Genomic DNA, 115,343 nt, shown 5'->3' with positions numbered 1-115,343 from the left:
TACATAATTGTAAACATCATCAAAGGTTTCAAAATAGACCAAAGATAACCAATGAAAGAACCTTGATAACGTAATTTAAAATCCGTTTTAATCAGTTCCTTAAGTAAAATCCTATTTTTCTGACTAAAGAAATTCATTTAGTCCTCCTTATACATGAATTTTGTCAAAATCAAACTCGTAAATACAAAGGTATGAAAAGCCCTGTTTTTACGATAACCATATGTTTTCAGACGGTGATAACGCTCTCTTAATCCTTGATCCATAATAGTCACAAAGTTTTCAACCAATTCCCTACTTTCAGTATCCAGTGGCAAAGAAAGAAGGTTTTCTGCCTGACTCTGACTAGCCTTGATCAACTTCCAGTATTTATTAAATAAAGTCTGAGGTCGAATCCAATTCTGCATACGTTTTCGAAGAGTTCTAGCACCCAAAACATTATCTGCATGCTGACGGTAAAGCTCTGTTGGTTGATCAATATAGACCAGATGACCAAATGCTGAAGCAAGCAAACCTAAATACCAGTCATGCATCAGAAGCTCATTGGGTTCCTCGCCAGTCCATAATTCGGCTAGAGCATGATTAATTAACGACACACCGCCAGTAACAGTGTTTTCTGTCATTTCTTGAACCAACTCAGTATTAGCATGGTCAGATTGAGTACGAATCATACTCTCATGAACCACCTCTAAATCTTGGTTCACAACCTTTAAATCCGTGTATACCAAAAGTGGTTTATCAGATGAGTATCTACTCGCTTCCTCAAGCTGAAGAGATAACTTTTCAGGTAGCCAGGTGTCATCCTGGTCTGAGAAAAGATAATAATCTGATTTTTGATGCTTCAACAATGTGAAAAAGCTCTTTATAACACCTAAATTCTCAGTTTGATTTGGATTAATGAAGACAATGCGATTATCTTCTAAAGCAAAGCGTTTGATAATATCTCTCGTTTTATCTTTAGAACCATCATCACGAATTAACAAGGTCCAATCAGTATAAGTTTGCTGCTGAATACTTTCAATTTGCTCCGCTAGAAAATTTTCTCCATTATAAGTGGACATGAGAATAGTTACTTTCATGATAAAAACAGCTCCTCGTATTCACCCACGATTTTTTCCCAGGTGTAATTTTCTTTCATATTTGCTTTAGCAGCACTTCCCAAGTTCTCAAACGACACTTGACCATCTACAGAATCAATAAGCTTAGACAAATTCCCATACTCTTTGTTCCAATACAAGGCAGTACCTTGAGCAACCTGATGGTTAAAGTCTACGTTAAAAATAAGGTTGAGGTCCGTTTGAGCCAAAGCCTCTAGTAAACCTGGATTCGTTCCACCTACTTCATGTCCATGAATATAAGCAAAAGCTTGGTTTCGAATATACTTAAGCAAGTCCTGATCATAGACTGTCCCTACAAACTTCACACGTTTATCTTTATCAAATCCTGTTATCTGTCGTAGTTCATCAAAGTAAGCACTTCCTTCATGATTACAGATGATAACCAAATCACGCTCTGTAGACGACTTCATAAACTCTCGAATCGCAGTTTCGTAATTATTTTCAGGTACAAAACGCCCCAATATCAAATAATATTCTTTTTCTTGCGTCTGCCATTTTTGATACCAATCTCGAACAGAACTATCTTCAGCAGTCAAAGTCGTCTTAGATAAGTCGGTTCCATAGGCAATAAAAGTCGTCCTAGACCACGGATAAGTATTTCGAATATAGGTCTCAATGCCTCGATTATCAGAAATAATCAAATTAGCATACTTTGTCATCTCTTTTTCAGAGTATTTGAGATAGCTTTGAACAGGCTTAGACCATTTGGCACGTTTCCATTCTAAACCGTCAGGATTGACTAACAAAGTACCTCCAACGGACTGAATTTTCTTAGCAAAATGAACAATGAAGGCACCAATGGTATTTCCTAAAATATAAAAAATCGGTGCTTCAATCCCTTCTTTTTTAATAAGCTTCAAACTATAATTGATAGCCATCATATCATAAGCTATAACACGTGCAGGACCTAGTTTGGGAGGATTAACTGTAAAGCAATCCGCCCCCTTATAATCAAAATGCTTGCCTGTACGTTCATCCGATAAACAAGCCACATGATAACGTATTCTAGGCGATACCTTATGGGAGACCAATTTCTCAACAAATGTCTCAAAACCACCGTATTGAGCGGGCAAACCTCTACTGCCTATGATAAAAATATCTTTCAAAGTTTACCTCCATTCGTCACAGCTCGCAAATACACAAAATAATACATAGTATCTCTTATTATACCATTTTCAAAGCCATTTTGTATGATTAGACAGAAAGAGTAAAAACAAAAAGACCTGTCAAAAACGGCCTTCTTGTTCTTAATCATAGATAACTAGATTTTTCTATTAATTCATTTTTTTAAGCTGAAATAATTTTTTCACAGCAGATTTCACACTTTTCGTTAGTGCTTTTCGGTTGTTTAAAAAATCGATATCTTTCTGATTTACTTTTTTATGACGCAATTCATCGTCCTCAATCTTTTCAGTAATATTAGCATAGACACTCTCAAGAGAATATCTCTCTTTTAAACTTGGAACAGCTTTTGCTGCTTCAAGTTTCTCTTGGTCAAATCTACCAAGGACCTCTGAAATCATGCTAGTTAAGGTATCCAAGTCCCCCGAAGGGTAGATATGCCCTTGCTCATTCATATACTCGAAGGCTGATTTATGTCCCGCATTATCTGATAAAATCGTTGGAATACCATTTAAAACAGATTCAACATAAACGAGACCAAACGTCTCCATACTCGACGGGAAAACAGCTAAATCTTTATCAGTAATCTCTGACCAAGGATCATCTAAATATCCCATAAATGAAACATTTTTCAAATTATGCTCTGCAATATAATCATCACAGAGTTGTTTATAATCCTCATCCCATGCACCTAAAAATACAAGTTCAGTGCCTGCTAGATTAAGCATTTGAAAAGCTTTAATCAACTCAAGCTGATTCTTTCTCTGAGTCAAGCGGCCAACTGAAACGATACGATGGTGGTCGTTGGATCCAAGTGACACCCCTTCTTTGGTTTCAATTTGAGTATAGGGTGCAAAAGAATAAATCTTCCTATTTGGGAAATGCTTTTGTAAATCCTCGGTCAACGCTCCTGTTACAGCAAAAATCTCATCAGAAAACTTGTCTATAAAGTCAAGTTTTTCTTTATAGTAACCAAATTCTCCCTCAGGAAATTCATGAATCAACCAAAAATGTCTGACATTCTCAAAAGTTGCAGCAAGTGCACCTTGAAAAACATTTACTGTATTACTAATAATAAGGTCTACCGTGTTCTCCACAATAATATTTCGAATATCTTTGACATTCTTATTATATGACTTCACTCGCAAAAAATGATTTCCTGGCGAACCACCCGGTGCTTCTTGCCACCACCATTTAACAGCTGAAAGACCATAGGTTTTAATCCCTGCTTTCTGAAGTTCTGCTTGATAATCCTCTTGAGACGGCACCTTGTAATCAGGAAAAACATTTAATACACGATAACCTTTTTTCACCAGAAATTTCATAAGATTTACTATAGAAATTTCGGCACCATTATCCAGAGTCCCCGTCGGAGATATAAATAAAATTGTCTTAGTCATAAATTATGCAAATACCCCCCAGTAATGGAAAAGAATCAAATACATAGCAACTAGGAAGTTTGCAATCAAAGTAATAGCTACTATCTTCAATCTTTTCTGTCGAGCTAAATCAACTTTAGCTGTATTAGCAATTAACGGTAACAAGAGAATGATAAATGGCGTAAAATAACGTCCTTGAGCACCAACTGATATATTAGCTCCCTGTCCAAGAACAATTGGTGTCCACGCAATATACATTACTGTAACAGCAGCTAGAACCTCTAGTATGAAGAGAATACAAGAGGCATTAGCAAAATCTTTTGTAAAGAAATCCTTCTTACTTGATAGGAATAAAATAGTAAGAACTACGATATCAATAAAGATTAACCAAAGTGGCATTTGCAAAGTCAGGTTACCAAGATAGCCGAACATACCAAGCGACAAGATACCATTCAAATTGTCATTCAACTCAGGATTAAAGAGTGTATTACGCAAAACCTCGCCATAATGACGAAGACCGCCCTGATTCTTCATTAAGAACTGAAGAACCACTACAAGGCCTACCACAAAGAGAAGGTAGAAAACTGCTTTATATTTTGAAATAAAGGTCTTAACGGCTTGCACTGGACGATTTAGAAAGGCTAAGGCACCTTCAAACTCAAAAGGCACAAACGGAATCAAACCTAACAATAAAATATTATTTGGCTTGGTTGCTAGAAGCAAAATCGCAAGCCCTATCACCTGTATAAAATTACGATTGGTAAACCGTTTAGAATAGGCAAGATTAGTGATATAACCAAGAGCCAACATCACTTCCAAGTAGTTCATCACATCATAAGAAAGTGATGAAGCTTGCTGAACCATAATAGGTAAAAGTGAAATAAACATTAAGGCAGTCTTTCCATACTTGAAATAACGTATTAAAAAGTAAATTCCTAATATATAAGCCAGTGCATTAAAGATACGCCCCATATAGATGATCATACCAACTGTGGGACTAATCCAACTTCCAATCGTCATCCCTATCAACTGTGGAATAAAGGAGATTGTTTTTAAGCTCACACCAAATTGAAAGGGTTCCTTGCTCATGTCAATCTTTTGAGCAAAAATTTGTTTATATTCCGCTAACTTAACCTTATCATTACTTGGAATTTCATCCATCCACTTAAATGATGTATCGGTTGGTTTATGGAAGGTCTCCCAGGTCATACGCGCGTGGTTTGTTTCATCTGGCACACGATTAATTGGAAATACAAACATAAATGAGAAAATAAAAATCGTCGCTAAAATGAAAAATAAATTTTCAACTTTTATTTGTTTAATTCTGTTCAAAATAAGTCACCATATCATCTTTCTTGCTTAAGGTACAATTTTCAAGAACAGCACGATAAGCAGCTTCTGCTATTTTCTGTCTTAATTCTGGAGATAACACTAAGGTTTCTAGCTTGTCGAACCACTGTCCGTCAGTAGCTAACAATCCTGTTTCACCATCAACAACCGCATCTGAGAAAGCTCCTATCTTACTTGCTACTGTTGGTACTTTCACCAAAGCAGCTTCAATCCATTTAATCTCAGATTTCGCACGATTAAAGATAGAATCCACAAGCGGTGCTAGGTTAATGTCAACCTCGCTAATCAAGGCAGGCAGTTTATCCCATTCCACATAATCGTGAGTTACAATTTGATTTTTAAAGGGCTTCATATCTTCTGGAATATCAAGAATCCCAACAATATGTAACTGTACATTGCTGTATTTTTTAAGCGATTGCTTAATAGCTGGCTTAATCAATTCAAAATTCTCATTATGACTAATCGAACCAGAGAAATAACCAATCTTAACAATGTCAGATGTTTGAGAATAATCTTTAATATATTGACTACTAATAGTGATTAAGTCATCAGAAGCCAAGTTGCGATTAAGTAAAACCTTACTTTGATACTTATACAACTCCTCCTGCAATTGGTTAGTCGAAGTAATAGCACCATCACAATTTTCTAGCATATAGCCATAATTTCGAACACCTGCATCATAGTTTCCTTTTTCAACCGAATTCAACCCTTGTGTATAACTTAATTGGTCTGTATAAACCGTATCAAAGACTAAGTCATCAATATCAAAAAAAACAGGTTTTCCAAATTTCTTAGCCAAATGACAGAGATGCAAAAGTTCAGGTGAAATTGGTGAGCGGTAGATAACGATGTGACTAGCGTTTTGAGCCATCGATAGTTGGAAATCAGATAGGTTAACAACTTTGACTGAAAAACCATGCTTACGTAATTGCTCTGCCTTGTTCAAGACACGATAACGGGTACATTGCGGAATAATATTTTCAACCCCATCAATCAATAGAATATATTGATCACGTTGAACAGCCTTAAACTTATTCACGATATCTTCCAGAATTGACACTGGGTAATCTGTCTCTTCTGCAACAAACTCTAACAAGTCAGGGACTTCTGAATCACGATCCAGACCTTGCCACAAGAATTGGTCTTCATCATAATTTTTCAGAGCTGTGTATTTCACCAAAGGACTACCTGCTTTGAGCATCTTAAGTGGGTGGATATACATAGCAGAATCTTCGTATTCTTGCACAACTGCATCGAAACGATATCCCAAATCTGCAAAATGCTTGGTAAAACGTGTCTCATGTCGACCAATAGCCTTATCACGAGAGTCTGTATCCGTCAAATGCGTCCAGTACTCATAAAAGGCATCATCATTTAGCATGAGCTTTTCAATAACTAGAAAATAAGATTGAAGATGCTTTGGAATATAGCCATAAGGATTCTCTCTAGTAACATCCTCTTGCTCTTCTCCAAATGAAATTCCCCAGAAATCTAGTTGCTTACCAGCCATTTCCTGGAATACTTGAGACAAATCTCTCATCGGACCAATATTAGTATCATTCACCAAGAGGAGCTGGTCGTAATCTTTAAGCTTGTCTTTACCAAAGGCAAAAATCCCTTCTCTAAAGGCCGCAGTATCATATCCCTTGTTATCACGAGTCAAAACCTTACCGTAGGCCTCAAGGGTATTAATATCATCATCATGAAGCTGTCCATTGACAACGACAATAACATCATCTACCAATGGAGCCAAGGCTTGCAAGAAACGTAATTTGTATTCTTGAAGACGAGATTCAGACTCAAAAATAACATAAACCAACGCTTTTTTACCATTATGGGACAAGGCAGAGCGTTGACTATTTCTGAGACGTCGTAACTGGCGAACCTTAAGAGGTATCATTCTACGACGTAACTGTATCACTTTGACTTTTAAAGCTCTCAAATAATTTTTAATAGCCTTTGGATTCTTCGCAATTACTACAGCTGTCTTTATAGGAGTGATAAGGGCGTTCCCTAAACGATATGACAGCGAACTTCGGATAAGCTCCATTTCTTTATGGGCATCTTTCAGTTGCTTTTGTGTATACTTCCTTCGTTCAAGTTGATCACGTTCTTTTTTCAAGCTTCGTTCACGTTGATCACGTTCTTTTTTCAAGCTTCGTTCACGTTGATCACGTTCTTTTTTCAAGCTTCGTTCAAGTTGATCACGTTCTTTTTTCAAGCGATTAACATAGTCTGTCACATCATCGTGATGTTTAAGCAAGCTATCCAACCGCTCTTCCAAAACCATTAGGTTATCACAAACTGCCTTGTAAATTTCATGAGGAAGCTTATCAAGATACTTCTCAAGAATGTCAAGATAGATTTCATAATGGTAGCGAACGGAGTCACGTTCAGAAATTGATCCTGTTTCAAAGACACGATAATTAAGCTTAGTGCTTGGTTGATATACCTCTTTAGCACCGTTATTAATGATTAAGTTCAATAAAAAGTCATAATCTTCAAGCTTTTTACGATTTAACATCTCATCATAACGAGCATTTCCAATAATACTTCTACGAATTAAAGAACAGTTATCAATAAAACTAGCATTTAGAAAGGCAGTTAGGTCAAATTCACGGCTTTTAAGGTAGAACTCTTCTTTTTCTGGATTAAAAAGATCACAGTACGCAATATCAGCATTTGTTTCCGTCAACTTACTGTACAACTGTTCCACATAATCCGTATCAAGGTAGTTATCACTATCTACAAATAGCAAATAGTCACCTCTAATAAGCTCGAGTCCTAAATTTCGATTCTTTACTACCCCAAGGTTTTCATGAGTTTCAAATCTTGTCTCAAAAGGTGAATCCTTCAAAACCTCTTGGATAATTTGAGTTGAACTATCCGTCGAACCATCATCCAAAACGATTAATTCGATATTAGTATAGGTCTGATTAAAAACACTTCGCAGACACTGCTCAATATACTTTTCATGATTGTAACAAGTCACAACAACTGAGATTAAATTATTCATTTTTCCATCCATTTTGTTTAACAAAATATCAATTAGTACCTAATAATTACTAAAGCTTCAAAGATTACTAGTTTAGTTAATCTTTGAAAGTGCATACTACCTTAATTATACTATAGTTTGGACAAAAAATCCCCCCACTACAGACAAAGAAAAAAGCAGAATACAACTCTGCTTTATATTGATATTCTGTGTTATTCATTTATACAGTAGTTTTTTCTGTTTTGGTTTGACCTAGTCAAGCATTTTTATACACTAGTGTTACAAAAATGCTTGACTAGGTCACAGTATTCATAAATATAGCTAGAATCATGAATGAAACATAAATATATTTCTTTAAATTTAAAAGAACAACGACTAACAGATAGGATAAAAATATTGTTGTAAAGCCATTTAATCGCCACGGAAATTGTAATACTTTAAGCAAATCTAAAGGGAATTTCTCCCAATTCACTAAACAAGTAGTGGCTAATAGTAAGCATAAGCTAATTACAAAAAGAATACGCCACATTTTTTCTATATATCGTAATCTGAGACATATAACTACTACAGAAATAAAAAGAACAAACCCAACTTGCTTATCTAGTTGATTGACTAAGTTAACCATAATCAACTGTTTAAAATTAAATAGTTGATTATTTAATGGAAAAGTAACTGATGATGATAACTTTGTAAATAGTATTTGTTCAATCAGTGGAACTATTTGAAATAATGACATCAAAGTACAAGATAATACTGCATTAATAAGAGCCATTATTCGCTTTTTTCTTTCATCAGCACAAATCAAAAATATCAAAAAGTAAATCGTAAGTAATAAGGTAGCTATAAAAACAGATAATAAATGAGAGTAGACTAGCAATGTCATACCAATAGATAACATTGGCCATTTTCTATAATCACCTTTAAAAACTTGGTATGCACCAGCAAATATCAAGGGTAAAAACGCCATGGCTAAAATTTCACCCGTGGCAAACCTAATTAGAATATTATAACTACGATATGTACTAAATGTATATATAATTGCAAATAAGTAACCAACAATTTTTGAGTTTGAAACACTAGTTGCTGAGTAAAAAAATAGATAGTGTTATAAATGTTATGATAAACAGATAAAAGTACCACGCAAACCATATACTATGAACAAAACTAAAAATTATATAAAAAGGATAGTAGATTAATAAAAGAAATTAATTCCCTGACCACTATTGTAGAATGTTTTAAAATTAATTGGGCTATCAAAAATATTTGATAAACCTAACATTCTATCCAAGTGAAAATGTAAATCATCACCATATAAACTTCCTTTTGAAAACAAAAAAGGAAAAATAAAAATGAGTGAAAATACTATCATGATCAAATAAGGTTTGACTCTATTAAAGATATTATTTTTCATCTATTTTTATTTCTCCATCAATTATTCGTCTTCTGACTTTTCACATACTGTTTCATTAAGAGATTTGCTATCCATTTTGGCCAAAAGAGTTGATACATATACAAATCTTCTTGACTACGAGTATTATCAGCAATTGTCTTAGAAGTCTCAGATTCCTCATGAATTCGGTGACACATTAACTTATCTGATATATAGACAAAACGTCCCTGGTATTCACTAATCTTATACCAAGCATACCAGTCAAGGCTAACCTTCATTTCCTCATCAAAATAGAAATTCTTCAATTTTTCAAGATTGTAGGTGACAGCTGGACAACAAATTGGATTCCCAAAAGCCATTACACGATTACGCCAAAAATGACTGCTAGGAAAAAGATTCATTGTTTTTAGCATTAAGGTTTTAATCTTGAGGTTTGTATTTGCAGGGATCTTAAGACCATTTTTTTCTTCAAAATAATCAGAATATCCAATTAGGACATCACTAGTTTTTTCCATCTTGGACAATACTTTTTCTGCATAACTTGGCTCATAATAGTCATCCTGATGGGCGATGGTAGCATATTTCGTTTCTACAAAAGAGATGGCGTTATTCCAATCCTTGCCAATTCCTCCACCTTGTTTCGTATAAAATGGGATAGCATAACGCTGACAAAGGTCCTTAATCGAATCAAGTGGTGTTGAACTATAACAGATAATTTGTGATTGGAGAGTTTGATTTTTCAAAGATTGAATACAAGCCTCTAGATAATCACTTTTTCCATAAGCGCAAATCACCCAAGTATGATTATCTTTCATTCTTTTCCTCTTTCTCTTCTACATGACTTTTGAGAATAGATAATTCCTGAACCAAATGCTTTATCTGTTCTTTTTGTTTTGATAAAGTCATGGTTTGTAAAAAAGCGATCACTAACAAGAAAAAAATAGCTAGCGAAAGTAAAAAATTCGATGTCAATTCAAATCCAAGTAACCTAGCAAAATAACCAGGAATAACATCAAAAATAGAAATAACAATCAATACCAGACTGATGACAATCCACATGAAAGCCTGTTCAAATAAGATATTATTCTTATTAATATTTCTAATGACTAGATAAAGGAAAAAGATGGAAGTTACCAACATCACAATAGATAAAACTGACATTATTCACTCTCCTTCATAAAGGCTGCAATAACAATCGACGAACATACTTCAAGCATATATCGAATCGATTTAATGGGCGTAATGGAAGAAACACCACCAGTACGTTCAAACATATTTGCTGGTCGTTCAACAACTCGATATTTACGTTTCAAAATATGAACAATAGTCTCTGGTTCTGGATACTTGATTGGATAACGCTTAGCGAACTGTTTAATAACAGCTTTATCAGCCAAACGGTAACCCGAAGTTGTATCTAAAACTCTTTGTCCAGTTGTCCATTTGATAAGATTGGAAATAACACTAATTCCGAAGCGCCTCATAAAAGTTGTTTGAAATTCAGACTTAACATCACCAACAAAACGAGAACCAATAACTAGGTCTGCTTCATTTTTTCGAATTGGCTCTAGTAAATCTGACAAGGATTCAATATCATGCTGGCCATCGCCATCAAATTGAACTGCTACATCATAGTCATGCTCTAGTGCATATTTGTAGCCTGTTTGAACCGCACCACCAATCCCAAGATTCATCACAAGGTTAACAGCATTAAAATGATTATCTTCCAGAATCTGTTTTGTCTTATCTGTTGATCCGTCATTGATAACCACATAGTCCAAATCAAAATCAACTTTCTTGCGGTAACTCAAGATACTCGTTACCGTGTCAAAAATACTTTCCTCCTCATTGTAAGCAGGAATTATCATTAAAACTCTCATCTACTTCTCCTTTCCTTTACAGTAAAATCTCGAAAACAGTGAAACTAATCTTAAGCGTTCCAACGTTCTAAAAGCCATTACAGAAATAACTGTTTGATTTCTTTCTCCAGTTATCTCGGATGATAATGGTGTTAAATTTGAATCAAGATTTTCTTTAGAAATCCATTGCTTAATTCTTCTATATTGATCCATAAACGATGAACTTGAAGCTGCTCTTCCAGAAAAGAGTAAGTACCATATGTAATATCGTTTAATAAAATAGCGAATATATTTTGAATCACCAGCAACTTGAAGCAAGTGACTCAAGAAATACACAATATCTATATTCGGATTAAACCCTCTTTGAGATGTGTTTGATATACTCTTCTCGTTAAAAAACCAATTATAGCCATTATAATCAATTATTTTAATTTTTTCTGTTAGATTGTAAGCAGTCAAAGTAAAGATAACATCTTCACCTATTGGATAGTCAAAGAACTGGATATTATTATCTGTTAAAAACGAAGTTCGATAAATACGTGCCCAAGGTGCAACAACTATATACTTAGACCATTCAGATTGTGTTAAATCTTGCTTAAAAAGTGTCTTCATTTCCTGATTAACACGCTTATAACCACCAAGAACAATATCTAGTTGTTCTTGATCTATTTCATTATAAAAACGCTCTAAATAATCTGAATCAACAAAATCGTCATTATCGATAAATACAATGTACTTTCCATTAGCAAGTTGTATACCCTTATTTCTGGTTTTAGCAACTCCCTCATTTTCTTTATCAATTACTCGGATAAAATCATTATCAGCTGCATACTTTTTAATAACTTCTAAACTATTATCTGTAGAGCCATCATTTAACAGAATAATCTCAAAATCTGTAAATGATTGATTTAGAAGAGAATCCATACATTGTTTAATTCCCTCTTGTGCATTATATACAGGAATTATGACTGAAACGGTTGGATTAGACATATTATACTTTCTATCTATTATTTTTTATAAAATTTCATCAAATATGGGAATATTTTAATTGATAATCTCAGTCCAAATAATCTTGTTATCATTCCAGTGTATCTGAATGGTCTATTCTCTATCTCATCTAAAAACTTAAGAAGGAATTTGTACTCTCTAAGTAAACGTTGGATTTCAGGATGAGATGAATATTGATTAACGTAAGGAAGGATTGAGATATATGAAATCGCAAAGTAAATACTCAATGCATATTTAACATCAGGGTCAAGTCTATTAACATCAGTTAACCCAATTTCGATACTCTTTAAAATATCAATTACATTTTTTTCTTTTACAATATTTGTAATACTTCCCAATCGATTCTGTCTGTATTGATAACAATCTATATTTAAAATCGAATAAGTAGAAATCATTTTTAATAGCTTCGCACAATATAAACAATCCTCAGATAAAAAACCAATAGGGAAGTCTAGTCCTTGTTCAAACAGGTTCTTTTTCACACATTTATTCCAAGCTGGAGCGGTTAAAATCTCGTTTTTGACTAATCCTTTAATATTCTCTTTGGTACCTCCATAGTCGGGAACAAAATCAAAACTAACCCTGACGCTATCATCTAATCCATAGTATTTATTATAAGAAAATATAATTACATCACTTCGAAATTTATCAATGTTCTTCGATAATTTATCAAGAAAGTCTGGATTACTCCAAAAGTCATCACCATCAACAAATAGTAAATAATCTCCCTTAGAATATTTAATTCCTGTATTTCTCGCTGAAGATAATCCGCCATTTTCTTGATGAATGGTTCTAACTACCTCAAATTCAGATGTTAATTGATCACAAATCATTCCTGTTCGGCCATCTGTAGAACCATCATCAACTATAAGAACTTCATATTCAGAATCAGGGAAGTTTTGACTTACAAGACTTTCTATACATTCTTCTAAATACTCTGCCACATTATATGCAGCAACTATAATTGAAAATTTCATTTTATTTTTTCCTTCTAAAGATTGTATATGGATTTGTTACAAAATAAATTACTAGAGAAGCAAGTAGCCATGCTATCATCGCACAAAGAAATGATAATGAGGCTCCAAAAATTTCAAATTTCGACACTAGAGGCTTGGCAGTTAAGATTGACACAATATAGCCTACGATAAAGGAAATAACTAAAAAATGTTGTTTCCTAAATATTGTCAAAATGTTATCACATACAGTTGAAAAAGTACTTGCAATTCCTCCAAGCAACAAAACAACAAAACTAGTCTGATACTGTTTAAGGTTAGTCCCATATACAATATCCAAAGCTGGAATGGCTATAAAAGCACCAATCAGAAATATTAATGTACAAGTTCCAAATAAAATCTTGAAGAGATTATTCTTGTAAGTGACAAAATGAGAAATCTTCTTTTCTTCTAAAAAGACTGCAAGTTGCGTAATCATCGGTCTAAGAAATACAATCATAAGATTCATTGCAAAAATTGGTGTAAATAAAATACTAAAATCTCGCTGAACACCATTTTCAATCAAACCTTGATTAAAAATATCATTCAAAGCATATTTAGGCTGATTATAAATTGAGACCAACAAAAAAGCATTAATAAATAAAGGTAAGCAATCTTTCAATACATTGATAATATTACTCGGCTTAACAATCATAAGATTTAAGCGATGGAAGAACTTTGAATGAGGGTAATCGAATAGAGCAATAAAAACAAATGAACTAATAGTTTGTGAAATCACGGACCACAATAGATTTTTTGAGATGACTAGAGTTAAAGCAAATACAATTGTTGAAATAGTATTTCTCAAAAACAGTGATTTCCCGGCAATATCCAAACGTTCCTTCTGCTGAAATAATCCTTGAAAAACATCCGATAAAGCTTCACTAACACGGAAAAAAGATACCCAAAAAATTATCCCTAGATTTGAGTGAGTATTTGTATTAAAAATTAAATACGTCACTAAAAGAAGAACCATTGCAACGTTTGAAATAATCCTTGTTACGAAATAAGTATCAAAAGAATACTTCTCTCTTATATCTGTCGCTTGGAAATCTCTAACTTGAAAACTTGCTACAATAACAAAGAGATTCGCAATCGCATAGGCAAAACTATAGGTATCCGCTGAAACACTATTTAAAGCACGTGTAACAATAAAAAGAAGTATAACTGAAACAGCAGCTGAAGACATACTTCCTAAAATATTCCAGAAAAATACCTTTTGGGCAGTTACTTTTTTCAATTATTTCACTCTCTTTCGATAACTATATTCCATTAATTATATCATATTCTCAATGAAAAAAGAGAGAACAGCATGACACACGTTCTCTCTTTTAACTTAAAAAGCTCATTAAGTATTCTTATTTCACTTCTTGTTTATAAAACTCTTTCAAAGCATCTTGCCATGTTGGGATGACAAATCCTGTTGCCTTAGCCTTAGCCAAACTCATTGTTGAGTTAAGAGGACGTTTAGCTTTAGCTGGGAATTGGCTTGAATCAACAGGTTTCACTTCAACATCAGTATCTTTGAGGATTTCGACCGCAAAGTCATACCAAGTTGTATCTTCTGCTGCATCGTTTGACAAGTGATAGTAACCATATTCCTTACGGTTTTCAGCCAAATAAGTCATAAACTCTGCCAAAGTACGTGTCCAAGTTGGACGACCATGTTGGTCATTAACAACTGTGAGTGTCTTGTGAGTTTTAGCAAGGTTTTGCATGGTGAAGACAAAATTTTTACCATAGTTACCGAACACCCAGGAAGTACGGATAATGTAGTAGTTAGTCACATGTTTTTCAACTAGCTCTTCACCCATACGTTTTGTACGACCGTACTCTGTCTGTGGATCTGGTTTATCATCAACTTCCCACTCTTGACCGACTGGTTTTTCACCATTAAAAACGTAGTCCGTTGAAATATAAACAAGCGTTGCACCATGTTTTTCTGCAGCCTTAGCGACATTTTCAGTACCAGTCACGTTAATAGCATAGTCAAGTTCTTTGCCCTCATCTTCAGCAGCATCAACAGCTGTGTAGGCAGCACAGTGATAGACCAGGGTTGGTTTTACTTCCGCAAACACTTCATCTACTTTGTCAGCATCAGTGATGTCCATTTCTGCCACATCTACTGCTACATACTCTTCGTTACGCTCGTCAAGAAGGTGACGAAGTTCAGTTCCGAGTTGACCATTTGCACCTGTTACTAGAATCATATTTTTCTCCTCGTAATTCAATACTATTAGTTTTATTTTAACAAAAAAAGCAGAAAAAATCTGCTTTCATCCTTAGTTTTTCCACGCAGGTGTAGTCCTCAAGATAAATCCTCTATAGACGATAGTAATTAAATATAATATTAAAACACTAGCTGTTGAAAAAATAGCAATATAATACCTAGCTTTTGGGGATATTCTAAAATTCATTTTAAATCCTAACCAGGACATCAATGGTATAAGAAAAATAATGTATGCATGTAAATATCTACCTGTCAGATCATCAAAAGGCAAATGTTCAGGATGTGAGCTATAAAAGCCTAAAAATATACCAAACCAATTTAATAGATAAACTATTAGACCGGCTAGAGCGGTAGGTAATTTGTACTCACTCTTTTGAGTTGACATCATTACCAATACTAAACAAACAATCCAACATATATTCACTATCTCTGGGAGATTATCCTGAACTACAGAAAATAAAGTTGTACCTCTTCCCCCCATAGTCGCAACATTAAAGTAATTATTGAAAAATACCTTTATCAAATCGATAATATTATAGACTCTGTGGACAAATAAACCAACAGTAAAGAATAATAGACTAGTTACAATTGTTAATAATACTCTCGTTATTCTCGAACAACGTTTAAGTGCTGATAATATAGGTTTATATACTATTGGAATCCCCAATAATACTGGTAAAGCAAAAATATAGTTAAGTTTTGTCAACAAAATCAATGCTATAGTCATTAATGTATAAACAACATCTTCTCTCCTTACATCTGATACTTTTTTTAACTGACTCAAATATAAGAAATTTGTCCCAAAGGATGCTACAGCAAGAAACGCAAAGATATCATATGATGGACTAGCTATTTTCTGCATAAAAGGGACAGTAAATATCATCAAGAAAATCAGATGATCAAACTTGGCCCTTCTAAAAATTAGATACATTCCTCCCACAAAGAAGATTAAATTAAATAATCTAGCAGATAATAGCATTACACCGTAGCTTGGGTAAAACAATCTTCCTAGGAGTAGACCAATTGCAGGTACAAGATGCCCAACATCTATTTTTGATGTTAGATTTTGGTCAGTTAAAACATTAAATTTAATTCCATCATTGGCAACACTATCAATCTTTTCACTATAAAATTTTCTTATAGAAATTTGTTTAGGTTGACTAATGGCAGTAAGCTCAATCTCTCTTAATCTTTTTTCCGAGGTCTCCTTAGGGAATGTCTTAGAAAATACTGAGTAACTTTTTGCCATATGGAAACCTTCATCTCCATTTGAAAGAGGATAAGAGGCAAATAATGATATTAAACCAAACAAAAGAACAATTAACACAAAGGCGTTAATTGTTTTCTTTTTTTCACTCATTCTTTCACCCTTTTTCCTTAACAATATAAACCGGTCGTTTCTTGGTTTCTAGGAAAATCTTTGAAATGTAGTTCCCGATGATACCTAAGGCTAAGAGTTGGATTCCTCCGATAAAGAGAATGATTGAGACAAGGCTTGCCCAGCCTGCAACACTCCCACCTATGGTTAGTTTTCGAATAACGACAAAGAAAATTCCAACCAAAGAAATTAAGAATGAAAAGGTTCCTGCCCAAGTAGCAAGTTTCAAAGGCACTTCGGAAAAGTTGATAAAGCCATCAAGAGAATAGTTCAATAATTTCCAGAAAGACCACGAGGTTTCTCCGGCAACGCGTTCTCGATTTTCATAAGAGACGTAGGCTACGTCAAAGCCAACCCAAGAAAAGAGGCCTTTTGAAAAGCGATTCACTTCCTCGAGCTCAAGGATGGCGTCAACAACCTGACGCGTCATCAAACGGAAATCACGCGCCCCGTCTACCATTTCTGTGTCAGAAACTTTATTAATTAACCAATAGAAGGCCTTAGCAAAGAGTGAACGAATAGGTGGCTCACCTTTGCGGTCAGCACGTCGAGTCCCGACAACGTCGTAACCTTCTTGGATTTTGGCATACATCTCGATAAGAAGTTCAGGTGGATCCTGAAGATCGGCATCCATCACTGTGACGTAGTCGCCTTCAGCTGCTTCAAGGCCTGCAAGTAAGCCTGCTTCCTTCCCAAAATTCCGAGAGAAAGAGAGATAGTGAACATTTTCAAATTGTTTTGAAACCTGTCTCAAAACCTCTAAGGTGCGATCTTTTGAACCGTCATTGACAAAATAGTAGTTGAAAGCCAACTGATTGGCCATTTGTCGTTCAACTGCCTGACAGGCTTCTAGGAAAGGAGGGATAGTCTCTTCCTCGTTGTAACAAGGGACAACGATAGCCAGTGTTTTCATAAGCATTCTCCTAACGAATACCTAGGGCGATACGGGCATAGCGGCTCATCTTTTCGATAGTCCATGCTGGTGTCCAGACTAATTTAACCTCAGTCTTAGTGACTTCTGGCACTTCTTTCATAGCGTCATAAATTTGGTCTGTCAAAAGATCTGCCAAAGGACAGCCCATAGTCGTCAAGGTCATATCGATTTCAGTATAGCCATCTTGCTGGAAACGAATATCGTAAATAAGGCCAAGATTGACAATATCAATCCCCAACTCTGGGTCAACGACCATTTCTAAGGCTTCCAAGATACGGTCTTTGATTTTTTCAATTTCTTCTTCAGTGTATTTCACTTCAGACATAGCTTTTCCTCCAAAATCAGGGCCTAACAATCAGGCCCCTTCCATTTACTATCTTAGTCTTCAATAAAGTCTTTAAGTTGTTTGCTGCGACTTGGATGGCGTAATTTACGAAGGGCTTTAGCTTCGATCTGACGAATACGTTCACGAGTAACGTTGAAGACTTTACCAACATCTTCCAAGGTACGCATCTTACCATCATCAAGACCGAAACGGAGTCGTAGAACATTTTCTTCACGGTCTGTAAGGGTATCAAGCACCTCATCCAATTGTTCACGAAGAACGACACGAGTTGTGTAATCTACTGGATTTTCGATAACTTCATCTTCGATAAAATCACCCAAATGACTGTCATCCTCTTCACCGATAGGTGTTTCAAGTGAGACTGGTTCTTGAGCAATCTTAAGGATTTCACGAACCTTATCTGGTGTCATATCCATACGCTCAGCAATTTGCTCAGGTGTTGGGTCTTGTCCCAACTCTTGCAAGAGGTTACGTTGCTCACGTACCAATTTATTGATGGTTTCAACCATGTGAACTGGGATACGGATCGTACGTGCTTGGTCTGCGATGGCACGTGTAATTGCTTGACGAATCCACCATGTCGCATAAGTTGAAAACTTGAAACCTTTTGAGTAGTCAAATTTTTCAACGGCTTTCATAAGCCCCATGTTACCCTCTTGAATCAAGTCCAAGAACTGCATGCCACGTCCGACATAGCGTTTAGCGATTGATACTACCAAACGAAGGTTGGCTTCTGCCAAACGTTGTTTAGCTTCCAAATCACCATTTTCAACAGCGATAGCCAATTCTTTTTCCTCTTCGTTACTCAAGAGAGGCACTACCCCAATCTCTTTGAGATACATACGAACAGGGTCATTGACCTTAGCTGAGTTTGAACCAAGAAGCTCCTCGTCTGTAAGCTCTTCTGGTTTTGGTACCTCAACAACATATTTAGATGAAGGATTTCCATCTTTATCAGTGATAGAGATACCACCATCTGTCAAACGTTCCAAAAGGTCATCAATCCCATCAGCATCTAAAACAAATGGGATAACTAGTTTTTCTGTGATTTCATCATCAATTGCTGTACCAGCTTTTTTGTGATTACGAATGAAATCAGCGACTTGAACGTTAAATGCTGTATTTTGTTTTTTCTTTTCCATGTGTTACTCCATATCTCGTTTTTGGGCGATGAGCATTTGCAGGGCTTCCACCGCTGCCTCCACATCACCGTGGTTACTTGATTCTCTTATTTGTTTACTTTGCTTACGGAAGTCCTGTTCCCTCAGAAAATGATTTCTACGCTCTTCAATAGCCTGGACTTCCTCTAAATTGGTTTCAGGTGGCAAAATTTCCTCTAAAACCTGATAATAGGCTGTTTGTACTTCTTGAGAAAGCACAGACAAGGCTACCGTGTCAATTTGACCGTCTCGCTTCAAAATCTGAAAGAGTTCTTCTAACTCAGGTGTTTGGAAGAAAAAGTCATCCCGCATACGATAGTCGTTTAAAATCATAGGATGATTAAGCATGCGATGGAAGAGTTGATTTTCCGCGCGACGAAGACCTGTAATCTTAGGTGTAGAAGGTAGTTTGACTGTCCCTCTAAATCCTGATACTGAAGACTCATAAGCACTATTACTAGCAGCTGATAATTGAGCCGTCTGCTGATTTCTCATGGTCAACCGTGCGTTATTGACCGCTTGCTCAACTTGAAAAAAATCAAAGTCTGGCAAAAGGTCAGCCACCTTAGAAATGTAGGAATTTTGTGCCGTTACAGAAGGCGACTTAGCAATAATCTTTGAAATCTGCTCGACATAGGCAATCTCCGCTTGAAGGTTGTCTACATTAGCAGGCTTGAGCTGTCCAATCCAAAATTCCACATCTGAAATGCGGGACTCAACCAAGAGTTTACCCAAGGCCTTTTCGGATGTTTTTTGTAGATATTCATCAGGGTCCATACTGTCTGGAATTTTTACTATATCAACTTGAAAATCCGATAACAGTTTCAAAGACTTGGCAATCGCATTTTGCCCAGCTTTATCACCATCATAGGTTAGAACTATTTTTTTAGTCAGTTTACGAAGACGATTGACATGCTCAGGAGTCAGAGCCGTTCCCATAGAAGCCACTGCATTAACATGCCCAGCTCTATAGGCGGCAATGACATCCATGAATCCCTCCATCAGATAAACCTCATGTGTCTTCTGTATCACTGGTTTAGCCTGATCCAAGTGGTAGAGTTCGTAGGACTTATTGAAAATACGGGTAGCCCTTGTATTTTTATACTTGGCCTGGCCCTTCTCTATATCTTTCTTAGTCCAAACACGTCCTGAAAAACCGATTGTCTTTCCAAACTCATTTTTGAGTGGAAACATGATTCGATTTTTAAAAGTATCGAAAATACGATTATTTTCAGAAAGATTAAAAAGACCTGATTCTGTCAGCACCTCTTCGTCATATTTTTTTGAAACTGACTGGTAGAGATAATCTGGTTCGTCAGGAGATAAGCCAATCTGAAAAGTCTTGAGTAACTCGTCAGTCATTCCACGCTCATAGAGGTAGGCACGCGCCGCTTCTCCTATCTTGGTCGTCATGAGGACTGCGTGGTAAAACTTAAGCGCATCATCATGAAGATCATAAAAAGCTTGATTAGGAGAATTTTGCCGCTGAACTTGCCTTGGCACATCTATACTAACTGCGATACCTAGTCGATCTGCCAGAACCTTGATACTTTCATGAAAAGAAATCTGACGATGTTCTTCTAAAAATTTGAAGACATCGCCAGACTTGCCACAACCAAAGCAATGGTAAAACTGCCTATCCTCAATAACGTTAAATGAGGGAGTTTTTTCCTTATGGAATGGGCACAAGCCGAGGTAATTACGACCTGCTCGATTAAGACTGACAACTTCACCAATTACGTCGACGATATTGGTACTGCTCTTAATATCTTCTATTAAAGCTTTATCAATTACCATCTAATCGCCCCCTATCTTACCATAATTGCATTACCCCTAATTATAACATGACGAAAAATGAAAGTAAAATAAAATTTATTTTTCATGAGCAAAACCCTTGTTAAAATTTACAAAATCAGATAGACTATTAAAACTGAATAAATGGAAGGATTCATTATCAAAATGATTAGAGAACTTAGAGACTTTTTGTTCTAGGGTAACGTCCTTGACCTTGCTGTAGCCGTTGTTATGGGGACTGCTTTCAACGCTATTGTCACTTCACTTGTAAGTGATATCATCACACCACTTATCCTTAACCCAGTTGTTAAGGCTGCTAACGTTGAAAACCTCTCTAAATTGTCATGGAACGGTATCGCATATGGTAGCTTCTTGAGCACAGTTATCAACTTCATCATCGTTGGTACTACTCTCTTCTTCGTTGTTAAAGCTGCTGGTAAAGCAAACAGCTCTTGGTCAAAAACAAGCTGAAGAAGCTGCTGAAGAAGCTGCTGAAGAAGCTAGTCCATCACAAGAAGAATTGCTTGCTGAAATCCGCGACCTTCTTGCAAACAAATAATCTTTATTTGTTCAACTAAAGACACATGAAACTTAGGACGTCTGAGATTTCAGACGTCCTATTTTTTATTTCTCATGACTACTAGCTGACTTATTTATTCGATAAAAAGAAAAAAGCTTGAGAATACTCAAGCTTTTTTCTGTTAATTTCATTCTTAATTAAAATTTTTTACGTTTACGAGCTACCTCTGATTTACGTTTACGTTTTACAGAAGGTTTTTCGTAATGTTCACGTTTACGAGCCTCTTGAAGAGTACCAGCTTTAGTCACAGAACGTTTGAAACGACGAAGAGCGTCGTCAAGTGATTCGTTTTTACGTACTACTGTTTTTGACAATTAATTCACCTCCTCAAGATAATGTAACATTTTACACGTTCCATTCAAGTATACAAGACTCGCCTTTTTCTGTCAAGAAATATATTTAAGTTTAGGAACTTTTTACTATTACAGTTGACTTCTAAGTCTACTAAAACTATCCAAGGTTTTTCCAATACAAAAAACTAGAGGAGTCATCTCCCCTAGCTACTGATTTATTTAACTGCTGTATATTTAGAAGCATCCTTGATATACTCGTCGTAAGTACCATCTGCTTTCAATTTTTTGATGACTTTATTGACTGCTTCTTTCAATTTGTCGTTGCCTTTAGCCATAGCAACTGCTTTTGCATCGCCATCATCAACTTTGAGGGCAACACTTGCCAAGGCCAAATCTGAATTTTGTGCCACGTAACCTTCTGCTACTGGTTTTTCAAGGTCAACAGCATCAACTTGACCAGATTTCACCTCGTTAATCGCCTCACCCATTGCTGTAAGTGATACGACTGTTGAATCTTTCAATTGTTTCTTAGCAAGACCTTCTTCAATGGTACCTTTTTGAACTGCTACTTTCTTACCTTTGAAAGCATCAAGACTTGAGTAAGTTGACTCTTGATCTTTACGAACGATGATAGCATTTTGTGTTTCGTAGTAAGGATCTGAGAAATCAAAGGTTTTCTTACGTTCGTCTGTTACTGAGATACCTGAAATAGCAAGATCAGCCTTACCTGATTGAAGGCTTGAGAGCACATTATTAAAGCTCATTGTTGTAACTTCAAGCTTAACACCGAGTTCATCCGCAATAGCTTGTGCCAACTTGATATCTGAACCAACTACTTGGTCTTTACCATCTACCAAAGTTTTGAACTCAAATGGTGGATAGTCTGGACTGACAGCCACGACAAGTTTTTTATTTTCTTTAATAGATTCATCAGCGTCTTTTTTTGACCCACAAGCTACCAAAGTTACAGCAACAAGGAAAGCCATCGCCCCGAGGAAAAGTTTTTTCATAAGAAACTCCTGTATAATATAATTTTTGCTTGTTTATTTTATTTAAAATTAGTAGCATTGTCAACATTTATTAAGAAATTGCGACAGTTTTTCCAAGCCCTTTTGAAGGACTTCCTTATCGCAACAATAACCAATACGGACATGTGACTCCTTGTCAAAACGGTTACCTGGAACCACAAGTACACCGTACTCCTGTAGAAGTTCTAAGGCAAACACTTCAATGGGACGATCAACATCTAATTTGACAAAGGAGGTTGACACACTAGCAGGACGAATCCAGCTAGCCTTAGGCTCTTTGGCAATCCACTCATCCATAAGAGCTAGATTTTCCTCTATAATCCGACGATTCCGTTCCAAGATGGCTTCTTTATTTTCCAAAACAAGGGTAGCCACCATATCGTCAAAGACACCGGCGCAAATCATTGTGTAATCGCGGTAGTCACGTAGTATGTTTGCCACCTTAGTATTAGAAGCCACCCAGCCGACTCGAATACCAGGAATCGAATAGGTCTTTGAAAGACTGTTAACCGCAATTCCCTTTTCATATAAATCGACGATAGAAGGTGCAGGCTGGTCAAAACTACGATAGACCTCATCTGAAAAGATATAGGCTCCCACTTCTTTAGCGATAGCCACTAGATCCCCAAGGTAAGCAGCATCCATAAGGGCACCAGTCGGATTGTTAGCATTGTTAATGCAAATCATCTTGGTATTGGGACGAATCAGACGACGTAGTTGGTCCAAATCAGGCAACCAGCCCTTGTCCTCCTCAACTTCCCAGAGATCCACTTCCGCTCCTAGTGACTTGGGAATGTCATAGAGCTGTTGATATGTTGGATACATGGAGATGATATGGTCCTCAGGCTCAATAAGAGCATAGAGCGCTAACATAGTAGCTCCTGTAGCTCCGTTGGTTTGGAGGATATTATCAACTGGCATGTTCTTGTATAAGCTAGCTACCTGAGTTTTGAACTCTGGTGAACCTTCAATCCATCCGTAATCCATTTTTTTCTTTAGTAATTGAGCAAAAAAGGCATCCTTATCAAGGCCTGATAGGTCAAATAATTCTCTCATTGTAAGGGCCTTAATTGAAACTCCTGCGATATCACAAATGGCAGATTTTTCATGGACATTAAGCCATTCTTCAACACCAAAACGTGGTAGCTTCATCGTTTCTCCTTCCTTTTATCGAGCTCTGTCTACAATTTTATTTGTCATTTTTGGAAGACTTACCTACTTTGATAATAACTGTTCTTAGCAGAGAATTCAATAAAAAATGGGGTATTCCTCATTTTAGATTTAAGATTGTTTTGAGAATTCCCTTTAGCTGCCAAAGCGAGCTCTAATCGAGACTTTTCACCGTGATGAAAACACCTGAAGCGGGCTTGTTGCAGATTCTCGAAAATTTCGAGAACTTAGTCATGAAACGTCAAAGAAGTTCGCTAACGTCCGACATTACCTAATAAAAATTTCTAAAAGAACTTTTATTCAATGCAAAATAGAAAATCTTTTGAGTTTACTTACTTTGTTTGTAACTTGATGCTTCTTTTAACCATTGGTCAAATTTTCCAGACTCCTTGGTCTCTTTGATGACAGCATTGATTTCTTTAAGTAAATCGTCCGAACCCTTACGTATCGCGACTGCATAAGCATCTGAACCATCTGACTTAAGATTAAAACTGGCAAGGGTTAAATCATCATTTTGTGCGATATAACCTTCTGCAATAGCTTTTTCAATGACAACCGCTTGAATCTGTCCTGACTTGAGTTCGTTAATCATCTCGCCATTTGAAGCGAGTGAAACCACACTTGCCTTAGAGAATTGTTTCTTAGCAACTGTTTCTTGAACAGACCCTTTTTGCGTTCCAACAGTTTGTTTAGCGAGACTATCAGCACTTGTAAAATCATTTACCTTGTCTTTTTTGACAATCACTACATTTTCAGAGGTATAGTAGCTATCAGAAAAATCATAGACTTTTTTACGCTCGTCTGTTACCGAGATTCCTGCAATGGCAATGTCTGCTTTACCACTTTGCACACTTGCAAGGACATTGTCAAAAGACATTTCAGAAAATTCAACTTTCACACCAAGTTTTTTCCCGATAGCTTTAGCCAACTCGATGTCTGCTCCAACTAAGGTATCCTTGCCATTGACCAACGATTTGAATTCAAATGGTGCAAATTCAGACTCTGTCGCTACGACAATTTTCTTATTTTCCTTAATCGTTTTTGTGCTCACTCCCTGACTCCCACTACATGCAACAAGAAAACACGTGGCAACTAGGGCTGTAAGCATAAACCAAAATCTCTTCATATTGTGACTCCTTATTTGCTAGAACTCTTAAGTGAAAGAGCGTAGGCATCTTGAACATAGCTGTCAATTTTACCTTCTTTTTTGAGTTTAGCGATAACCTTATTAACCTTGGCTTTAAGATCATCACTGCCCTTAGGCATCGCTACAGCGTAAGCATCGTTTGAATCTGATTTTAGAGCAATATCTGACATAGTTAAATCACTATTTTGGTCCATATAACCTTTCGCGATAGCCTTTTCTAGTACCACTCCTTCGACTTGACCTGATTTCAACTCATTGATAGCTTCACCAGGTTGCGCCAAGGAAACCACATTGGCATCCGACAAATTAGCTTTGGCAATATTTTCTTGAATTGAGCCTTTTTGAACAGCTATAGATTTCTTAGAAAAGTCGCTGATTTGTTTGTAGGTTTCAGTGGCATCTTTTTTGACAAGAAGAACCGTTTCAGAATCATAGTAAGTATCTGAAAAGTCGAAAATTTTCTGACGTTCTTTAGTAGCTGATATACCAGAAATGGCAATATCAGCTTTACCAGATTGAACGCTGGCTAGGACATTGTCAAAAGACATTTCAGAGAATTTGACTTTCACACCTAGTTCATCACCAATAGCCTTGGCAATTTCGATGTCTGCCCCAGCAATAGTATCCTTACCATCTTGGATTGTTTTAAATTCAAAAGGAGCAAAGTGGGGATTAAGAGCGACAGTCAAAGTCCCCTTATTTTTTACTTTATCTAATGTGTTAGTCGATGAAGAACAAGCCGCTAAAGATGTCAAAGCAAAGACACCTGCAAGGCCCAATAAAAGTTTTTTCCATGGTTTCACAATCAATCTCTTTTCTATATTTATTAACTATATTAGTATAATAATGCATCATTATTCATTTGTCAACGCAAAAATGGACTTTTATTGATTTTTTTATTTTTATTAATTTCAGAATCGTTATAAATGCCGAAAATCGTTTGTTTTTAAAGTTTTCTATCTAATTCCAAATACTAAAAAACTATTCATTCATTTGAATAAATAGTTCATTTTTCACCAAAATTCTCTTAAGAAGTCATTTTCAAGGCGCTTACGATAGAAGAGTTCTGAAAGATTATCCTCTTCAAACACACGAAGGAGATTAAGCATGTCATAGGCTAAATCCATATGAACTACCTCCTCTCGAGCAACCCACCGGACTTCTCCCTCTTCCGTTGAACGAAGATCCCCTTCAAAATCCGAGGTTCTATAGAGGAAAACCAAGTACCGTTCGTCATCTGTCGTGTACCAGTGCTTCATACCGACCAATTTAGGACTTTTGATGGTCAAACCTGTTTCTTCCTTTACCTCACGGATAACTGATTCTACTAGACCTTCATGTGCTTCTATATGGCCACCGGGTAGGGCAGCTCCCGACCAAGAATAACGTTTTGGATCGCGGATTTGCATGACAATGTTTCCACGGCCATCTTCAATGAGACACATGTTGGTCAAAATAGTTGCTTGTGAACGTGACATATATTTCCTTTCTTACTTATATTTCCTAAGTAATGAACCTAGCCTTAATCCATACTCTTCAGCTCTAGAACCATATCACGAATTTGGGCTGCCAATTCAAAATCAAGCAGTTCTGCCGCTTCGTGCATTTGCTTTTGAAGTTTCTTGATGGCTTCTTGGCGTTCTTTCTTGTTCATGGCACTGTAGTTCACAGTATCCTCTGCCACTTCTGCATCATTGGTCTTGGTAATCGAAATAAGGTCACGAATTTCTTTCTCAATTGTCTGCGGAGTGATACCGTGTTCCTTATTATAGGCCATTTGGATTTCACGACGACGAGCAGTTTCATCCATAGCTTTCTGCATAGACTCCGTAATCTTATCCGCATACATGATAACGTGCCCATCACTATTTCGGGCAGCACGTCCAATCGTTTGGATAAGCCCACGTTCATTACGAAGGAAACCTTCCTTATCAGCATCCAAAATAGCAACCAGACTAACTTCAGGAACGTCAATACCCTCACGAAGAAGGTTAATCCCAATAAGAACATCAAAGACACCCAAACGCAAGTCACGGATAATCTCAGTACGCTCCAAAGTCTTAATATCAGAGTGCATGTATTTGACCTTGACTCCCATTTCCTTGAGGTAATCGGTCAAGTCTTCAGCCATCTTCTTAGTCAAAGTTGTTACAAAGACACGCTCTCCTTTTTCAGTACGGGCATTGATTTCACCAAGGAGGTCATCCATTTGACCCATAGTTGGACGAACTTCGACTTCTGGATCAAGAAGTCCTGTCGGACGGATGATTTGCTCAACGACAGTCTCAGTCTGCTCCATCTCGTAGTCACCTGGTGTCGCTGACACATAGACAATCTGATGCACATGACTTTCGAATTCTTCACGACGAAGGGGACGGTTATCAAGAGCCGATGGTAAACGGAAGCCGTAATCGACAAGCATCTTCTTACGGGCTTGGTCTCCGTTATACATTCCTTTAATCTGTCCCATGGTCATGTGACTTTCATCAATCATGATGAGGAAATCTTCTGGGAAGAAATCAAGTAGAGTAAATGGTGGCTCACCTTCTTTACGACCATCCATGTGACGTGAGTAGTTTTCGATACCATTGGTGTAACCCATCTCACGAAGCATTTCGACATCGTATTCTGTCCGTTGACGAATACGTTGAGCCTCGATGAGTTTACCCTCGGCTTCAAATTGATTAACCTGAACCTCCATTTCTTCCATAATATTCTTGATAGCTTCTTCCATATGCTCTTCATTGGTCATAAAGTGAGTAGCCGGAAAAAGAACAAGGTGCTCAACTTCACCGAGATTACGTCCTGTCAAACTTTCAATTTCACAGATACGGTCAATCTCATCACCGAAAAATTCCACTCGAAAAGCATTTTCATCACGGCTGGCAGGGAAAATTTCAACCACATCGCCACGTACACGGAATTTTCCGCGTTGAAAATCAATATCGTTACGCTCAAACTGGATATCAACCAAGTCATTTAGCAACTTGTCCCGAGAAATTTCTTGACCAGGACGCAGGCTAACAGCTGAATCCGCATATTCTTTTGGCGAACCCAAACCGTAAATACAAGACACGGAAGCCACAACAATTACATCATTGCGTTCCAATAGGGCTGATGTCGCTGAGTGACGGAGTTTATCAATTTCATCATTAACAGAGCTATCTTTTTCAATATAGGTATCTGATGACGGCACATAAGCCTCTGGCTGGTAATAATCATAATAGGAAACAAAATACTCTACAGCATTGTCTGGGAAAAACTCCTTGAACTCACCATAGAGCTGGCCTGCCAAGGTCTTATTGTGGGCGATAACCAGAGTTGGCTTATTAACACGTTGGATGACTTGACTCATGGTATAGGTCTTACCTGTCCCTGTCGCACCCTTTAAAATTTGAGCCTTCTCCCCACCTTTGATATTATCAACCAAGGTTTCGATAGCTTGGGGCTGATCTCCCGAGGGTTCGTATTTAGAAACCAAATGAAATTGGTTGTCTTCTTTTCTATCTATCATGGTTTTCCCTTTCATTTATGCAATCATTTATCTCTTGATCGGAGAAAATCTCCCCCACTTGTAAGTGGGATCTCAATCATTCGCATCTTTGCGACATAGGCACGTTTCTTCCGTGATTGATGACCAAGTTTTTGTCATAGGTAACGGCTATCTCACCATTTTTGAAGAAGATAAGAAAGACCTGATATCTCTTTTTATCATCAACTTCAGCATCAAGTCAAAGACATGCTCGATGCATTTCAAAGAATATCTCACCGTCGAAGAGCGTTCAATATCCTCCATCTGCGTTGACCAAACCTTCTTGACAAACTCAATCTCTGATAAGGAAGTTTCAAAGATCTTGCGTCCAAATGATTGGCCGTAGTAGGTCAAAGAATTGTCATCATGTTCCAACAGTTTTCCATGACCTTTGAGATTTACGATACCGTCTATGAGAAGAATAATGGATAATAAGAGCCAAAATAAAACAATGAGACCAAGGAACTGCTTGACTAGATCTTCACGAAGGGAACCTCTAATAAGCTCAGGAAAAAGGATCCATAAAGACAAGACGGAAAATATAAGGCTAACCACTATTTTCAATTTCAATATGAGCCTATCAAGCTTTACTATCATCTCGTCCCCTTTTTCAAATCTTTCTTCTATTTTAACATAGAAGTAAAAAAGACCGAGTCTTTAGAACTCAGACTTAAGAATTTTCTTTTTTCAATTGTAGTTGAAGAATAACAATACCAGTCAGGAGAACGATATAGGTGATAATATTACCTTCTAGACCAAAGGCTCCACTTGATAACCAATCCGATACACCTGACTTGGTATGGAAGTGCAATAGTCTATCACCTGCATTCTGTCCACTGACTGCCACGCCAACTAGATATCCTTGCGTAAAGTTTCAAGCACCATGAAGGGCTGCCACTCCCCAGATATTATCTGTCTTGAGCATGTAAATAGCCATGAGAACTCCTACTAGAATAATACTGATAAGAGACAAAGGCAGTGACACCTTGATTTCCTAGGTGTAGTATTGAAAAGAGAGAGCTTGAAATAGCAATTCCCAAGGAAAGGTTCAATTTACTAGTCACCGTCTGAAATAGCCAACCACGTGTCACCAATTCCTCAGTCCCGCCCTGGATAAACCAGAAAGGAAACAAAAATAAGATATATATATAAAGGTTCTTTAAGAAAAGTCCACTTTTACAAAAAACTCTAAGCCACCAAGTAAATAAATCCCAAGGAAACTCGCTAACAAGAGTAGAGCCCCAAAGCCCCACCCCTTAAGTAAGTTCAAGCAAATATTCCCCTTAGAAAATTCGAGTGTACGAATGGGACGTTTTTCAACAACTTTAACTCAGATAAAGATAACTAAGGCAGTAAAGACAAAGGTTCCCAGCTGAAAATACAAGCTTGAAAACAGTTTAGTGGAAATCGTATTTATATTCGAAACTGAATGTTGCCATTAAATATCAAGAATGAAAGAATAACAGTCATGGGACCTCCCACAACAATCCCTGCTAGAAATCCACCTATAAGGACATATCCAGAGGCAATAAAGCAGGAAAGCATAATCATCAGCCAACTAGGGAATTTATCATATCGGCTGGTATATTTCTCAAGCATACTTTTCTTCATTTTCAGCTCCTGTAACTAATCTTCCATGTATTAGAGTACAGTGTAACGAATTGACACAAACTTGTCAACTTCTTCTATAACAACTCTCACAATTAACAAATCTTGTTATATTTTCTGACATTACGCTTCTCAGAGTTTGATAACAAGGGCTTTTTTTGATAGAATAGAAAGGTATTTTATGAAGGAGAACTTTTTATAATGAAGAAAAAACTTCTGACACTCTTTTTGAGTGCCATGTCAGCTCTCTTTGTTTTCGGAGCTAAGGCATCTGCTAGCACGATTTCAGTAGTTTCAGATACAGCCTATGCCCCATTTGAATTCAAAGACTCTGATCAGACCTACAAGGGTATCGATGTTGATATTATCAACGAAGTTGCCAAACGTAAGAATTGGGATGTTAACCAAACTTATCCTGGTTTTGATGCAGCCGTTAACGCAGTTCAGTCAGGACAAGCAGACGCCCTCATGGCAGGTACAACTGTAACTGAAGCACGTAAGAAAGTCTTCACTTTTTCAGACACTTATTACGACACATCAATTGTTATTTACACTCGTAGCAACGACAAAGTCAGCGACTACAAACAATTGAAAGGTAAAACAGTTGGTGTTAAAAATGGTACCGCCGCTCAAACCTGGCTTGATAAAAACGCTAGCAAGTATGGTTTCACTGTTAAAACTTTTGACACTAGTGACTTGATGAACAACAGTTTGGACTCTGGTTCAGTTTATGCAGCCATGGACGACACACCAGTTGTTCAATATGCTATTGGTCAAGGTAAAGACTATGCTATCAACATAAAGCCTGAATCTATCGGTAGCTTCGCTTTCGCTGTAAAAAAAGGTGGAAAGCACGAAAGTCTTATCAAGGACTTCAATGAAGCCCTTAAGGAAATGAAGGAAGACGGCACCTACGATGAAATCATGACCAAATGGTTGGGTGACTCAGCAAAAGCTTCTTCAAAATCTTCATCGTCAAAACCGTCGGAAGCTCTTAACTTGACTGGTGATGCTAACGCAAAAGCTACTCCTACTAAGGAAATTTACACCATCTCAATGGACTCATCGTTTGCACCATTTGAATATCAAAATGGTTCTGGTAAGTATGTTGGTATCGACGTTGACATCATCAATGCCATTGCTAAAAACCAAGGTTTCAATGTTAAATTAACTAACCCTGGTTTCGATGCATCACTTAATGCCGTTCAATCTAGCCAAGCCGATGCGGTATTGGCTGGTATGACCATCACTGATGCCCGTAAACAAATCTTTGATTTCTCAGATCCTTACTACACTTCAAACATTCGTTTAGCTGTGAAAAAAGGCTCTAACATTAAGAAATACGAAGATCTCAAAGGTAAGACTGTTGGTGCCAAAAACGGAACATCTTCTTACTCTTGGCTAGAAGAGAATACCAACAAATATGGCTTCACGCTTCGTGCATATGATGAAGCTTCTACTATGTATGATAGCTTGAACTCTGGTTCAATCGATTCCCTTATGGATGATGAAGCCGTACTTCTATACGCTATCCAACAAGGACGTAACTTTGAAACACCTATTAAGGGAATCTCTACTGGTAAAGTTGGCTTTGCTGTTAAAAAAGGGTCTAACCCTGAGTTGATTGAAATGTTCAACAATGGTTTAGCTGCTATTGTTAAAGACGGTACTTACGATAAGATTATCAACAAATACCTTGACAATAACAAATCTAAAGAAAAGACCTCAACCAAAGTTGCCGATGAAACTACAATCGTAGGCTTAATTAAAAACAACTATAAACAACTTCTCCAAGGTCTTGGAATTACCCTTGGATTGACCCTTCTTTCATTTGCTATTGCCATGATTATCGGTATTATCTTCGGTATGATGGCAGTTGCACCAAACAAGACCCTTCGTGTGATTTCACAAATCTTTGTTGACGTTGTCCGTGGTATTCCATTGATGATCGTTGTAGCCTTCATCTATTGGGGTATTCCGAACTTGATTGAAAATATCACCGGTCACCAGTCACCAATCAATGACTTCGTGGCTGCGACTATAGCCCTCTCACTTAATGGTGGTGCTTATATTGCTGAAATTGTGCGTGGTGGTATCGAAGCTGTCCCTATTGGTCAGATGGAAGCCAGCCGAAGCTTGGGTGTCCCATACAATACAACAATGCGTAAGGTCATCTTGCCACAGGCTATTCGTTTGATGTTGCCAAACTTCATCAACCAATTTGTTATCTCATTGAAAGATACGACTATCGTATCAGCTATCGGTTTGGTCGAACTCTTCCAAACTGGTAAAATCATCATTGCTCGTAACTATCAATCATTCCGTATGTATGCGATTTTGGCCATCATTTACTTGGTCATCATCACATGCTTGACGAAATTGGCTAAACGACTAGAAAAGAGACTTAAATAATGGCTGAATTGAAAATCGATGTGCAGGACTTGCACAAATCATACGGCGACAATGAAGTCCTTAAAGGCATTGACGCCAAATTCTACGAAGGGGATGTTGTATGTATCATCGGTCCTTCAGGTTCAGGTAAATCAACCTTCCTTCGTACTCTTAACCTACTTGAACCAATAACTTCTGGTAAAGTAGTCGTTGATGGCTATGAATTATCAGACCCTAAGACAAACCTTGACAAAGCCCGTGAAAATATCGGGATGGTTTTCCAGCATTTCAACCTCTTCCCACACATGACTGTCCTTGAAAATGTGACATTCGCACCAGTTGAACTGGGACGCATGACTAAAGAAGAAGCTGATAAATTAGCTATGGATCTTCTAGACCGTGTCGGACTTTCTGACAAAGCTGATGCTACACCAGATAGCCTATCTGGTGGACAAAAACAACGTGTGGCAATTGCGCGTGGTTTGGCAATGAATCCTAACATCATGCTCTTTGACGAACCTACTTCTGCCCTTGACCCTGAGATGGTCGGAGACGTTCTTAACGTTATGAAAGAATTGGCAGAGCAAGGTATGACCATGATTATCGTTACTCACGAAATGGGATTTGCCCGTCAGGTTGCTGACCGCGTCATCTTTACTGCAGACGGTGAGTTCCTTGAAGATGGTAAACCAGATCAAATCTTCGATAACCCACAACATCCACGTTTGAAAGAATTCTTGGACAAAGTTTTAAATGTCTAATCATTAAAACAGTTACTCCTAATGAGGTAGCTGTTTTTGATTACCAATTTAAATAAAAAAACAGGGCAAGTACTACACTTGCTCTGTTTCTTCATTTAATTCAGGGTGTTTTGCCGCTTCTTTCCTTGCCAAACGCTCACGCTCAAGACGGAGTTTTCGGTTAGGGTTTAAGCGCGTAAAGAGTTCTTCAAGTTTCTTCGGATTCCAGACATCAGCCGCAGAAACAAAATTCCCATCTTTATCCTTGAAGGATATTGGTTTATTTCCCATTGTAAACCACTCCTTTCAATAATTTGTTGTATTCAATATGTAGTTATATCACACTAATCCATGCGACACAAGTCAATCCATAAACTCAAATTCGAAGTTACCAATACGAACAATATCGCCGTCCTTAGCACCACGTTCACGAAGGGCTTCATCAACTCCCATACCACGCAATTGACGAGCGAATTTCATAATAGATTCATCACGTTCCATGTTAGTCATGACAAAGAGTTTTTCAAGTTTTTCACCAGAAAGTACCCATGACGCATCATCGTCACGACTGATTTCAAATGGATGTTCTTCTTCGTTAAAGCCGTAGTATACTTCTTCTTGTTCCATATCATCTTCGTTATAGAGCAAGAATTCATCTGTTTGATCAAGTAGTTCAGCAGTAGCTTCCAAAAGATTTTCCAAACCTTGATGGGTCAAACTTGAAATAGGGAAGATTGGTGGCAACTCATCAAATTCATCATAGTTAGCAGCCAATTTTTTCTTAAACTCTTTCAAGTTTTCCTCAGCCTCAGGCATATCCATCTTATTAGCAACAATAATTTGTGGACGTTCCATCAAGCGCAAGTTGTAAGTTTCCAGCTCTTTGTTAATTTGAAGATAATCCTCGTAAGGATCACGCCCCTCACTCGCTGACATATCAATAACATGAAGGATAACACGTGTACGCTCGATGTGGCGGAGGAACTGTGTTCCCAAACCAACCCCCTGGCTAGCACCTTCAATCAATCCTGGGAGGTCGGCCATGGCAAAACTCTCTCCTGACTTTGTACGGACCATTCCCAAGTTAGGAACAATTGTCGTAAAGTGGTAAGCACCAATCTTTGGTTTTGCTGCCGTTACCACACTGAGAATTGTTGATTTACCAACAGATGGGAAGCCAACCAAACCAACATCAGCCAAAATCTTCAATTCCAATTGAAGTTCGCGCTCTTCACCTGGTTCACCATTTTCAGCGATTTCAGGAGCAGGATTACGAGGTGTCGCAAAACGGATATTTCCACGTCCACCACGTCCACCATGAGCAACGACAAACTCTTGGCCATCCTCGACCATATCAGTAATAACCTTACCTGTTTCAGCGTCACGCACTGTCGTACCAGGCGGGATGCTAACGATAAGGTCCTCAGCTCCTCGACCATGCATACCCTTGGTCATCCCTTTTTCACCGTTCTTAGCTTTGAACTTACGGTTATAACGGAAATCCATAAGGGTGCGCAAGCCTTCATCAACCTTGAAAATGACTGACCCACCCTTACCACCGTCACCGCCCCAAGGACCGCCATTTGGCACATATTTTTCACGACGGAAGGCAACCATCCCATCGCCACCACGACCAGCTTGGACACTGATCTTGGCTGTATCTAAAAACATACTCATTTATATTCTCTCTTTCTGATTTGTATACTGTGTTCTAATTTGATCTCAGACTAAAGAATTTCCGACATACACAAAAAAACGCTTGATAGCGTCTTAACGAACAGCTGAGACTACTTGGAAAATCAATGCCCCAACTGTTACTACTAGCATAATCAAAACGACTAATACTGTTAGACGTTCAAAAAATGATTTCTTACGTGGTCCGTTATCTCCAAATGCCACTTGAATTTACCTCGTTTTTTCTTCTAGAATATCACAATAATAGTAACAAAAATTCGCCTATTTCGCAACTACTAGACTATCTTAAGTCAAAGGAATTCCAAAAATAGTTAGAGCGTCTAACTCCTCCTGTGTCAAACGTCGCCAAGCACCAAGATCTAAATCATTTGGCAGGCTTAAAGGTCCCATTTTCAAACGTTGTAAATCCGCCACTTCCTTACCGCAAGCGGCTACCATACGCTTAACCTGATGGAATTTTCCCTCGGCAATGGTAATTTGAACCAAACTAGTACTCGCATTCCTGTCGACTGATACAATCTCTAATTTCGCTGGCTGACAAGTATGGTCTTTAAGCTTGATCCCTTTTTCAAAAGCCAAGATATCCTCTTCATCCATAATACCAGCCACCTTGGCCTGATAAATCTTGTCCACATGCTTCTTGGGAGACAGCATAGCGTGGGCTAAGTCTCCATTATTGGTCAATAAAAGAAGACCATGAGTATCAATATCCAAGCGACCAACTGGAAAAACCTGCTTATGTCTTGCTGTCTCATCGAGTAAATCGAGGACAGTCTTATGACGAGAGTCTTCCGTTGCTGAAATGACACCTTGCGGTTTATTTAAGAGATAGTAAACAAAGGTCTCATGTGTCAACTCCTGACCCAAGTATGCAATTAGGTCTTTATCCTCATCAATCTGAGTCTTAGGTGATGTCTCCACCTGCCCATTTACGGTCACTTGCTTCTTTTTCAGAAAGGTCTTGACTTGACTACGACTCCCGACACCACAGTCTACCAAAAACTTGTCCAGACGCATCTATACTTCCTCCTTTATTGGAATCCACACTTTCATCTCATAATCGTCAGCCTGATGATTACCTAGGGGATAAACCTCTACACTTGGTTGGTCAATCATCTCACAATGTTTCTTCGCAGAATGAAAGCTTCCCCAGACAGCTGCCGTTGCAGGGCCCTTCAACTTGAAAATGGCATACGTAGCTGGCGCAAAAACAATCATTTCCAGACTATTGTCCTCACCATCCAAGGCTGTTACATAAGTCTTTCGACTCCCATCATTAATCCCAATACCATAGGTTGAGACAGTCAAATTATCTTTTTCTGCCAAAAAAAGGAGCCAGAGAAAAGCTGTTAGCTTGCCTAGTTCCTCACCATCAAAAGCCATCCCTGAAAAACTCAAAAAAACTTTTCGAACAACCTTCACATCATGACGAACGGTTACTAAATCTAACTTTTGTATCACTTTTTTAAGCTTTGTCAGCTCAACTGGAACCTCATCATCTAGTATATAGGAATTTTTTCTACAAATGCTTCTTTTTCAACATTTCAAGATCCAACACCCAACCTTCAGATCTCACACTCTTATCTTCAAAAAGGTAGCTGAGATGCTTACCTCTCTCATTAAAGACCCGTCAACTAAACAATAAAGGGATTCAGACAAACCAATAACCACCATCTCCAGCCCAGTCACTTGAAACATAAGTTCTTGGTCCCTAAGTCGTACCTTCATCGTCAGACTTTCAGCACCTATAGTAAAACTATTATCCAAATCCATTGCGGAATGAAAAAAGATCCGGTGTATACTAGAAAAAGTCCAGACGGTATGCCAACGACACATCATCTCATAATTATCAATAGTCACAAGAAGAGAAAATCCCTGCTGATCAGAGACACAAGAATATTCCTGAATACTCAATTGGTCTGGTATCAGGTAGTCATTTACAAAGACTGCAAAGTCATCCATAGTTTAAAAATCTGACATAAGATTCCTTCTCTACTCCGAAATCGAGCCCGTCACATACATGGTAAAGGTCGCTCTAGTAAGAATTTTTTCCTCCTGATTAGTAATGAGGACTTCTACTACCTTGGTCGTTTTACCATTATGCACACAAAGACCTTCAAGCTTGAGTTGGTCAGACAAATGACCTGCCTTTAAATAATTGATATTGGACCGAAGAGTTACAGCGTAGTCTCCTGTTGAAAGTGCCACAAGTCCTGCCACCTGATCACAGAGCGTAAATAAATAACCACCATGAGCATTATACCAAAATAATTTAAGGACTTCTCGACCACCTCAGTAGTGACAATCACATGTCCAGTTTCAAATAGTTCTTCTTGAAAATTCTCAAACACATGGATTTCATGTAGTTTGTCTTGCATAGCAAGCCCTCCTATCAATACCCATTCCACCACAAGTGAAACAGGTTGTCTATAGCTACTAGTATAACACGAATTTCTCAACAGATAACAAGCTTATTTGACTAAGCTGATATCAACATCTATATCCTCACGAAAAAGATTCTTCGCTCGGCAATAAAGTATCTAAAAAAGACAAGATTTCCTGCTCATTATCACTATTCAAGTCCTTAGGTAGATGAATGTCAAGCTTGAGATGCCCTTCTTCATAGCTAGAATCAACCTGAATTGCATGCTCCTCTATTTAAGGTGCTATAATAGGTGTGGAAATCCATAATCAGGGGGTGAGACAATGAAACATAAAATCATCTTGGGATGTTTGGCTGCAGCTACCTGCGAGATCCTTTTTGGGCTCAGTTTTATATTTACCAAATCGATTACAGCACAGGTCAGTGGCCTTGCCTTAATCTCTTGGCGTTTTGTCACAGCCTTCTTCTTTGTCAACCTTTATCTTCTCACAAGAAGACAAAAGGTAGTCATAAATGGCAGAAATCTCAAACCACTGATACGTATTGCCATCCTTAATCCTATTATCTATTTTATCTGCGAAACAATTGGAATTCGTATGACTACTGCCTCTGAAAGTGGAGCATTCCTCGCTTGCATTCCGGTCGTCGCACTTATCATGTCTAGTCTTATTTTGAAAGAATGGCCAAGTCGTTGGCAAGTGGTAGGTGTCGCTACAACCCTCATCGGTATCATTATTGCCGTATTCGCTGCGGGTGGCTCCACCAACTTCTCACTTGTCGGCTACTTCATTTTAGGTTTAGCCGTTGTCTCCTATGCCCTTTATTGCGTTGACGTTGAAAAAGCCAGTCAATTCACTAGCTTTGAGATTACCTATTTTATGTTAGCCAGTGGTTGCCTTACATTTGGAGTCTTTGCACTGAGCCATGGCTTTCTAGCGGGTAAAAAGAGCTTTTAACACTCCCTTGGTGTAATCCAAAGTTCGCCATAACCATCCTGTACCAAGGATTGGGGTGTAGTGTTATAGGGTATATCCTTTCAAATTTTGCTATCGCAACTATCGGGGTTAACCGAACTGCTTCTTTCATTGGTATATCAACGATTATCTCAATTCTAGCTGCTGTAGTATTCTTAGGAGAGCCCTTCTCAAAGTTACAAATTTTAGCGGGAATCTTGGTAGTCCTTGGAGTCTATGTGGCTAATAAAAATTAAAACTCTTGGAAATTTATCTTCCAAGAGTTTTTTGCTGTCAATCAAGTTCTACCTGAATCAAAACCACAAGCTCTTTCTCATTAAAAATACTACTTACTGCCGTCAAATCAGGCAAGACCTGGTCCACATAATAATAAATAATATAAGCCAAAAATACTGACGATTTCGTCATAACATTAAATAAAGAAGCTACCTGAATAATCCGACCAAAATTGGGAAAACTAATCCTGCAAGCTTCCTCAATCGTGTGAAAAATAGCTGGATATTCATATAACATGTCCCTTCTCACATTTCAATACTAGACTCCTTTATGAAAAGATGAGTTCTAAGAGATGTCAACCGAAAATTATGATAACAAAAGTTTTGGAACCATTCGAAACAACACAGCTCTAAAACTAGCGTCATAACCAAAAAAGACAACATCAAGTTTTGGAACCATTCGAAACAACACAGCTCTAAAACTGTTTTCTTGTGAGTATAGTTACTTAGGAAATTTTTTGGAACCATTCGAAACAACACAGCTCTAAAACATTTGAGATTTGAGTTTTTCTATTTCAAGCGTTTTGGAACCATTCGAAACAACACAGCTCTAAAACTACTAAGAGCCATCAACGGGCTTACACTTGGTTTTGGAACCATTCAAAACAACACAGCTCTAAAACTCTATAATTGTTCTTCCATTCTCTGGGATAGTTTTGGAACCGTTCAAAACAACACAGCTCTAAAACAGACTTGCGTTTCCACCGACTTGATACCAAGTTTTGGAACCATTCAAAACAACACAGCTCTAAAACTCTTTACCTGGTAAACCGTCATTACCTCTAGTTTTGGAACCATTCAAAACAACACAGCTCTAAAACAGATTAATGTCCTTGTAGTTTTCGATGAAAGTTTTGGAACCATTCAAAACAACACAGCTCTAAAACAGCGTAGCGTAGTGTATGTGTAGCACCACCGTTTTGGAACCATTCAAAACAACACAGCTCTAAAACATTTAGATTAGACAATAACACCAATGGTGAGTTTTGGAACCATTCAAAACAACACAGCTCTAAAACGTCTTGGCATTGACGATAATACGACCAACGGTTTTGGAACCATTCAAAACAACACAGCTCTAAAACATGGTAGAGCAGGGTTCAGTTTAACTCAGAGTTTTGGAACCATTCAAAACAACACAGCTCTAAAACACAGTTGCTACAATTTCGTCATAAGTAGTAGTTTTGGAACCATTCAAAACAACACAGCTCTAAAACATATTATCATTAAGATGGTCCATTCTTTGAGTTTTGGAACCATTCAAAACAACACAGCTCTAAAACTCATGCTATACCTCACTATTCAGCGGTTTTGTTTTGGAACCATTCAAAACAACACAGCTCTAAAACAGTGGTGGGAGACATATCTACTTAAAAAAAGTTTTGGAACCATTCAAAACAACACAGCTCTAAAACCTCGTAGGATATCTTTTCTACCAGATTTCGTAATCGCACTATTAATCTCAGCATGACTTCAGCTTCAAAATAATTCCACTTTTATATTTATTATACCTTAAAAAGCCTTATATATCAACGTTTTAGACAAGATGTGACTGTCACCATATTAGATTATTTCTTAATAATCATATGTCAAGCAACTTAACTCCTCCTCTATCAAATCCTTATAATCTACTCTCTAACAAAATGATTATCCCATTCAACTTCATACAGAAACTACTAAATACTAAAAGATAGTCTTGAAATAACTCAAGACTATCTATACTTATTACCAATTTACTAGTTATTATAGGGCATCAAAATATAGTCCTTGTCTAAAATAAATTGTTGAATCCCTTCAATCTGTCTAGGTTCCAAAAATAATACATCAGCTTGTGATAACTTTGTATATTCCAAGATTTGATAAATTTCATCTTTAGAAAAATACGACAAGCTATTGACGAATACTAAAATTCTCTTTTTAACTAAATATTTAAAAATCTGTAAAATCTCAAATATTTTTTCAAAAACCGTACAAGACTTAGTTTCGATTCTGACACCTAATGCTTTAATTAGTTCTAAAAGTGCAATCTCATCATACTCTATATCTAGTTCATTTTCTATACACTCTGCCATTATAATATCAGTAATTAATGATACCAAAGAATCTATTTCTGATCTAACTTCAGGTTTATCATTCAACTGGCTTACAATATCTGTGTGAAGCAACTTTAATACCTGAGAAGTATTAATATCGTAACCTAAAATATCCGTTATTAAAAGTAATTCAGAGGACCTTATACTCCTTATTTTACTATCAAATATTGTTAAATTCGATTGTTCATCATACTGATAGAATTCCTTGACTAACTGAGCAAACACACTCACATCCTCAATTACGAGAACTGTCCCCAGATTAACCTCCATAGGCTCATCCAAAAGTGAAAAATTAATCTTCATCACAATAGTTTTCTCCTAAAAATACTAATCTTTCGTCTGAGTTGGCAATACTTGTGTTTTTATCTCCGTACAAATAAATCATACGGGCAAATTGCTTTTCAGTAACTGTTAGTATTGTTATATTTCCTTTTTTAGGATTATTAGCCTTAAGTCGTCCAACCATTGCTGTATTGGCGGTATGATTTAATAAAAGTTTACTATATACCGAAAACTGGTGCATGATAAAACCTTCACTTAAGAGGAACTTTCTAAACTTACGATACGCTTTTCTATCTTCAGCAGTATCTGTTGGCATATCAAACATTAATATCATTCGCATATATCTATAACTCATATTCTAAATTCAGGAATTTCATCATCTAACTGATTTAACGCTTTTATAACTTTTTTTGTATAATCACTAACAATGTTTGATAAATACATCTCTTTTCCATTATAGGTATAGGTTTCTGAAAAAATCGAAAAGAGTTCTTTTTTGATTTTGACAAAATTCTTATGTCGATTTTGATAAACAATTCTATCTATTATTGGCCTAAATGGCTCCATAATATCACTAGCAAGGTTAAATTGATTAAACTGGTTAGCATGTTTTAAACCAATTTGTGTCATACAACCACAGACGACAACCTCACGTGCAAACATACTCAATAACAAGGTATAACCATAATCCAGCGCTGCATTGATATCATTATCACTTTCCCTAGTAAAATCATTACCGAAAAGCGTATTAAAATAAATTCTGGCAGAGTGACCCTCACGATTACTAGGATCAAACCGTTCTAATCCATGATATAATTCCATAATAGATTGAGATTTCTCAAAGAAGGAACATTCTCCCAAATAGTAAGATTGATTCAATATCTTTTGTGCAATAATAGCAGTCCATACCTCACATTTAACATTTTCCTTCCACGCAATTTGTCTAGCTATTTGCAGACTAGAATCATGACGTGCATAATACGGTGTAAGAAAAGCTGTCGGCAATCGTTTATCATCACAGAAAATAACTAGAATATTTTCATCAACTAATCTCTTCACTAACATAGTAGTCAATACAATGTCAGTTGTTTCCAATAAAAGTATATCAATTTCAGAAAGATGAATCATCTCAGTTTTATATGAGTTTCTAAAAATAAGGTGATTATTCTTATATGACAGTTTAGAATGTATGTTTACGACTACTGTTCTCCAACCTGCCATTAACCCTCTCCTAGTTTGGCAAGGTCTATTCGTGTTTCATAGAGGCCTGTAACAGATTGATGAATAAGTGTGGCATCTTTTAATAGGGATGATGGGGTATAGTCTCTATACCTTGGAATTTTAACACCTAAAAATTCAAAATCAGCAGCACTTCCACGAGAGGTTAATTCAAATAGCCCCTTTCTTTCACTTCCGGTAGGTCCTATAAAACTACTACAGAGTTCATCTATACTATGATTTTGCCAAGATTGAAAGGCAGAGTTTAAGAGTTTACCATTCTTTTTAGCTCCAACATAATTATCATTAAACTCAAGAATGTAGTAAAATAATTCTTCAAACTCTTTTTTATGGTTCTCAACATATTTTCTATGATTATCATTAATTGTGTTACTTATTCTCTTAGCATGATAAAGTAATTTCACAAACTTCTGTGAAAGAAAAATCTGATTTCCTTTGTGAATCTCTCCCCTCTTATTATTCGTTGACAAAATACTAGCCAACATACGACGTGAACCATCTGAAAGTTCAAATAAACTATATTTAGGTAGTTCAATAATTAACTCAATATCTTTATAACCTTTTTCAAGTAAAAAATTAAGTTTATCTTTTCTATAATTAATCCTATCTAAAATAGAAATACCTTGAAATTCTAGTACATTTGTTATTTTTTTCTTAGCACCTTTTTCAATTGTCCCTTTAACAAGAACAGCAAAAGAATTAGAAATTCCAGCATACCCCCCATACTTTTTGGGGTTAAGAAACTCTTTAGCACCTACTAAATTTTCATTACTATTTGGTTTTGGTTTTGAGGAAAGATTTGCATTAAACAATCCCTTTGGTTTTCCTCTATCCAATCCGTGATTCTGTTCCTCAACTTTTTTCACAACATTTACTTGCGGATAAGAGAGTACTCTCCTTACAGTTGCTAAATCAGATTCTTTATTCCAAACAGATTCGCCGGTCTCCTCATTTACCTCAATAAGTGGTTTTTCAATAACTCTACCATCAGCTAAAGAAATAGATTTTTTAAAGATATTCATGATATTTGAATAGAAATATACCTTTTCTGTAGCGGACTTTCTTTCTCTAAAACTATTGTATTTTGGATAATCACCGTACACAAATTCTGGCTCTAGTTTAGGGTATTTCTTAAGTAAAGCACTTGCTACAACGGCATTCAAGTAGGCATCATGAGCATGATGAAAATCATTGATTTCACGAACTTTATAAAGTTCAAAATCCTTACGAAATTGAGAAACTAAGGTAGATTTCAAGGTAATAATTTTTACTGTTCGTACCGCTCTATTATTTTCATCTTTTTTATTATTAAATTTCTCATCAAGTAAACGCGCTACATGTTTTGTTATTTGACGTGTTTCAACCAACTGGCGTTGAATAAAACCAGCTTTGTCCTCAGGTGACAATCCTCCCCGTTCAGCTTTTGTCAGATTATCAAATTTTCGTTGAGAAATTAATTTTGATTTCAATAATTGATACCAAAGTGTCTTTCTTTTTTTGACAACCTCTAAACTTGGAAAATCATCTGATTTACCACGGTTACTAGCAGATGAAACAAGTACTTTATTGTCAATAGAATTATCTTTCAAAAAAGCTTGAGGAATAATATGATCAATATCATAATTACTTAATCTATCAATATCTAAATCATCTCCGGTATACATATCTTTTCCATTTTGAAGATAGTATAAGTAAAGTCGATCATTTTGAAGTGCGTTATTGTCTATTTTAGAAAGTTTTGCAGGAATATTTTCCTTAAGTATCTTACTACCTAACTCTTTGAGAGATTTTTCTAAACGTTTCAAGCGTTGTTGGGAATTAGACTTACCTTGATTGGTATATTGATTTTCACGAGCCATCTCAACAACAATTGACTCGGGTTTTCTTCCTCCCATTACTTTGACCAATTCATCTACAATTTTTATGCTTTGTAAAATACCTTTTTTAATAGCAGGACTACCTGGCAAAGACTTAACGACCTCTTTAATATTATCTTTATCTTCGTCACCAATAATTTGTGCTTTCTGTATCTTCTTTTTAAAAGAAAGAGCATCATCGTGAATAAGTTGCATGAAATTACGGTTAGAAATACCATCATCAATTAAGTAATCAAGAATAGTATTACTAGATTTTTCATCTCGAATACCATTAATAAGCTTAGCAGATAACTTACCCCAGCCAGTGTAATGTCTACGAGATAACTTTTTCAAAACGGATTTATCGAATATATTCTCAAATTTTGAAAGACGTTGTTTTATCATCTCTCTATCTTCAAAAATTGTCAAAGTATGGATAATTTCTTCGATAATCGCTTCATTTGAACTATCATCCAAAAACTCTTTATCATTAATAATTTTTAAAAGATCGTGATATGTAGATAAACTAGAATTAAACTGTTTCTCTATGCCTTTTAATTCAATTCCATCATACCCATAAATTGCATGTAAATATTCAATAATATCCTTATCAGTAACTTTCCTTTTATCTTTAAAATAAAGTCTAACAATATCTTTCTTCTGCTTACTATCTAAAAATTGATAACCTCTCATACTTTCGGCAATAAATCTAACTTTTGTTAATTCATTATATACATTAAAAGTTTCGTATAAGAGACTATGCTTTGGAAGTACCTTCTCTTCTGGCAAATACAAATCAAAACTAGTCATTCGATTAATGAAAGCCTCTGCCGAAGATTCTTTGTCAATAACGTCCTCAAAATTCCAAGGTGTAATTTTTTCATTTCGTTTTCTTATTGACCAGGCAAAATCACTATTCCCTCTCGCAAGTGGACCTACATAATAAGGAATTCGGAAGGTTAAAATCTTCTCGATTCTTTCTTTATTTTTAGCCAAGAAAGGATAAAATTTAGCTTGCTTATCAAGAATTGCTCTCATTTCTTGAAGATGAATCTGATATGGTATCGAACCATTATCAAATGTACGTTGCTTTCTCAAAAAATCTTCTCGATCAATTTTTTCAAGAAAATAGTCCGCACCTTCACCTTCAAATTTAGCCAATAGTTTTTTTAGATATACGTAGAAATCTTCCTGATTTGTTTTTCCATCAATATAACCAGCATAACCTTTTTTGGTGTCATCTTTAAATACTTCATTATACGTTTTTAGTGAAATATTTCTTATATATTCCTTTAGTAACACTAAATCTGCTTTGTGTTCATTATATCGCTTTATCATAGCAAAAGAGAGAGGTGCTTCTGTCTCATTACCAGTTACAGTCAGAAAACCCGATAAAAGAATAGCATCATAAAGTTTCTTTGCTTTGAGAAAGACATCACTGTAATCATCTCCAATATAACCTAACAAAGCCTCTAAATCTTCATCATAGCTTTCTTTGGAAAAATGTAAGGAGGCTTTTTCGTCTAAATTAAAACATTTCCTAAAATCAGCTTGATTTCCTACAATCAACTTTAGAAACTCTGAAAAAATCCCCGAATTCTTCTCCCCAGGGAAGAGTTTTAAGAGACGATCTTTCTTAGCTGATTTACTAATTTTGTCTTTAACAATTTCCTCAAGTTGTTTACTATTCTCAAGTGATAAATCCGATTCAAAAATAGCATTATAAGTGTCCAAAAAGTCTTGAAAATTCTTCTGAATATCATTATTTTTTGAATTAAACTCTCCTTCAATTAAGAAGTGACCTCTATATTTAATCATATGAGCCAATGCAAGATAAACTAGACGCAAATCTGCTTTTTTAGTACTATCTGCTAAATATTTCCTTAAATGATAGATAGTTGGAAATTCATCATGATAGGCTTTTTCTTCTACTAAGTTTCCAAATACCGGATACTTACTATCACATTTATCATCAGGAACTAAAAACGAATCGTCAAGTCTTTGAAAGAAAGCATCATCTAATGTAGCCATCTCTGTGCTAAAAATTTCCTGCAAATAAAGGATACGATTACGGCGTCTAGTATAACGTCTTCTTGCAGTACGCTTCAATCTTCTTCCTTCTGCAGTGATTCCAGAGTCAAAGAGTAATACACCTAACAGGTTCTTTTTGATATACTTTTTACTCGTATTTCCTAAGACTTTCATTTTTTTAGACGGAACCTTGTAATTATCAGTTATTACAGCCCATCCAACACTATTCGTTCCAATATCAAGTCCAATTGAGTATGGATTAGTCATACATTTCTCCTTATTTGAAAAATCTAAATTTATAGAAATTATTATACACTTATTAAACAACATTTCAACATCTAATAGAATTACTGATTAAATAGTATGACGTTAAAATCTTGTAATTAAAATCTTGTAATCAAGAATAAAATTTTTTATACTTTACCCTATAGTAAATTGACATATTAGTTATAAAACTATATAATAATAATTGTGATTTGAAACCATTCGAAACAACACAGCGAGTTAAAATAAGGCTTAGTCCGTATTCAACTTGAAAAGGTGGCACCGATTCGGTGTTTTTTTTATACACAAAGAGTCCCTTGGAATCATCCAAAGGACTCTTTTTATCTCTACTATTGTCTCACCTCATCAAAGATCTCAATGACCTTATACAAATCTGGTTCTGTAATCTGATAAGGAGCTTGTGCACGGACAATTGGTTTGGCACAAAAGGCGATGCCTATGCCGGCTGTCTTAATCATAGGCAAATCATTGGCTCCATCACCCATAGCAATTGTTTGAGAGAGTTTAAGTCCATTTTCCGCTGCCCAATCTTTAAGCTTAGCTACCTTGACATCTTTGGTAACAATCTCACCATAAACCTTTCCAGTTAAGAAACCATCGATCACCTCAAGGTGATTGGCCTTCACATAATCAATACCTGCCTCTTTTGCCAGTCTATCAACTGTTTCATGGAAACCACCAGAAACTAAACCTACCTTGAAGCCACGTGAGTGGAGTTCATCCACAAGTTCCTTGGCTCCCCTGTTGAAATGAATGCGGGCATAGACCTTCTCAAATATACTGTCAGGCAATCCCTTAAGGGTTGCCACACGCTCATTCAAAGCCTGTCTGAAATCTAATTCTCCACGCATGGCCCGCTCTGTGATTTCAGCGACCTCTTGACCAACACCAGCCTCTTCCCCCAATAAATCAATTACTTCTTCTTGGACCAGAGTTGAGTCTACATCCATAACTAATAAGCCTTTTACTTCTGACATAATTTCCTCTATTCTTTAATACCTATATAACTTTTATTAAGCTTCTCATTAACCTAAAAAGAGATAAGGTTCTTCAAAAAAAATCCTGGACCTAGGCCCAGAATCTTTCTTCTACATACGAATTTGTTCGCGTGTTTTTTCGTAAGACGATACAAAACGATCTGTTACACCTGGTTCTACAGTTTCCAAGGCGTAAGAGATTTCTTCCAAAGATGCATCGTAGTCATGGTCGACTTCGAACAACTTAAGCGCATGCTCAAAGCTACTTTGAACAGCAGGTTCGAAAGAGCGGTAACGGTTTGAGTACTGCAAAAGTTGTTCAGTCAAGGTTGCATTTTGAACAACCAAATAAGCAGTCTCTTCCAAATGCTCAATAGCATTTTTTGACGTTTCAGTCAAACGCATTACTGCATCAATATTAATACGTCCACGGCTGAGCTCATCCATTAGAGCTTCAATTTGTGCACTTGTTGAGAAGAATACACTCAAGAAGGATTCAGGAATACCTGGAAGATTTCGTTTTTCCATGTAACGCTTGATAACATGCAATTTATCAATATAAACATCAAGCTGATCACGCGCCTTAGCTTCATTTTTCTCGATAGCTCGAAGATTTTCAAAAACCTCAACCTGTCCATTTTCAACAGCAGACAAGGTGTTGAGACTCTTTTCGAAGATCTTTTCAAGTTCTGAGAAAGGTTTCACCTTATTATCAAAGTTTTCAAGTGTTGGAAGAACCGCTGTTTCAACACTCGAAATATCTGAAGTAAAGCTACGTACATCTGCTTCATAAGTTTCATCGAAAATGTAAGTTAACATGAGACGCTCAAGCTCTTCTCGAAGTTTCTTGTTATTTTCTTTAGCATGCTTGAGATAATCTGGCAAAATTTTCTTTTGACGCATAACAACCTTGTATGATGCAATTTCACGTTCGAAAATACTATACAAGTTGTCAATCTTTTCTTGAATATCAGCATTTTTTTCTTCCGCACGATCCAGATCAAGAGAAACCAACTCACTTGAGTTTGAACGGATAGCTTCACGAATTTCCTGGAAGTGACGTTCAATATTTTTCTCAGGGAAGTGGTAATTTTGCTCAATCAACTTGCGGTAGCCAGATTCCAAATCATCCAACTGATCTGGGAAATCATCTTCCAACTTAGCTACAATGGCTGGAATCTTCTCTGTAATTTGACCCAAAGCAATGGTGTGCTCCTCTGCACGGTCCAAAATGCTCGATGCCTCAACAGGGTCACCTGATGAATTAAGAGTCACGAATTCGTCAAACTCCGATTCAATATTTTTAAGCTGTTTAGTGATCTCATCCAAAGTAGAGCCAAAATTATCAGAGTTTTCTTCAATAGAATTTTTCAACTCTTCATACAAGTCAAGTGCGTGTTTAACACGAGCACTGTTTTTTTCTTCTTGTTCTTTCAAGTTTGAGATCGCCTCACGGATAGACTTAATGTCTTCTTCCACAAGATCTAATTGACTCTCAATATTATTGATTTCAGCACTAGCTTTGAAGAAATGAAAGTTATCATTCATATTTTCAGCTTCAAAAATATGATTTTCAATATCTGCGAATGATTTTGTTGAGATATCTATCCATTTCTGATTCCATTCACGGAAAGTTGTTTGACTTTGTCCAATCAAATGAAGATTTTTAACTTCTTCAATTTCTTCGTTAATTGGCAAGTCAAACAATTTTTGCTTGCGTTCTTCAAGCTGTGCAATCCGCGAATCATTTCGTTTTCTAATAAGAATACCGACTAAGTAAGCGACAATTACAAGTATAACTGCCACTACAATCAGTAAAACAATTCCGCTAGACATAGTTTCTCCTTAATCGTCTATTATGTTCATAAATGTAGAGTAACGTTACGATTATAACATAGTTATCCTAGCATTGCACCCTTTTCTAAAAGAATATTAGATATCCAGAGTACTGTAAACGGCATTTTCTTCGATAAATTCGCGGCGAGGTTCAACCTTATCTCCCATCAGCATATCAAAAATCTTATCGGCCTCTGCAGCATCATCCACAGAAACACGTGCCAATAAACGATTTTCAGGGTCCATGGTAGTTTCCCAAAGTTGGTGGTCATCCATTTCACCTAAGCCTTTATAACGTTGTACCGTAGGTTTTGAACGCCCTACACTGTAGTTTTCAAGAGCAGCACGCAATTTTTCTTCTTGATCCGCACCTGGCTGGATATACTCTTTAATCTCAGAGCCAACCTTAACACCATAAATTGGTGGTTGTGCAATGTAGACATAGCCAGCTTCCAAGACTGGATGCATAAAGCGATAAATCAAGGTCAAGAGCAAGGTACGAATGTGAGCCCCATCAACATCGGCATCGGTCATGATAATCAACTTGTGATAGCGAGCTTTGCTGACATCAAATTCTGATCCAAAACCGGTTCCCATAGCTGTGAAAAGAGAACGAATCTCTTCGTTGGCTAGAATCTTATCCATGCTAGCCTTCTCAACGTTCAAAATTTTACCACGAATTGGCAAGATAGCTTGGAATTCACGATTACGACCCGATTTAGCAGAACCACCGGCTGAGTCCCCTTCGACAATGAAGAGCTCATTCATTTCGGGATTATTTGACGAACAATCTGCCAACTTACCTGGAAGGTTTGAAATTTCAAGACCTGACTTCTTACGTGTCACCTCACGAGCACGCTTAGCGGCGATACGGGCCTTAGAAGCCAGAATTCCTTTTTCAACGATCTTTTTAGCAATAGCAGGATTTTCCAAGAGGAAGCGACTTAAGGCTTCACTGAAGAGACGATTAGTAATCTTAACCACTTCTGAGTTTCCAAGTTTGGTCTTGGTTTGCCCTTCAAACTGTGGGTTGGGATGCTTGACAGAGATGATAGCAGTCAATCCTTCACGAACATCATCACCAGTCAGATTATCATCTTTTTCTTTGAGAATCTTATTCTGACGTGCATAATCATTGATAACACGAGTAAGAGCCGTACGGAAACCTTGTTCATGAGTACCACCTTCATGAGTGTGGATATTATTGGCAAAACTCATCACCGTTTCATGGTAGCCGGTCGTATACTGCATTGCAACTTCGACTGAAATGCCATCCATCTCACCATCTGTGTAGATAGGCTCATCAAAGATAACGTCTTTGTTTTCATTGATGTACTTCACATAAGATGTGATTCCACCCTCATAGTGATAATGTTTCTCTTGTTCAAGACCTTTACGCTTATCTGTAATAGAGATACATAGACCCTTGTTCAGAAAAGCTAGCTCTTGGAAACGTTTAGCTAACTTTCCAAAGTCAAACTCCGTCGTTTCTCGGAAAATTTCTGGATCTGGAATAAAGTGAACAGTCGTTCCATGTTCTTCAGTTTCACCAATAATCCTTAAGTCGTCTACCACAACTCCTCGTTTATACTCTTGGAAGTAAATATGACCGTTTTTATAAACCTTAACATCAAGCTGAGTTGAGAGGGCATTAACGACCGAAGAACCAACCCCGTGCAAACCACCAGAGACCTTATAACCACCTCCACCGAATTTACCACCAGCATGAAGAACTGTAAATACTGTCTCAACAGCAGGACGACCTGTTTTTTCTTGAATATCGACTGGGATACCACGACCATCATCAACAACCGTGATAGAATTATCCGGTTCAATAAAAACTTTGATATGCGAGGCGAAGCCTGCTAAGGCCTCATCAATTGAGTTATCGACAATCTCCCATACCAAGTGATGTAAGCCTTCTTTGGAGGTCGATCCAATATACATTCCTGGGCGCATACGTACCGCTTCAAGTCCCTCTAAGACCTGAATCTGGCTGGCATCATATTCTTGCGCTTTTTCTTCAAGATTTTTTAATTCATCAGTCATCTATGTCACAATCTCCAATAATGATTTATGGCCATCAACTAGCAAGGTATCCAAACCCGCTGCTTCTCCAGCCTCTATGTCTATCTGGCGGTCACCAATGACCAAGCCATGTTTAATATCGTATTTTTTAATTAAATAAAGGAAACTATCTGGACTAGGTTTTCTAGCAAAACCATTTTCAGAAGTTACAACCTCTGTAAAATAATGAGCAATCTCTGCTCTATCAAGGATATCTAGCACCAAGTGATTGCGGTGGCTAACCAAGAAACTACGTCCACCCTCAGTCACAATCTTAGCAAGGACATCCTTAGCACCTTCAAAAAGCACAGGTTCTTGCAAATGTTTGGATTCCTCCTGCTTATAGAGGGCTCGAAAATCAGTTATATCAGGCGCAAACATGGCAATGGCCGTACTGGTCGACACCTTAAGGGCATCATAGACTGCTTGAAATTCTGCTATACGCTCAAATCGTTCTAAAGTCGCTAGAAAGGCTTGGGTTGATATCTGGTAATTATCCAACAAGGTACCACCTAAATCCCAGATATAATCTCCATAGTTCATAATCTTAATTATAGCATAAAAGGTCAGATTTTGCTTGTTTTTCGTAGCTAAAAAGGCTTGGAAAACCTATCCAAACCTTAATTTTTTATCTCAGAATTAAACTAGCCACAATAGGACTAATAAAGACATATAAAATCCCCGTTACAGCGATTGATAGACCACCCATGGCACCCGCAACCTGACCATATCTGAAGGCAGTTCCAGTACCAACGGCATGCCCAGTTCCTCCTAGGGAAAGACCAATAGCAACTGGATCTTTAATACCAATCATCTTTAAAAAGACAGGTCCTAAAACTGATGTCAAGATTCCTGTAATAACAACTACGACCAAAGTCACTGTTGTAATCCCCTGCATTTTTTCCGAAATTCCTACAGCCATGGCAGTCGTTACAGACTTAGGAAAGAGTGAGATAGCAAGGAAATAATCCATACCAAAAAGCTTAGCAATCAAAGCGGTATAAGTAGTGTTAAGAATACAGGCGACTGTTGACCCAATTAAGATACTCTTATAGTGATGACGCATGAGGTGGAGATTTTTATAAAAAGGGACAGCTAGGGCAACCGTTGAAGGAATAATCAAACTATTAAGATAAGAACCGCCTACATAGTAATCCTTGTAAGAAATGCCTGTATAGTGCAAAATGACAATAATTAAGGCAGTTGACACAAGAAGAGGCGTTGTCAAAGGATTAGGGAAACGGCGATAAAGCAAAAGCCCCAGTGTGTAAGCCAATACTGAAAGAGTTAAACCAAACAAGGGGGTGTTAAAAAAATTAGCCACGATTAACCTCCTCATAATCGCCTTCAAAGTGCTTTTTGATAAAGACGACAACTACAGCAATCACTACAATATTAATAACCAAGGCACCCATAATAATCAAAATAATTGGAACAATATTCGCCGAAATAGCATTCCATCGTTCCATAATACCGACACCTGCTGGCAAAAAAAGGATAGTCATATTGGTTATTAAAAACTCTGCTACAGCATGGATATGACGTGGACGAATCCACTTAAGCTGTAGAGCAATCAGAAGCAAGAATAAGCCAATGATACTTCCAGGTACAGGTAATTTAAAAAAGGTTGAAAGAGCTTCACCAATCATAGCAAACAAACAAATCAGCATGAATTGAACGTAGTATTTCACGAGTTGCCTCCTAGGTTTAATCACCTATTAGTCTACTCCTTTTATTTTGAATTTCAAGAGTTTTTCAGTAAATTCTTTTGAAAAAACAGCAATCGCTAATCAACTCCTTAATACATAAAAAATCCAACCCTGAGGCTGGATTCATTCACAGATGCCACCACCGAGAATTGAACTCGGAACGGAGCATTACCATTGCTCTATTATACCATTTAACTATAGCGGCAACTGTTTTTATCTTATCATATTTCCACTTACTGTGGCAAGAGTTTTTGCTTATTATTTATAAATTTAAGTCTTTGTAAGGACTACGGTAACCAACCTGTAAAACCTTTCCATCCTTAATCAAGATAGGACGTTTAATCAACATACCATCTGATGATAAGAGTTTTACGGCTTCATCTTGTGATAAGGTTGGAAGTTTGTCCTTCAATCCTAAAGAACGGTAGGATTGTCCACTCGTATTAAAGAATTTCTTAAGCTCTAAATCTGCCCCCTCTAGAAGCTCTCTTAAAAATTGAGCTGAGGGGGGATTTTCCTTAATGTTGACAGACTCGACCTCGAGACCTAATTGATTGAGTTCAGCTTTTGCCTTACGACAAGTGCTACATTTTGGATATTCATAAAAAGTGTACATGTTTTTCTCCTTTTCTCTAGCATAAGCGATCTATCAAAGACTTGTCATACATAAGACCTTCCAAACGAAGTAAGAAACACTTGGCATCCTCTCCTGCCGCATAATTTCCTAATTGACCACTACTAGGCAAAACACGATGACAAGGGATAAGAATCAGTCAGGGATTCTTACTAACAGCAGTTCCTACAGCCTGTGCGGATTGACAAGAGATTGCCTTACCAATCTAACCATAGGTTCTGATTTGCCCCATAGGTATTTAACTTAAAGCCAACCAAACTCTTTGTTGGAAAGCTGTTCCTCGTTCAGCTAAAGGAAGGTCATCTAGACTTGGATTCTCACCTTTAAAATAGGCCTGCAACCACTTCTTGGTCACTTCTAAAATAGGATTTGAGATGTCTACTAACTCCTCTTCCTTAAAATCAGCCTGAAAATGATTTTGTCTTTCTAACCACATACCATAGGGGGCTTGCTCACTTGCGACCAAGGACAGGCGACCAATAGGTGATACGTAATACTGACGATAAAACATATTTTAATTATTCCAAAAAAGACAGGAAAGCCTTGTTCCTGTCAGCTTATTTCTGAATTATTTACCTTTAATCAAACGTACTCGTACGATGTTATCGCTCGCCTCAAACTTAGCGACCAATTCATCAATCTTAGACTTGTCTGTCTCATCAAGGTCAAGAAGGGTATAAGCATACTCTCCCTTTGAACGGTTAATGATATTATCTATATTGATATTAAAATCAGAGACCGCTGTTGAAATACGGGCTACAATGTTAGGCACGTTTTTATTAATCAAAGTGATACGATATGGAGCACTCAAGACCTGTTGTACACGTGGGAAGTTAACAGAATTGACAATTTCACCTGTTTCCATGAAGCGACGGATGGTCTGAGCAGCCATAATAGCACAGTTAAGCTCTGCTTCACCCGTTGAACCACCAATGTGTGGGAAGACTGTCACATTAGGCTTGTTAAGCAGTTCTTCTGTCCCAAAGTCAGTGATATAACGTTTTACTACACCTGTTTCCAAAGCATCAAAGAGCGCATCATTCTCTACTAATTCTGCACGAGCAAAGTTGATGATTGTTGTTCCTTTTTGTATGAGGCTAAAGGTGTCTGCATTGAAAGTACCTTTCGTATCAGGTGTCAATGGAACGTGAACAGTGATATAATCACAGTTTTCAAAGATTTCTTTGAGATAAGAAACACGTTTAACGTGGCGAGAAATATTCCAAGCTGCTTCAATAGAAACATATGGGTCATAGCCATAGACCTTCATTCCCAAACGATAGGCATCGTTAGCAATACGCGCACCAATGGCACCCAAGCCGATAACACCCAGTGTCTTACCAGCAATCTCGCTACCCGCAAACTGCTTCTTACCTGCTTCGATTTGTTTAGGCACATCGTTACCACTAAGTTTGTTAACCCAAGTATTGGCCGCAATATAATCACGTGCTGAAAGCAAGATAGAAGCTAAGACAGCTTCTTTAACTGCATTAGCATTAGCTCCTGGAGTATTGAAGACAACAATTCCTTTTTCAGTTGCTTCATCAACTGGGATATTGTTAGTCCCAGCACCAGCACGCGCAATAGCTTTCAAATTTTCAGGGAAAACTGTATCATGGAGATTTTGACTACGAATAATGTAAGCATCCGGATTTTCCGCTAAATCACCATCAATTTGAAAATGATTTCCAAGTTCCTTCAAACCAATTTGGTTAATATTATTATATGTTTTTACGCTAAATACCATAATTTTATTCCTCTTAAATTAATGAATTCCGTGGTGAGTAGCTTCATCAATTTCTTGATAAAAAGCCTTCTCCCTCTTGGTTTTGATTTTCTGATAGGCAAGTCGTTCACCATCAATAGGAACCTTACCACAATAGACATAGCCAAGTTTCTCCAAAATGTGCTGCATGACAAGATTCTTTTCATGCGTGTCGCAACGAAAATCATGAGCGTCAGTTCCCTCAATAAGACCTTGAATAATGGTTTGAGCGTTTTTCTGTCCCGTAAATTCTCTTAAAACGGCAATTCGATGAAAGGTAACATAGCGCTTATTATGATGCTTCCAATCTCCATCATAGATTTTTTCGTAGGCGGGCTCTCCATCAGTAACCACCGCAGCATAAGAAACAATTTGACCGTCAATAATACCGACATAGACCTGTCCTTTAAGAACATCATCGAAGATGGTTTCTTCTGTAGGATAACCATCAGCCCCTTGCCATTGGGAACTACCAGCTTCCGCTAAAGCATTTCTAGCACTCTCAATCACGGTCATGATAGCACCAATTTCATTTGAGAAAGCTTGTCTAATTTCCATCTCTTTACCTAATTATTTATTTTCAACTTCAAATTTTTTCATAAAGTCAATCAAATCAAGCACGCCTTGACGCGGGAAGGCGTTATAAACACTGGCACGCATACCACCCACTGAACGGTGTCCCTTGATATTTTTGAAACCAAGAGCATCTGCTTCTGCTACAAATTTGGCATCCAAGTCTTTACTTGGTGTGACAAATGGAATGTTACAGACAGAACGATCCTTGGCATTTTTAACAGGATTGGTGTAGAAATCAGATGATTCGATATAGTCATACAGAAGACCTGATTTTTCACGTTGAATTTCCGCCATCTTATCTACGCCACCAATCTCATTTTTTACCCAGTCAAAAACGAGTTTTGAAATATAGATATTGAAACATGGTGGTGTATTGTAGAGTGATCCTGCTTCAGCTTGAATACGGTAGTCCAACATGGCAGACAATTGTGATTGGTCGTTAAGGAAGTCTTCACGGACGATAACCACTGTCACACCCGCAGGTCCAATATTTTTCTGAGCACCAGCATAGATAAGAGCAAAATCCTCAACATTATAGCGAGCTGCTAAGATATTTGAAGACATATCTGCTACAATTGGCACACCATTAGTATCAGGCAAATCATAGATAGATGTTCCCTCAATTGTATTATTGGTAGTCAAGTGAACATAAGCGGCTTCTGGATCAATCGTTGAAGGATCAAAACTTGGGATATGATCGTAAACAGTATCCTCAGATGACGCCAAAAGAATTGGTTCAAAAGGAATAGTTTTTGAAAGCTTGACAGCTTCAGTATAGGCTTTTTTACCCCATGAACCACCTACAAGGTAGTAAGCTTTCTTACCTTGAGCAAGGTTCAGTGGAACCATTGTGAATTGCGTTGAAGCACCCCCTTGCAAGAAAATAACCTTATAGTTATCAGGAATAGCCATAAGCTCGCGAAGTGTCGCTTCCGCATCTTTAATGATTTTGTCAAATTCTGGAGAACGGTGGGACATTTCTAGCACGGACATACCGGAATCTTGATAGTTAAGCAATTCAGCTTGTGCTTTTTCGAGCACAGGTTTTGGTAATGTAGCAGGTCCTGCTGAGAAATTATAAATTGTCATAAAGACACCTCCAAAATTTTAATGGCCCCATTATAGCGAATTTTCTGTATATTGTAAAGTGTTAATAGTAAAAAACGAACGTAATTGCCCATTCATCACAAAAAAGTTAGGTATTTTATGTATATTTTTGCAAGTAATCAGATTTATTATCCGTTATCCTTGCTTAAGAAAATAGGCTGCACCGATTAGATTTGCTCCATTATGATGATGACAGGCTACAATCTTCGGACGTTTAATAATTTTACCGATAAAATCAAACTCATGGTGAACCTTATCAAACTGGCGGTTGACTTCTTCTATCAGAATAGACTGAGCTGAAATACCACCTCCAAGAACAAAGGTTTCCATATCAAGGATAGTTTGAAGATTCAATATAGCAATATCTAGGTTTCGACAATAGGTCTCAAAGATTGGATAAACTGCTTCCTTTTTAGCATTAATTGCCTTAAAGGCTAGCAAACCATCTTTTAACTCAAGACTAGCTAAAATTTCATTAACTTTAGTAATCAAACCAACAGCTGAAAGAGTTGTTCCTTGCATCAATGAAGGATCAAGTTTTTCCATTTGAAGAGGAAGGAGAAAGGTCAACTCTCCTGCCTGGAAATGGCTTCCCTTAAAAAGTTTACCATTGATTATTATACCCCCCACCAAGGCCTGACCCTAAAACAAGAGCAGCACCGTTAGTCACTCCTTTCAAATGACCTGTGGCTAGTTCAGCCAAGGCTGCTGCTTTACCATCATTAAGCGCAGCTACTAGCAAATGATACTTAGCTTGCAGGGTTTCTTTGACACGAATACCATGAAAGAATCTCAACAAACCGACGTGATAAATCACACCCTCCTCCGTATCAACAGTTCCAGGAACACTAATTGCAATGCCTGATAAAGCTACTTCAACCGAAGTTACTGAATGATCAATAATATCGAGAGCCTGATCCAAGGTCTGAGGGAATGATTGCGTTGGCAAACTCTTTTAGAGGACAAAGTCCTCCGAAACAAGAGCAGACTTTACCTGAGTCCCTCCAAAATCAATTGCTAAAATCGTCATTATCATCCTCCACAGATTCTTTTTCGTCACTATAGCACAAAAGTGCTAAAACTAGAAAAAACGCTATCAAAATGCTATCATGGTTTTAGAAAACTAGATAAAAGGAGTCTCTCACATGACTAAATTTCTACACACTTGTGTCCGTGTTAAAGACCTAGAAGCTTCACTACAATTTTATCAAGAAGCGCTTGGTTTTAAGGAAGTCCGTCGTAACGATTTCCCAGAATATAAGTTCACTCTTGTCTACATGCAACTAGAAGATGATCCTGATTACGAGTTGGAATTGACATACAACTACGATCATGAAGTTTATGATCTTGGAAATGGTTATGGACACATTGCTGTTGGTGTTGATGACCTAGAGGCCACACATCAAGCCCACAAAGAGGCTGGCTATACTGTTACTGATCTCTCAGGTCTACCTGGTAAACCAAAAATGTACTACTTTATTACTGATCCAGATGGCTATAAAATCGAGGTCATCCGTTTAGCTCAGTTCTTGGAAAAATAAGTAAAAAAGAAGTCAGATTATCTCAAATCTGGCTCCTTTTTTACTTATTTTTTATTATCGACCTTTAAGGATGGCAAAATTTGGGTATGAATATCATCCACGCCATTTGAATTATTTGGCAAGAATAAAGTTTGATTACCTTTATCCGCAAAAGTATTAAGGGGATCTAGATATTAGTTGGTCAAGAGGATAGACATAATCTATTCCTCAGACATACCAACATTGGCTTCTTTAAGTTCTGCAATAGATTCAGCTAAACCATCAACGATGGCTTTACGTTGTTGGGCAATACCAACACCATGAAGACGGTCTTTTTCGGCTTCGGCTTCGGCTTCGGCAGAGCTGTGACAATCTTAATTCTATCAGCTTCTGCCAATTCTTGGGCTGCTACACGCTTACGTTGAGCAGCATTAATTTCGTTCATAGACTGCTTAACTTCAGCATCTGGCTCAACCTTGGTTATCAAGGTCTTAACAATGATGTATCCATAAGTTGTCATTTCTTCGGCTACTTGATGTTGAACCTCAAGGGCGATCTCATCTTTCTTCTCAAAAAGCTCATCAAGCGTCAATTTAGGAACTGATGAACGAAGGGCGTCCTCAATGTATGATTTAATTTGAGCCTCTGGTCGCATGAGTTTATAGTAAGCATCTGTAACATTTTGTTCATTTACACGATACTGAGTAGCCACATTCATCATAATAAAGACATTGTCCTTTGTTTTGGTTTCAACCACAATCTCACTTTGAAGTAAACGTAGTTGAATACGAGCTACAATTTTATCGATACCGAATGGCAAACACATGTGAATACCACTCGTTGCGATTTTTTGATAGCGTCCAAAACGTTCAACGATGGCTACTGACTGTTGACGTACGACATAATGCATACTGATGAGAATTCCCAAGATAATCAAGAATTAAATCAGTAAAAAGAGAAATGCTGCTTGCATGTTAAGTCCTCCAAAATAAACATTAAAAATTTCTTTGCTTTATTATAGCACAGCAATACAACTATTCAAGAAAAATAGTATATCTTTTTCGGGATCTTTGACAATCATAAAAGAGACTAAAACACTAGCGTTTCAGCCTCTTGTATTTTGTGACTAATCTTAAAACCCAACGGTCCAAAAGGAAACTTTTTATTTACGATACATCTTTTCTTGAAGGTAAATGTCATTATAAATCCCAAGCCATTTTTTACCTAAGTTATTATAGACTTCAAGGTTTTTGATGGTTGATTCTGATGGGTAAAAGGCTTTATCATTAGTAATACTCTTTGGAAGTAAGGTTTTAGCTGCCTCGTTAGGTGTGGCATAGCCGATATATTCAGCATTTTGCGCTGCATTTTCCGGTCTAAGCATGAAGTTGATAAAAGCATAAGCTTCTTTTTCATGCTTCACTGTTTTAGGAATGACCAGATTATCAAACCACAGATTTGAGCCTTCAGATGGAACAACATAACGAAGATCTTTATTTTTATCAAGCATCTCACTGGCTTCCCCTGAGAAGGTTACTCCAATAGCTGCATCACCTTGAATCATGTAGCCCTTCATCTCATCACCCACAATAGCTTTAATATTCGGTGTAAGGCTATTAAGTTTAGTTTCAGCCAGATGCAATTCCGTCATGTTCTTGGTATTCAAACTGTAGCCCAAGCTATTGAGAGAAAAACCAATGACTTCACGCGCACCATCAACCAGCATAATCTGGTTTCTGTATTCAGGTGACCAAAGATCATTCCAGTGTTGAGGTGCTTTTTTCACCAATTTCGTATTATAGACAATTCCGACTGTCCCCCAGAAATAAGGGATAGAATAGTCATTATTGGGATCGAAACTAAGCCCCTTAAAGCTTGAGCCAATCTGATCGAAGCCATAGATTTTAGATTTATCCAACTTCACCAAAAGGTCTTCCTTGACCATCTTATCAATGGTGTAGTCCGAAGGTACAGCGATGTCGTAAGTCGTGCCACCTTGCTTAATTTTAGTATACATAGCTTCGTTAGAATCAAAGGTTTCATACTGGACTTTTATTCCTGTCTCTTTAGTGAACTCGGTCAAGAGATCAGGGTCAATGTAGTCACCCCAATTATAAATAACCAGTTTGTCCGAAGCATTTCCGGTGCGACTTTGTATGTAGGCAGAAATTCCCCAAAGGAATAAAATAATTACTAAAATCCCAGACAGAAATTGATAGAGTTTACGCATCATGCTCCTCCTTTCTCTCCTGGGTAATCATATAATATCCAATAACTAGAAGAATAGAGAAGAGGAAGACAACCGTTGATAGGGCATTGATTTCCAAGGAAATCCCTTTACGAGCACGTGAGTAAATTTCCACAGCAAGTGTTGAAAAACCATTACCCGTTACAAAGAAGGTTACTGCGAAGTCATCCAAAGAATAGGTAAAGGCCATGAAATAACCAGCGATAATACCAGGTGTCAAGTATGGTAACATGACCTCACGTAACATCTGCCATTGGGTCGCACCCAGGTCATAAGCTGCATTCACCATGTCTCGATTCATTTCCTTTAGGCGCGGCAAAACCATGAGAACCACAATTGGGATTGAGAAAGCAATGTGACTCAACAAAACCGATACAAAGCCAAGTTGGAAACCAATCCAGGTAAAGAGAATCAAGAAACTCGCACCAATCATAACGTCCGGTGCAACCATTAGCACGTTATTTAGGGATAAGATTCCAGTCTGCTGCTTCTGTTTGCTCTCATAGATAAAAATTGACCCAAAGGTACCAATAATCGTCGCCAAGAGGGCACTAAGAAAAGCTAAAAAGAAGGTTTGAGCTAAAATCAACATGAGTCGACTATCTGAAAACATGCTCTGATAGTTATCAAGGGTAAATCCTACGAAACTATTCATATCGCCACCACTATTGAACGAAAAGGCGATTAGATAAAAGATTGGCAGGTAGAGGATAACAAAGACTAGAGCTAAATAGAGATTTGCAATTTTTTTCATTGACGTCTCTCCTTTGTTAACCACATGAATGCAATCATAGCAACAATAAGCACAACACCAATGGTCGCACCCATTCCCCAGTTTTGTGTTGTGAGGAAATGCTGTTCGATAGCCGTTCCTAGTGTAATAACTCGGTTCCCACCAATCAAACGTGTTAGCATGAAGAGGCTAAGACTAGGAATGAAGACCGATTGTACACCCGAGCGTACCCCATTAAGCGACAAAGGAAAGATAACCTTGGTAAAGGTCTGCCAATCATTAGCTCCTAAATCCTTACTTGCATTAACAATATTTTCATCCAAATCATCCAAAGCATTAAAAATCGGTAGAATCATAAATGGAATCTCAATATAACTGGCTACAAAAATGAAAGAAAAATCTGTAAAGAGAATTTGCATGGGAGCAATCCCAAAGAAACCAAGAAAGGCGTTAATTCCACCCTGTTGGCCAAAAATCCCCATAAAGGCATAAGCTTTTAGAAGAAGGTTGACCCAGGTTGGTAAAATAACTAACATCAACCAAAGTTGTTTATGCTTCAGTCTGGTTAGGAGATATGCTGTCGGATAAGAGATGAGAAGTGTCACTAAGGTTATGATGGCCGCATAGAGGACCGAGTTAAAGCTCATCCTCAAGTAAGTCCAACTGGAAAAGAAGGTTCCATAGTTGTCCAAAGTAAAATTGCCACTGATGTCAAAAAATGACTGGTAGAGCAGCATGAGTACTGGAGCAACTACGAAAAGTAGAAGCCAAAGAAGATATGGTACCGAGAAGAGGCTAGCTGTTTTCTTCATGACGCTCCTCCTCAATGGCATTAATCAAGCCATCCTCAGGCTCTTCCATTTCTACATATTCTTCAATACGAGCATCGAATTCTTCCTCTGTCTCATTAAGACGCATGATATGAATATCTTCAGGCGTAAAATCAAGGCCAATAATCTCACCCTCAATCGCCTTACGGGTTGAATGAATCATCCATTCATTGCCAAGATTGTCATAGGCAATGATTTCATAGTGGACCCCACGGAAAAGCTGTGTTTCTACACGAACCTGAAGCTTACCTTCCTCAGGAAGCGTGATTTGTAAATCTTCAGGACGGATAACCACTTCGACAGGTTCATTTGGACGCATTCCTCCATCAACAGATTCGAAACGTTTTCCGTTGAACTCGACCAAATAGTCCTCAATCATGACTCCTGGGAGAATATTAGATTCTCCGATAAAGGTTGCAACGAAATGGTTGATAGGCTCGTCATAGATATCAACAGGCGTTCCTGATTGAACAATTTCACCATCGTTCATAACAAAAATCCAGTCTGACATGGCCAAGGCTTCTTCCTGGTCGTGGGTGACAAAGACAAAAGTAATTCCTAGACGTTTCTGTAGTTCACGCAACTCGTATTGCATTTCAGTACGTAACTTCAAATCCAGTGCTGACAAGGGCTCATCCAAAAGAACCACACGTGGCTGATTGATAATCGCACGGGCAATGGCTACACGTTGGCGTTGACCACCTGATAATTTTTGAATCGAGCGCTTTTGATAACCATCTAGTTGAACCAGTTTCAATGCTTCTTTTACACGCTCTTCAATTTCCTTTTTAGGCACTTTTTTTAACTTAAGCACAAAAGCCACATTGTCAAAGACATTCATGTGTGGAAAGAGAGCATAAGATTGGAAAACGGTGTGAACATCCCTTTTATTGATAGGGATATCATTAATACGCTTTCCATCCAAAAGAACGTCACCACTGGTCGCATCTAAGAGACCAGCAATGATGTTCAAGATAGTTGATTTACCAGAACCAGAAGCCCCAAGCAAGGTATAGAACTTACCTTCTTCCAGTTCAAAGTTGATGTCTTTTAAAACTTGCGTGCCACTGTCTTCAAATACTTTCGAGACGTTTTGAAAGGCAATAATCGGATTAGTCAATTGTCATAAATCCTCCATGGATATCAAAAATAGGGTTAGTATTATTAATTTAATTTGTCGCCAATGATGCGAACTTCAGGCTCTAGTGTAACACCCGAATTTTCCTTAACCTTAGCGATAACATCTGCAATAAGATCTTCATAGTCTTTTGCTGTTCCTTGATCGACATTGACCATGAAACCAGCGTGCTTGGTTGAAACCTCAACACCACCGATACGATATCCCTTGAGGTTAGCTTCCATAATAAGCTGACCTGCAAAATGACCTGGCGGACGTTTGAAGACCGAACCACATGATGGGTATTCGAGAGGTTGTTTAAGTTCTCGTAAGTGATTAAGGCGGTTCATCTCATGTTTGATTTGTTCGTAGTCTCCTGGTTTGAGGTTGAATTTTGCTGAAATAACCACTTCACCTGTTTCTTGGAGCACCGAACGACGATAACCAAAACGCATATCTCTTGCATCAATCGTACGAATATCACCGTCTTTTGTAAGAACCTGAGCAGAAAGCAAGATATGTGCAATCTCGCCACCATAGGCACCCGCATTCATAAAGACAGCACCACCGATACTACCTGGAATTCCCGCCGCAAATTCAAAACCGGTCAAACTATGGAAACAAGCCACCTTGGTTGTTGCAATCAAATTAGCTCCCGCTTCTGCTTCAACTTGATAACCATTAACAGCGATACTATTAAGCTTGTCAAACATAATCACAAAACCTCGGATACCACCGTCACGAACAATCAAATTACTGGCATTACCAAGCACCATCCATGGAATGTTGTGCTTGTTGGCAAATTTGACAATACGAGAAAGCTCATATCGGTTACGTGGAAAGGCCAAATAATCCGCTGGACCTCCAACCTTGGTGTAAGTATAATGTTTTAAGGGTTCGTCGAAACGAATATCAATCCCCACTAAATCTTCTTTAAATTCATCTAACATGTTAATTCCCATACTTTTTCTATACATTTATTTTTTTTGTAGGTATTGTGAAAAATTTCCCCTTATTACTATCACAACCTAAAAATGAGTTAGTATTTTCCCTAAAAATTAAAAGAAAAATACCGCAAAAAGCCAAAATTAATTATAACAAAAAATCCCTATCTTGACGACAAGGAATTTTAGTAAAAACTAGTCCACTTGCTCCAATTTGCGGACATCACTAGTGTCTATTTGACTCAAATATTTTTTGTAGGCTTGACCAGTTTGAGGCTCAACTAAATTCTCGGCAATTTCTAGCAGAGGAACCAAAACAAAGGCCCTTTGAGTCATGAAAGGATGAGGCACTTTAAGGTGCTCAGTTCCCCAGGTTTCCTGCCCATATAAAAGAATATCAATATCCACAGTTCGAGGGCCCCAATGCTCATGTCGAACGCGGTCTAAATCTTTCTCAATTGCCTGACAAGCACTCAGCAAGCTTTCAGCCGACAACTGAGTGTCAAGTGCTAAAGCGAGATTCAAAAAATCAGCCTGGTCAGTTAATCCCCAAGCAGCTGTCTCATAATAAGAGGACACTGCTTTAACTTCCGTCTCAGGCAAGCAATTCAATGACTCCACCGCTTTTTTAAGATAGTCTTGACGATTTCCCATATTAGATCCCAAACTTAAATAAACTTTTGTCATCGACTACGCTCCAATTCAATTCCAACACTTCTATAGTGCCCATTAATTGGTGGATTTTCTTTAGTAATTCGAATTTTAATAGATTGGATTGGCACAAATTGATCAAACAAGTCCTCACAAATAGCACCAGCTAAACGCTCAATCAAAATATACTTTTCTTCTTCCACCTGTCTCTGTACGGCTTCAAAAACTAAACCATAATGAACCGTATCTGCTAGATTGTCACTTTGTGAAGCCCTGGTCAAATCAACAGCCAGCTCCAGATCTACCACAAAAACTTGCCCTAGGGTTTGCTCCTCAACAAAAGCCCCGTGATAGCCATAAAAACGGCAACCATTTAAAATAATTTTATCCATATTTTCTCCTTAAGACGACTTAACTCATCTTTATTCTAGCACAAAAAAGTTGAAAAGTTGGGCTCTGATTAGTATGATATTTTAGACAAATCTGAAGTTATTGTTTTTCGGCCATACAATCGATTGCGTAATTCTTCTGGTTTGGTAAAATAAAGGCACAGAAGTTTAAAAACTCCTGATATCTAAACTGAGACTATCTCAACTAATAAGGAAAAACCTATGACAAATCAAACTGCAATGCAATACTTTGAATGGTATCTCCCAAGTGACGGCCAGCATTGGAACAACTTAGCTGAAGATGCCCAACATCTAGCAGACCTTGGCATCAGCCATGTTTGGATGCCACCTGCTTTCAAAGCTACTAACAAAGATGATGTTGGTTACGGAGTCTATGACCTCTTTGACCTTGGGGAATTCGATCAAAAAGGAACCATACGCACCAAATATGGTCTCAAGGAAGAATACCTTAATGCCATCAACCAACTCAAAAATGTTGGTATCATCCCTATGGCCGATGTTGTGCTCAACCACAAGGCAGCCGCGGATAAACTTGAAACCTTTTATGTGGTAGAAGTTGACCCTGAAGACCGTACCAAAGTAATCAGCGAACCGTTTGAAATCGAGGGTTGGACTCATTTCACTTTTGACGGACGTCAGAAAGCTTACAACGACTTTGAATGGCACTGGTACCACTTTAATGGGATTGACTTCGATGCCAAAAGAAATAAAAAAGGTATCTATCTTATCCAAGGTGACAACAAAGGCTGGGCACATAATGACTTGGTTGACAATGAAAATGGTAACTTTGACTACCTTATGTTTGCCAACCTAGATTATAGACATCCTGAAGTTATAGAAAATATTTACGAATGGGCTGACTGGTTCGTCGAAACAACTGGTGTCCAAGGTTTTCGAATGGATGCCATCAAGCACATTGATTCTTTCTTTATGCGTAATTTTATTCGCGACGTCAAAGAAAAACAAGGTCAAGATTTCTATGTTTTTGGCGAATTTTGGAATGCTAAGGAAGAGGATAATAATACTTATCTCGAAAAAACTGAAAACCGCTTTGATCTTGTGGATGTTCGCCTTCATTACAATTTATATGATGCCAGCCTCAAAGGAGCAGATTACGATTTGACGACTATTTTCGAACAAACATTGGTCAAAAATCACCCTGAGCATGCGGTAACCTTCGTAGAGAACCATGACACCCAACGTGGACAAGCATTGGAATCTACTGTTGAAGAATGGTTTAAACCATCTGCCTATGCCCTCATCCTTCTTCGTAAAGACGGCCTTCCTTGCCTATTTTATGGTGACTACTATGGCATTGATGGTGAATTTGCTCAAGAAAGTTTCAAAGAGGTCCTAGACACCTTACTTTACGCTCGTAAAGATTTGGCTTACGGAGAGCAAACAGACTACTTTGACGACCCTAACTGTATTGGATGGACACGCTCTGGTAATGAAGACTGTACTCCATTAGCCGTAACCATTTCTAATGATGCTGCCAACAACAAATCTATGGAAATTGGAAGTGATTGGGCTGGACAAACTTTCTATGATATTCTTGGAAACTGCTCTGATACTGTAACAATTGACGAAGACGGATGGGGAGACTTCCCAGTCTCTGAAAAATCTGTCAGCGTTTGGACAATTCAAGACTAAGAAAAAAGCTCGATTTGAGCTTTTTTTAATTTCATAAAATTCCTGAGATAGTCTTAACGATATCACGATTGGCTTCAACATTATGGACACGGACAATCTGACATCCTTTGCTAATAGCATAAGCAGATAAAGCAGCTGTCCCTTGATCACGGTCCTTGGCAGGAATATTTCCACCTAGGAGAAAATCCACAACACGCTTACGAGAAATCCCAAAAAGAACAGGATACCCAAGTCCAACAACTTTGTCCAAGCCCCTAAGCAGGTCAATATTGTGTTGAACATTCTTGGCAAAACCAAAGCCAGGATCAATCCAAATATTTTCTTTAGCTACACCTGCTTCCAAGGCAGCTTGCGTACGTTGACTAAGGAAAGTACAGACATTCTCTGTGACATCATTGTATTTTTCTTCTTTTTGATTATGCATGAGGATAATCGGTACATTTTTTTCAGCTGCTAAGGCTAGCATCTGACCATCATAAAGTCCTGCCCAGACATCATTAAGAATATCAGCACCTGCTTCAAGAGCGGCTCTGGCAGTGGCTGTCTTGTAAGTATCAATACTGATAAGAACATCATATTTTTCCTTAATAGCTTGTATAATTGGCACTATACGAGCAATCTCTTCTTCCTCGGTTACAAATTTCGCTCCAGGTCTTGTAGATTCACCACCTACATCGATAATACTAGCCCCTTGGGCAATCATACGCTCAACCTGGGCCAATGCATCTTCAATTGTGTCAAAATCCCCACCGTCTGAGAAAGAGTCTGGGGTGACATTCAAGATTCCCATAATGCAGGCCTTACCTGCAATTTCATGTTTACCAATAAACATTTTAACTCCTAAAAATCACGCATCAAAGAAAGAATTTCCTTACGTTCTTCACGGTCTTCTTTATAGATGCCTTTAGCAACCGTTGTGATGGTCTTACTTCCTGGTTTTTTAATACCACGCATAGTCATACACATGTGCTCAGCTTCCACCATGACAAAGACCCCTCGAGGATTAAGGGCTTTTTCAAGCGCTGTAGCGACTTGATCTGTGAGACGTTCTTGCAATTGTGGACGACGGGCTGCCACTTCAACAGCACGTGCCAATTTTGATAGTCCTGTCACCTTATCCCCACTTGGCAAATAGGCTACATGAGCTATACCATAAAAAGGAACCAAGTGATGCTCACACATAGAGTAAAAAGGAATATCCTTAACAAGTACAACTTCATCATGAACTTCTGAAAAAATCGCTGTAAACTGATCTTTCGGGTCTTCATTTAAACCTGAAAACATCTCAGCATACATCTTGGCCACACGTTTTGGCGTATCCAAAAGACCTTCACGCTCAGGATTTTCACCCAAAGCTTCCAATAATTGATAGACTGCTTGTTCTACTTTTTCTTGATTTTCCATAATTTCCTCTTGAAACCTTATAATACTATCTATTATAACTCATTTTGATTGATTTTTCTTACAAAAAATAAAATTGTCTAGCTGAATTCTAACCAAAAAAAAGCGAAAACTCCCCGTCACATGAGAACCGTTTTCGCTTGTCTTTATTTAATCTTTTAAGTGGTAAGAATATGATGAAATGACAATATTTTCACGCCATTTGAGATAATATTTCAATCGTAAACTCGTCTGGTTGTGAAGCACATTTTGCCATGATTTCTTCGGAACAAACTGTGGAATCAAAACAGTCAGAGTCGCATTATCCTTTTCAGCCTGAGTAGCCACTTCGTCTACATATTGAATAGTTGACTGTGTAATTGAGCTGAAAGGTGATCGGATATGGACCATCTCGATTTCCGGGAAATATTTTTTAAACTCTTGTTCGATTTCCTTATCCTTATTCTCTGTATCTTTAGTAGACACGTGCATAGCAATAACCTTATCACCAATAGAACGTGCATAAGAAATGGCACCAATATTAGCCTTTGTAACATTTCCCACCAAGACAAGGACAATGTTACCTTGATAATGATGTTCTTTGACTGGGCCATCAATACGCAACTGTTGAGCAACCCCATCGTAATGTTTCTTAATCTTAAGAAACATCCACATCAAAATAGCAATAATTGGGAAGAATGGCCAAATATCCCCTAAACGGAAAAGAATGAGAATGAGAACAATACCGTAACAAATTAAGGCACCTAAAATATTAGCTAAAGAATGCTTCCAGAAACCCTTGCCATATTCACGAATCCAATGAACAACCATACCTGTTTGAGAAAGTGCAAAAGGAATGAACACCCCTATTGTATAAAGCGGAATCAAACGTTCCGTATTTCCTCGGAAAATTAATAAGAGAGTAATGGCCCCAATAGCCAGCGTCAAGATACCGTTAGAGTATGCCATACGTGCACCTTTTTCAAGGTAGATATGAGGCATGTATTTATTCTTAGCCATGTTAAAGGACAACATCGGAAAGGCTGAAAAACCAGTATTTGCTGCCACTGCAAGAATCATGGCAGTTGAGAACTGAAAAATATAAAATAAGATACTGCCAAACCATGAATCACCAAGAATTTCCCTAGCCAGTTGCGCCAACATTGTCACACCTGAATGAGGTGTAATACCAGTCCACCAGTTAAGAAAGGTAATTCCAGCAAACATAATTCCCAAAATACTTGACATGATAAAGAGGGTTGATGCAGCATTTTTAGACTTAGGTTTCTTAAAGAAAGGCACTGCATTAGAGATAGCTTCCACCCCTGTTAATGAAGCCGAACCTGAAGTAAAGGCCCTTAAAATAAGAATCAGTGACACACCTGTAATCGGTTGGCCTAAATGCGCCGTAGCCGCATAAGGCATATGCCCCGTTAAGATCTGTAAGAAACCATATCCTAATAGGAACAACGTTGAGGCAATAAAGAGATAAACAGGAATCATCAAAGACTTTGCCGACTCACGCATTCCCCTGAGGTTCAACACCATTAAAACAAGCACCAAAATTATTGAGATTTGAAGATTATAGGGGCGAAGTAATGGAATGGCTGAGGTAATGGCATCTGCACCTGCGGCAACTGAAACGGCAACTGTCAACATATAGTCGACTAGGAGGCTACCTCCAGCTATCAAACCAAATTTAGGTGACAGATTTTCCGAAGTTACCATGTAGGCTCCACCACCTTGTGGATAGGCCTTAATTACCTGTCTGTAAGAAATGGTAAGGCAAGTCAAAAGGACTAAAACCAAAACCCCAATCGGGATAGACCACCAAATAGCAGCGCTTGATACAGCCATCAAGACCAATACAACTTGCTCAGGGCCGTATGCGATAGATGATAGAGCATCACTCGACAACATAGCTAATGCCTGAAACTTAGATAACAAGTGATCATCACCGATATTATCATGGGTCAAGGGTTCACCTATTAAAAAGTTTTTCAGACGTTGTAACATTTTTTCTCCTTACTTTTTAAAACATTAAAACACATGAAGTATTATACGCCTCTAAGTCTTGTCTTTCAAGTCTTAAACAGCACTTTCCTGCTCTAAAATCCATTTTCTAACTTGAGAAATAAAATAAAGAGATCCTGTAATAACATAAAGTTTATCATCATTAGCAGTCACGTGTTCCTCAATCCACGTCTGGAAGTCTGACACTTGTTTATAAGTAACTGGGTACTTGTCCAATTTTACGCTATTTGGATGCTCAAAGCTTGTTACTGTCAAATCACCGACTGACTCTAACTGAGCCAACATACTATCAATAGGCTTAGTATCAATAGCTGCAAAAAGTAACTCGATATCCTTATCCGCATACTCTGACCTTAACAAATCAATCAAGACCTTAACACTTTCGTTATTATGAGCACCATCTATCATAAGATTAGGCATCAAGAACTCTGTCCGACCTAACCAACTAGCATGAGCCAGTGCATCCTTTATGAGTTCAGGAGTTACTTTAGGATAATCCTTTTGAAGCAAAAGACTAGCCATGATAGCCAAACTAGCATTTGCCACCTGATGTTGACCAGCCATAGCCAAGGATATACCCTCTAACCTCTGCTCCTTGTAAATAAAATCAAAGGAATGGCTAGACCCTTCAGCGGTGAAATCTTTACCCAACTCATAGGTCTTAGAACCCTCTTCATTTACCTTCTGTTTAAAAACATCTCGAACGTCAGTACGGTCAGTCGCATAAATAAAGGACGCTCCATTTTTTAAAACACCAGCCTTTTCTGTAGCAATTTCAGCATGAGTATTGCCCAAGACCGCCTGATGATCTAAGCCAATCGATGGACAGATGACCGCTAGAGGACTAAATAGATTGGTAGAATCATGAAGACCACCCATTCCAGCTTCAATAAAAGCAATATCAACAGGATGGACTTGCCCAAAGTAGAGGAACATCAAGACTGTGATAATCTCAAACTCTGTCGCATTTTCGTGCTCTGTCTCTTTTGGGAGACGTTCAACTACCGGCTTAACACGCTCAACCAAGCCAAGTAGATTCTCTTCTGAAATCATCTGACCATTGATAGAAATGCGTTCTTTGAAATCAATAATATAGGGTGAGGTAAATGTTCCAACTTCATAGCCGGCTTGAGAAAAAATCGTTTGTAAGGCATTGACAGTAGATCCCTTACCATTTGTTCCCACAATATGCACAGCCTTAAGATTGTCCTGTGGGTTTCCTAGTTCTTCAAGCATCCAGGCCATACGTTCCAAGCCAGGCTTAATGCCAAATTTTAATTGACCATGAATCCAATCCAATGCTTCTTGATAAATCATAATTGCTCCTTTTTAAGCTAATGCTTTGACTTAGCCATTAAACTAATCATTAAACTAACCATTAAACTAGTTCTTCTATGATCCTAATACCACTTTAACCCTCCTATTATACCAAAGATTGCTAGCTATAACCAAAATATACAAAAAAAGGCAACCCTAGGGTCACCTCTTAAGCTTTCTCTTTTTCGTCAATAACAAGACGAACCTTTTTACCTTGAGTAGGTACCGAATAGACAATCGCTCTTATCGCCTTAATAGTACGTCCCTTTTTCCCGATAACACGCCCAATATCGGATGGGGCAAGATCAAGATGGTACTCCAAAAACTCAGGACCGTCAATAATCTTGATGATCAACTGATCTGGTGAAGTAATTAAGGGGGTAATGATAGCGATAATAAGATTTTCAATGGTATCCATAGGCTAAAAAATTATTTTGAGAATTTTGATTCGTGGAATTTTTTCATAACGCCTTCTTTTGAAAGGATGTTACGAACTGTATCTGAAGGTTGTGCACCTTTAGACAACCACTCAAGAACGCGTTCTTCTTTAAGTGTTACTTGGTTTTCTTCAACGAGTGGGTTGTAAGTACCAACTGTTTCGATGAAACGTCCATCACGTGGAGCACGTGAGTCTGCAACGTTAATACGGTAGAAAGGTTTTTTCTTAGAACCCATACGAGTCAAACGGATTTTTACTGCCATTTTTAACTTCTCTTTTCTTTAGTTTTTTTATGATGGTGGAGGCACTTACTGCCTCTTTACCTTAACTAGTATACCATATCATTTTTATGTGTCAAGAAAAAAACTTGACAGATTTAAATTTTCTACAAAAAAACTAGAGATAAGCTCTAACTTCCTTATAGGACTATTTCTTGGTAGTACTCTTATGATTTTTTTCATAAGTCACCTTTGCTTCAGCATACTCGACTTCTGAGCCATTAACTGTCGCTTTAGAAGCTTTCTCAGTTCATATATTTGAACTTTATCTTCATAAATCAATTTCATAATAAAAACACCCCAAAAGTTAGACTTTCTCTATCTAACTCTTGGGATGCAGTTCAAGTTTGGCTAGGCCTTTTTTCTTTTTCCATACTTTTGCTATAATAGAGCCATACCTATCAAAAGGAACTCAACATACGATAATAGATCAGCAACTTGTTTGCTACAAACGCTTTCCAAACTGGGCAGCCACAACACTTCCAGAAATGGCGACTCAAAACATAATACTAAGGTTGAAACCTGGGCTAAGCTGACTATTCTATCAGGAACTCTTCACTTTTATAAATTAGATGAACAGGGACAGATTACTGCAGAGCACCTTTTCACGCCTGAAACAGAAATTCCTTTTGTCGAACCACAATCTTGGCATCGAATCGCTGCTGCTTCAGATAATTTAGAATGCTATCTTTCCTTCTACTGCAAGCCAGAGGACTACATGGCTAAAAAGTATGATACTAAAGCCCACTCTGAGGTTCTTGAAGCCGTCCAGTCTGGACATATTAAACCTGGTCGTACCCTTGATTTAGGCTGTGGCCATGGTCGTAACGCTCTTTATTTGACATCACTTGGACACGAAGTTACTGCCGTTGATATTAACAATGAAGCTACACAACGTATCCAAATGATTGCTGATGAAGAAAGTTACAATGTTAGAGCTGGCTACTACGATATCAATGTTTCTGCTCTTCCTGGGTCTGAAACCTTTGACTTCATCCTCTCAACAGTGGTCTTCATGTTCCTAGATCCTACTCAAATTCCAGCTATTATCCAGAATATGCAAGAGCGTACAGCCATTGGTGGTTACAACCTAATTGTTTGTGCCATGGATACAGAAGAGCACCCTTGTACCATGCCTTTCCCATTTACTTTTGAAGAAGACGAGTTGAAAAACTACTATAGTGATTGGGAATTAATCAAGTACAATGACAATCTTGGTCACCTTCACCGTTTAGATGAGTATGGCAATCCAATCGCCCTTCAATTTGCGACCATGTTAGCCAAGAAGGTAACATAAGAACGAATGACTGTAAAAGAACTGATTACAGCTTGACTTATCTTCAAATTAAAAACTAGAAATCCAACTAGATTCCTAGTTTTTAATTGTTTGCAATACCTGCATCCCCTGATTTAAGGTCTGCGTTTTCTGTTCTTTGACATAATACACACTACTATCAGTAGTTGGTGAGTAAAGAACAATGGGCGTTTCGTCTTTTTTAGTCGTAAAGAAATAGTGGTGAACAAGAAGCATTTCCCCATCTCTCATAAACCGAAAGAATGGTATACTCAGAATTGCTATTACCAGTTGTAGCCATAGGTTGCATCCAAAGACAGACTATTGTCCTACATCCAACGGATAGGTAAATAAGAGGATTCATTTGTAATTTCTTTGTATCTAGACTTATTCATCTACTTTCCCCAAGAAACAATCAAACTAGCAGATTGACTAGCCCTGTCATTGGACCAACTCAGATTTTCAGTCTAGACTTCCTTGGCATGATTAGAATCAGGTGTATCAATACTTGCACTGCTAGATTCATTTGGCTTATTATTTTCACTAGATGAAGTGATAGTATCCTCTGTTGATGCGAATATCAAGCTAGCCACTGTGAAATATGACTTAGTCTCTTTATAGTTCAAGAATCAGACTAATGGCTACTACGATTGCTACGAGGTATTCTACGAGTGTATAGATATACTTATAATATTTCGAGACTTCAATAAGGCCAAACTAATAAGCCAGTTGTAGTTCATCAGATTTTGGTTTACGTCCTTGAACTTACTCTTAGCAGGGGGACTAAAGACTTATAAAAGCAGACATATTCAGTCAAAAGAAGGAAATCAGGAAACCCATGATCAGTAGGAGACTGATTAAGGTTGTAGTGTAAGAGATACCTTAGATAAATCAGAAAGAAGAAACTTATCCCTGGAAAAAATGACAAGAGGAAGCACTAGCCCCTGTAACCACCAAATCATAACACTAAGAATGATTTGTACAAAGAAGAGAACCCAAAACCAATCATAAATGCATATTTATTTTTTTCATTGATTGTCACCTCCATCTAGGTTAAGTATAGCGCTCCTATCTTCACTTATCCATCCCAAAACTCGTCTGACATCTTATTTTCTGCTACAATAGAAAAAAACAATTCACAGAAGGAAACTGTACATATGAAATTAATTTCTTGGAATATTGATTCCCTAAATGCTGCTCTTACCGGTGACTCTGCGCGTGCTCAATTATCACGCGCCGTTATCGATACTTTGGTCGCTGAAAATGCGGATATCATTGCTATTCAAGAGACAAAATTATCTGCTAAAGGGCCAACTAAAAAGCATTTGCAAATCTTAGAAGACTACTTCCCTAACTATGTCAATACTTGGCGTTCATCTGTTGAACCTGCTCGTAAAGGTTATGCTGGAACCATGTTCTTGTATAAAAAAGAATTGACACCAGTCATCACTTATCCTGAAATCGGAGCACCTTCAACCATGGATTATGAAGGACGCATCATAACTCTCGAATTTGACACCTTCTTTGTGACACAGGTCTACACACCAAATGCTGGTGACGGGCTCAAACGTCTACTCGAACGTCAAATCTGGGATGAAAAATATGCTGATTACCTAGCTGAATTGGACGCTCAGAAACCAGTCCTTGCTACTGGTGATTACAACGTTGCCCACAAGGAAATCGACTTGGCCAACCCTTCAAGTAATCGTCGTTCACCAGGCTTTACAGATGAAGAACGTGCTGGCTTCACTAATCTCCTCAATAAAGGTTTTACAGATACTTACCGTCACCTCAATGGTGATGTTACAGGTGCCTATACATGGTGGGCCCAACGTAGCAAAACATCTAAAATTAATAATACAGGCTGGAGAATTGACTACTGGTTGACTTCAAATCGTATTGCCGATAAGGTCACAAAATCAAACATGATTGACTCTGGTGATCGTCAAGACCACACACCTATTGTCTTAGAGATTGACTTATAAAATAACTCTAGACCTAACCCCCTAAAAAGAGTAGAACCGCTACTCTTTTACTTTGCCCAACTAAGGAGAAATGATGAAAAATAAACTTAACCCTACACAAAAGCTTGTTTTCTCAGCTATTATCATGGCCCTATATATCGCCATCCTCTTTATTTCGCAAGCTATTTCCTTTGGTGCTGTTCAGATGCGTCTGGCCACGGCTTTATATGGATTAACCTATATCTTTCCATTTTTGGTTGTCCCACTCAGTCTCGCAAATGCTATTGCTAACTCTTTTGGTGGCCTGGGATTGATTGATGTTGTCGGTGGTTTCTGTGCCAGCTTTTTAGCAACTGGTAGCATCTACCTCATCCGTAAAATTAAGCTATCTAGCTGGTTTATCGTACTCCCAATCCTACTCGTTCCATCCTTAGTAGTACCAATATGGCTTAGTGCCCTACTTAAACTTCCTTATGTCGCTCTCGTTATTAACCTTATCTTAGGGCAATTAGTTCCTGCAATCTTGGGAGCTGTACTTGTACACGAGCTAGCTAAACGCGGATACAAAGACTGACAAACAAAGACATCTCTGCAATTGCAGAGATGTCAGAATAAAGACAAACATCAAAAACGATGTTTGTCTTTTTTATATTCACGTTTAATTCTTCCATAATCGAGTAATATTGGGGTATTGATAAAATACCAGGTCTTCCCTACCATAATTTTTACCAATTTTTTGATATTTAAACATGTCAAAGTAAGCCCAACCTTATCTTCCATTTTGGACTTTCCTTTTTCTCTGGTATAACGCAAGTTGTGATATTCTTTAGATGCTCCGAATAACCGTTCTATCGTTTCTTTACGGTGTTGATACCGCTCCTTCATCCCACTTTGATGACGAATATCTTCGCAGACTTCCAGGGCGTCTTTCCAAATATGACGCACAACAACTTTTTGGTTCTGGCGACTTTCAGTACAGATCGCTAACAAGAGATAGGTCTTACAAATTTTGGAATTGCTTTTATATTCTCTATAACCTTCACGTGTCGTTGTACGATAAGTTAATACCTGGTTCTCTAGACAAAGATAGCAGTCAGAATACTCGTTATAGACAAAGTCTTTAAGACGTAGAAAGTCTCTCCTACCTCTTGGCCTAGTGTAAGGGAATACCGGTATAATCCAATTTTCTAAAAGAAACTTAGCAATACTAGGTGTTTTGTAGCCTGAATCCGCAATAATGAATTCAGGTGAGAAGGGCTCTAACTTGGCTAAAAGAGCAGAAAAGAGCTGACTATCATGGGATGTTATCTGCTTCAACTGTAAAAGCCAAGACCCAACTGTGTTTATAACAAGCTACCTGAGCATTATAAGCGAAGACTTCCTTGTGAAACCTACCACATCAAATACCTTTTCTTTTATTATACTCCTTCAAATCAATAAAAGTCCCCAGAAGTATAACTTCTAAGGACTTTGTCTTCAATCCGAAGTAATCTGACCTAGGTTGCTTAAAAGATTTATATTAATCATTTTCGATTTTTTCATCTTCTGTACTGAATTTTTGTGCAATAGCTTCGAGAGCCAATTTGTCTGTATCGGGAAGCGTGATAGCATCATCAGAAATTTCATCAATATTAGCATAGAATTCAATGTGATTCTTAAGATTTTGGAGGTGAATTGGGGCATCGCCACCGTATTCCCCATCCAGATTGATCATCATACGATCTTCACCTAAAGGCTCGATATCTAGCGAACTTGTTTTGATATAAGCAACTCTCTTATCGTAGATGTGCTTGCCACCTTGAAGAACCTGACGAATAAGGTCAACCAATTCAAAGAGGTTGGCCGTTTTAACCATAATTAGGGTAAATTGACCATCATCCAATTTAGCATCTGGAGCAATCATTTCAAAACCACCAACTGAATTGGTCAAGGCAACGAAAATCATAGAAAGGTCGCCTTCAAAGACACCTTGATCGTGCGTAATGCGGACCGGAACTTTCTTAACTTGAGGAAGTAACTCGGCACCCTTAACAAGATAGGCCAAATAACCAAGGACTGTCTTAAGTCGACTAGGAACACTGTAGGTTAGTTCCGTAAATGACCCTGCAGCCGCAATATTGATGAAGTATTTATCATCATAGGCACGACCAATATCCACCTGAAGGGTTTGATTTTTAGCAATGACCTTGGCTGCTTCAACAGGATTTCCCCTTGGAATCTTCAAGGCGCGTGCAAAGTCATTTGTTGTCCCTGTTGGAATAACAGCCATTTGAGGACGTTTATCAAGTGGGGCGATCCCAGAAACAACCTCATTAATTGTTCCATCACCACCAGCCGCAATAACCAAATCAAAGCCTGCTTCTGCTGCACGAGTGGCCTCATTTTTGGCTGAGTTCTCATCCGGGGTTGTTTGAAAAGCAGATGTCTCAAAACCAGCACCCTCCAGGATATCCAAGACCTCAGCAACATTTTTCTTCATAATTTCTTGTCCAGATGTTGGATTATAAATTAAGCGGGCACGTTTTTGTTTCATATTGAACTCCTATAAATCCAGCAACCAAGCCTCATCTTTTACTTCAATTCCTAGGCTTTGTGCTTTTTCCAACTTACTTCCAGCATCACTACCAGCAATCACTAAATCTGTTTTCTTAGAGACTGAACCCGTCACCTTAGCACCCAGGGCCTCTAGTTTTGCCTTCGCTTCACTACGTTTAAGATGCTCCAATTTCCCTGTCAAAACAACAGTCTTACCAGATAGAATGGCATCATCTGCTACTTTTTTACCAAGATAGGATAAATTAACACCATAGGATTCCAGTTCTTTCAGAAGAACTTGAGCCTCCTCCTTGGCAAAATAACGCTGGATTGACTTGGCAATAACCTCTCCCAAACCATCTACAGCAGCAATAGCTTGGACATCTGCACTTGCCAACTCCTTGATAGTTCCAAAAGCTTCTAGCAATTGCTTACTAACTTTGGCACCAACATGGCGAATTCCCAAACCATAGAGCAGTTTCTCTGCAGAATTTTCTTTTGATGCTTGAATAGCTGCATATAGTTTTTCAGCTGATTTTTCCTTGAAACCTTCTAATTGGAGGAAATCCTGACTGTTTAAACCATAGATATCAGCCACCTCTTTAACCAATTCAGCTTTAAAGAGTTTTTCAACCACTGAAGGTCCCATACCTGAGATGTTCATGGCATCACGAGAAGCAAAATGAATAAGACCTTCCTTAATCTGAGCAGGGCAAGATGGATTGATACAACGTAGGGCCACTTCATCTTCAAAATGTAAGAGACCACTACCACAAGATGGACATTGACTCGGAACTGGCATCGCTTCTTGTGTTGTACGCTTACTGTCTACCACACGAAGAACAGCAGGGATAATATCACCAGCCTTATAAACAATAACGGTATCACCAATACGAATGTCTTTCTCCGTAATATAATCTACATTGTGTAGGGTAGCTCGGCTAACTGTTGTCCCGGCCAATTGTACTGGGGTCAAATTGGCCGTCGGCGTTACTACACCTGTACGACCCACCTGCCAATCAACTGAGAGAAGTTCTGCTTCCTTTTCCTCAGCTGGAAATTTATAGGCAATGGCCCAACGTGGTGCCTTAACTGTAAAGCCAAGCTCTTCCTGAATGGCCAAACTATTGACCTTGATAACAACTCCATCAATATCATAAGCCAAGTGATCACGATCTTGCCCAACAGCTTGAATAAAGTCCCAAATCTCATCCATCGATGATGTCACAATACGGCGTGGATTAACGGAGAAGCCAAGTTCTGCCACTTCATTCAAGACATCATTTTGTGTCAGGCGCTCAGTGGGACTAGCTTCTTGATAAAAGAAGGTGGCCAAACGACGCTCAGCAACTACTTTCGTATCTAATTGACGAAGAGTTCCTGCTGCAGCATTACGTGGATTGGCAAATTCGGCCTCACCACTCTCCTGGCGCTGGGTGTTGATGCGTTCAAACTCAGCTCGTGGCAAATAACACTCACCCCGAACAGTGATATTAAGCGGTTGATCCAACTTCAGAGGAATATCTGAGATTCGCTTAACATTTTCAGTGATATTTTCACCAACAGAACCATCACCTCGCGTTGCACCTACTTGAAGAATACCATCCACATAGGTTAGAGAAATTGAAAGGCCATCAATTTTGAGCTCGGCCATATAGTCAGCGTTAGGAAATTCGGACTTGACCCTCTTATCAAAGGCATCTAGCTCTTCTCGTGAAAAAGCATCCTGCAAACTATAAAGCGGATACTCATGTTGGTATTTATCAAAACCATCAAGAACCAGGCCACCCACACGGTGCGTAGGGCTATCCGCCTGAACAAGTTCTGGGTGTTCAGCCTCTAAAGTTACTAACTCACGATAGAGCTTATCATACTCGGCATCTGACACCGATGGATTATCCTCGGTATAATACTCTTTTGCATACTGGTTAAGTTTGTCAACCAGCTCCTTCATTCGTTTTTCCATAGGAATATTTTAACATAAAAGCAGAAAAAAACGCCTTTACAGACGTTAATTTAAGAAACAAAATCGATTACTTTGGCTAATTTCTTGATAAGGACCGCACCAACTAAGAGTGACGCCAGTTCTCCTAAAGCGACAGTGAACCAAGTAGCCCAAAATGGCGCTTGAGCAACTAAGGTCAACTCTGCAGCGATGGTCACCATGAAGAATGAGAAATAAAAGGCAAAATAAACATGAGCCTTATCAAAGAGACCACCCAAAATATCTTGATTCTTAAAGCGGTCAAAGAAATAAACACCTGAACCAACAAAGACTAGCGTTGAGAGACTTCCAACAACCACATCAATCATGTTAAAACTAAAGAAATTAGCAATCATACACCCCAAAGTAACAGCAATGATATACTTGCGATTATAAAATCCTAAAAGATTGAATATTTCCGCAATGCGGAACTGGTAAGGACCATACGAAATCAAGTTGAAAGGTGGCACAATGGTCAAGACCACGTAAAGTGCCGCCACAATCGCAATATGTGTTAAATCACGAATAGTTTTGTTTTTCATCTTTTCCTCCATAAATGAGATATTTTTCTACAAACAAGGACCAACTAATCCATCAAAAGAGCCTAGGCTTAGCCAAGCTCTCTTTATGCTCTATGACTTATCCCTATCATTTTTTGTTTTTTTGCTGTCACCACCGTCTCCAGAAAAACTCTGAATTATGGTAAGTACGTCACCCCTTCTACTATGTAGTTCACCTTGTTTAAGTTCCTGATAGGTCGCATTAAAGACGGCACCCAAAATCAATATTCTAGCTAGGATGATGAACCAAAGCATGAAGACGAAAATCATAATCGATCCGAACAGCTTGATATCAACCAATCTACTCAAGGTACGAATCACGTAAGTTCCAAACAAATTGCTCAGATACCCAATCACTAAAGTCGTAAAGATAGTCCCTGGCATGATGTAGCGGATTTTTCGAATCTTTACATTCGGAAGAATGAAATAAAGTACCATCATTCCCAGGAAGACAACTGCAACACTCAAGGGCTGAATACTATTCAAAATCAGTTGAGTTAGGTTAGACCCAATAGGATAGGTCTGATTGATTACCCGAAGGACCGACTGAATAATTGTAGATAACATGAGCGCAAAGGTTAACAAAAACAAGATAACCAAACTCAAGAGTCCACCAATGATATGACTGATAAAGACATCACGGTGTTCTGAAGCACCATATACCTTGTCAATCGCTTTTTGAAGCGAAGATAAGGACTTAATCATGGTCCAAAATCCCGTCAAAGAGGCCACTCCCAACAACCGTCCAGAAGGTGTGGAGAAGATATCCTGAACAACATTAGCTGCAGGTGCATAAAAATGCTTAGGAAGATGCTCATTCATAAACTTCAAGAGATCAGTCGTATCAATATTCAGATAGGGAAAGACATTGGCAGCAATGACAATGAGCGGAAAGACCGTCAAAATCAAATAATAAGCCACGGCAATGCTAGAAATATCTATCTCAGCACTACGATAATGACTAAGATAAACCTGAAAAGGGCGCCATTGAAGCTTATCTAGGAGACGGGCCATTATGCCTTGTCGTTTCATACTAATAAGTTCTTTCTTCCCCTTGAGAAGTCAAAATTACTGGACCATCTTTAGTAATCACAAATTGGTGCTCATATTGGCATGAAAGGCCACCGTCAAGTGTCTTATGAGCCCAACCAGTTTCAAGGTCTGTATCGATTTCCCAAGTTCCTGTGTTAATCATTGGCTCGATGGTCAAGACCATTCCTTCTTTAAGGCGAAGACCACGTCCGGCCACGCCATAGTTAGGAACCATTGGTTCTTCATGCATTGTTGGTCCAACTCCGTGTCCGACCAAATCACGAACGACACCATAGCCTCGACTTTCAGCGTATTCTTGGATAGCTGCACCGATATCACCGATACGATTACCAACTACCGCTTGTTCAATACCAAGATACATGGCTTCATGGGTTACTTCCATAAGGTTTTTAACCTCATCAGAAGGCGTTCCAATCGCATATGCCCAACATGAGTCAGCCAAACCACCAGCATATGATTCTGTATATTTTTTTACCTGGGCAACATTATCAAAGTCCAATTTTGATACATCAAGAACTGACTTATCAATAGGTTCTGACAAGACCATATCAACTTTCAAGAGGTCTCCATCATTCAAAATATAATGACGTGGAAAAGCGTGTGCTACTTCATCATTAAGACAACAACATGTCGCATAAGGATAGTCCATGATGCTTCCTTCAACCCCAATCTGAAGTGGCAGAACATTTTCTTCTTTACAACGACGACGAACATACTCTTCTACTTCCCACATATCCACTCCTGGTTTCAAGAGATCACGTAGGCCAATGTGGATACTTGCAAGAAAATCTCCCGCTCTATCCATCGCTTCAATTTCACGTGCTGATTTCAGTGTAATCATTATTTTCTCCGTTTTCTTTATTTCTTTAATTTTAAATGGCTTATTAAGTTTTCTTGACCACTACTACTGACTTACAAACCGTATGATTACCATGAGTAACCATAAGGTCTAAATGAGCTCTGCGTCTGGTTTCCGCAATGATACTGGGTGTAATCGTCACCTTATCATCAATTTGAGCCGCCTGCAGAAAGTAAAACATCATCTCTTCAAACACCAGACTATTTTGTTCTTGTTTCTCCATCGTTCGGTAAACAACCTCTTTAACCATTTCTACAAGAACACCCTGTGTAAGGTTCCCAGAATTATCAATCATGGTCGGTTCTACCTCAAAACTAAAGGCATTCTTTTCACGATTAAGGTTAGCTATCATTTGATCGCTAAATGTATGGAGATCACCACGGTTATTATCTTGAAGTTCCTCTAAAACCTGACGACGAGTGATAGTCCCTAGATAATGTTTTTCGTCATCCACAACAGGAATCATGTCATAGTCTTCAAAAATCATCTTTTGTGCCACAGACGCAAGGCTAGCCTCCAAACGAGTTACTGTCGGTTTTGTCATAATAGCCTTAACCATAGTGGACGGAAGCTGATTAGCCACATCACGCATGGTCACAATCCCAATAACCCTATCATCCTCAGATACAATAGGAAAACGAACAAGGTTAGTCCGTTTAACCAAATTTTGAAAATCTTTGACTGTCATTTCTGGAGTCATATAGTTGTATTCTTCTCGTCTAGTATAGACTTGAGCAACTGTTTTAATTTCTGTTTTAATACGAACATTCGAAAGTGCCTGATTAATCATAGTCGCTACAGTAAATGTGTCGTAAGCAGTGACCATGACTGGAAACTGCTTCAAACGAGAAAGCTCTTTAACCCTATCAGAAACCCGAAAGCCTCCAGTTACCAGAATAGCATTATTGTATTCTAAGGCTAATAACTGGATATCTTCCCTGTCTCCAACAATGAGAAGGTCGCCTTTTGTTAGATAACGGGTGATATTCTCAATAGTCATGGCCCCAATGTAGAACTTACTGAAGACACGTTCTAAACCTTCATGACCCGAAATCACCTCAGACTCTGTAATCTCTGCAATCTCCGCAAAGGTCAGTTTGTCAAGCCGTACTTGAACTTTCTTTTCAATTCGAACTGTTCCACTTCGAGGACGCGTTTCAACTAGCCCTCGATTTTCAGCTTCTTTAATGGCTCGATAAGCAGTTCCATCAGAAACCTGCAAGTGGTTAGAAATACTACGCACACTAACTCGTTTACCGATGGGCAAAGCCTCTAGATAATCCATAATTTCTTGATGTTTACTCACAGTTCTTCTCCTTCTCAAAGCGGAGATAATCTCGCATGGTACGGGTGTATCGGTCTGCTCCTTTGAAACGAGACACCAGTTTAAAGCCAGACTTTTCTGCCACACGAATCGATGCCTTATTTTCCAAATGAGCAATAAGGATAATGCGTTCCATTCCCATAGCTGTCAATGCCAAATCTGACAAACAAGTAACTGTCTCAGTTATTATACCTCTACCCCAGTATAAAGCATTCAAAAAATAACCGAGCTCTGCAGTCTTTTTCTAGACATCTATTTTTTCAAAGCGAATAATCCCAATCAACTTATTAGACTCTCGATCTACAATTGCCCAAACACCCAAAGGCTCCTTCATGAAATAATGTACCAAGAGGCAATCTGTTTCATACTGAGTTTGCGTAGCAGGAAAGAAAAATTGTAAATTCTCTGGATTTGACACAATCTCATGTAAGTCAAAACGATCTAAAAAGACGAGTGGTCTAAAAGAAAGGCGCTCCGACTCAAAGAAGGCAAAAGCACCCAGACTAGTCCAAATATCCATGATAGTATTATAACACAGTTTTAGAAATGGAAAAAGGCTCAACCACTAGCGGTTAAACCTTAGGCTTAATCTTCAATCAAACGAATATCTGCACCAAGATCAGAAAGTTTCTCAATGATATTTGAATACCCCCGAAGGATAAATTCAATGTTTGTTATTTCAGTCTGACCATCTGCCATAAGTCCTGCAGTAACGAGTGCAGCACCCGCACGCAAATCACTAGCTTTCACAGGTGCACCAGAAAGTTGCGTTGGACCATTATAAACAATCTGACCACCAAGTACTTGAATATCAGCACCCATACGAGTCAGTTCAGGAACGTGATTTACACGCTTCTCATAGATCGTATCAATGATTTTTCCTCGGCCACTTGCTTTCAACAACAATGGTGTCATTGGTTGTTGTAAATCCGTCGCAAAACCTGGGTAAGGTGATGTCTTAATGTCAACAGGTTTTAAATCACCCTGTTCTTCCACAAAGATTGCATCCTCTTCAACGGTCATGCGAACACCCATTGCTTCAAGCTTACAAATAAAACTTTCAAGGTGTTCATAGAGAACATTTTTAATTTTAATTCCCTTACCAATAGCTGCCGCCATGGCAATGTATGAGCCTGCTTCAATACGGTCTGGAATAACTTGATGGCGAGTACCATGTAGGCTCTCTACACCCTCAATCGTGATGACGTCTGTACCAGCGCCACGTACACGCGCACCCATATTGTTGAGAAGCATTGCCACATCAATAATCTCAGGTTCACGAGCCGCATTTTCAATAACAGTACGACCGTCAGCCTTAGCCGCTGCCAACATGGTATTGATAGTCGCCCCCACACTAACCGTATCCATATAGATGTGAGCACCCTTGATACGTTGACCAGCATCCGTAGCAATACGCATAGCTTCTTCTTCATAGAAAATGCTAGCACCCATAGCTACAAAGGCCTTAAGGTGAAGGTCAATAGGACGTGGTCCTAAATCACATCCACCAGGCAAACCTACTATAGCTTGACCATAACGCCCAAGCAAACTACCATAGAAATAATATGAAGCACGAAGGCTGTTAACCTTACCAAATGGCATTGGCATATCTTTAACGCCTCGAGGGTCGATTTCAAGTATTTCGCCATCACGCTTAACAGAACCACCCATTACTTCAATAATCTCAATTAGATTATCGACGTCGCTGATTGCTGGTACCCCGTCAAGAGTAACCACTCCATCAGATAAAATGATGGCTGGAATCAATGCAACAACTGAATTTTTAGCTCCTGATACTGTAACTTCTCCTTGAAGTTTCTTACCACCATTGATGATAATTTTACGCATACTGCTCAATCTTTCTTATACTGGAATATTAACCTTTACATTCTACCATAGATTGAGGTGCATGACAAATTAAGAATCCAAACAATTATCGGACAGTTTCACTTGATAGTTGGAACCATCCCTTAAACCGAATGGCACCATCCAGGTCTGTGCGTAAAACCTTAATGTGACGTTCTTTGAAACGCTCTAATGTTTCATCATTTGGATGCTTATAACGATTATTTTCACCAGCTGAGACAAGAGCAAGTGATGGCTTTAGCTGATCCAAAAAAGCTTCTGATGAAGAGCCTTTAGAACCGTGATGTCCTGCTTTTAGGACCCTTACTTTTAAATTTGGATAGCTAGCCATTAATTCCTCCTCTCCTTCTTTTTCTAAATCACCAGTAAACAAAAAACTGGTTCCCAATAACTTTCCATAGAGAACAAGTGAATCATTGTTACCACCATCACCAATTTTATTAGGATAAAGAACCTGTAGGTTACTTCCCATCATAGTCAGCTTATCACCAGCCTTTAAAGTGCGAACGGGACGTTTAAGAAATCGAATACGTTTGGCAAAACTAGGCTTAGTCAAAGCCCCCTTACTGACACAAATTTCCTTAATCTTAAACCGTTTAGCCACTTCCTCCAAATCACCAATATGATCTGTATCCGTATGAGTCAGAACCAGATAGTCAATTTGAGACACTCCCCTTTCCTGTAAATAGGGAATTAAGGTTTTCTCCGCATTACTCGTCTGGCTCCCCTCTTGCCATTTTTCCTTAGAGACGAAAGTCACCTTGCCACCTACATCTATTAGGACCGTCTCACCTTTCATACTCCTTAAAAAAATACTATCTCCTTGACCAACGTCGACCACCGTTACTTCATTTATTAAAGGATGTTTGACCCAGACCATCAAAAGACTAAAAATCATCAAGAGGGATATTCTAAACTGAGGCTTTTTCCAAAAATCAAAGAGCAAAACCAATACAAATATCATCAAGACAAACTGAAACAAGCTAGGTTTTCCTAAAATCAATGGCTGGACTCCCCAAGATTGTACCCAAGTCAAAAAGAACTCCATCCATTCAAAAAGTGGGTTAAATTGAGAAAAAATTACCATTCCTGAAAGTGTAAAAAGTACTGTTAAGACAGGTAAGAGAAAGCTATCAAAAACTAGAGAGAAGATTGCCGTCAGAATCAAACTCAATGGTTGAAAAGTTCCATAATAGTAGGTCAAAAAAGGCAAAGTCCCAAGACTCAATACCAAACTCATATAAATTGACTTTTTAAAGGACGGCATCTCCTCAAAATTAAATAAACACAACAAGAAGGCATAAGAACAACTTAAAACACCTCCTACCGTTAAAAGAAAATGAGGCAAGACTAGAAAAAATAGAAGTAGCGTTATGCCCATATTGTTCAGTTTTTTAATACCACACTCAGACAAGAGGCTTTGAATCAAAGAACGTAAGACCGAAGCCGTCCAACCAGTCATTAAGCCATAGAAAATCGAAAAAGGTAATAAGATAGTAAGGATATAATTTTTGGGAAGCCCCAAACGGAGAAGTCCATAGCGAAACCAGCCAAGAAAAAATCCAACCTGCATACCCGATAGCGCAAAAAGATGAATAATCCCCAAGCTGGTGTAGAGTTGACTCTGCTCATCAAACTCCTTGTCCAAATACCCAAAGAGCAGTCCTGTCATGTAGTGTCTCATCGGATTAGGAAAATGCGTCTGAATATGAACTAGAGCCCTCCTCCTCAATTGATGGAAAAAAGCTATTGGAGATATCGATTTTGGGGTTACGACATGTTCCAGACGCTCAATCTGAGCAATCCTATAAATGCCCTGACTAGCTAGATAAGACTGATAATCAAAGCCTTGAAAATTACGTTGACCAGTTGCCGAGGACAACTTTATTTTCCCTTTTAAAACAAGCGTTTGACTAGTAGTCTTAAAAAAATGCTTCTCCTTATCAGATTTTAGCCGGTAAAAGACCTGATAGGTTTGTCCATTTGACTTCCCGATTGCTGATAATCGCTCACCATTAACTGAGAGCGTATCTGCAACCAGTGTCACCTGATGAATTTCAGCAGGAGCCTGTTTATCTTGCATGATAGCTATATGGTATAAAAATAAAAAGTAGACCAAAAAGAAACCACCTACAAGTCCCACCAACTTTAGAGTTGCTCTATTCTTCCAATGATGCCTCAAAAAACATATCATCAGAAAGACAAAAGTCCCAATAGCATAGAAATTAGATACAAAAATAGTAAAATAAAGAGCAACTATTAAAAGCGCTAGGGAAAAAAGATTGATTGGAGATTTTTTAAGCCACATAGATGGACTCTCTGATTTTATCTAAAGTCTTATCTCCGATCCCTGAGACATTTTTCAAATCATCCACAGATTGAAAGCCACCATGACTTTCACGATAAGCGATAATATCCTCTGCCCTCTTGGCACCAATTCCAGGAATAGTTTGTAACTGCTCTGAGGTCGCTGTATTTAAGTTAATTTTGCCATCCTTAGATACAGCCTGCCCTCCTTTGTCAGAGACCTGACCAGTACCTGATTGATCAAGGACAGAAACATTTTCATATTTATTGGCTACATAAATAACCTCTTCATCTGACAAGCTTGCGGCTAAGTTAACACTCTTAGCGTCTGCATCTTCTGTCATTCCTCCAGCTTTCTGAATGACATCTGTCACCCTAACTCCTGCCTTTAGCGTATAGACACCTGGCTTGACCACAGCCCCCTTAACATCTACCGTTACTTTTGACTTAACTTTTTCACTTCCTTCAGTTTGTGACTGAGAAGACACTTCCGTAAGTGATTTTGAGCTTTGTTTAGATGAAGAGGTAGACAAAGTTGTCACATCTGTATAAGACGTCTCTGCCTCCATGCTATTGCCGGCACCACAAGTCATCCACAGAAAGAAGCAGAAAACCACCACCAGAACACCAATTATACTCACAAATAGACGATTATTGTTAACATAGGATAGAATCTTTTCCTTCACATCAGTCTCCTTAATTGATATATTTTCTTTCTTATTCGTAAAAAACTTGAAAAATATATTAAAAAGAAAAACTCCATCAGATCTATGTCTGACAGAGTTATTAGCTTATTTCTGTGTTTCTTTGGCACGGTGTTTTTCAGGATCCCAAATAAAACTAGCTACATATGAGAAAGCCATAGTCAAAATCACTGCAAGGATAGCCACAAGACCGAGAGGTAGACGGTAAATATAAGTCAATGGATTTGGTTTCTTACCTGTTTGATAGCTCAAAGCTTCTTCATCAAGGCGATCAAATTCAGACTGGATACGACAGCCAACCTCTTGAATATTCTCATCATTCAAACGCTTCAAATCTGAAATATCAATAGGATTACCGTAGTTCATATCCACACGTTCACCTGCCAAGAGCCCCTTGAGTTCACGAGGTCCTTGATAGACAACTGGCATAATCTTAACCTTAGCCATTTTAGCGATAACCGCAACCCCACCCTTAACATCAGAAGAATTACGACTGCCACTTGGGAACATAATCAAGCTACGATCACTCTTCTTAAGCATATTGACAGGATACTTAATAGCCTCCTGACCAGGATTTTCACGGTCAATCGGGAAGGCACCACACATACGAATCCACCAACCAAAGATACGATTCTTAAAAAGTTCTTTCTTAGCCATGAAAACAAACTGCTTGGGACGAGCTGAGAAAGCCATATAAACAGGGTCCCACCAAGTTCGGTGTGGAGCCACCAAGATATAGTTTTCGTCCTTACTCAACAACTTGTCCCGATTGTGATAATGGGCATTGCCATTAATAATCCATAGAAGGAAGACAACAAGCCCACGTAAATAAGCGTAAAACACGTTTTTACCTCTTTTTCTACAATTTTTTAACTATTATACCAAAAAAAGTAACGCTTTTTCATAGAATTTCTTTGTAAAACAATTGGAAATGCTGTGGCACTTTCTAATTGTTTCAACTATAATGTAACTATGAAAAAAAGTACTGAGATTATAGGGAAAAACAGAAAGGCACTTAATCTTTGCCTCATTATTGCTAACTTGGCCGTACTGGCCGTCCTAGGCTTTGCCTTATCACAACGACACAGCTTTAAAGCTGAACAAGTAGCTAACAGAGCAAGTTCTTCTCCAGAACAAGCTTAAAAAAAAACGATAAAAAAACAACTCAAAAAAGGTAGTAACCATAGCATTGAAGCCTCTGATTATGCCTACGACGTTACTGCTGTTAATAACACTATCCGAGGTATATCTCAAGATGTTAACGATAAGGTTGTCTTTTTAACCTTCGATGACGGGATTGATTCTACCTTGACACCACAAGTCATGGATATTCTGAAAGAATACGGCGTTCACGCAACCTTCTTCCACATTGGGTATACCATTAGTCAAGAAAATGCGGACATACTCAAACGCCAAATTACAGAAGGACATGCTATTGCTAACCATAGCCTTAGCCACAACTTTAAGCTACTTTATCCTGGGCGTGTTCCAAATCAAAGTCAAATTATTTCTGAGGTTGACCAAACCAATACCAATTTCCAAGACATCCTAAGTAAGGACTTCAAAACAAGAATTTTCCGTTACCCTGGTGATCATATGTCATGGCAAGGATTAGAGGCAACTGACCAAGCTCTTGCCAATAAAGGTATCCAGTGGATTGACTGGAACATGCTCTGTGGAGATGCAGAACCATCCTCTGTTCGCCCAACCACATCCAAAACTATGATGGCCTACTTGGATGCTTCACAAAAATATTTCCCTGAAAGTCATGTTAATGTTGTCCTTATGCATGACACTGGTGGTAAAGAGCTTACTGTTCAAACCCTTCCACAAATTATCGAATATTACAAAAACCAAGGCTACACCTTTGGTGTCCTAGATTAAGAACTCACAACAGTTCCTTTGGGAGCTGTTTTTTGTTACAATAAAAACTATGACAAATCCAATTTTAAAAGATGGAGAACGCATTGATCAACTCTTCTCCACAGATGTAAAAATCATTCAAAATAAGGAAGTCTTCAGCTATTCTATTGACAGTGTCCTCCTCTCTCGATTCCCAAAAATTCCAAAAAAGGGATTAATAGTCGACCTCTGTTCAGGAAATGGTGCCATTGGCCTCTTTGCCAGTACACGCACTGAGGCACCGATTATCTTGGTTGAGCTGCAAGAACGCCTGGCTGATATGGCCAAGCGTTCCGTAACTCTTAATCGATTAGAAGATCAGGTGACTGTTGTCAATGACGACCTAAAAAATTTGCTTGACCATGCCCCACGATCTCAGGTGGACCTTATCCTCTGTAACCCTCCCTACTTTAAGGCGACAGAAACGTCTAAGAAGAATCTGTCAGAGCACTACCTATTGGCCCGTCATGAAATCACGACCAACCTAGAGGAAATTTGCCAGGTCGCACGTCATGCACTCAAATCTAATGGGCGCATTGCCATGGTGCATCGCCCTGACCGCTTTTTGGATATCATCGACACCATGCGCCAGTATAATCTAGCACCTAAACGCATCCAGTTTATCTATCCTAAGATGGGACGTGAGGCAAATATGCTACTGATTGAGGCCATCAAAGACGGATCGACCGATGGACTAAAAATCCTTCCCCCTCTCTTTGTGCACAAGAAAAATGGCGACTATACCGACGAAATCTTTGAGATATACTTTGAAAAAAAGACTGAGGGTGAGTCTTAAACGATGGTAGAAAAGAATCGCAAGGCCTACATGTATGTGGCTGAGTGTGCCGATGGTACCCTCTATACAGGCTACACCACAGACGTCGAACGTCGCCTCAAAACCCATAACTCAGGCAAAGGTGCCAAGTATACCAGAGTCCGCCTACCAGTTAAACTCCTCTACTCAGAAGCCTTTGACAGCAAGTCTGAAGCCATGAGTGCCGAAGCACTCTTCAAGAAAAAAAGCCGAGAGAAAAAACTAGCTTACATCAAAGAACACACAAAAAAATAACCGTGTTTTTTTGGTCTTGAATTATCAAATTAAGTACATATTTTCCTCTTATAAGACTTCATAAGATGTTTTTCAGTTATGATATTTTCGTACCTTATTTTTAAGTTTGTTCTCTCACAGCTGAATGATCTGATTATCAACCAATGTTAGATCACTTCCATTTGAAATATACTCTCATAGTAGTACAACTCACGCGCGTGAGTAATTTTACATGCTCTAAAAAGCTTTAAAATCAGTGGTATTACTCCAAATTTAGTAAATAAAAAAGACACACTGCAAGGTGTCTTGAATTATATCCGCAGTAAATGCCACAATAATATAGATAAACTCATCTTTAGGTATAAATAATCTTACAAAATGCTTCTATGCTATCTTATTCTCTAATTAAACCTACTTTGATAATTTAAATTAAACAACCACTGAAGATTGATTAATGGTTTTGGTTGAGCATCAATCACTGGTTGGTTATAGAAAAACTTATGAGTTTTGATTATGTACTTATATTGTATATTCAAGGTATAGGAAAACGCTCTATTTTTTAGAGCGTTTTAATTCTTACTTATCATCCTTGTTACGGATAACAAAGCCATTTTTCTTTTCGCTTGAAGCACGGTGTGGGCGTTTGTTGCCACCATTTTCGAAGTCACGACTGTTCTTCTTAGACTTGCGTTTGAAGTCTCGACGGCCACCGTCTCGATCATCACGGTTACGGTCGCCACGGTATCCACCACGACGGTTGTTATCGCGCCCACGGTTACCACGGCCACCTTTGCCAACAAAGTTACCACCTGATGGTTTAAATGGCAATGGTTTTTCCCGCGCAATTTCCACTTCTGGCATTGTCTCTGGATCTTGAACTGTCAAGCTCAAGATATAAAGCGCCAATTCTTCAGGTGTGAATTCTTGAGCCAATTTAACAGCATCGTCCTTAAACTTGTCAAAGTTAGCACGGATAGCTTCATCCGCAAAGTCACGTTCAATTTTCTTAAGGGCAACTTTCTTCTTAGATTGGAAGGCTTCTTGAGCTGTTGGTGACTTAAGGCCTTTCATGCGTTTCTTAGTCAAATTTTCGATGATGCTCAAATAACCCATTTCGTTTGGAGAAACGAACGTAATCGATTGACCTGATTGACCTGCACGGCCTGTACGTCCAATACGGTGAACGTAGCTTTCTGGGTCTTGTGGAATATCGTAGTTGTAGACGTGAGTAACACCTGAAATGTCAAGACCACGCGCCGCAACGTCTGTCGCAACCAAGATATCGATTTGGCCGTTCTTGAAGTCACGGATAATACGAAGACGTTTGTTTTGGTCAAGGTCTCCGTGGATACCTTCTGCACGGGAACCACGAAGTTTCAAACCACGTGTCAACTCGTCCACACGACGTTTGGTACGTCCAAAGACGATTGACAATTCAGGTTGGTCAACATCCATAAGACGAGTCATTGTATCAAACTTCTCTTGTTCCTTCACTCGGATAAAGTATTGATCAACGTTAACATTGGTCAATTCCTTAGCCTTGATTTTCACATGCTCAGGATCTTCCATGAAATGAACACCAATACGTTTGATGGCATCAGGCATAGTTGCTGAGAAGAGAAGGGTTTGACGTTTCTCTGGTACTCGACTGATAATTGCTTCAATGTCTTCTAGGAAGCCCATGTTAAGCATTTCATCAGCTTCATCCAAAATCAAAGTCTCGATATTGTTAAGTTTAAGGGCTTTACGTTTGATAAGGTCTAGGAGACGACCTGGTGTCCCTACTACAATGTGGGCACCTGAACGTAGGGCCTTGATTTGTTTCTCGATGCTAGAACCACCGTATACTGAGCGAACCTTAACGCCCTTATCACGGCCAAAACGGAAAAGCTCTTCTTGAGATTGCACTGCCAACTCACGTGTTGGGGCAATAACAAGGGCTTGAATTGTATTTTCTTCTGTACGAATTTTATCTAGAGTAGGCAAACCAAAGGCAGCTGTTTTACCAGTACCAGTTTGTGCCTGACCGATGACATCCTTACCTTCAAGAGCAAGTGGAATTGTCAACTCTTGGATAGGTGATGGTTGTTCAAAACCGGCAGCTACAACAGCTGATTGGATGTCTTCTGATAGGTTTAAATCTGTAAATTTCAAAGTATTCTTCTTTCTATTGAAGGTAGTGCGAAGCTACCTTATGAGACTTGGATGAGCAGATAAAGCATCTGCTTGTATTTTACAGTCGTTAATTAACAACTTATCTATTCTACCATATTTAAGGATAAAAAGACAGAAAATAATGTTTTAAAACCGCCTCCAATTTAAGAAAGCGGTTTCACTCACTGATTATTTTTTATGAACCAACCAACGCAGATAGCGGGCCAAGACCAAACAAAGAATGATACTACCAAAAATGATGAAAATCCAGGCTGGACTGACAGTCATAAAAGGTATAGGAACATTCATCCCAAAGAAACCGGTAATGACGGAAAGAACTCCCAAGAGTACCTCGATAATAGTCAAATTACTCAAGTTATCATTCAGATTGTTGTTTAGGATATTATTATAAGAACCTGATAGTTGTTGTAAGACCTTTGAAATAAGATCCGTCATGGCAACCAACTGCCTGGCTTCAATCATAGCATCATCAAACTGCTCTTTTTCGACCTCATTGAAACGACGATAAATGGCATGCCCATTAATGTGTTCCAAAAGGAGATGGTTTTGTTTAGCTGCAGTCACCAAATAGACCATGCCTATTTCCAAATCTGAAAGATCGTAAAGATTCTTACTTGTCGTGGTCTGCCTTAGGCGTCGACTAACTTCATCTTTTTGCTGATCCAAGCGTTCAATAACGGGATAATAAGCATTTGAAATCATCTCAAGTCCTGCAAAAAGCAACTTGTAGATAGACAAATCCTCATGGTTATCCACATAGTCTTGCATCTTTCTTATCACATAAGCGTTATCCTCGTTACTAATGGTCACCAAACGCGTATCTTGTACAATAAAAGTCAGAGGGATAGTTTCATAGTATTCCTTCTCCTTTTCAAGCGCCAGAACATTATAGATAAAGGTAATTGTCCCATTCTCACGGTTGTAATCCATGTGGGCTCGTTCATTTTTATCCAAGGCATACTCTACGGTTTCTTGGTCAATATCGTACTTAGTATAAAGGTAGGATTGCTCAGATATAATGTCTGAGTCAATATTAATCCAGTGACGCTTGTAACCAAGTTCCTTTTCAATAAACATAGTCAATTCCTCTTCATTCTAGCACTGCTGTTGCTAAAGCTTGCTGAATTTCAAAGACATTATTATCGCTCTTAAATTGAAGCACTTCTGCGGGCTCAAGTGCTGATGAAATCCAAATCTTAAGTTCAGCATCTAGGTCAAAGTTCCCCGAGCTTTCTACAGTGAAACGAGAGATTGAGTGATAAGGGATAGATTTGTAGGAAGTCTTCTTTCCTGTAACACCTTGCTTATCCACTAAAATCAAGCGTTTCTCTGTAAAGACAATCAAGTCACGAACAAGGACATAGGCTAAGTCCACCTGTTCACCTGGAATCAAGATATTCTCCAATTGACGCTCAACCTTGTCATTATCTTTCTTAGATGCATTGCCAAGCAATCCTAAAAAAATTCCCATAGTTGTTGCTCCTTTTTTACTTTAAAGATAGTTCTTGCTTTGACTATACCACATTTTAAGATTTAATACACTTGCAGAAATTGGTTTCTGGTAGTACAATAAAAGAGTCACAAGAGGAGCAATTGCTGAGAATGGCTAGCTTGAATCTTTTCTTCAAGACTTGCCTAAACTCTTACCACCTGATCAGGTTAGAACCTGCGTAGGGATGTGTCTCAAAATAGATTGAAATAGACTTCTATGACGTCGTTTTGATGTGGCAAAAAAATAGCCAATCAAGACGATTGGTATAGGAGGTTTTTTTATGTCGAAAACGAGTATTCGACCAATGATTGATATCGCCCTTTTGGCGACCATTGCTTATATCCTGGGCCTAGTTACCCAGCCAATGTCCCTAGGCCCTTGGATTTCCCTTTCCTTTAAAATGGTGCCTATCTTTCTCCTCAGTTTTCGCTGGGGGCTTAAAGCCGGTGTTATGGGAGGCCTTATCTGGGGGCTTCTCCAAGTGGTGACAGGACAAGCAGCCGGTGGTTGGCTAACATTAACACAAGGTTTTCTGGAGTATTTTGTCGCCTTTAGCCTTATTGGGATTAGTGGTGTGGTCAAACCAGCCCTAGATAAAGCCATTAAACAAGGCTATAAAGTTAAATCTCTGATGTATATCACTGGGGGGATTCTGCTTGGTAGCTTTGCTCGTTACCTCATCCACTTTATAGCTGGTGTCATCTTTTGGGGAAGCTATGCTCCTAAAGGACAAAGCCCTTATCTTTATTCATTCATTGTCAATAGCTCATCTTTTCTAGGAGAAACATTGGCAAGCCTTATTGTTTTCTTCGCCCTGCAACGATTCCTAGGCAGATTACTCAATACGGAAAAATAAAAGAAACCATAGGACAGTCTTAATTGGTAATCCTATGGTTTCTTTTATTTTTATGAAATATTACGACACGACGTCAGACGAATCATATTAATTCGTCTGACGCAGTTAGTGAGACGGCTAGCTAGACACAAGATAGTGACTCGCGTCAAAAGATGAACGATTTGCAAAAACTAAATAGTCATCGTGTTACGACATGAGAAAACGGAAACGATGTTTTCCCCGTTTTCGAGTTAGTAAGGGACTTAGCCACGGTCCCATAGGACGTGGTGTAGATTACTTAGGCTATGAAATAGCCAAGCAATCTTAGTACATTACATCTTCTCTTCCAATTTTACATCTGGGTATTTATCCGCAAACCAACGAAGGGCAAAGTCATTTTCAAAGAGGAAGACTGGTTGGTCAAAGCGATCTTTGGCCAAGATGTTTCGGCTTGATGACATGCGTTCGTCAAGATCCTCAGGTTGAATCCAACGTACGGTCTTTTTACCCATTGGTGTCATGACGACTTCGGCATTGTATTCATTTTCCATACGGTGCTTGAAGACTTCAAACTGAAGTTGACCAACAGCACCAAGCATGTATTCGCCAGTTTGGTAGTTGGTGTAGAGCTGGATGGCTCCTTCTTGCACCAATTGTTCAATTCCCTTGTGGAAAGACTTCTGTTTCATAACGTTTTTAGCAGAAACTTTCATGAACAACTCGGGCGTAAAGGTTGGTAGTGGCTCAAATTCAAATTTATTTTTTCCTACAGTAAGGGTATCACCAACCTGGTAAGTTCCTGTATCGTAAACCCCGATAATATCTCCAGCCACAGCATTTTCGACATTTTCACGGGACTCGGCCATAAACTGAGTGACGTTAGAGAGCTTAGTTCCTTTACCTGTACGGGTTAGGTTAACACTCATACCACGCTCGAATTCGCCAGACACGATACGAACAAAGGCAATACGGTCACGGTGACGTGGGTCCATATTAGCTTGGATTTTAAAAACAAAACCTGAGAAATCCTTGTTAAGAGGATCAATCTCATCACCATCTACTGTCTTATGGCCATGTGGTTCTGGCGCGAATTTGAGGAAGGTATCGAGGAAGGTTTGAACCCCAAAGTTTGTAAGGGCAGAACCGAAGAAGACCGGAGTCAATTCACCAGCTAAAATAGCTTCTTCAGAGAATTCATTTCCTGCTTCTGTCAAGAGTTCGATATCTTCTTTAGCTTGCTCATAGAATGGATTGTTGGCAAATAGAGTATCACCATCTTCAATCTTGGCAAAACGCTCGTTACCCTTGTAAAGCTCTAAGCGTTCATTATAAAGGTCATAAAGACCTTCGAAGGCTTTCCCCATACCGATAGGCCAGTTCATTGGGTAACTGGCAATACCAAGCACTTCTTCCAACTCTTCCAAGAGGTCAAGTGGCTCACGTCCATCACGGTCCAATTTGTTCATGAAGGTGAAGACAGGAATACCACGGTGTTTGACAACTTCGAAAAGTTTTTTGGTTTGGGCCTCAATACCTTTGGCTGAGTCAACGACCATTACGGCAGCATCAACCGCCATAAGAGTACGGTAGGTATCTTCTGAGAAGTCCTCGTGCCCTGGGGTATCAAGGATATTGACACGTTTGCCGGCATAGTCAAACTGCATCACAGATGAGGTTACTGAGATACCACGTTGTTTCTCAATATCCATCCAGTCTGATTTGGCAAAATTTCCGGTCTTCTTACCTTTTACGGTACCAGCTTCACGGATTTCACCCCCAAAGTAAAGCAATTGTTCAGTGATTGTTGTTTTACCAGCATCAGGGTGAGAGATGATGGCAAAAGTACGGCGTTTTTTGATTTCGTCTCGAATGCTCATAGTTTTCTTTCTTCTTTAAAAATAATCTTTTTGATACTTTTCCTTAGTGGTATCGAACGTTAGCAGCTTCCTTAGGAATCGCAAAACTTCTACGTTCCATAGCTACTGACAGTAATAGGTTTTAACCAGATTGAAAAGTAAGATAGTTGTAGCACTTCTTTCAGAAAATTTCTGTCTTTTAAAAGCTACATTTGTTGTCGAGGCTTGCGATAATTCTCGGAGGCACAGCTCTTTTATTATATCCAAATTACAGTGTGAAAGCAATTTTGAAAGCGTTTTGTATTAGAATAAAACAAATAAAATGACAAAACATGCTATTAGCTTTCTGATGGCGTGTTTCTTCATTTATTCAATACTTATCTTCAAAATATTCCAGACTCTTTTTCATAATTATCATAAGAATAATCAAAGTTCCTGAAACAGCAAGCTATTTGACAACTAAGGGGGGTCCCATAATAAATGGCGTGTGTTTAAGCATCCCATAGTTTCCACCGATGGTCTGATTAACTATTACCAGACCTAGATTTAGTAGGAAGGTAGACACCACAATCAGTCCTAGACTGATGGGATGGGTTTTATAACTGTTAAAAATGACATTCAGGCTATTGACAAGTAGGGCATAGTGACCAATTAGGAAAGAAAATCCTGTGATATGAGGAAACTCATAGGGATCAAATACTGGGTAAATCAATGCACAGTAGGTTCCGACGACTCCCATAATAGCGAAGTAAGTCTTTGTCCTACTATTTTTCAAGAGGAGAACAGCAAACATGGCCATACGGCAATGGTAAAAGGGCAGACTAATAAAAAGAGGAAAGCCTTGCCAGAGGTACCAGGTGTAGAGGGCAAAGAGTTGAATGGCTTGAATAGTGATAAAGGTCCAACGCCATACATTATTGTTATGCCAAAGCCAACTCAGGTAACTCAAGAGTACCATCGCCAAGAGCATAAGCAAATAATAGGGCAGAGGTATATGGGGGGATGAGTTGGGGTCATTGTCAAAAAATCCTTCATTCTCTTCTCCTGATGAAATTGCTATGCCTGCTATTATATCAAATTTCAGGGTAAATCAAAAACCTGCTTTAGAGAGCAGGTTAGAGAACTTAATCCTTAGCTTGGAGTTCTTGCACAACCTTGGCTAGGTTCATAGAGTTAGAGCCCTTAAGCAAGATTTGATCGTGTTCGCCTAGACTTTCATTGATTTGTTTGACCATAGCATCAAATTGGTCTTCATCAGATGTCTTCTTGAAATAATAAACATGACCAAGTGGGAACATTTGACTGGCAAGTTGTGACAATTCTGCAATGTCTTCACCATAGAAAATCACCGTATCAATAACATCTGGTGTCAGGCTTAAAATCATCTGTGTATGAAGTTGTACAGACTGTTCACCGAGTTCTTTCATATCAGCTAGGACAGCGATTTTCTTGCCTCCTTCATTCTTAGGAATGGCTGAGAAGGTCTCCAAAACGAGCTTCATAGCTGTTGGATTGGCATTGTAGACGTCAGAAAGAATATCCGCTCCATTAGCTGCTTTTTTCCATTCGGTACGGTTTTTTGTGAGTTGCAAGTTAGCAAGAGCTGAGAGGATATTTTCCTCAGTTACACCCAAATGTTTTGCGACATAGGCAGCAACCATGGCATTTGTGGCATTGTATTTTCCAGTGACTGGCAAGGTAACTTGTCCGTCTAGGAACTTTGTTGAAAAGGTAAGATGATCCTTGTATTCCGTCAACTCAGAGACTGTAAGCTCTGCACCATCTCCAAAGCGTACCACTTCAAGATTGCTTGGCAAGAAAGGATCAACGATTGGATCACATGGCACAAGCAAGAGACTACCATCAGGCATACCGTCTTGCATTTGCATTTTACCTTGAGCAATCTTGTCACGGCTACCGAAGAATTCCAAGTGAGCCTCTCCGATTAAGGTAACAACGGCTGTTTTTGGCTTAGCCAAGTTTGACAAGAGATGAATATCTCCCATATGGTCTTGTCCCATCTCAAGGACGATTTTCTCCGTATCATCAGGCATGTGGAGGGCTGTATAAGGAAGACCAATCTCATTGTTGTAATTGCCTTGTGTCTTGTAAGTGCGGTAGGTCGTTGCCAAAATGTCATGAATCATGTCCTTGGTGGTTGTCTTACCGTTAGAACCAGTCACAGCAATAACATCAACACCAGTCTTTTCAAGATAGTAGGCAGCTAGTTCTTGGAAGGCTTCAAGAGTGTCATCGACTAGGATGTGGGCTTGATCAGCCGGTAATTCTTTTTCTGTGAATGTCGCTAGAGCACCGTTGTCAAAGGCTGTTTGGATAAAATCATGCCCATCACGCGCACCTTTGAGCGGCACAAAGAGATCCCCCGCTGTGATCTTACGGCTGTCAAATTCAATCTGGTTTAGGGCGACATCTTCATAGGCAGTGACATCATTTTTAGCACCAACAACCTTGGCAATTTCATGGAGTGTCAGTTTCATCTTAAAATCCTCTATTATATTTTTTACAAGTCTGACAAGAAATAAGATTTTCTTGACTTCAATCACTCCCAATTATATCACAAATCGGGCTAGCTTTTGCTTGGGAAATGAATTTGTTACAATGGTTGATGAAAGGATTAGTCATGACAAAGAAAAAGATCAATCAGTTCCTCTAACAAAGAGAAAGACAGAAGAAGTGACTGCCAAAGCATTGAAGAACCTAAAAGCTGGCGCTTTAATTGGAGAATGGTAGTTCTACTAGAGCCAACATCTGAATTGATTATCTTAGGGATACTAGCACTGCTTTATGGTGGTTTTTATTATTACAAGCACTATACGGTCAATGAAAGTATTATCTACGGACTTTGGCAATCCGAAAACCACACGCTAGCCATTTCCTATGAACACATCCGTAGACATGGTGATACGAATTGGCAAGTCGTCCAGGATGGCAAAACGATAATCAATGTTGCAAATACTCGTACTATCAAAAAAATGAATGACGGAACACTCCATATTGAGGTCTATGCTCCAGAAAATATCCTCTCAAAACTTCCTCAAAAAGGCGGTTACAATTACTTGGAAATGTATGTACGAAAAGGGAATCTCCTAACTTATGATGGCGAGTCCTACAAGCGTATCAATTCTGGAAACAAGACTATCACCTGGAAAGATGGTTCCACCAGCCCTTATGGTGAACGGAAAACCAACCTATCTACAATTGTTCAAACTATCTATCGTGGAATTCTGGGACTGGGCTTCTTTCTTGTTATTTTAGAGGCTCGGCAAAAGAGGAGAGAAAAACTCAATGAGACACCAAACAAACAGAAAATACGCTGACCGAAAGAAACTCAATCGAAAGTATCACTCACAAAAAGCATATCGAAAAGAAAAAAAGTAAAACGGGATGGCGAGCACGCTGGGATAAATTTACAGACCGTCTAGTCAATGTGTTTATGATATGTTTCCTCTCATGATACCGATTTTCATCGTCTATATGATTTTCTTTGACGATGGGGTTTCTAAAGATGGTATCTACGGTCTGTGGCAATCTGAAAATCATCAGCTTGCCATATCCTACGAAAGAGCTCATAGGTCCGGCAAGGTCGATTGGGATATTGTTCAAGATGGACATGTCCTTATTAAAGATGCACGCGTTGATGATATTAAACACTTAGAGGATGGGACCCTCTACATTGAAGTTTATGCCAAGGAAAGTCTGTTTTCAGACCTTTCCACAAAGCACGGCTATAACTATTTGAATATGTATGTACGGAAAGATCATTATTTGACTTATAATGATGAGTCCTACAAAAGGATTGATGATAGGGACAAAACCATGACTTGGAAAGATGGCTCTACCTCGGTCTATGGTGAACGCAAAACTTTTTTTGATTATATTGACTCTTTTCTTTTTTGAGGAATGGTGGGGGCCGCTTTCTTGTCAACTATTGTCATTGGGTGGAGAAACATAAAAAGCAAAAAGATGAGAAAAAATCACCCTAAAACAAGTAAAACCACTCCTGCTTCTAGCCAGACTAAATAGCCACGGAGTGGTTGTTTATTTTTATTAAGCAAGACTTACCTCTCTAAGAGGGTGTCGGTCTTATTTCACTTGGCCACCTTCAACAACGAGGTCATCAGCTTTAGCAGCATCACCGTAAGTTGGGTGAAGTGTTTTTTCATAATCTTTGTGGAAGAAATTCTCTTCGCCAAGTTTCTTAATGTCTTTATTGATAAAGTCAAGGAGTTCTTTGTTACCTTTTTGAACGGCTGGAGCGATAGTATCTGGGTCACCAAGTGATGTGATTCCGACTTCATAGCCTTTGTTTTCTAGAGCCCAAGCAAGAACTTCTGTATTATCTGTTGAGAAGGCATCACCACGACCATCAAGGAGTGCTTGGTAGGCATCGCTATATTGATCATACTTTTGCAATTTGATATTTGGGTAGTTCTTTTCAAAATAAGTTTCAGCAGTTGTCCCCTTAGTAACAATCAAGGTCTTGCCTTCAAGCTCTTTAACGTCCTTGATGACCTTGTCTTTAGGTGACACTACACCGATTGAGACTTTCATGTAAGGAAGGGCGAAGTCCACTTGTTTCTTACGTTCATCAGTTACTGTAAAGTTGGCAAGCGTAATATCTACCTTGTTTGAAATCAAGAATTCTGCACGGTTGGCCGCATCTACTGAGACGTATTTCGGTTTAACACCCAAGTCTTTGGCCAAACGGTTACCAAGTTCAATATCGTAACCTTGGTAAGCACCCTTGTTATCTACATAACCGAAAGGTTTCTTGTCCGCAAAGACGGCGATACGAAGCTCACCACTCTTCTTAATTTCTTCAATAGTACGTGCTTTGGCTGTTGATTTACCAGAGCTACTGTTACTTGAGCAAGCAGTCACTGCCACCAAGGCAAAGACGAGGGCTAATAGGGCAAAAATTTTCTTTGTTAATTTCATAAATATCTCCTAAAATATTATATTTTTTACTAAAAACAATGGGTTACAAATAGGCACCAAACTGGCTGAGGTCAAAGACATTGAGAAACTCTTGAGCTCGCTGTGTCTTTGGATGATTGAAGAATTCTTCAGCAGTACCTTCCTCAGCGATGACACCCTTATCCATAAAGATAATACGGTCAGCGATGGCACGCGCAAACTGAAGTTCATGGGTTACAATCAACATGGTACATCCTTCTTGAGCCAGGTCATTGATTAATTCCAGAACCTCACGAACCATCTCAGGATCAAGTGAAGCCGTCACTTCATCAAAGAGGATAACTTCAGGATGCATGAGCAGGGAACGGACTATGGCTACCCGTTGCTTTTGACCACCTGATAGTTGTCGCGCAAAGCTGTGTTTCTTATCCAAAAGTCCCACACGGTCCAAGAGTTTCTCAGCCTCTGCAATGACTTCATTCTTGTTACGCCCTTGAGCTTTGACTGGCCCCAAAATCAGGTTTTGCAGGATATCCAAATGCGGGAAGAGGTCATAACTTTGAAAGACCATTCCGATTTTCTGACGAATCAGGTGGAAATCCTTTTTACTACCAGTGATAGACTTACCATCTAGGAGAATATCGCCTCCTTGGATAGTCTCTAAGCCATTGATACAGCGTAGCAAAGTCGATTTCCCACAACCTGAGGAACCCAGGATAACAACGACTTCACCTTGCTTAACATCTAAGGAGATGCCTTTGAGAATTTGATTGTCCCCAAAGGACTTTTTCAAATCCTTGATTTGTAAAATGCTTTCTGTCATCTTAATTCCTCCAACGATTTTCAAGATATGTAGACAGCTTAGATACTGGGTAACAAATGGCAAAATAAAGAATCAAAATTGTACCATAAATCCAGAAAGAAGCTGTTGGAATAGTCAGGCGGTTACTATCGATAATCTGCTGACCAACCTTGGTCACCTCAACCACGCCAATCAAAACCACCAAAGATGTGGTCTTAATCATCCGTGTCACCAGGTTAATAGCCTGAGGCAACAAGCGACGCAGGACTTGCGGAATAATGACATAGGTGTAGAGTTGCCCATTGATCAAGCCAAGAGCCCTTCCACTATCAAACTGGTGTCTCGGTAGCGACGTGATTGACCCACGCACTAAATCGCCCATCTCAGCCGTTCCCCAAAGGGTAAAGACGATAATAGCCGATAGCTCACCTGAGATATTGATGTTAAAGTTCCTAGCAAGACCAAAATAGACAATAAAGAGCAAGACTAATTGAGGCATGATACGAATAAATTCTAGATAAATTCGTGACAAAAACCGAACAATCTTAGACTTCGAAGTCATGACAATCCCAAAAAGAGTTCCTAGTAAAAGGGAAAGAAGAACCGAAACGATTGAAATTCCAATAGTCACGCCTAAACCTTGTAAGATACGTAGGAAATTATTCCCCTGAAGAAGAACCTGAAATCCCGAATCCTGCATATCGTAACCTCCTTTCAATCCAACTAAAGACTAGAGAAATCGGTAGCAACATCAAGAGATAAGCCACCACCAACATTCCTAGAGCCACATCAGTTTCGTAGTAAAGACCCATCAAATCTTTGGCTACATACATCAAATCCGCCAAGGCTACCGCTGAGAATACTGATGTTTCCTTAATAAGGAAAATAACGTTGGCAGTAAATGACGGAAGCGCCACAGCCACTGCCTGAGGAAGGACCACATAGTGAAAGACTTGAAACGGCGTCAAGCCAATAGATAGGCCCACTTCATGCTGGGTCTGACTAACAGCCTCTAGACCACTTCGGAAGGACTCCGCCATATAGGAACCACCCAAGAAAATCAAACCTACCACAGCACAAGCCTCTGAGGATAGAACCAAACCGATACGAGGCAAACCAAAGTAGAGAAAGAAGAGCTGAATCAAAAATGGCGTATTACGAGACAGCTCAATATAAGCCGTCGAAAGCTGACTCAAAATCGGCACTCGGTAATGACGAATAACACTCACCACCAAGCCCAAAAGAAAGGACCCAATAATCCCCATAACAGCAATATGTAAGGTTAAAAAGAATGCCTTCTGATAGAAGGGCAAATACTGTTGAACAATGGACCAGTCCAAAACTTACCTCCTCAAAACAAGATACAAAGGGCGTGTGAAATTTCATAAAGCAAATAGGAAACTGACGACGTGTGCTGGCACACTAGGAAGTTTATCCTTTGCTCTAGGAATTTAGCCTGTGTTCAATTCCACAATATACAAAGGGCGTGCAAAAATCCGTGAGCACCCACTGACATCTACTTCTGGCCCTTTGACCATCACTCGTCTCTGACGATATTTACGATAGGTGAATCTTCATCAAAAACGAACAAATTGCTTTATGTCATTTGAAACGTTAGCTTTATTCTACCACCGCTGAGTTTTTCTGGATAATATGTATTTTTTATCAAGGTGATAAAGAAAAGATATAACTACAATCTGGATTTCTATAAAGAAAAAAAACATCTCAATCTCAGAGATTTCTCCGAGACTAAGATGTCTGTCTTATAAATCATCATTCTTAAATCAAATGGCTTTCACATTTGTCGAACATTTCTTGTCCCAAGACTACCAATTCCTTGATAAGATCTGAGTAAGAGAGTCCCATATTTTCCCAAAGTAGTGGGTACATTGACCATTGAGTGAAACCTGGCATGGTGTTGAGCTCATTAAGGTAGATGGCTCCATCCTCTGTCAGGAAGAAATCACAGCGGGCAAGACCGCAACCCCCTAGAGCACGAAAGGCCTTGGCCGCGTAGGCACGCATTTGCGTCATGACTTCGACAGGCACGCGAGCTGGAATATCCATGGTAATCTTATTGTCAATGTACTTGGCTTGGTAATCATAGAAAGCCACGTCTTTGACCACTTCACCCGGATCAGTCGTTTTGACAGTCGTATTTCCAAGGATACCAACTTCGATTTCACGAGCAACTACACCTTGCTCAATCAAGATACGGCTATCATATTTGAGAGCAAGATCAATCGCTGAACGAAGCTCTGATTCATTTTCAGCTTTAGAAATCCCAACAGATGACCCCATGTTGGCTGGTTTGACAAAAACTGGAAAGGTCAATTTTTCAAGTGTCTCTGCTACTGCTGCTTCCAAATCTTCACCCTCGATGTAGACTGTGTAGGCAACCTGTGGTACTCCAGCAACTTCAAGAATACGCTTGGTCATAATCTTGTCCATAGCTACACTTGATGAAAGAACATTGGTCCCCACGTATGGCAACTTGAGGGTTTCAAGGAAACCTTGGATAGAACCATCCTCACCCATAGGACCATGAAGCACAGGGAAGACCACAGCATCTTCTTCATAGATATCGCTTGGTTTAATAACCTGACTAGCCTCAACTGTGTCATTAGTCATGAGCTTCTCATCATCACCTGGGGTTTCTATAAATTCTTGTGTTTTGATAAAATCACCAGACTGAGTGATAAAGTAGGTTTTAACCTCAAATGCGGTGTAATCTACTGCACGCATAACACTCTCAGCTGAGAGTACAGACACTTCACGTTCTGCTGAACGTCCACCATAGAGAAGGATAAGGGTTTGTTTAGACATAGGTACACCGTTTTCTTTTCTTGATTTTCTAGTCTCAGTTTAAAGAGAGAACAGTCTCCTTTTTGAGAACATAATTACCCTAATCATATCACAAAAGGAAGAGTTTTTCAAAAAGATTATGGACAGAAAAAACAGCCTAAGAGCTGTTTCATTCCTATCTTAAATTTCGTCACCAAGCTCGAACTTAGTGCCTTTTAGGGCAAGTTTGAGAGACCATTTCCAAGGTTTCCCTTCGATAGTGACTTGTTTGTTTTCGAGGTCAACTTGGACCTTGTCTACACCTTTGACAGCGGAGAGTCTTTCAGTAACGGTGTTAACACATCCTTGGCATTTCATTCCTGTGATTTTATAAGTTTTTGTCATTTTTCTTTCTTCCTTTTCTTTAATTAGTTTTCAATACACCTTAAGCGGCGGGAGTTGTAAGTAATTGACACTTAAATTTTGCAGCGCTTGAGACGCAGAGAATTAAAAACGACCGAAACAGAGCTAAAGCTCATGGCAAGTCCTGCTATCATTGGATCAAGAAGGGGACCTCCAAAGAGGTGGAGGACACCCATAGCCACTGGGATAGACAAAATATTGTAGATAAAGGCCCAAAAGAGGTTTTCTTTAATCGTTGTGATAGTCGCCTGACTAACTTTCAAAGCCTTGACCACATCCATGAGGTTGGGTTTCATAAGGACTATATCCGCACTTTCCATGGCAATTTCTGTCCCTGATCCCATGGCAATACCGATATCAGCAGTCGCAAGGGCTGGGGCATCATTGATACCATCACCAACCATGATGACTGATTTTCCTTCTACTTGGAGGTCGCTAATCACTCTAGATTTTTCTTGCGGAAGCACTTGACTGATGACACGTTTGATGCCAACCTTTTGAGCGATGGCTTGGGCTGTTTGGTCATTATCACCAGTCAACATGATGACTTCCTTGCCCATTTGATGAAGAGCCGCCACCATATCTGCACTATCTGCTTTAACCTGATCGGATACACCAAAGAGTCCGATTAAGTTGCCATCTTCAGCTAGGAATATAGGAGTTTCACCATCAGCTGTCAAGTTTTGGAAATCAGTTTGTGCTGAAGTCAAGTCGACTTTTTCCTCTTCCATAAGAGTTTGGTTCCCAGCTAGATAAGTCTTGCCTGCATAGCTGGCAGTAAGTCCTCGTCCAGTCAAACTTGAGAAATTGTCCATCTCTAACACGTCCAAGTTAGCATTTTCTGCTGCTAAAAGAATTGCTTGACCCAAGGGGTGTTCAGACTTGGCTTCCAATGATGCCAAAAGTTGTAAGGCTGCTCCACTATTGCCATAGGTATAGCTAGAAACCAACTGAGGTTTCCCTTGAGTAATGGTTCCTGTCTTGTCAAAAACGAGGACATCAGCCTTGTGAGCTAGCTCGAGCACATCCCCACGCTTGTAGAGAATACCGTGTTCAGCGCCGAGCCCTGTACCAACCATGATAGCTGTTGGTGTCGCAAGTCCCAATGCACATGGACAAGCAACGACCAAGACACTAACTGCTACAGTCATGGCAAAAGTAAAGGTTTGTCCCATGATAAAGTACCAAAAGAGGCCAGATACAAGGGCGATAGCCATGACAACAGGAACAAAGACTGCTGACACCTGATCGGCTATCTTGGCAATAGGTGCCTTGGTTTGTTGGGCATCTTCAACCAATTTAATGATTTGGGAAATCAAGGTGTCCTTACCAATCTTTTCAGCCTCATAAATCAAGCTACCTTGACCATTAATAGAACCTGCAAACACTGGTTTACCAACAGATTTTTCAATAGGGAGGGACTCACCTGTTAGCATGCTCTCATCAATCGCAGAGCTACCTGAAATCACCTGGCCATCCACGGCTATCTTTTCCCCAGGTTTGACCACGATATGGTCACCAAGAACAACCTTATCCACAGGAAGCTTAACTTCCTTACCATCCCGAAGGACGGTTGCTTCCTTGGCTGACAAGTGCATGAGTTTCTTGATAGCATCTGAAGTCCGACCTTTAGAGAGGGTTTCAAAATACTTACCTAGAGTAATCAGAGTCAAGATAACAGCTACCGACTCATAGTAAAGTTGGTGGGTGTGATGGACATACCCCAAAGAAATGAGATAAGTACCATAGAGACTATAAAGAAAAGCTGCCGATGTTGCCAAGGCTACCAAGGCATCCATGTTTGGGTGACCCTTGGCCAAGGTACGAAAACCATTACTATAGAAGGAACGACCCAACCACATAACGGGCACTGTCAAAATCAAAAGCACCAAGGCATAGGTCAAAGCTGCATGGTGGGGAGACAAGAAGTTTGACACAGGCAGACCAACCATTGGCCCCATAGCCAAATAAAAGAGAGGAATAGTGAAGACTGATGACCAAATGAGGCGCTCACGCACCTTGTGAATCTTGTCTTTTTCACGTTCTTCTTGGCTTCTGGCTGTATCTGGATTGTAGACTTGAGCTTCATAACCAGCGTCAGCCACAGCTTTTTCAATAGCTTCTGGACTAACCTTGTTCTCAGAGTAATCCACAGACATTTTTTCCGTGGTCAGATTAACCACAGCCTTGTCCACACCATCCAACTTATTCACAGCATTTTCAACATTGGCCACACAGGACGCACAAGTCATCCCATTAACCACAAAAGTTTCTTTTGCCATTTTCTAATTCACCTCCATATGATGCCCACAAGCGCATTGGCCAGGCACACAGTTACAAACCACCTGATCCACAGGTGCTTTTGCTAAAAGCAAGGCCTGCAACTTATCCACATCAGCTTGCGTCATTGGTGTCTTTGCGATGAGTTGACCCAATAAATCGCTATGTTTGGTCAAACAAATCTTGTCAAAAACAGCCTCTAAAGTCAGAAAATTCGCTTCATCTTCACCTAGGCTAGCTTGATAGATAAACCCGCGTCCTTGACGCTGACTAGTTAGGTAACCTTTATCCGCCAAACGTCCAATCAAGGTCTTAACTGTCGAAGCCGACCAGTCTAGCTTCTTAGCTAGAATCTCTATAATCTCTGAAGAAGTCGCTTGCCCCTTAGCCCAGAGCACTCGCATGACTTCCCATTCTGCAGATGAAATTGCCAGCATAATAGTTCCTTTCTGAATGCTATTATTTGTTTACATTTGTAGATTTATTTTAACGCTATCATAGAAAGGTGTCAAGAATTTTATCTACATTTGTAGATTTATTTTCGATGAAAAATACTCCCCATTTCTGGAGAGTATCATCTTCTATTTTTCAAAATGTGAACCGAATGTAACAAATTCAGCGACTTCTTCTTCCTTACCGTCGTGCAGGTCACGGACAATTTTTGATCCCACGATAACACCGTCTGACACAGCATTAAAGCGTTTAATGTCTTCCTCTGTTGATACACCAAAACCTGTGAGAACTGGAATGTCTGCATAGGCAGTCAAGTTAGATAAGTGTTTATCAAGGTCATCACTGTAATTACCAGTCTTACCAGTAACACCATTGATGGCAACGGCGTAGATAAAGCCTTCTGCACCATCAATCAACTGTTTCTGACGATCAATGCCTGTAGTCAAGCTGACCAAAGGCACGAGAGCAATATCACTGTCTTTCAAATAAGGAGTGATAAAGTCAGCATGTTCATTTGGCAAATCAGGAATGATGAGCCCCTTGATAGAAGTCTCTGCTAAATCTTTGACAAAGGTTTTAATACCATACTGATAAACTGGGTTGATGTAGGTCATGATAACCAAAGGAACCTGTGTCTTTTTTTCTTGAAGCTTCTTGATGATAGCTGTCAAAGTCACGTCTTTAGCCAAACTACGTTGTCCTGCTAGTTCAATAATGGTACCATCAGCCACTGGGTCAGACCATGGAATACCCACCTCGATAGCTGAAACACCGCTTTTTTCTAAGAGAGTAATAGTCTCAAAGAGGCCGTCCAGACCTTTAGCGTGGTCACCAGCCATGATATAGGGTACGAAAATACCGCGTTTACTGTCTTTGATAGCTTGTAGGTGTTTTGTTAGTGTTTTTGTCATGGTTTATTTCCCTTCTGCTTCAGCTTCAAAACGTTCTTTAACCTGCATAACGTCCTTGTCCCCACGACCTGAGAGGCAGACGATGAGGCTTTGATCTGGCGACATCTTAGCTGCCACTTTTTGTGCAAGCGCAATGGCATGGCTAGACTCAAGAGCTGGGATAATACCTTCCAAACGTGACAGCAGTTTGAACCCTTCTAGCGCTTCTTCATCTGTGATAGAGTCGTAAGTCGCACGTCCTATTTCGTTGAAATAACAGTGCTCAGGACCAACCCCTGGGTAGTCCAGACCAGCTGAGATAGAGAAAGCTTCCATTATTTGACCATGAGCATCTTGGAGGACATCCATAAGCGCTCCATGAAGGATACCTGGGCGACCTTTGGCAAAGGTTGCGGCGTGTTTTTCAGTATCAAGTCCCAAACCAGAAGCCTCAGCACCATACATAGCTACTAATTTATCATTGACAAATGGGTAGAACATGCCGATAGCATTTGAACCACCACCGATACAAGCCATTACAGCATCAGGCAGTTTCCCGCCAGAAATCTCTGCATATTGGCGTTTGGCTTCACGACCGATAACAGATTGGAAATCACGAACAATTTCTGGGAATGGTGCTGGACCAAGGGCAGATCCCATGATGTAATGAGTATCCTCGATACCTGCAACCCAAGCACGAAGAGCAGCATTTACAGCGTCCTTAAGCACGCGTGAGCCATCGGTAACACTGAAAACTTTGGCACCAAGCAACTCCATACGGAAAACGTTAAGCGCCTGACGTTTCACATCTTCCTCACCCATATAGATGGTACAGTCCATGTCGAAAAGAGCAGCGGCTGTCGCTGTTGCGACACCGTGTTGACCTGCACCAGTTTCGGCGATGATTTTCTTCTTACCCATACGTTTAGCAAGCAAGACTTGACCGAGGGCATTGTTAATCTTGTGGGCCCCAGTGTGGTTAAGGTCTTCACGTTTAAGGTAAATTTGCGCTCCACCGATATGATCTGTCAAACGTTTGGCGTAGTAAAGAGGTGTTTCACGGCCCACATAGTTTTTAAGGAGGTCATCCAATTCCGCTTGGAAACTTGGATCTTCTTTGGCTTCACGATAGGCCTTATCCAATTCAATAACGGCTGTCATCAGCGTTTCGGGAACGAACTGACCGCCGAATTTTCCGTAAAATCCTTTTGCATCAGGTTGTTGATATGTCATGCTTTCACTCTTTCTATAAATGCTCTAATCTTGTTTAAATCCTTGTAACCATCTGTCTCTACACCTGAGGACACATCCAAGGCATAGGGATGGAAGGTTTCCTTGGCCTCTGCCACATTGTCCACAGCCAAACCACCAGCGATAAAGTAGTCCTGCTCAATCTGCTTGTCAGCCAAGAGTTGCCAGTCAAAGGTCTGACCACTACCGGCAATAGGAGCATCAAAAAGAAGATAACCCGCCTGACTCTTGACTTGAGAATCACCATCCGAAATCTGAATAGCTCGAATAACTGGTACTGATATCTTTGAAATCAGATCTTCATCAAAAGTTCCATGAATCTGAACGATATCTAAGGGAACCTGACTAATCGCTTCTTCCAGTTCCTTAAAACTTGGTGAAACAAAGACACCAACGATTTTTGTCTGGCCTGTCACCCCTTTAGCCAACTCGTGAGCTTGTTCAAGACTCACTTGACGCTTGCTTTTGGCGAACACAAAACCAACATAGTCAGCACCTGCTTTAACTGCAGTGGCTACTGCTTCTGGTGTCGACAGTCCACAAATTTTAACCTTTGTCAATTTGCAACTCCTTGACCTTTTTAGCTACATTGTCAGCCGTCATAAGGGCAGTTCCTACCAGAATCCCATTAAAATACGGGGCAACTAGGGCAGCATCCTGACCTGTAAAAATAGCCGACTCAGAAATATAAACAGGTTTATCCTTGAAATGCGTCGATAACTCAAGACTGGTATTGATATCTGTCTCAAATGTCACCAAATTACGGTTGTTTACTCCGATAATTTCAGCACCAATACGGTGAGCCACTTCCAATTCTGGCAGATTATGCGTTTCAACCAAGACTTCCAAGCCAAGGCTAGTCGCAAAATCATAGAGCTCCTTAAGACGAGCTTCTGGCAAGGCCGCTACAATCAAGAGAATGACTGTCGCACCCACATTACGGCTACGCACAATCTGTTTCTCATCAATAATGAAGTCCTTAGCCAAGGTTGGAATCGCTACCTGTGTCGAAATTTCTTTCAAATAGGAAATATCACCTTTGAAGAAGACTTCGTCAGTCAAAACAGAAATCATGGCTGCCCCATTTTCCTCATAGGTCTTGGCCTGAGCTACAATATCCACATCTAGGTTAATATCACCCATACTTGGACTGGCTTTCTTCACTTCAGAAATAATTTGCAACTTGTTTTGATTTGACTTGAGAAAATCATAAAGGCGATAGGTCTGACGCAAGGGCTGTAAGTCTTCCATGACCAACTGGGCCACTTCTTTTTCTTTTTGTTCTAGGATTGTTGGAAGAAAAGCTTTACTCATACTTGTACCTCTTGGAGTTTGCGAAGTTTCTCTAGGGCTGATCCGTCCGCAATTAATTGACGAGCAAGCTCAACACCTTCTTTAATGGTCCCAGCCTTACCATTGGCAAAGAAACCAAGACCTACATTAAGCACTGTTGTTTCAAGATAAGGACTAGCTTCATTTCTCAAGACACTAAGGAGAATCTCTGCATTTTCCTTGGCATCATCACCTGTGATATCAGACAACTCAACCTTTTCCATACCCAGATCTTCATAAGTAAAGGTGTGCTGGCTGATGTGACCATCTTCCAAAAGGGTGTAGGTGTTAGTACCATAGAGAGCAGCTTCGTCCATATTGCCAGGACCTGTGATAATAACCGCACGTTTTCTTCCCAACTGTTGAATAGCATTAGCAACAATCTCTTGCAGCTCCACACGATAGAGCCCCATGAGTTGCGTCTCAAGGTCAAGCGGATTAGCCAGTGGCCCAACCAAGTTCATAATCGTTGGAATCCCAAGAGCTTGGCGAGCTGGACCGATAAAACGCATGGCTGGGTGCATGGTTTGTGCAAAGATAAAGGCCAAACCAACCTCGTCAAGTGCTTTAGATAGGATTTCTGGTGATGCCGCAACGTTGATTCCAAGGACTTCAAGGACATCTGCCGAACCAGATTTAGAGGAAATCGAACGGTTACCAGCCTTAGCCATACGAATACCACCTGCTGCTAGGACAAAGCAAGCCGTTGTTGAAATGTTAAAGCTATAAGATTGGTCTCCACCAGTACCACAGTTACACATAGCATCTGTGAAGGTCTCAGGCAAGACCGTCGCATGTGATTTGAGGGCACGCACGATACCTGTGATTTCATCTGATGTTTCTCCCTTAATTTTAAGCCCCATAAGGAAAGAAGCGATTTGGCTTTCTGAGACTTCATTTTTGAGAATGCGGTCAAAGACTGCTTGGACTTGGTCTTGAGACAAGTCTTGTCGGTTTGAGATTTGTAGAAATATTTCTTTCATATCTGTTTTCCTTCTAAAGATGGTTCAATATTTTCCGATGCACGAGGAGATGTTTTGAGCCTAGATTTATCTAGTCAAAAGACTAACCAACTAGCCTGCAACAATTTTCACAAAATTTTCAACCATCTTGAGACCATCTGGACTTCCGATGCTCTCTGGGTGATATTGCAAACCATAAATTGGTAGCTCCTTATGTTGAATGGCCATGATTTCTTGATCATCTGTTGTGATGGCTGTCACATCAAAGCCCTCTGGCATTTGGTCAACAACGATGGAATGGTAACGCATAATTGGGACATCATTGTCAATGTCCTTGAAAATTGGCGATGGCGTTTCAAAAGTAATATTGCTTTGTTTGCCATGCATGACATTCTTAGCCAAGCCAAGTTTACCACCAAAAGTTTCCGCAATAGCCTGGTGCCCCAAGCAAATTCCCATCATCGGTTTTTTACCAGCGAAATCCTTAATCAAGACTTCCATTTTACCCGCATCAGCTGGCCAACCTGGACCCGGTGAAAAGACTAGCCCGTCAGCTTTTTCCGCCTCTTCATAGAGCTTCTCATCATCGTTACG

103 protein-coding genes, 1 tRNA gene, 12 pseudogenes, 1 CRISPR repeat array and 1 riboswitch (2 of these 118 only partly in view) are annotated in these 115,343 nt (G+C 38.9%); of the genes and pseudogenes, 17 read left to right on the top strand and 99 right to left on the bottom strand.

Features of this window, described 5'->3' with window-relative positions; genetic code table 11:
- The 19 genes from NSQ85_RS04625 to dnaG all read right to left on the bottom strand — a co-directional run.
- Positions 1 to 137: the 5' portion of an ABC transporter permease gene (locus NSQ85_RS04625; protein ID WP_049554133.1), read on the bottom strand. It extends 670 nt beyond the left edge of the window; the window shows 137 of its 807 coding nt (coding positions 1-137); its start codon is at positions 135 to 137; its stop codon lies beyond the left edge, outside the window.
- Positions 138 to 1,076, bottom strand: coding sequence for a glycosyltransferase family 2 protein (locus NSQ85_RS04620; protein ID WP_179972099.1), 939 nt, complete (start codon positions 1,074 to 1,076; stop codon positions 138 to 140).
- Entirely contained in the window at positions 1,073 to 2,221 is a 1,149-nt protein-coding gene (gene cps2T / locus NSQ85_RS04615; protein WP_179972100.1) for a beta 1-4 rhamnosyltransferase Cps2T, read from the bottom strand. Before cps2T ends, NSQ85_RS04620 begins: the two co-directional genes overlap by 4 nt.
- A 168-nt stretch (positions 2,222 to 2,389) precedes the next feature.
- Positions 2,390 to 3,637 carry a glycosyltransferase family 4 protein gene (locus NSQ85_RS04610; RefSeq protein WP_179973891.1) on the bottom strand — a complete coding sequence of 416 codons (1,248 nt, stop codon included), beginning with the start codon at positions 3,635 to 3,637 and terminating at the stop codon, positions 2,390 to 2,392.
- Positions 3,638 to 3,640: 3 nt separating this feature from the next.
- Positions 3,641 to 4,948: a DUF2142 domain-containing protein gene (locus tag NSQ85_RS04605; RefSeq protein WP_179973892.1), complete on the bottom strand. Its 1,308-nt coding sequence runs from the start codon at positions 4,946 to 4,948 to the stop codon at positions 3,641 to 3,643.
- The gene (locus NSQ85_RS04600; protein WP_340781254.1) at positions 4,935 to 7,982 is read right to left on the bottom strand and encodes a rhamnan synthesis F family protein; all 3,048 of its coding nucleotides are present in this window, start codon (positions 7,980 to 7,982) and stop codon (positions 4,935 to 4,937) included. Before NSQ85_RS04600 ends, NSQ85_RS04605 begins: the two co-directional genes overlap by 14 nt.
- Positions 7,983 to 8,256: 274 nt before the next feature.
- Complete coding sequence (locus NSQ85_RS04595) at positions 8,257 to 8,928, bottom strand: hypothetical protein (protein ID WP_179973894.1); 672 nt, start codon at positions 8,926 to 8,928, stop codon at positions 8,257 to 8,259.
- Positions 8,929 to 9,389: 461 nt separating this feature from the next.
- Positions 9,390 to 10,166 carry a glycosyltransferase family 2 protein gene (locus tag NSQ85_RS04590; RefSeq protein ID WP_011681440.1) on the bottom strand — a complete coding sequence of 259 codons (777 nt, stop codon included), beginning with the start codon at positions 10,164 to 10,166 and terminating at the stop codon, positions 9,390 to 9,392.
- On the bottom strand, positions 10,156 to 10,512 hold the full coding sequence (locus NSQ85_RS04585) for a DUF2304 domain-containing protein (RefSeq protein ID WP_179973895.1): 357 nt from the start codon (positions 10,510 to 10,512) through the stop codon (positions 10,156 to 10,158). Before NSQ85_RS04585 ends, NSQ85_RS04590 begins: the two co-directional genes overlap by 11 nt.
- Positions 10,512 to 11,228 carry a glycosyltransferase family 2 protein gene (locus NSQ85_RS04580; RefSeq protein WP_011681442.1) on the bottom strand — a complete coding sequence of 239 codons (717 nt, stop codon included), beginning with the start codon at positions 11,226 to 11,228 and terminating at the stop codon, positions 10,512 to 10,514. The genes NSQ85_RS04585 and NSQ85_RS04580 overlap by 1 nt, the downstream gene beginning before the upstream one ends.
- A complete protein-coding gene (locus NSQ85_RS04575) occupies positions 11,229 to 12,197 on the bottom strand; it encodes a glycosyltransferase family 2 protein (RefSeq protein WP_011681443.1) in 969 nt (322 codons plus the stop codon). It lies immediately after the preceding gene.
- 17 nt (positions 12,198 to 12,214) lie between these two features.
- Positions 12,215 to 13,192: a glycosyltransferase family 2 protein gene (locus tag NSQ85_RS04570; protein ID WP_024010021.1), complete on the bottom strand. Its 978-nt coding sequence runs from the start codon at positions 13,190 to 13,192 to the stop codon at positions 12,215 to 12,217.
- A 1-nt stretch (position 13,193) separates the two neighbouring features.
- A complete protein-coding gene (locus NSQ85_RS04565; RefSeq protein WP_024010022.1) occupies positions 13,194 to 14,447 on the bottom strand; it encodes an oligosaccharide flippase family protein in 1,254 nt (417 codons plus the stop codon).
- Between the two features lie 118 nt (positions 14,448 to 14,565).
- The gene (gene rfbD, locus NSQ85_RS04560) at positions 14,566 to 15,417 is read right to left on the bottom strand and encodes a dTDP-4-dehydrorhamnose reductase (protein WP_014621820.1); all 852 of its coding nucleotides are present in this window, start codon (positions 15,415 to 15,417) and stop codon (positions 14,566 to 14,568) included.
- Between the two features lie 72 nt (positions 15,418 to 15,489).
- Positions 15,490 to 16,797: a DUF2142 domain-containing protein gene (locus NSQ85_RS04555; protein ID WP_340781245.1), complete on the bottom strand. Its 1,308-nt coding sequence runs from the start codon at positions 16,795 to 16,797 to the stop codon at positions 15,490 to 15,492.
- Positions 16,798 to 16,801: 4 nt separating this feature from the next.
- Positions 16,802 to 17,728 (bottom strand): glycosyltransferase family 2 protein, encoded by a 927-nt coding sequence (locus tag NSQ85_RS04550; RefSeq protein WP_179973898.1) that lies wholly within the window; start codon positions 17,726 to 17,728, stop codon positions 16,802 to 16,804.
- Between the two features lie 10 nt (positions 17,729 to 17,738).
- Complete coding sequence (locus NSQ85_RS04545; protein ID WP_179972111.1) at positions 17,739 to 18,074, bottom strand: metal-sulfur cluster assembly factor; 336 nt, start codon at positions 18,072 to 18,074, stop codon at positions 17,739 to 17,741.
- Between the two features lie 53 nt (positions 18,075 to 18,127).
- Positions 18,128 to 19,237 (bottom strand): RNA polymerase sigma factor RpoD, encoded by a 1,110-nt coding sequence (gene rpoD, locus NSQ85_RS04540; protein WP_179972112.1) that lies wholly within the window; start codon positions 19,235 to 19,237, stop codon positions 18,128 to 18,130.
- Between the two features lie 3 nt (positions 19,238 to 19,240).
- Positions 19,241 to 21,052, bottom strand: coding sequence for a DNA primase (gene dnaG, locus NSQ85_RS04535; RefSeq protein ID WP_179972113.1), 1,812 nt, complete (start codon positions 21,050 to 21,052; stop codon positions 19,241 to 19,243).
- Positions 21,053 to 21,214: 162 nt separating this feature from the next.
- Here dnaG and mscL point away from each other — a divergent pair.
- Positions 21,215 to 21,608 (top strand): annotated as a pseudogene (mscL, locus tag NSQ85_RS04530) (large conductance mechanosensitive channel protein MscL).
- A 158-nt stretch (positions 21,609 to 21,766) separates the two neighbouring features.
- On the opposite strand, the gene rpsU reads toward mscL, so the two are convergent.
- The 8 genes and pseudogenes from rpsU to NSQ85_RS04490 all read right to left on the bottom strand — a co-directional run bounded on the left by rpsU (position 21,767) and on the right by NSQ85_RS04490 (position 30,410).
- A complete protein-coding gene (gene rpsU / locus NSQ85_RS04525; RefSeq protein ID WP_179972114.1) occupies positions 21,767 to 21,943 on the bottom strand; it encodes a 30S ribosomal protein S21 in 177 nt (58 codons plus the stop codon).
- Positions 21,944 to 22,137: 194 nt separating this feature from the next.
- Positions 22,138 to 22,932, bottom strand: a complete 795-nt coding sequence (locus NSQ85_RS04520) for an ABC transporter substrate-binding protein (RefSeq protein WP_179972133.1) — start codon at positions 22,930 to 22,932, stop codon at positions 22,138 to 22,140.
- A gap of 60 nt (positions 22,933 to 22,992) precedes the next feature.
- On the bottom strand, positions 22,993 to 24,102 hold the full coding sequence (locus tag NSQ85_RS04515) for an aminotransferase (protein WP_179972134.1): 1,110 nt from the start codon (positions 24,100 to 24,102) through the stop codon (positions 22,993 to 22,995).
- 346 nt (positions 24,103 to 24,448) lie between these two features.
- Positions 24,449 to 25,246 (bottom strand): transporter substrate-binding domain-containing protein, encoded by a 798-nt coding sequence (locus tag NSQ85_RS04510; protein ID WP_179972135.1) that lies wholly within the window; start codon positions 25,244 to 25,246, stop codon positions 24,449 to 24,451.
- An 11-nt stretch (positions 25,247 to 25,257) separates the two neighbouring features.
- Positions 25,258 to 26,070 carry a transporter substrate-binding domain-containing protein gene (locus NSQ85_RS04505; protein WP_179973899.1) on the bottom strand — a complete coding sequence of 271 codons (813 nt, stop codon included), beginning with the start codon at positions 26,068 to 26,070 and terminating at the stop codon, positions 25,258 to 25,260.
- Between the two features lie 210 nt (positions 26,071 to 26,280).
- Complete coding sequence (locus NSQ85_RS04500) at positions 26,281 to 26,745, bottom strand: 8-oxo-dGTP diphosphatase (protein WP_179973273.1); 465 nt, start codon at positions 26,743 to 26,745, stop codon at positions 26,281 to 26,283.
- Between the two features lie 44 nt (positions 26,746 to 26,789).
- A complete protein-coding gene (gene uvrB, locus NSQ85_RS04495) occupies positions 26,790 to 28,781 on the bottom strand; it encodes an excinuclease ABC subunit UvrB (RefSeq protein ID WP_084829007.1) in 1,992 nt (663 codons plus the stop codon).
- Between the two features lie 688 nt (positions 28,782 to 29,469).
- Positions 29,470 to 30,410 (bottom strand): annotated as a pseudogene (locus NSQ85_RS04490) (lysostaphin resistance A-like protein).
- A 198-nt stretch (positions 30,411 to 30,608) separates the two neighbouring features.
- On the opposite strand from NSQ85_RS04490, the gene NSQ85_RS04485 reads away from it, so the two are divergent.
- Together NSQ85_RS04485 and NSQ85_RS04480 are read left to right on the top strand one after the other, a co-directional pair.
- Complete coding sequence (locus tag NSQ85_RS04485; RefSeq protein WP_179972139.1) at positions 30,609 to 32,819, top strand: ABC transporter substrate-binding protein/permease; 2,211 nt, start codon at positions 30,609 to 30,611, stop codon at positions 32,817 to 32,819.
- A complete protein-coding gene (locus NSQ85_RS04480) occupies positions 32,819 to 33,559 on the top strand; it encodes an amino acid ABC transporter ATP-binding protein (RefSeq protein WP_179972140.1) in 741 nt (246 codons plus the stop codon). Before NSQ85_RS04485 ends, NSQ85_RS04480 begins: the two co-directional genes overlap by 1 nt.
- Before the next feature lie 72 nt (positions 33,560 to 33,631).
- Here the strand turns inward: NSQ85_RS04480 and NSQ85_RS04475 are convergent, their stop codons facing one another.
- The 6 genes and pseudogenes from NSQ85_RS04475 to NSQ85_RS04450 all read right to left on the bottom strand — a co-directional run bounded on the left by NSQ85_RS04475 (position 33,632) and on the right by NSQ85_RS04450 (position 37,611).
- Positions 33,632 to 33,829, bottom strand: coding sequence for a hypothetical protein (locus tag NSQ85_RS04475; RefSeq protein WP_002953361.1), 198 nt, complete (start codon positions 33,827 to 33,829; stop codon positions 33,632 to 33,634).
- A gap of 72 nt (positions 33,830 to 33,901) precedes the next feature.
- Positions 33,902 to 35,215 carry a GTPase ObgE gene (obgE, locus tag NSQ85_RS04470; RefSeq protein ID WP_179973900.1) on the bottom strand — a complete coding sequence of 438 codons (1,314 nt, stop codon included), beginning with the start codon at positions 35,213 to 35,215 and terminating at the stop codon, positions 33,902 to 33,904.
- A 93-nt stretch (positions 35,216 to 35,308) separates the two neighbouring features.
- The gene (locus NSQ85_RS04465; RefSeq protein WP_179972142.1) at positions 35,309 to 35,437 is read right to left on the bottom strand and encodes a DUF4044 domain-containing protein; all 129 of its coding nucleotides are present in this window, start codon (positions 35,435 to 35,437) and stop codon (positions 35,309 to 35,311) included.
- Positions 35,438 to 35,518: 81 nt separating this feature from the next.
- Entirely contained in the window at positions 35,519 to 36,250 is a 732-nt protein-coding gene (locus NSQ85_RS04460) for a pseudouridine synthase (RefSeq protein WP_179973901.1), read from the bottom strand.
- Complete coding sequence (locus tag NSQ85_RS04455) at positions 36,251 to 36,694, bottom strand: GyrI-like domain-containing protein (RefSeq protein ID WP_232086259.1); 444 nt, start codon at positions 36,692 to 36,694, stop codon at positions 36,251 to 36,253.
- Between the two features lie 531 nt (positions 36,695 to 37,225).
- A pseudogene (locus tag NSQ85_RS04450) lies at positions 37,226 to 37,611 on the bottom strand (PaaI family thioesterase).
- A 328-nt stretch (positions 37,612 to 37,939) separates the two neighbouring features.
- Between NSQ85_RS04450 and NSQ85_RS04445 the strand changes: the two are divergent.
- Positions 37,940 to 38,826, top strand: a pseudogene (locus NSQ85_RS04445) (DMT family transporter).
- Positions 38,827 to 38,863: 37 nt separating this feature from the next.
- On the opposite strand, the gene NSQ85_RS04440 reads toward NSQ85_RS04445, so the two are convergent.
- From NSQ85_RS04440 to NSQ85_RS04355, 18 genes and pseudogenes are all read right to left on the bottom strand, one after another.
- A complete protein-coding gene (locus tag NSQ85_RS04440) occupies positions 38,864 to 39,103 on the bottom strand; it encodes a hypothetical protein (RefSeq protein WP_179973902.1) in 240 nt (79 codons plus the stop codon).
- Between the two features lie 83 nt (positions 39,104 to 39,186).
- A CRISPR array of direct repeats spans positions 39,187 to 40,280; the repeat unit is 36 nt; unit sequence GTTTTGGAACCATTCAAAACAACACAGCTCTAAAAC.
- A gap of 321 nt (positions 40,281 to 40,601) precedes the next feature.
- Positions 40,602 to 41,261, bottom strand: a complete 660-nt coding sequence (csn2, locus tag NSQ85_RS04435) for a type II-A CRISPR-associated protein Csn2 (RefSeq protein WP_179974538.1) — start codon at positions 41,259 to 41,261, stop codon at positions 40,602 to 40,604.
- Positions 41,251 to 41,595: a CRISPR-associated endonuclease Cas2 gene (gene cas2 / locus NSQ85_RS04430; RefSeq protein WP_179973903.1), complete on the bottom strand. Its 345-nt coding sequence runs from the start codon at positions 41,593 to 41,595 to the stop codon at positions 41,251 to 41,253. The genes csn2 and cas2 overlap by 11 nt, the downstream gene beginning before the upstream one ends.
- On the bottom strand, positions 41,592 to 42,461 hold the full coding sequence (gene cas1, locus NSQ85_RS04425; RefSeq protein ID WP_179973904.1) for a type II CRISPR-associated endonuclease Cas1: 870 nt from the start codon (positions 42,459 to 42,461) through the stop codon (positions 41,592 to 41,594). The genes cas2 and cas1 overlap by 4 nt, the downstream gene beginning before the upstream one ends.
- Positions 42,461 to 46,633 (bottom strand): type II CRISPR RNA-guided endonuclease Cas9, encoded by a 4,173-nt coding sequence (gene cas9, locus NSQ85_RS04420; RefSeq protein ID WP_340781239.1) that lies wholly within the window; start codon positions 46,631 to 46,633, stop codon positions 42,461 to 42,463. The genes cas1 and cas9 overlap by 1 nt, the downstream gene beginning before the upstream one ends.
- A gap of 347 nt (positions 46,634 to 46,980) precedes the next feature.
- On the bottom strand, positions 46,981 to 47,628 hold the full coding sequence (gene serB / locus NSQ85_RS04415; protein ID WP_179972148.1) for a phosphoserine phosphatase SerB: 648 nt from the start codon (positions 47,626 to 47,628) through the stop codon (positions 46,981 to 46,983).
- Positions 47,629 to 47,739: 111 nt separating this feature from the next.
- Complete coding sequence (gene ezrA, locus NSQ85_RS04410; RefSeq protein ID WP_179972149.1) at positions 47,740 to 49,464, bottom strand: septation ring formation regulator EzrA; 1,725 nt, start codon at positions 49,462 to 49,464, stop codon at positions 47,740 to 47,742.
- A gap of 96 nt (positions 49,465 to 49,560) precedes the next feature.
- Positions 49,561 to 51,513 carry a DNA topoisomerase (ATP-hydrolyzing) subunit B gene (gyrB, locus tag NSQ85_RS04405; RefSeq protein ID WP_340781238.1) on the bottom strand — a complete coding sequence of 651 codons (1,953 nt, stop codon included), beginning with the start codon at positions 51,511 to 51,513 and terminating at the stop codon, positions 49,561 to 49,563.
- Positions 51,514 to 52,074 carry an HAD-IA family hydrolase gene (locus tag NSQ85_RS04400; protein ID WP_340781237.1) on the bottom strand — a complete coding sequence of 187 codons (561 nt, stop codon included), beginning with the start codon at positions 52,072 to 52,074 and terminating at the stop codon, positions 51,514 to 51,516.
- 85 nt (positions 52,075 to 52,159) lie between these two features.
- The gene (locus NSQ85_RS04395) at positions 52,160 to 52,870 is read right to left on the bottom strand and encodes an LrgB family protein (protein ID WP_232086258.1); all 711 of its coding nucleotides are present in this window, start codon (positions 52,868 to 52,870) and stop codon (positions 52,160 to 52,162) included.
- Complete coding sequence (locus NSQ85_RS04390; protein ID WP_179972152.1) at positions 52,848 to 53,222, bottom strand: CidA/LrgA family protein; 375 nt, start codon at positions 53,220 to 53,222, stop codon at positions 52,848 to 52,850. Before NSQ85_RS04390 ends, NSQ85_RS04395 begins: the two co-directional genes overlap by 23 nt.
- A gap of 152 nt (positions 53,223 to 53,374) precedes the next feature.
- Positions 53,375 to 53,445, bottom strand: a tRNA-Thr gene (locus NSQ85_RS04385).
- 57 nt (positions 53,446 to 53,502) lie between these two features.
- Entirely contained in the window at positions 53,503 to 53,856 is a 354-nt protein-coding gene (locus NSQ85_RS04380; protein ID WP_002951532.1) for an arsenate reductase family protein, read from the bottom strand.
- A 16-nt stretch (positions 53,857 to 53,872) separates the two neighbouring features.
- Positions 53,873 to 54,385 (bottom strand): annotated as a pseudogene (locus NSQ85_RS04375) (methylated-DNA--[protein]-cysteine S-methyltransferase).
- A 57-nt stretch (positions 54,386 to 54,442) separates the two neighbouring features.
- The gene (locus NSQ85_RS04370; RefSeq protein WP_179973908.1) at positions 54,443 to 55,621 is read right to left on the bottom strand and encodes a 3-phosphoglycerate dehydrogenase family protein; all 1,179 of its coding nucleotides are present in this window, start codon (positions 55,619 to 55,621) and stop codon (positions 54,443 to 54,445) included.
- Between the two features lie 18 nt (positions 55,622 to 55,639).
- On the bottom strand, positions 55,640 to 56,197 hold the full coding sequence (locus NSQ85_RS04365) for a GNAT family N-acetyltransferase (protein ID WP_179973909.1): 558 nt from the start codon (positions 56,195 to 56,197) through the stop codon (positions 55,640 to 55,642).
- Positions 56,198 to 56,209: 12 nt separating this feature from the next.
- Entirely contained in the window at positions 56,210 to 57,304 is a 1,095-nt protein-coding gene (serC, locus tag NSQ85_RS04360; RefSeq protein WP_179973910.1) for a 3-phosphoserine/phosphohydroxythreonine transaminase, read from the bottom strand.
- A gap of 153 nt (positions 57,305 to 57,457) precedes the next feature.
- Positions 57,458 to 58,352, bottom strand: a pseudogene (locus tag NSQ85_RS04355) (ROK family protein).
- 115 nt (positions 58,353 to 58,467) lie between these two features.
- Between NSQ85_RS04355 and gloA the strand changes: the two are divergent.
- Positions 58,468 to 58,863: a lactoylglutathione lyase gene (gene gloA, locus NSQ85_RS04350; protein ID WP_179972154.1), complete on the top strand. Its 396-nt coding sequence runs from the start codon at positions 58,468 to 58,470 to the stop codon at positions 58,861 to 58,863.
- 44 nt (positions 58,864 to 58,907) lie between these two features.
- Here the strand turns inward: gloA and NSQ85_RS04345 are convergent.
- From NSQ85_RS04345 to folB, 8 genes and pseudogenes are all read right to left on the bottom strand, one after another.
- Positions 58,908 to 59,752: pseudogene (locus tag NSQ85_RS04345) on the bottom strand (SPFH domain-containing protein).
- 252 nt (positions 59,753 to 60,004) lie between these two features.
- Entirely contained in the window at positions 60,005 to 61,072 is a 1,068-nt protein-coding gene (locus NSQ85_RS04340; RefSeq protein WP_179973025.1) for an ABC transporter substrate-binding protein, read from the bottom strand.
- A complete protein-coding gene (locus NSQ85_RS04335) occupies positions 61,065 to 61,844 on the bottom strand; it encodes an ABC transporter permease (RefSeq protein ID WP_179973911.1) in 780 nt (259 codons plus the stop codon). The genes NSQ85_RS04340 and NSQ85_RS04335 overlap by 8 nt, the downstream gene beginning before the upstream one ends.
- The gene (locus tag NSQ85_RS04330; RefSeq protein WP_179973912.1) at positions 61,841 to 62,635 is read right to left on the bottom strand and encodes an ABC transporter permease; all 795 of its coding nucleotides are present in this window, start codon (positions 62,633 to 62,635) and stop codon (positions 61,841 to 61,843) included. The genes NSQ85_RS04335 and NSQ85_RS04330 overlap by 4 nt, the downstream gene beginning before the upstream one ends.
- Positions 62,619 to 63,773, bottom strand: a complete 1,155-nt coding sequence (locus NSQ85_RS04325) for an ABC transporter ATP-binding protein (RefSeq protein ID WP_340781230.1) — start codon at positions 63,771 to 63,773, stop codon at positions 62,619 to 62,621. Before NSQ85_RS04325 ends, NSQ85_RS04330 begins: the two co-directional genes overlap by 17 nt.
- Positions 63,774 to 63,817: 44 nt before the next feature.
- Entirely contained in the window at positions 63,818 to 64,720 is a 903-nt protein-coding gene (gene murB, locus NSQ85_RS04320) for a UDP-N-acetylmuramate dehydrogenase (protein WP_332068332.1), read from the bottom strand.
- A 189-nt stretch (positions 64,721 to 64,909) separates the two neighbouring features.
- Positions 64,910 to 65,401, bottom strand: coding sequence for a 2-amino-4-hydroxy-6-hydroxymethyldihydropteridine diphosphokinase (gene folK / locus NSQ85_RS04315; RefSeq protein ID WP_179973913.1), 492 nt, complete (start codon positions 65,399 to 65,401; stop codon positions 64,910 to 64,912).
- Entirely contained in the window at positions 65,398 to 65,757 is a 360-nt protein-coding gene (gene folB / locus NSQ85_RS04310) for a dihydroneopterin aldolase (RefSeq protein ID WP_002953384.1), read from the bottom strand. Before folB ends, folK begins: the two co-directional genes overlap by 4 nt.
- Positions 65,758 to 65,976: 219 nt before the next feature.
- On the opposite strand from folB, the gene NSQ85_RS04305 reads away from it, so the two are divergent.
- Entirely contained in the window at positions 65,977 to 67,428 is a 1,452-nt protein-coding gene (locus NSQ85_RS04305; protein WP_340781228.1) for an alpha-amylase, read from the top strand.
- Between the two features lie 31 nt (positions 67,429 to 67,459).
- On the opposite strand, the gene folP is transcribed toward NSQ85_RS04305, so the two are convergent.
- The 6 genes from folP to rpsP all read right to left on the bottom strand — a co-directional run bounded on the left by folP (position 67,460) and on the right by rpsP (position 72,861).
- On the bottom strand, positions 67,460 to 68,260 hold the full coding sequence (folP, locus tag NSQ85_RS04300; RefSeq protein WP_179972160.1) for a dihydropteroate synthase: 801 nt from the start codon (positions 68,258 to 68,260) through the stop codon (positions 67,460 to 67,462).
- Between the two features lie 8 nt (positions 68,261 to 68,268).
- On the bottom strand, positions 68,269 to 68,832 hold the full coding sequence (folE, locus tag NSQ85_RS04295; protein ID WP_179973271.1) for a GTP cyclohydrolase I FolE: 564 nt from the start codon (positions 68,830 to 68,832) through the stop codon (positions 68,269 to 68,271).
- A gap of 147 nt (positions 68,833 to 68,979) precedes the next feature.
- Positions 68,980 to 70,824 (bottom strand): APC family permease, encoded by a 1,845-nt coding sequence (locus tag NSQ85_RS04290; protein WP_340781226.1) that lies wholly within the window; start codon positions 70,822 to 70,824, stop codon positions 68,980 to 68,982.
- Between the two features lie 72 nt (positions 70,825 to 70,896).
- Positions 70,897 to 72,159 (bottom strand): bifunctional folylpolyglutamate synthase/dihydrofolate synthase, encoded by a 1,263-nt coding sequence (locus tag NSQ85_RS04285; RefSeq protein ID WP_340781225.1) that lies wholly within the window; start codon positions 72,157 to 72,159, stop codon positions 70,897 to 70,899.
- 169 nt (positions 72,160 to 72,328) lie between these two features.
- Positions 72,329 to 72,577 carry a KH domain-containing protein gene (locus NSQ85_RS04280; protein ID WP_179973918.1) on the bottom strand — a complete coding sequence of 83 codons (249 nt, stop codon included), beginning with the start codon at positions 72,575 to 72,577 and terminating at the stop codon, positions 72,329 to 72,331.
- Between the two features lie 11 nt (positions 72,578 to 72,588).
- Positions 72,589 to 72,861 carry a 30S ribosomal protein S16 gene (gene rpsP / locus NSQ85_RS04275; protein WP_002884675.1) on the bottom strand — a complete coding sequence of 91 codons (273 nt, stop codon included), beginning with the start codon at positions 72,859 to 72,861 and terminating at the stop codon, positions 72,589 to 72,591.
- A 503-nt stretch (positions 72,862 to 73,364) separates the two neighbouring features.
- On the opposite strand from rpsP, the pseudogene tehB reads away from it, so the two are divergent.
- Positions 73,365 to 74,173 (top strand): annotated as a pseudogene (gene tehB, locus NSQ85_RS04270) (SAM-dependent methyltransferase TehB).
- 75 nt (positions 74,174 to 74,248) lie between these two features.
- Here the strand turns inward: tehB and NSQ85_RS04265 are convergent.
- Positions 74,249 to 74,407, bottom strand: coding sequence for a hypothetical protein (locus NSQ85_RS04265; RefSeq protein ID WP_340781224.1), 159 nt, complete (start codon positions 74,405 to 74,407; stop codon positions 74,249 to 74,251).
- Positions 74,408 to 74,637: 230 nt separating this feature from the next.
- Complete coding sequence (locus tag NSQ85_RS04260) at positions 74,638 to 74,796, bottom strand: hypothetical protein (protein WP_340781222.1); 159 nt, start codon at positions 74,794 to 74,796, stop codon at positions 74,638 to 74,640.
- A 531-nt stretch (positions 74,797 to 75,327) separates the two neighbouring features.
- Here NSQ85_RS04260 and NSQ85_RS04255 point away from each other — a divergent pair.
- Both NSQ85_RS04255 and NSQ85_RS04250 read left to right on the top strand, forming a co-directional pair.
- Positions 75,328 to 76,155, top strand: a complete 828-nt coding sequence (locus NSQ85_RS04255; protein ID WP_340781220.1) for an exodeoxyribonuclease III — start codon at positions 75,328 to 75,330, stop codon at positions 76,153 to 76,155.
- Positions 76,156 to 76,228: 73 nt separating this feature from the next.
- Positions 76,229 to 76,708 (top strand): QueT transporter family protein, encoded by a 480-nt coding sequence (locus tag NSQ85_RS04250; RefSeq protein WP_340781540.1) that lies wholly within the window; start codon positions 76,229 to 76,231, stop codon positions 76,706 to 76,708.
- Here NSQ85_RS04250 and NSQ85_RS04245 read toward each other — a convergent pair.
- The 12 genes and pseudogenes from NSQ85_RS04245 to NSQ85_RS04190 all read right to left on the bottom strand — a co-directional run.
- Positions 76,686 to 77,521: pseudogene (locus NSQ85_RS04245) on the bottom strand (transposase); the annotation flags it as partial. The gene NSQ85_RS04250 and the pseudogene NSQ85_RS04245 sit on opposite strands and share 23 nt — an antisense overlap.
- Before the next feature lie 132 nt (positions 77,522 to 77,653).
- Positions 77,654 to 78,667, bottom strand: a complete 1,014-nt coding sequence (locus tag NSQ85_RS04240; protein WP_340781219.1) for a diacylglycerol kinase — start codon at positions 78,665 to 78,667, stop codon at positions 77,654 to 77,656.
- Positions 78,668 to 78,676: 9 nt separating this feature from the next.
- Positions 78,677 to 80,635, bottom strand: coding sequence for an NAD-dependent DNA ligase LigA (gene ligA, locus NSQ85_RS04235; protein ID WP_179973922.1), 1,959 nt, complete (start codon positions 80,633 to 80,635; stop codon positions 78,677 to 78,679).
- A gap of 50 nt (positions 80,636 to 80,685) precedes the next feature.
- A complete protein-coding gene (locus NSQ85_RS04230; RefSeq protein WP_179972168.1) occupies positions 80,686 to 81,195 on the bottom strand; it encodes a QueT transporter family protein in 510 nt (169 codons plus the stop codon).
- Between the two features lie 90 nt (positions 81,196 to 81,285).
- Complete coding sequence (locus NSQ85_RS04225; RefSeq protein ID WP_340781216.1) at positions 81,286 to 82,245, bottom strand: YihY/virulence factor BrkB family protein; 960 nt, start codon at positions 82,243 to 82,245, stop codon at positions 81,286 to 81,288.
- A 1-nt stretch (position 82,246) separates the two neighbouring features.
- On the bottom strand, positions 82,247 to 83,107 hold the full coding sequence (locus NSQ85_RS04220) for a methionyl aminopeptidase (RefSeq protein ID WP_179973925.1): 861 nt from the start codon (positions 83,105 to 83,107) through the stop codon (positions 82,247 to 82,249).
- A 43-nt stretch (positions 83,108 to 83,150) separates the two neighbouring features.
- Positions 83,151 to 84,431 (bottom strand): CBS-HotDog domain-containing transcription factor SpxR, encoded by a 1,281-nt coding sequence (gene spxR, locus NSQ85_RS04215; RefSeq protein ID WP_179972170.1) that lies wholly within the window; start codon positions 84,429 to 84,431, stop codon positions 83,151 to 83,153.
- A pseudogene (locus NSQ85_RS04210) lies at positions 84,424 to 84,969 on the bottom strand (GNAT family N-acetyltransferase). Before NSQ85_RS04210 ends, spxR begins: the two are co-directional and overlap by 8 nt.
- Before the next feature lie 65 nt (positions 84,970 to 85,034).
- Entirely contained in the window at positions 85,035 to 86,297 is a 1,263-nt protein-coding gene (locus NSQ85_RS04205) for a UDP-N-acetylglucosamine 1-carboxyvinyltransferase (protein WP_179972171.1), read from the bottom strand.
- A gap of 85 nt (positions 86,298 to 86,382) precedes the next feature.
- Positions 86,383 to 88,623: a DNA internalization-related competence protein ComEC/Rec2 gene (locus NSQ85_RS04200; protein WP_179973926.1), complete on the bottom strand. Its 2,241-nt coding sequence runs from the start codon at positions 88,621 to 88,623 to the stop codon at positions 86,383 to 86,385.
- On the bottom strand, positions 88,613 to 89,308 hold the full coding sequence (locus tag NSQ85_RS04195) for a helix-hairpin-helix domain-containing protein (RefSeq protein ID WP_179973927.1): 696 nt from the start codon (positions 89,306 to 89,308) through the stop codon (positions 88,613 to 88,615). Before NSQ85_RS04195 ends, NSQ85_RS04200 begins: the two co-directional genes overlap by 11 nt.
- Positions 89,309 to 89,413: 105 nt before the next feature.
- The gene (locus NSQ85_RS04190; protein WP_179973928.1) at positions 89,414 to 90,169 is read right to left on the bottom strand and encodes a lysophospholipid acyltransferase family protein; all 756 of its coding nucleotides are present in this window, start codon (positions 90,167 to 90,169) and stop codon (positions 89,414 to 89,416) included.
- Between the two features lie 93 nt (positions 90,170 to 90,262).
- Here NSQ85_RS04190 and NSQ85_RS10695 point away from each other — a divergent pair, with 93 nt between their 5' ends.
- From NSQ85_RS10695 to NSQ85_RS04175, 4 genes are read left to right on the top strand one after another with little or no spacing between them, the layout of a single operon-like run.
- On the top strand, positions 90,263 to 90,469 hold the full coding sequence (locus tag NSQ85_RS10695; protein WP_232087319.1) for a hypothetical protein: 207 nt from the start codon (positions 90,263 to 90,265) through the stop codon (positions 90,467 to 90,469).
- A gap of 9 nt (positions 90,470 to 90,478) precedes the next feature.
- Positions 90,479 to 91,210: a polysaccharide deacetylase family protein gene (locus tag NSQ85_RS04185; RefSeq protein WP_445330296.1), complete on the top strand. Its 732-nt coding sequence runs from the start codon at positions 90,479 to 90,481 to the stop codon at positions 91,208 to 91,210.
- 49 nt (positions 91,211 to 91,259) lie between these two features.
- Positions 91,260 to 92,024, top strand: a complete 765-nt coding sequence (locus NSQ85_RS04180) for a tRNA1(Val) (adenine(37)-N6)-methyltransferase (protein ID WP_179972175.1) — start codon at positions 91,260 to 91,262, stop codon at positions 92,022 to 92,024.
- 3 nt (positions 92,025 to 92,027) lie between these two features.
- Positions 92,028 to 92,297 (top strand): GIY-YIG nuclease family protein, encoded by a 270-nt coding sequence (locus NSQ85_RS04175; protein ID WP_179972176.1) that lies wholly within the window; start codon positions 92,028 to 92,030, stop codon positions 92,295 to 92,297.
- 555 nt (positions 92,298 to 92,852) lie between these two features.
- Here NSQ85_RS04175 and NSQ85_RS04170 read toward each other — a convergent pair.
- The 3 genes from NSQ85_RS04170 to NSQ85_RS04160 all read right to left on the bottom strand — a co-directional run bounded on the left by NSQ85_RS04170 (position 92,853) and on the right by NSQ85_RS04160 (position 95,922).
- Positions 92,853 to 94,430 (bottom strand): DEAD/DEAH box helicase, encoded by a 1,578-nt coding sequence (locus tag NSQ85_RS04170; protein ID WP_340781209.1) that lies wholly within the window; start codon positions 94,428 to 94,430, stop codon positions 92,853 to 92,855.
- Positions 94,431 to 94,619: 189 nt separating this feature from the next.
- Positions 94,620 to 95,528: a magnesium transporter CorA family protein gene (locus NSQ85_RS04165; RefSeq protein ID WP_340781208.1), complete on the bottom strand. Its 909-nt coding sequence runs from the start codon at positions 95,526 to 95,528 to the stop codon at positions 94,620 to 94,622.
- Positions 95,529 to 95,541: 13 nt separating this feature from the next.
- Positions 95,542 to 95,922 carry a PH domain-containing protein gene (locus NSQ85_RS04160; protein WP_340781206.1) on the bottom strand — a complete coding sequence of 127 codons (381 nt, stop codon included), beginning with the start codon at positions 95,920 to 95,922 and terminating at the stop codon, positions 95,542 to 95,544.
- Between the two features lie 102 nt (positions 95,923 to 96,024).
- A riboswitch (TPP riboswitch) is annotated at positions 96,025 to 96,145 on the top strand.
- A 78-nt stretch (positions 96,146 to 96,223) separates the two neighbouring features.
- Here NSQ85_RS04160 and thiT point away from each other — a divergent pair.
- A complete protein-coding gene (gene thiT, locus NSQ85_RS04155) occupies positions 96,224 to 96,799 on the top strand; it encodes an energy-coupled thiamine transporter ThiT (protein ID WP_179972179.1) in 576 nt (191 codons plus the stop codon).
- A gap of 311 nt (positions 96,800 to 97,110) precedes the next feature.
- Here the strand turns inward: thiT and NSQ85_RS04150 are convergent, their stop codons facing one another.
- The 3 genes and pseudogenes from NSQ85_RS04150 to NSQ85_RS04140 form a co-directional block, all read right to left on the bottom strand.
- A complete protein-coding gene (locus NSQ85_RS04150; protein WP_179973929.1) occupies positions 97,111 to 98,655 on the bottom strand; it encodes a peptide chain release factor 3 in 1,545 nt (514 codons plus the stop codon).
- Positions 98,656 to 99,004: 349 nt separating this feature from the next.
- Positions 99,005 to 99,669 (bottom strand): annotated as a pseudogene (locus NSQ85_RS04145) (YwaF family protein).
- 89 nt (positions 99,670 to 99,758) lie between these two features.
- Entirely contained in the window at positions 99,759 to 101,132 is a 1,374-nt protein-coding gene (locus tag NSQ85_RS04140; RefSeq protein ID WP_179973930.1) for a UDP-N-acetylmuramoyl-tripeptide--D-alanyl-D-alanine ligase, read from the bottom strand.
- Positions 101,133 to 101,253: 121 nt separating this feature from the next.
- On the opposite strand from NSQ85_RS04140, the gene NSQ85_RS04135 reads away from it, so the two are divergent.
- The 3 genes and pseudogenes from NSQ85_RS04135 (at position 101,254) to NSQ85_RS04125 (ending at position 102,678) form a co-directional block, all read left to right on the top strand.
- Entirely contained in the window at positions 101,254 to 101,385 is a 132-nt protein-coding gene (locus NSQ85_RS04135) for a hypothetical protein (RefSeq protein WP_269473449.1), read from the top strand.
- Complete coding sequence (locus NSQ85_RS04130; RefSeq protein ID WP_179972182.1) at positions 101,379 to 101,972, top strand: hypothetical protein; 594 nt, start codon at positions 101,379 to 101,381, stop codon at positions 101,970 to 101,972. The genes NSQ85_RS04135 and NSQ85_RS04130 overlap by 7 nt, the downstream gene beginning before the upstream one ends.
- Positions 101,941 to 102,678: pseudogene (locus tag NSQ85_RS04125) on the top strand (hypothetical protein). Before NSQ85_RS04130 ends, NSQ85_RS04125 begins: the two are co-directional and overlap by 32 nt.
- A 60-nt stretch (positions 102,679 to 102,738) precedes the next feature.
- On the opposite strand, the gene NSQ85_RS04120 reads toward NSQ85_RS04125, so the two are convergent.
- The 14 genes from NSQ85_RS04120 to NSQ85_RS04055 all read right to left on the bottom strand — a co-directional run.
- The gene (locus NSQ85_RS04120) at positions 102,739 to 103,593 is read right to left on the bottom strand and encodes a cysteine ABC transporter substrate-binding protein (RefSeq protein WP_004197296.1); all 855 of its coding nucleotides are present in this window, start codon (positions 103,591 to 103,593) and stop codon (positions 102,739 to 102,741) included.
- 43 nt (positions 103,594 to 103,636) lie between these two features.
- Positions 103,637 to 104,395: an amino acid ABC transporter ATP-binding protein gene (locus NSQ85_RS04115; RefSeq protein WP_179973931.1), complete on the bottom strand. Its 759-nt coding sequence runs from the start codon at positions 104,393 to 104,395 to the stop codon at positions 103,637 to 103,639.
- A gap of 1 nt (position 104,396) precedes the next feature.
- A complete protein-coding gene (locus tag NSQ85_RS04110) occupies positions 104,397 to 105,074 on the bottom strand; it encodes an amino acid ABC transporter permease (protein ID WP_179973932.1) in 678 nt (225 codons plus the stop codon).
- Entirely contained in the window at positions 105,034 to 105,714 is a 681-nt protein-coding gene (locus tag NSQ85_RS04105) for an amino acid ABC transporter permease (RefSeq protein WP_084826107.1), read from the bottom strand. Before NSQ85_RS04105 ends, NSQ85_RS04110 begins: the two co-directional genes overlap by 41 nt.
- A gap of 439 nt (positions 105,715 to 106,153) precedes the next feature.
- Positions 106,154 to 107,200, bottom strand: coding sequence for a D-alanine--D-alanine ligase (locus NSQ85_RS04100; RefSeq protein ID WP_084826108.1), 1,047 nt, complete (start codon positions 107,198 to 107,200; stop codon positions 106,154 to 106,156).
- Between the two features lie 159 nt (positions 107,201 to 107,359).
- On the bottom strand, positions 107,360 to 107,563 hold the full coding sequence (locus NSQ85_RS04095; protein ID WP_084826109.1) for a heavy-metal-associated domain-containing protein: 204 nt from the start codon (positions 107,561 to 107,563) through the stop codon (positions 107,360 to 107,362).
- A 71-nt stretch (positions 107,564 to 107,634) separates the two neighbouring features.
- Positions 107,635 to 109,863, bottom strand: coding sequence for a heavy metal translocating P-type ATPase (locus tag NSQ85_RS04090; protein WP_340781204.1), 2,229 nt, complete (start codon positions 109,861 to 109,863; stop codon positions 107,635 to 107,637).
- Between the two features lie 3 nt (positions 109,864 to 109,866).
- Positions 109,867 to 110,298: a CopY/TcrY family copper transport repressor gene (locus NSQ85_RS04085; protein ID WP_179973934.1), complete on the bottom strand. Its 432-nt coding sequence runs from the start codon at positions 110,296 to 110,298 to the stop codon at positions 109,867 to 109,869.
- Between the two features lie 144 nt (positions 110,299 to 110,442).
- Entirely contained in the window at positions 110,443 to 111,225 is a 783-nt protein-coding gene (gene trpA, locus NSQ85_RS04080; protein WP_340781203.1) for a tryptophan synthase subunit alpha, read from the bottom strand.
- A 3-nt stretch (positions 111,226 to 111,228) separates the two neighbouring features.
- The gene (gene trpB, locus NSQ85_RS04075; protein WP_100273694.1) at positions 111,229 to 112,437 is read right to left on the bottom strand and encodes a tryptophan synthase subunit beta; all 1,209 of its coding nucleotides are present in this window, start codon (positions 112,435 to 112,437) and stop codon (positions 111,229 to 111,231) included.
- Positions 112,434 to 113,015 carry a phosphoribosylanthranilate isomerase gene (locus NSQ85_RS04070; protein ID WP_100262533.1) on the bottom strand — a complete coding sequence of 194 codons (582 nt, stop codon included), beginning with the start codon at positions 113,013 to 113,015 and terminating at the stop codon, positions 112,434 to 112,436. The genes trpB and NSQ85_RS04070 overlap by 4 nt, the downstream gene beginning before the upstream one ends.
- Positions 113,002 to 113,769 carry an indole-3-glycerol phosphate synthase TrpC gene (trpC, locus tag NSQ85_RS04065; protein WP_100262532.1) on the bottom strand — a complete coding sequence of 256 codons (768 nt, stop codon included), beginning with the start codon at positions 113,767 to 113,769 and terminating at the stop codon, positions 113,002 to 113,004. Before trpC ends, NSQ85_RS04070 begins: the two co-directional genes overlap by 14 nt.
- A complete protein-coding gene (gene trpD / locus NSQ85_RS04060) occupies positions 113,766 to 114,770 on the bottom strand; it encodes an anthranilate phosphoribosyltransferase (RefSeq protein WP_179973936.1) in 1,005 nt (334 codons plus the stop codon). Before trpD ends, trpC begins: the two co-directional genes overlap by 4 nt.
- A 90-nt stretch (positions 114,771 to 114,860) precedes the next feature.
- A protein-coding gene (locus NSQ85_RS04055; RefSeq protein WP_179970592.1) for an aminodeoxychorismate/anthranilate synthase component II crosses the window boundary here: on the bottom strand, positions 114,861 to 115,343 show its 3' portion. Its footprint extends 84 nt past the window's final position; 483 of the gene's 567 nt are visible here — the last part of the coding sequence; its start codon lies off the right edge, out of view; the stop codon is at positions 114,861 to 114,863.

Source organism: Streptococcus sp. FSL L8-0526, assembly GCF_038007145.1.
GTDB classification, from domain to species: domain Bacteria; phylum Bacillota; class Bacilli; order Lactobacillales; family Streptococcaceae; genus Streptococcus; species Streptococcus thermophilus.
This window is presented reverse-complemented; position numbering and strand designations above follow the sequence as displayed.

Coding starts and splice junctions, on each gene's coding strand:
- folK (WP_179973913.1), bottom strand. CDS start 65,401: ATGACAAAAGTTTATTTAAGTTTGGGATCTAATATGGGAAATCGTCAA.
- NSQ85_RS04330 (WP_179973912.1), bottom strand. CDS start 62,635: ATGAAGAAAACAGCTAGCCTCTTCTCGGTACCATATCTTCTTTGGCTT.
- NSQ85_RS04515 (WP_179972134.1), bottom strand. CDS start 24,102: ATGAAGCTACCACGTTTTGGTGTTGAAGAATGGCTTAATGTCCATGAA.
- NSQ85_RS04220 (WP_179973925.1), bottom strand. CDS start 83,107: ATGATTACACTGAAATCAGCACGTGAAATTGAAGCGATGGATAGAGCG.
- NSQ85_RS04475 (WP_002953361.1), bottom strand. CDS start 33,829: ATGGGAAATAAACCAATATCCTTCAAGGATAAAGATGGGAATTTTGTT.
- NSQ85_RS04480 (WP_179972140.1), top strand. CDS start 32,819: ATGGCTGAATTGAAAATCGATGTGCAGGACTTGCACAAATCATACGGC.
- ligA (WP_179973922.1), bottom strand. CDS start 80,635: ATGGAAAAACGAATGAAGGAGCTGGTTGACAAACTTAACCAGTATGCA.
- NSQ85_RS04400 (WP_340781237.1), bottom strand. CDS start 52,074: ATGAACTATGGAGATTATATCTGGGATTTAGGTGGTACCTTGTTGGAT.
- dnaG (WP_179972113.1), bottom strand. CDS start 21,052: ATGGTAATTGATAAAGCTTTAATAGAAGATATTAAGAGCAGTACCAAT.
- rpoD (WP_179972112.1), bottom strand. CDS start 19,237: ATGGAAAAGAAAAAACAAAATACAGCATTTAACGTTCAAGTCGCTGAT.
- NSQ85_RS04600 (WP_340781254.1), bottom strand. CDS start 7,982: ATGAATAATTTAATCTCAGTTGTTGTGACTTGTTACAATCATGAAAAG.
- NSQ85_RS04280 (WP_179973918.1), bottom strand. CDS start 72,577: ATGGATACCATTGAAAATCTTATTATCGCTATCATTACCCCCTTAATT.
- folB (WP_002953384.1), bottom strand. CDS start 65,757: ATGGATAAAATTATTTTAAATGGTTGCCGTTTTTATGGCTATCACGGG.
- NSQ85_RS04585 (WP_179973895.1), bottom strand. CDS start 10,512: ATGTCAGTTTTATCTATTGTGATGTTGGTAACTTCCATCTTTTTCCTT.
- NSQ85_RS04285 (WP_340781225.1), bottom strand. CDS start 72,159: ATGATTTATCAAGAAGCATTGGATTGGATTCATGGTCAATTAAAATTT.
- murB (WP_332068332.1), bottom strand. CDS start 64,720: ATGTTAGATGAATTTAAAGAAGATTTAGTGGGGATTGATATTCGTTTC.
- NSQ85_RS04335 (WP_179973911.1), bottom strand. CDS start 61,844: ATGAAAAAAATTGCAAATCTCTATTTAGCTCTAGTCTTTGTTATCCTC.
- trpB (WP_100273694.1), bottom strand. CDS start 112,437: ATGACATATCAACAACCTGATGCAAAAGGATTTTACGGAAAATTCGGC.
- NSQ85_RS04265 (WP_340781224.1), bottom strand. CDS start 74,407: ATGCTTCTTGTTCACCACTATTTCTTTACGACTAAAAAAGACGAAACG.
- NSQ85_RS04370 (WP_179973908.1), bottom strand. CDS start 55,621: ATGGTATTTAGCGTAAAAACATATAATAATATTAACCAAATTGGTTTG.
- serC (WP_179973910.1), bottom strand. CDS start 57,304: ATGACAATTTATAATTTCTCAGCAGGACCTGCTACATTACCAAAACCT.
- NSQ85_RS04225 (WP_340781216.1), bottom strand. CDS start 82,245: ATGAAACGACAAGGCATAATGGCCCGTCTCCTAGATAAGCTTCAATGG.
- NSQ85_RS04230 (WP_179972168.1), bottom strand. CDS start 81,195: ATGAAAAACAAAACTATTCGTGATTTAACACATATTGCGATTGTGGCG.
- gyrB (WP_340781238.1), bottom strand. CDS start 51,513: ATGACTGATGAATTAAAAAATCTTGAAGAAAAAGCGCAAGAATATGAT.
- NSQ85_RS04250 (WP_340781540.1), top strand. CDS start 76,229: ATGAAAAATAAACTTAACCCTACACAAAAGCTTGTTTTCTCAGCTATT.
- NSQ85_RS04460 (WP_179973901.1), bottom strand. CDS start 36,250: ATGCGTCTGGACAAGTTTTTGGTAGACTGTGGTGTCGGGAGTCGTAGT.
- NSQ85_RS04620 (WP_179972099.1), bottom strand. CDS start 1,076: ATGAAAGTAACTATTCTCATGTCCACTTATAATGGAGAAAATTTTCTA.
- NSQ85_RS04580 (WP_011681442.1), bottom strand. CDS start 11,228: ATGAGAGTTTTAATGATAATTCCTGCTTACAATGAGGAGGAAAGTATT.
- gloA (WP_179972154.1), top strand. CDS start 58,468: ATGACTAAATTTCTACACACTTGTGTCCGTGTTAAAGACCTAGAAGCT.
- thiT (WP_179972179.1), top strand. CDS start 96,224: ATGTCGAAAACGAGTATTCGACCAATGATTGATATCGCCCTTTTGGCG.
- NSQ85_RS04365 (WP_179973909.1), bottom strand. CDS start 56,197: ATGGAAATTAGACAAGCTTTCTCAAATGAAATTGGTGCTATCATGACC.
- uvrB (WP_084829007.1), bottom strand. CDS start 28,781: ATGATAGATAGAAAAGAAGACAACCAATTTCATTTGGTTTCTAAATAC.
- NSQ85_RS04570 (WP_024010021.1), bottom strand. CDS start 13,192: ATGAAATTTTCAATTATAGTTGCTGCATATAATGTGGCAGAGTATTTA.
- NSQ85_RS04240 (WP_340781219.1), bottom strand. CDS start 78,667: ATGAAACAAAAACGTGCCCGCTTAATTTATAATCCAACATCTGGACAA.
- NSQ85_RS04180 (WP_179972175.1), top strand. CDS start 91,260: ATGACAAATCCAATTTTAAAAGATGGAGAACGCATTGATCAACTCTTC.
- NSQ85_RS04165 (WP_340781208.1), bottom strand. CDS start 95,528: ATGTTTATTGAAAAGGAACTTGGTTACAAGCGTCACTGGATTAATATT.
- NSQ85_RS04110 (WP_179973932.1), bottom strand. CDS start 105,074: ATGCAGGATTCGGGATTTCAGGTTCTTCTTCAGGGGAATAATTTCCTA.
- cas9 (WP_340781239.1), bottom strand. CDS start 46,633: ATGACTAATCCATACTCAATTGGACTTGATATTGGAACGAATAGTGTT.
- ezrA (WP_179972149.1), bottom strand. CDS start 49,464: ATGTCTAGCGGAATTGTTTTACTGATTGTAGTGGCAGTTATACTTGTA.
- NSQ85_RS04140 (WP_179973930.1), bottom strand. CDS start 101,132: ATGAAACTGACACTCCATGAAATTGCCAAGGTTGTTGGTGCTAAAAAT.
- NSQ85_RS04595 (WP_179973894.1), bottom strand. CDS start 8,928: ATGGCGTTTTTACCCTTGATATTTGCTGGTGCATACCAAGTTTTTAAA.
- NSQ85_RS04205 (WP_179972171.1), bottom strand. CDS start 86,297: ATGCGTAAAATTATCATCAATGGTGGTAAGAAACTTCAAGGAGAAGTT.
- NSQ85_RS04485 (WP_179972139.1), top strand. CDS start 30,609: ATGAAGAAAAAACTTCTGACACTCTTTTTGAGTGCCATGTCAGCTCTC.
- NSQ85_RS04440 (WP_179973902.1), bottom strand. CDS start 39,103: ATGTTATATGAATATCCAGCTATTTTTCACACGATTGAGGAAGCTTGC.
- NSQ85_RS04550 (WP_179973898.1), bottom strand. CDS start 17,728: ATGAAAACACTGGCTATCGTTGTCCCTTGTTACAACGAGGAAGAGACT.
- NSQ85_RS04150 (WP_179973929.1), bottom strand. CDS start 98,655: ATGAGCATTCGAGACGAAATCAAAAAACGCCGTACTTTTGCCATCATC.
- trpD (WP_179973936.1), bottom strand. CDS start 114,770: ATGAAAGAAATATTTCTACAAATCTCAAACCGACAAGACTTGTCTCAA.
- NSQ85_RS04380 (WP_002951532.1), bottom strand. CDS start 53,856: ATGTACACTTTTTATGAATATCCAAAATGTAGCACTTGTCGTAAGGCA.
- NSQ85_RS04395 (WP_232086258.1), bottom strand. CDS start 52,870: ATGAGGAGGTTAATCGTGGCTAATTTTTTTAACACCCCCTTGTTTGGT.
- NSQ85_RS04340 (WP_179973025.1), bottom strand. CDS start 61,072: ATGCGTAAACTCTATCAATTTCTGTCTGGGATTTTAGTAATTATTTTA.
- rfbD (WP_014621820.1), bottom strand. CDS start 15,417: ATGATTCTAGTAACAGGTGCAAATGGTCAACTCGGAACTGAACTTCGT.
- rpsP (WP_002884675.1), bottom strand. CDS start 72,861: ATGGCAGTAAAAATCCGTTTGACTCGTATGGGTTCTAAGAAAAAACCT.
- NSQ85_RS04135 (WP_269473449.1), top strand. CDS start 101,254: ATGGTTGATGAAAGGATTAGTCATGACAAAGAAAAAGATCAATCAGTT.
- serB (WP_179972148.1), bottom strand. CDS start 47,628: ATGTCAGAAGTAAAAGGCTTATTAGTTATGGATGTAGACTCAACTCTG.
- NSQ85_RS04520 (WP_179972133.1), bottom strand. CDS start 22,932: ATGAAAAAACTTTTCCTCGGGGCGATGGCTTTCCTTGTTGCTGTAACT.
- NSQ85_RS04200 (WP_179973926.1), bottom strand. CDS start 88,623: ATGTGGCTTAAAAAATCTCCAATCAATCTTTTTTCCCTAGCGCTTTTA.
- trpA (WP_340781203.1), bottom strand. CDS start 111,225: ATGACAAAAACACTAACAAAACACCTACAAGCTATCAAAGACAGTAAA.
- NSQ85_RS04175 (WP_179972176.1), top strand. CDS start 92,028: ATGGTAGAAAAGAATCGCAAGGCCTACATGTATGTGGCTGAGTGTGCC.
- NSQ85_RS04255 (WP_340781220.1), top strand. CDS start 75,328: ATGAAATTAATTTCTTGGAATATTGATTCCCTAAATGCTGCTCTTACC.
- obgE (WP_179973900.1), bottom strand. CDS start 35,215: ATGAGTATGTTTTTAGATACAGCCAAGATCAGTGTCCAAGCTGGTCGT.
- NSQ85_RS04290 (WP_340781226.1), bottom strand. CDS start 70,824: ATGTTACAACGTCTGAAAAACTTTTTAATAGGTGAACCCTTGACCCAT.
- cas2 (WP_179973903.1), bottom strand. CDS start 41,595: ATGAGTTATAGATATATGCGAATGATATTAATGTTTGATATGCCAACA.
- NSQ85_RS04610 (WP_179973891.1), bottom strand. CDS start 3,637: ATGACTAAGACAATTTTATTTATATCTCCGACGGGGACTCTGGATAAT.
- cas1 (WP_179973904.1), bottom strand. CDS start 42,461: ATGGCAGGTTGGAGAACAGTAGTCGTAAACATACATTCTAAACTGTCA.
- csn2 (WP_179974538.1), bottom strand. CDS start 41,261: ATGAAGATTAATTTTTCACTTTTGGATGAGCCTATGGAGGTTAATCTG.
- NSQ85_RS04590 (WP_011681440.1), bottom strand. CDS start 10,166: ATGAAAGATAATCATACTTGGGTGATTTGCGCTTATGGAAAAAGTGAT.
- NSQ85_RS04085 (WP_179973934.1), bottom strand. CDS start 110,298: ATGCTGGCAATTTCATCTGCAGAATGGGAAGTCATGCGAGTGCTCTGG.
- NSQ85_RS04130 (WP_179972182.1), top strand. CDS start 101,379: ATGGTAGTTCTACTAGAGCCAACATCTGAATTGATTATCTTAGGGATA.
- NSQ85_RS04545 (WP_179972111.1), bottom strand. CDS start 18,074: ATGTCTGAAGTGAAATACACTGAAGAAGAAATTGAAAAAATCAAAGAC.
- folE (WP_179973271.1), bottom strand. CDS start 68,832: ATGGAAAATCAAGAAAAAGTAGAACAAGCAGTCTATCAATTATTGGAA.
- NSQ85_RS04160 (WP_340781206.1), bottom strand. CDS start 95,922: ATGGGAATTTTTTTAGGATTGCTTGGCAATGCATCTAAGAAAGATAAT.
- NSQ85_RS04575 (WP_011681443.1), bottom strand. CDS start 12,197: ATGTCTAATCCAACCGTTTCAGTCATAATTCCTGTATATAATGCACAA.
- NSQ85_RS04090 (WP_340781204.1), bottom strand. CDS start 109,863: ATGGCAAAAGAAACTTTTGTGGTTAATGGGATGACTTGTGCGTCCTGT.
- NSQ85_RS04510 (WP_179972135.1), bottom strand. CDS start 25,246: ATGAAGAGATTTTGGTTTATGCTTACAGCCCTAGTTGCCACGTGTTTT.
- NSQ85_RS04500 (WP_179973273.1), bottom strand. CDS start 26,745: ATGTCACGTTCACAAGCAACTATTTTGACCAACATGTGTCTCATTGAA.
- NSQ85_RS04555 (WP_340781245.1), bottom strand. CDS start 16,797: ATGAGTGAAAAAAAGAAAACAATTAACGCCTTTGTGTTAATTGTTCTT.
- NSQ85_RS04115 (WP_179973931.1), bottom strand. CDS start 104,395: ATGACAGAAAGCATTTTACAAATCAAGGATTTGAAAAAGTCCTTTGGG.
- folP (WP_179972160.1), bottom strand. CDS start 68,260: ATGTTTATTGGTAAACATGAAATTGCAGGTAAGGCCTGCATTATGGGA.
- NSQ85_RS04095 (WP_084826109.1), bottom strand. CDS start 107,563: ATGACAAAAACTTATAAAATCACAGGAATGAAATGCCAAGGATGTGTT.
- trpC (WP_100262532.1), bottom strand. CDS start 113,769: ATGAGTAAAGCTTTTCTTCCAACAATCCTAGAACAAAAAGAAAAAGAA.
- NSQ85_RS04305 (WP_340781228.1), top strand. CDS start 65,977: ATGACAAATCAAACTGCAATGCAATACTTTGAATGGTATCTCCCAAGT.
- NSQ85_RS04120 (WP_004197296.1), bottom strand. CDS start 103,593: ATGAAATTAACAAAGAAAATTTTTGCCCTATTAGCCCTCGTCTTTGCC.
- NSQ85_RS04100 (WP_084826108.1), bottom strand. CDS start 107,200: ATGTCTAAACAAACCCTTATCCTTCTCTATGGTGGACGTTCAGCAGAA.